Source organism: Pseudomonas sp. MUP55 (assembly GCF_034043515.1).
GTDB lineage: Bacteria > Pseudomonadota > Gammaproteobacteria > Pseudomonadales > Pseudomonadaceae > Aquipseudomonas.
Genome location: NZ_CP138214.1, coordinates 5025172 through 5140514 on the forward strand (window position 1 = coordinate 5025172; position 115343 = coordinate 5140514).

Sequence of the window (115343 nt, forward strand, 5' to 3'; positions counted from 1 at the left end):
AGGCGCGTCGATCTTGTGGCGATGATGGGTCTCGATGATCTCGATATCGGCCTCATCCCCCAGCACCCGCGCCGCCAGATCGAGCAGCTTGAGCGAGAGGTTCACACCAACGCTGAAGTTGGCGGCGAAGACGATAGGAATATCCTTGCCCGCCTCCACCAGCAATTGTTTCTGCTCAGGCGTCAAACCCGTAGTGCCGATCACCATCGCCTTGCCTGCTTTACGGCAGAACGCGAGGTTTTTCAGCATTACCTCTGGCAGCGTGAAGTCGATCAACACGTCGAACTCGTCCGCCACCTGCTCCAGGTTGCCGGACAACGAAACGCCGATGCGGCCCAGCGAGGCCAACTCACCGGCATCCGCACCGATCAGCGTACTGCCCGGACGAACGATGGCCGCGGTCAGCCCGGACGCCGGCGAGCGCAGTTGCACCGCCTCGACCAGCGTCTTGCCCATGCGCCCGGCAGCACCCATTACGGCTATACGTCGCATACTCACTTCCTTACAGGTCGCCGAAGAAGCGCTTCACGCCATCGAAAAAGCCCGTGGTTTTTGGCGAGTGAGAGTCATCACCCGCCAATGAACTGCGGAACTCTTCAAGCAACTCACGCTGACGGCGATTCAGGTTGACCGGGGTTTCCACCGCCACACGACACATCAGGTCGCCAGCGCCACCACCGCGTACAGGCGCAACACCTTTGCCGCGGATACGGAACTGTTTACCAGTCTGCGTGCCCTCAGGGATCTTGAGCTTGACCCGACCATCAAGGGTCGGAATCTCCAGCTCGCCACCCAGCGCCGCATCGACAAAACTGATGGGCACTTCACAGAACAGATGCTTGCCATCGCGCTGGAAGATCGAGTGCTCGCGCACATTGATGACCACGTACAGGTCGCCAGTAGGGCCACCCTGAGTACCCGCCTCGCCCTCACCCGACAGACGGATGCGGTCGCCGGTATCCACGCCCGCCGGCACTTTCACCGACAGCGTCTTGTACTCTTCGACACGACCTTCGCCGTGGCAGGAGTCGCACGGATCGGAAATGATCTTGCCCTGGCCATGGCAACGCGGGCAGGTTTGCTGCACCGAGAAGAAGCCCTGCTGCATGCGCACCTGGCCAATACCGCCGCAGGTCGGGCAGGTGATGGGCGAAGAGCCTTTCTTTGCCCCAGAGCCATCGCACGGCTTGCAGTTGACCAGCGTCGGCACACGGATATTGACACTGGTGCCACGCACGGCTTCTTCCAGATTCAGCTCCAAGGTGTAGCGCAAGTCACTGCCACGCTGGGCGCCGCCACGCTGGCCGCCACGGCCACCACCAAAGAAATCACTGAACACATCGCCGAAGATATCGGAGAAGTTCTGGCCACCAAAACCGGCACCGCCGCCACCCATGCTCGGGTCGACGCCGGCATGCCCATACTGATCATAGGCTGCGCGCTTGTTGGGATCAGACAGACATTCGTAGGCCTCATTGGCCTCTTTGAACATTTCTTCGGACTCTTTGCTGTCCGGATTACGGTCCGGGTGGTGCTTCATCGCCAGGCGACGGTAAGCCTTTTTCAGGTCCGCCTCGCTGGAGCCACGCTCCACACCCAATACTTCGTAATAGTCACGCTTTGCCATAAGTCTTTGCACTCTTAAGGACGTTCAGCCAGACCCTCCTGAGCCTCGCCAAACTCGTTGAGCCCCAATGAAGGCCCGGACCCAACTCACGTCAATTCAACGATCCTGGTCATTACTACTTTTAGCCGGTCACCCGACTAAAAACGCGGTATTTACTGCTCGGAAAGCAGGAGCATTCCCGATCACACCGCCAGCATCCGAACGCTGTCGCATGCTGTAAAAATTCGCATACCCCAGACACGCCAACGCGGGAGCAAGCTCCCGCGCGGCGACATCCTACCAGTCACCGCTTGTGAGCGGTCAACCGGGCGACCAAGTTACTTGTGGTCTTTGACTTCTTCGAACTCGGCATCGACAGCATCGTCGTGCTTGGCTTCAGGTTCTGCTTGCTGTGCAGCACCTTCGGCCGGCTGGCCTTGCTCGGCGTACATTTTCTGAGCCACTGGCGCGGAAACCTTCGACAGCTCCTCAACCTTGGCTTCGATAGCAGCCTTGTCGTCGCCTTTGATAGCGGCTTCCAGGGCAACTACAGCGGCTTCGATTGCGGTTTTCTCTTCTTCGGTCACCTTGTCGCCCGCATCAGCGACCATTTTGCGCGTCGAGTGAACCAGCGCATCACCCTGGTTACGGGCGCCGGCCAGCTCAGCAAACTTGGCATCCGCATCAGCGTTGGCTTCAGCATCACGAATCATCTGTTGAATTTCTTCATCAGACAGACCGGAGTTGGCCTTAATGGTGATCTTCTGCTCTTTACCGGTAGCCTTGTCTTTCGCCCCAACGTGCAGGATACCGTTGGCGTCGATGTCGAAGGTCACTTCAATTTGCGGCACGCCACGAGGTGCTGGTGGAATCTCAGCCAGGTCGAACTTGCCCAGGGACTTGTTCTGCGCAGCTTGCTTACGCTCACCTTGCAGCACGTGAATGGTCACTGCACCCTGGTTGTCATCGGCAGTCGAGAACACTTGAGATTTCTTGGTAGGAATCGTGGTGTTTTTCTCGATCAGCGCGGTCATCACGCCACCCATGGTTTCGATACCCAGGGTCAGCGGGCTGACGTCCAGCAGCAGCACGTCTTTGACGTCACCGGCCAACACCGCGCCCTGGATGGCAGCACCCATGGCAACCGCTTCGTCCGGGTTCACGTCTTTACGTGCTTCTTTACCGAAGAACTCGGTTACTTTCTGCTGCACCAGCGGCATACGGGTCTGGCCACCGACCAGGATCACGTCGTTGATGGAGCCAACGTCGATACCGGCGTCTTTCAGTGCAATGCGGCAAGGCTCGATGGTGCGCTGAACCAGGTCTTCAACCAGTGCTTCCAACTTGGCGCGAGAGATCTTCACGTTCAAGTGCTTAGGACCGGTAGCGTCTGCAGTGATGTACGGCAGATTCACGTCGGTGGACATGCTCGACGACAATTCGATCTTGGCTTTCTCGGCAGCTTCTTTCAGGCGCTGCATTGCCAGCGGGTCACCCTTGAGGTTCATGCCGCTTTCTTTCTTGAATTCGTCAACGAGGTAGTCGATCAGACGAATGTCGAAGTCCTCACCACCCAGGAAGGTGTCGCCGTTGGTAGCCAGCACTTCGAACTGGTGCTCGCCATCCACTTCAGCGATTTCGATGACCGACACGTCGAACGTACCACCACCCAGGTCATAAACGATCACAGTGTGGTCGCCTTTGGCCTTGTCCATACCGTAAGCCAGAGCAGCGGCGGTAGGTTCGTTGATGATACGTTTTACGTCCAGACCCGCGATGCGGCCGGCGTCTTTGGTTGCCTGGCGCTGGCTGTCGTTGAAGTAGGCCGGAACGGTAATCACCGCCTCGGTCACGGTTTCACCGAGGTAGTCTTCGGCAGTCTTCTTCATCTTTTTCAAGACTTCAGCCGAGATCTGCGGTGCAGACATCTTGTTGCCATTGACTTCAACCCAGGCGTCACCATTGTCAGCCTTGGCGATTTTGTAAGGCACCATCTTGATGTCTTTCTGTACGACTTCTTCGTCGAACTTACGGCCGATCAGACGCTTTACCGCATACAGGGTGTTGTGCGGGTTGGTAACCGCCTGGCGCTTGGCCGACTGGCCAACCAGGATTTCGCCGTCGTTGGCGTAAGCGATGATGGACGGCGTGGTACGCGCGCCTTCAGCGTTTTCGATAACTTTGGCCTTGCCGTTTTCCATGACCGAGACACACGAGTTGGTGGTCCCCAGGTCGATACCGATAATTTTGCCCATGATTGACTCTCCCGAAACTTGAATTTTGTTGCCGCAGCAGTTGTGGCTAACTGCGGTAGCACTTAAACGCTTGACTTATAAATGGGGGCCTTGCGGCGGATTTCAAGCCTGCTCATCAATAGAAGGCGAAACGGGTGCAGGAGCCTTGCTCACCACCACCATCGCCGGGCGCAACAGGCGGCCATTGAGCAGATAGCCCTTCTGGAACACCTTCAATACGCTGTTAGGCTCAAGGTCGTGACTTTCCTGCATCGCCATCGCCTGATGGTGCTCAGCGTTGAACGGCTCACCGGCTCGTGGATCGATGGCTTCCAACTGATAACGCTTCAGGGTGTCCTGGAACATTTTCAGGGTCAGTTCGATCCCTTCGCGCATGGGGCGGATGTTTTCATCATCCGGATTGGACAGTTCAAGGCCACGTTCCAGGCTGTCGATAATCGGCAGCAGGTCATTGGCGAATTTCTCCAACGCGAATTTGTGAGCCTTTTCTACGTCCTGCTCGGCACGGCGGCGGACGTTCTGCAGATCGGCGGCAACACGCAACGACTGATCCTGCGCTGCGGCCAATTGCTCTTCCAGCACTTGCACACGAGTCCCCAGTTCATCGCCGGCAGCCGAATTGGCGTCTGGCGTTTGCGTATCCTGCGTCTGTTCGTCAGCCATAGATTTCTCCTTTCAAAATCATGCGCGAACTCAACTCGCGCTTCTGTTCCGGTATATGGGGCCACAATTTTCAGGTTCAAGGGCGCAGGCGTTACCAAAAGTCTCTCGTGTATCCCGGTTGTTTTCCGGCGCTACATTTCGCAATGCGCTAAAAAAAACCGACTTCCAAGCAAATCGAGCTAAGCCGCAGGATTGTCAGCCCGGAACAAAACACTGTATAAATAACCAGACCTAAAGCCTGGGAGCGACCTTCATGCTCGTGCACCTGTCCGTACATAACTACGCCATCGTTGAACATCTGGATCTCGAACTGGATCGCGGCATGAGCGTAATCACAGGCGAGACCGGCGCCGGCAAGTCGATCATGCTCGACGCCCTGGGCCTGACACTGGGTGATCGCGCCGACAGCGGCGTGGTGCGCCCCGGCGCCGACAAAGCCGACATCCTGGCCACCTTCGACCTGGGCGACATCCCGGAAGCCGAAACCTGGCTGGCCGAGCGCGACCTCAATAATGAAGGGCCGTGCATTCTGCGCCGGGTAATCACCGCAGAAGGGCGCTCACGCGGCTACATCAACGGCACGCCCTGCCCCCTCGGCGACCTGAAAGCCCTGGGCGAACTGCTGATCGACATCCACAGCCAACATGAACACCAATCGCTGCTTAAAACCGACACTCATCGCCGCCTGCTCGACGAGTATGCCGGCGCCACCGATCTTGCTCGCCAGGTTCAACTGGCCGCCCAACGCTGGCGCCAGACCCGCCAGGAACTGGAACGCCTTTCCAACTCCGGCGACGAGCAACGCGCTCGCCATCAATTGCTCAGCTATCAACTCGAAGAGCTTGAAAGCCTGGGCCTGGGTGAGAACGAACTGGAGCAGCTTGAGCAGGAACACAAAAACCTGACCAACGCCGAGACGCTGCTGGGTATCTGCCGTCAGGTGGTCGAGCAATGCAGCGAGAGCGATTCGGGTAATGTGCTTAATGCACTGACGGCGAGCCTCAATCGCCTGTCCAGCGTGAATAACGCATCCGGCTCACTGAGTGAAGCCACCACCTTGCTGACCAGTGCACAGATCCAGGTAGAGGAAGCGGTCGGTGAGCTGAACCGTTTTCTGGATCATTTCGACGCCGACCCGGCACGCCTGCAGGAAATAGAAGAGCGCCTGGACACCATCTACACCCTGGCACGCAAACATCGAATCCAGCCAACCGAAGTAGCGGCAATGCAGCAAAAGCTGATGGACGAAATCGAGACCCTGAACGCGAACGACGAGTCCATCGAACGCCTCGGCGAAGAACTCGCCTCCTTTGCTCGCCATTATCAGGAAAAGGCTCGTGAGCTGAGCGACCTTCGCCAGCAGGCTGCTACCCGACTGGCCGGCGCCGTGGAACAGGAAATCCAGCGCCTGGGCATGCCTGGTGGTCGTTTCACCATCCAATTGAATGCCAACACCACCAATGAGCTACAGCCCCATGGACTCGAACAGGTCGAGCTTCTGGTAAGCGCCAACCCGGGCCAGCCGCTCAAAGCTTTGGCAAAAGTCGCCTCCGGCGGCGAGCTGTCACGGATCAGTCTGGCAATCCAGGTGATCACCGCACAAACCTCGCGGGTGCCGACACTGGTCTTTGATGAAGTGGACGTTGGCATTGGCGGCCCGACGGCCGAGATTGTCGGCCAGTTATTGCGACGCCTGGGGGAGCGTGGCCAAGTGCTTACCGTGACCCACTTACCGCAAGTGGCAGCCCAAGGGCATCAGCATTTGTTCGTGCACAAGGTGCGAGGCAGCGACGCGACGCGCACAGCCGTGTCCAAGCTGAACAAGTCGGAGCGCGTGGAAGAAGTGGCGCGGATGCTCGGCGGCATTGATTTGACCAAGGAGTCCCTGGCTCATGCGAAGAAAATGGTCATCGCCGCAAAGGCGTGAGGCGGGCATTTTCCTTCTTATATAAAGCACGAAGGCGACCTTAAGGTCGCCTTCAATCGTTTCGCAGAGCAAATCTGCGTCGATTTTTACTTTTTCTTACGGATGTACAGCACCAGATTATGGTCCACCAAATCGAATCCATGCTCCTCGGCAATCTCGTGCTGGAGCTTTTCGATCGCAGGGCTGGTGAACTCGATAACCTCATTGGTATCCAGATCAACCATATGGTCGTGGTGCCCACCATCGGCCAATTCAAACACTGCATGACCGCCGTCGAAATTATGACGAACCACCAGCCCTGCGGCTTCAAACTGGGTCAGGACACGGTAAACCGTGGCCAGGCCAACGTCTTCATTAGACTCCATCAGTGCCTTGTAAACGTCCTCGGCACTCATGTGGCGTTGCTCGGCAGAATCGAGCATTTGTAGAATCTTGACTCGGGGCAGAGTCACTTTGAGACCGGCTTTGCGTAGTTCGCTATTTTCAACCATGGTTAGCTTTCTCGCGGATGCTGCTTCGCAGCTTCTCTTAATACGGGTATGATCGGCGTTTACGTTGTCCCAGCCAAGATAGTGGAAGTCGCCCACCGATGCAAAACACCAAGCTCTTGCTAACCAGTTTCACCTTTGTGGGACTGCTCGCACTCGCCGGTTGTTCATTCCCCGGGGTTTACAAAATCGACATCCAGCAGGGCAATGTCGTCACGCAGGACATGATAGACCAGTTACGCCCGGGAATGACCCGACGGCAAGTACGGTTTATCATGGGTAACCCCCTGCTGACCGACACTTTCCATGCCGATCGCTGGGATTATCTCTACAGCATCCAGCCTGGCGGCGGTGAGCGCCAGCAGGAGCGCGTCAGCGTCATTTTCAATGGCAATGATCAGCTGGTCAGTCTGTCCGGTGACTTCATGCCTGGCGTAAGCCGCGATGAAGCCCTACTGGGCAAGGACAGCGGCACCAGCGTGACCGCCCCTGCGCAGGAAGCCGAGAAGCCGAAATCCGAGGTGCCGGCCAAGCCAGGCTCCTTGCTGGACCAGATCCAGAAAGACGTCGATGGCGTGGAAACCGTGCCAGTCCCGACGCCACAGCCTCTGGACACCAGCCCGCAGTAACAAAGCGACACTCAACAAAAAGCCCGGCATGCCGGGCTTTTTGTTGTCTGAGTGATTTATAAGCCTTGCTGCCTGGCCTTCGCCGCCTTGGCAGCACGTTGCCTGCGCACTTCCTTGGGATCTGCCAGCAACGGCCGGTAGATTTCGATTCGGTCACCGGGCTGCACAACACGCACGTCGGCATCCGCAACCACCTTACCGAAGATCCCCAAAGGGCATTCCGCCAGCGCCAGCTGCGCAAATTGTTCAGCGATCCCCGACATTCGCACCGCCGCCCTCAGGCTCGTGCCCACCGGAACCGTCACCTGGAGTAAAACCTGGCGATCAATGGCGGCATGTACCACCTCAATCTCAACCATGCAGCTGCTTGGCTCGCTCACAGAACGCATCCACCAGTGTATTCGCCGCCTGATTGAATAAAGGTCCCAACGTCGCCCGAACAATGGGGCCGGCATAATCGAACGACAGGTCCAGGCTGATCTTGCAGGCCTTGTCCGTCAGTGCCTTGAATACCCATACACCATGCAACTGGGTGAACGGCCCCTCCTGCAGATTCATCTCGATGGATTTTCCAGGCACCAGCACATTTCGCGTAACAAAGTGCTGGCTAAGCCCGCCCTTGGCTACGCCGACGCTGGCGACCATGTGCTCGTCACCGCTCTCCAGCACCTCGGCTGTCGAGCACCACGGCAGGAATTCCGGGTAACGCGCCACGTCGTTGACCAGGTCATAGAGCGCCTGTGCGGGATAGGGCAGCAGGGCCGAACGTTGAATATGCGTCGTCATGTGAGCGTTATTTCCACAGCTGAGCGGGCAAACATCGCGAAAGAACAGCCAGATCCGCGAGAGAAAAAAACCAAAGTACTGCCGGCATTGTCCGGGATTCGTCCAACACGCTCAAGCACGCAGGTTGACCGTAGCCGACACGCTCGCAACTCCCTATAATGCCGCCCCTATGGCTAAACAAAAGAAACACCCCACAGGGACCATCGCGCAAAATAAAAAGGCGCGACACGATTACTTCATCGAACATCGGTTCGAGGCTGGTCTGGTCCTGGCCGGCTGGGAAGTAAAGAGTCTGCGTGCCAGCAAGCTGCAGCTGGTCGACAGCTATGTGCTGCTCAAGGATGGCGAGGCATGGCTGCTTGGCAGTCATATCACCCCGCTGACCACCGCGAGCACCCACGTGATTGCCGACCCGGTGCGCACGCGCAAGCTGCTGCTCAACGCCCGCGAGCTGGAAAAACTCGCAGCGGCCGTGCAACAGAAAGGCTACGCCTGCGTGTGCCTGTCCTGGTACTGGAGCAAGCACCTGGTCAAGTGCGAGATTGCGCTGGGCAAGGGCAAGAAGGAATACGACAAACGCGATACCGAACGCGAGCGCGACTCCAATCGCGAATTGCATCGCGCGGTGCGCAACAAGGGCAAGGAAGAATAACCTTGTGACGCTGCAGCTTCGGGCTACCCGCCCGAAGCTACAGGCCCTTGCGTCGCTCCGCCCGGGCTACGCGCTGAACCTCCTGACGCACCTCCTCCAGCACTTCCTGCACATACAGCAGGTGACGTGTTGAAATCTCTCGCGCCTGCTCTGCCCGCCCTTCAATAATTGCCAGGTACAGGTCGCGATGCTGACTGATCAGCATGTCGCGGGTCTCGCTGCGCTGCTGATACATGCCGCCAATGTTGGTCACCACATTACGCTTGAGCAGATCAAACAGCCCGCGAATGGTATGCAGCAACACGGCGTTATGACTGGCCTCAGCAATGGCCAGGTGAAACCTCGCATCGGCAGCACCCTCCTCCACTCGACTCACCTCATCGGCCCGCGCATAGCAATCCTGCAACGCTTCGAAAGCCGCCTTCAGCCGCTCACGATCAACTTCCGTTGCACGTAATGCCGCGTAGTAGGCACAGGAAGCTTCAAGTGTCTGGCGAAACTCCAGCAAGTCCCGCTGCGCCTCAGGATTATTTTCCAGCAAATGCAACAGAGGGTCGCTAAAGGTCGACCCAAGGGACTCCACGACATAATTGCCGCCACCCTGACGGCTGACCAACAACCCCTTGGCCGCCAGCTTCTGGATCGCTTCCCGCAACGAAGGGCGCGACACGCCAAATTGCTCAGCCAAAGCGCGCTCGGCCGGCAAACGCTCACCCGACTTCAACGTGCCCTCAAGGATCATGCCCTCAAGCTGCTCGACAATATCGTCAGACAAACGGCGCTGACGCACCTGATCAAACCCCATAACCCACTCTCCACCATCCCGACCACTCGCCAGGGCCTCTATTCTGGCCTATCGCCGCGCGTGCGGCACCTATCAGAACGCCTTCGATTCACCCGATCAGAACAATCAACGCCCTGGGTACGACCAAAGTTTCGCGGGCGGCAAATTGACACACCCCTGCCTGGCCTCTTAATCTAGCCCACAGCGACCGTAAATTGGTATTACCAATTACCCAAGCATACAAACAACAACAATCAGGGGCCACCCCATATGCAAACCTGGCAACAGCTCTACAGCCCTCTGGGCAGTCTCGGTCTATCCGCGCTGGCCGCCGTTATTCCCATCGTATTTTTCTTCCTGGCCCTGGCCGTGTTCCGCCTCAAGGGGCACGTGGCCGGCAGCATCACCCTCGCGCTGTCGATCCTGGTCGCCATCTTCGCCTTTCAGATGCCGGTAGACATGGCCCTGGCTGCCGCCGGCTACGGCTTTGCCTATGGCTTGTGGCCGATTGCGTGGATCATCGTGGCCGCGGTATTTCTCTACAAACTGACGGTCAAGAGCGGTCAGTTCGAGATCATCCGCAGCTCGGTCCTGTCGATTACCGACGATCAACGCTTGCAAGTCCTGCTGATCGGCTTCTGCTTCGGCGCCTTCCTCGAAGGTGCGGCCGGTTTCGGCGCGCCCGTGGCCATTACCGCCGCGCTGCTGGTAGGCCTGGGTTTCAACCCGCTCTATGCCGCCGGCCTGTGTCTGATTGCCAACACCGCCCCGGTCGCCTTTGGCGCGCTGGGTATCCCGATCATCGTTGCAGGCCAAGTCACCGGCATCGACGCCTTCAAGATCGGCGCCATGACCGGCCGCCAACTGCCGCTGCTGTCGCTTTTCGTGCCCTTCTGGCTGGTGTTCATGATGGACGGCCTGCGCGGCGTTCGCGAAACCTGGCCCGCAGCCCTGGTAGCCGGCTTGAGCTTCGCCATCACCCAATACTTCACCTCCAACTTCATCGGGCCGGAGCTGCCGGACATCACCTCGGCACTGGCCAGCCTGATCGCCCTGACCTTGTTCCTGAAAGTCTGGCAACCCAAGCGCACCGCCGGCGCACAGATTGCCGGCGCCACCTCGAGCACAGCGGTCACCGCCAGCGCTGGCGGCTTCGGCTTGCCACGCAACACCCTTGTTTCGCCGTACAGCCTGGGGCAGATTTTCAAGGCATGGTCGCCGTTCCTGATCCTCACCGTGCTGGTCACCCTCTGGACCCTCAAACCCTTCAAGGCGATGTTCGCCGCCGGCGGCTCGATGTACAGCTGGGTGTTCAACTTTGCGATCCCGCACCTGGACCAACTGGTGATCAAAGTCGCGCCGATCGTCACCAACCCCACCGCCATTCCGGCCGTGTTCAAGCTGGACCCGATTTCAGCAACCGGCACCGCGATTTTCTTCTCGGCGCTGATCTCGATGGCCGTTCTGAAAATAGACTTCAAAACTGGTCTTACCACTTTTAAAGAAACCTTTTACGAATTGCGCTGGCCGATCCTGTCCATCGGCATGGTGCTGGCCTTCGCCTTTGTCACCAACTATTCGGGCATGTCGTCCACCATGGCCCTGGTCCTGGCCGGCACTGGTGCTGCCTTCCCCTTCTTCTCGCCTTTCCTCGGCTGGCTTGGGGTTTTTCTGACAGGCTCCGACACTTCGTCCAATGCCCTGTTCAGCTCGTTGCAAGCCACCACCGCACACCAGATCGGCGTGAACGACACCTTGCTGGTTGCGGCAAATACCAGTGGTGGCGTGACCGGCAAAATGATCTCGCCGCAATCAATCGCCGTCGCCTGTGCGGCAACCGGCCTGGTGGGCAAAGAATCCGACCTGTTCCGCTTCACCCTCAAGCACAGCCTGTTTTTTGCCACCCTCGTCGGGCTGATCACCTTGGCGCAAGCGTATTGGTTCACCGGTATGCTGGTGCACTGAGACGCGCACGTAATAGGGTAAGAATCGACGCCGGACAACCATGCCGGCGTCAGCTATTTCTGGAGGACCGATGAGCCTGCCTGCTGGATTCCTGAAAGACGTCGCACAACTGATTCCGAAAGATCGTCGTTTTGACGACCCGCTTTCCACCCTCGCCTTCGGCACCGATGCCAGCTTTTACCGATTGATCCCCCAGTTGGTGATTCGCGTTGAATCGGAAGACGAAGTCGTCACGCTGCTGCAACTGGCCCAGCGCGACCGCGTCTCCGTAACCTTCCGCGCGGCTGGCACAAGCTTGTCCGGCCAGGCCATCAGCGACTCGGTGCTGATCGTGCTGGGCGAGCAGTGGAATGGCCGCGAGATCCGCGGGCAAGGCATGCAAATCCGCCTGCAACCCGGCGTCATCGGCGCTCAGGCCAACGCCTGGCTTGCGCCATTCGGGCGCAAGATCGGGCCGGACCCGGCGTCGATCAATGCCTGCAAAATCGGCGGCATCGTCGCTAACAACGCCAGTGGCATGTGCTGCGGTACGGCACAAAATACCTACCACACCCTGGCCGGCATGCGTCTGGTGCTGGCCGACGGCAGCCGCCTGGACACCGAAGACTCCGCCAGCGTCCAAGCCTTCCGCCAGTCCCATGGCGCGCTGCTTGAGCGCCTGGCAGCACTGGGCCGCGAGACACGGGCAAACGCCGAGCTGGCTGCAAAGATCCGCCACAAATACCGTCTGAAAAACACCACCGGCCTGTCGCTCAACGCCCTGGTGGATTTTGATGACCCGCTGGATATCCTCAGCCATCTGCTGGTGGGCTCCGAAGGCACGCTGGGGTTTATCAGCGCAGTGACCTACGACACAGTGGCCGACCATCCAAACAAAGCCTCGGCGCTGATCGTGTTTCCGGACGTCGAGACCTGCTGCAACGCGGTAACCGTGCTGAAAACCCAACCGGTCTCGGCGGTCGAGCTGCTGGACCGGCGCAGCCTGCGCTCGGTACAGAACAAGCCGGGCATGCCAGACTTCGTACAGCATCTATCGGAAAATGCCTGCGCGCTGCTGATCGAATCCCGCGCGGCCTCGTCGTCATTACTGCATGAGCAACGGGAACTGATCATGGCCTCCCTGGCCTCTTTCCCCGTGGAGAAACAGGTCGACTTCACCGAAGACCCGCTGGAAAACGCTCGCCTCTGGGCAATCCGCAAGGACACCTTTCCCGCCGTGGGCGCCGTGCGCAAAACCGGTACCACGGTAATCATCGAAGACGTCACTTTCCCGGTCGAGCAGCTGGCGACTGGCGTTAACCGCCTGATCGAACTGTTCGACAAACATCACTACGACGAAGCCATCCTTTTCGGACACGCCCTGGAAGGCAATCTGCACTTCGTGTTCACTCAAGGCTTCAACAGCAGCGCCGAAGTCGCACGCTATCAGGCGTTCATGGACGATGTTGCACAATTGGTAGCGGTTGAGTTCGGAGGATCGCTGAAAGCCGAACACGGCACTGGTCGCAACATGGCGCCGTTTGTCGAGCTGGAGTGGGGCAGCGATGCCTATCAACTGATGTGGCAACTCAAGCGCCTGCTGGACCCCAACGGCATCCTCAACCCGGACGTGGTGCTCAGCCATGACCCGCAGATTCACCTCAAACACCTCAAGCCTCTGCCCGCCGCCGATGAGCTTGTGGATAAGTGCATTGAATGCGGGTTCTGCGAACCGGTGTGCCCGTCCAAGGGACTGACCTTGAGCCCGCGCCAACGCATTGTGATCTGGCGCGACATCCAGGCTAAAAAACGCGCTGGCGTCGATACCACTGAACTGGAAGCGGCCTATCACTACCAAGGCATCGACACCTGCGCCGCAACCGGCCTGTGCGCCCAGCGCTGCCCCGTAGGCATCAATACCGGCGACCTGGTGAAAAAGCTACGCAGCCGCGACGCCGACCGTACGAAAACCGCCGAATGGCTCGCCACCCATTTCGCCACCGCGCTGCAAGGCGCGCGCTTTACCCTGCATGTCGCCAACGGCGCGCGCATGCTGCTGGGAGCGCCACGCCTGGCGAAGTTATCGGCCAGCTTGACCAGGCTGTCCAAGGGGCAGGTTCCGCAATGGACCAACGCCATGCCGCAACCGGAAAAAGCCATTCGCTTCAGCCCGGCCGTCAACGACGAACGACCTCGGGTGGTCTACCTGGCGGCCTGCGTCTCCCGCGCCATGGGCCCGGCAGCGGGCGATAAAGAACAAATGTCGCTGTACGACAAAACCCGTGGCCTGCTGGAAAAAGCCGGTTACCAAGTCGTCTTTCCCGACAATCAAGACAACCTGTGCTGCGGCCAACCCTTCGCCTCCAAAGGCTATGCCCAACAGGCCGAACACAAGCGTCAGGAACTGATCGGCGCGCTGCTCCACGCCAGCCGTGGCGGCCTCGACCCGATCTATTGCGACACCAGCCCGTGCACCCTGCGCCTGGTACAAGACCTGGGCGAGACGCGCCTGGACCTCTACGACCCGGTACGCTTTATCCGCACCCACCTTATGGACCGCCTCGACTTCACGCCGCAGGAAGCGCCCATCGCCGTGCACGTCACCTGCAGCACCCAGCACCTGGGCGAAAGCCAAGCGCTGATCGACCTCGCCCGACGCTGCGCCAAAACCGTCGTCATCCCCGAAGGCATTCACTGCTGCGGCTTTGCCGGCGACAAAGGCTTCACCACGCCAGAACTCAACGCCCACTCACTGCGCACCCTCAAGGACGCGGTGCAGCATTGCAGCGAAGGCATTTCCACCAGCCGCACCTGCGAGATCGGCCTGAGCCAGCACGGCGGCATCGATTATCACGGGCTGGTGTACCTCGTGGACCGCGTCACCCAGGCCCGCGCCCATTAACCCTGCAAAAAAACCGAACCCTTGCGCGCCGGCGTAGTCATCTGCATAGGCCTCGACAACGAGGCCCATCAGTGATGTCGCTGGCAAGCCCGCAACGCCAGCAGCGTCGAGCCCATTTCGCAAGGAGATACCTTATGAAGCGTTCCGCTCTTGCTGGCTTGTTCATGACCGCTGCGATGCTGGCGTCCCCTGCCTTTGCGGCCGGTGATAAAGACCTGTGCCAGATCAACCTCGACAAAATCAACAACGGCAAAGCCCTGCTCGCCACCGACACCAGTGGCAAAAGCGGCGAAATCGACACCGCCGTCGCCCAGGCAAAAGCGGCCAGCGCCGCGGGTAATGATAAAAAGTGTATCGAAATCACCTCCAAGGCCCTGCAAGACCTGCAGAACAGCGAAAAAGGCGGTCAGTGAGTGACACGTGGCCAACCTTCGGGTTGGCCTTCCGTGACGGTTTGGCGTACACTGCACAGGCTTGTCACTCACGAGAAACAACGAGTTACAAGCACGGGGCCGTTTAGGATTCGACGCCGGTCGCGAAACTTTAGGTGCATGCCGAGTTGGTAACAGAACTCGTAAATCCACTGTTGCAACTTCTTATAGTTGCCAATGACGAAAACTACGGCCAGGAATTCGCTATCGCTGCGTAAGCAGCCTTAGATCCTGAGCTTCTGGTACCTTCGGGTCCAGCAATCACCAGGGGATGTCTGTAAACCCAAAGTGATTGTCATATAGAACAGAATCGCCGTGCAGTACGTTGTGGACGAAGCGGCTAAAACTTACACAACTCGCCCAAAGCACCCTGCCCTTCGGGTCGCTGAGGGTTAACTTAATAGAAACGGCTAAGCATGTAGTACCGACAGCGGAGTACTGGCGGACGGGGGTTCAAATCCCCCCGGCTCCACCACTTCATCATCTAAAGACGTCCACGGACGTCTTTTTTTGTGCCTGAAACCCAGTAAATACACGGCTTCCAGCGATTTATCGGTCTTTTGAGAGTTTCTGAGTTCCAGCCGTTCGGGTATTCCAGACGGTATTCCAGCTCATCCGGTGCTAATCTTTGGAATACCGAATCAGTGCTTGAGGACGATCTCATGCCTGCTCAAAACCTCCGCCTCTCCGATCGACAGCTCAAGGGAGTCAAACCCGCATCCAAGGATTACGTCCTCACGGACGGTGACGGTTTGCAGCTCCGCGTACGCAGCAACGGCTCGTTGCTGTGGAATTTCAACTACCGCGAACCGGTGACCAAGAAGCGCATCAACATCGGCTTCGGGACCTACCCCGAGCTGTCACTGGCGAATGCACGAAAGATGGCAGTCGATGCCCGCGAGCTGCTCGCTCAGGGCATTGATCCGAAGGTGCAGCGCAATACGCTGAATGAAGCCAAGCGCGCAGAAACGGAACACACCTTCGAGAACGTGGCCACCGCCTGGTTCGAGCTCAAGAAAGACTCGGTCACCCCGGCCTACGCCGAGGACATTTGGCGGTCGCTCACGCTGCATGTGCTCCCTGACTTGAGGACGACGCCACTCGCGAAAATCACCGCGCCGATGGTGATCGGGTTACTTCGTCCAATCGAAGCTAAAGGCAGCCTGGAGACGGTCAAGCGCCTTAGTCAGCGGCTTAACGAGATCATGACCTACGGCGTGAACTCTGGCCTGATCTTCGCCAACCCGCTCAGCGGTATCAGGGCGGTTTTCAAGAAGCCCAAGAAGGAGAATATGGCTGCGCTTCCACCCGAGGAGCTCCCCGAGCTCATGCTGGAGATCGCGAACGCCAGTATCAAACGCACTACCCGTTGCCTGATCGAATGGCAGTTGCACACTATGACTCGCCCCGCCGAGGCGGCAACTACTCGCTGGGCAGACATCGACTTTGAAAGGCGTGTCTGGACCATCCCGCCGGAGCGGATGAAGAAGGGCCGCCCACACAGCATCCCGTTGAGTGATCACGCTGTCGCACTGTTGGAGTCATTGAAGACTCACAGCGGCCATCGCGAATACGTCTTCCCGGCAGACAGAAATCCACGTACCCACGCCAATAGCCAAACCGCCAACATGGCGTTGAAACGCATGGGCTTCCAGGATCGCTTGGTCAGCCACGGCATGCGCTCGATGGCCAGCACCATCTTGAATGAGCATGGATGGGACCCGGAGCTCATTGAGGTCGCACTGGCGCACGTCGACAAGGATGAGGTGCGTAGCGCCTACAACCGAGCCGACTACATCGAGCGCCGACGCCCGATGATGGCGTGGTGGAGTGAGTACATTCAGAAAGCCGCCACCGGTAGCCTGCTCGCCTCAGCATACGGCCAAGTCAGAGACAAGAACGTGGTGCCGATACGCTAGCGCTATGCAGGCGCAATAACGGCAGCAACAACTGAGCGTTCAAGATTCAGGGCGAGCAGCCTCGCTTATCCGCTTCTCAGCGCGGGTCCATCCAAACAGGGCTGCAAAGCCGCCCTGTTTGGATGGACCTTACTTTGAAGAGCTAAAAGCGACCACGTTTTCCAGGATTTACCACGGAATTCCACCAGTGAATAACCGTTCTTCAAGTCCAAAGTAGCGCTGAATTTTGAACCTTGACCGGTTTTATCCACAAGAGTAAAACTGGCCGTGCAAGCGCTGTCGATGACAGCAACCCAGGTGGCCTGAACCTTGAAGGTCACGCCGCTCTCGTGGTGGTTCTCCCCCAAATGGCGATTCGCATCCGGCAGTTCGCCCGGTCACCTCCCCGGTGATGGATGCCTACTTCAGATCATGGCCCTCGTGCGCCAGACAACACCTCCTACTTCGCTGCCCTGCAGCAACCTATCCGCTTGGCCGAATCTTGCGCCAACCTGTGCCCGTCTCTTTCTTCTGGAAAGAGACGGGCACTTCTAGCACTGCTGCAGCCCTGATCGCACATGGCTTTGCGGCATTCCCCCTCGTGACAATCGGCGTGACAAACGCCGATGTCACCAGCAACAGCCATGCAGATGACGGTGCCGCAGACCAGGGAATGGACTGCACCTGACTGACAGTCAGGCATGCCCCGGTCATCGCACCGCTGCGTTCACCCGGCTCAGGATCTCGCGGCACTGGTCTCGTCAGCCAGTGCAGCCTCCACCCGCCCACCGGTAACGGTGCTCAGGAGGCCAGATCATGAGATGCCCTTGCTCCCGGTCGTAAGGAGCCGTCAGTCCCGCGTAGAGGACATCCCCACAGGTCGCAGGGGCCTTGATCCCTGATAACACTCAGCATTCTTGGCGGGATGACGTGGGGCGAGGATCGGAGAACGGAGGATGAGGTGATCGATATGGCATTGGTGGGTAGACGCGATGGTCGTAATTTCGGCTACGGTAGGCAGTTGAGCTACGCGGGGCCGCAAGCGCTGAAAGACATGTTCGGCGGCGGTCACTACGGCACGGTCAAGGCGCACTGTGATCGGTGGCAGGCATTCGTAAAGTGGTGCCGTTCCGAACAGGGGCCCGGTATCAATGATGCGCGGCAGATTGATCGCAGGGTGTTGGCCGACTATGCAGCTTTTCTGCGCGACGTTGTTGGACGCGGTGACCTAGCCATCAGCACCGCACAAAACCGACTATCCAGCGTTAACAGGACCATGGCGGCGCTTCGCGGTGATCAGTACGTAAAGATGCCAAGCCCGAGCAAGGCGTTGGGTATGCAGCGCACTGGGATTCGCCAGTCGGTGCCTCAGGGCCAGGACCGTAAACAGGTGAGGCAGATCGTCGATACGCTTTGCCGCCATTATCAGCTACGCGCCGCCGCGATCGTACTGTTGGCGCGAGCCACAGGCATGCGCTTGCGTGAGGCCATCTTGGCTGATCTGCCTCGGCTAAGCCGTGAGGCAAACGACCTAGGCAAAATTAACATTCAGGATGGCACCAAAGGCGGCCGCGCCGGTGCCTCGGCGCCGCGTTGGATTGCGGTTGACTGCCATGTTCGAGATGCGCTTAGGTTTGCACGGCAGATTTCGCCTGCGGGTAGCCGCAACCTGATTGCGCCACACGAAAGCTGCCTGAGTCTTCTGCAACAAATCATCCGCCCTGCGCGGGACATCCTGCATTCGCAGAACCTCAAAGGCTTCCATGAGTTACGAGCGGCATACGCATGTGAGCGCTATGAGCAAATCACCCAACACCGCGCTCCTATCAACGGTGGCCAATGCTGCCTGACAGATAGGAACCTTGATCGTGAAGCCCGAAGGCAAATCAGCTATGAGCTGGGGCACTGTCGGATCGACGTGGTCGCTGCCTACATTGGAGGGCGGACATGAGTAAGCAATTCGACATGGAACTGTTCTTGGCTGGAGTGCTGACGGGGTCGCAGGCAACCCAACAACGCCATGTGCGCCAGGCAAAGATCATGCAGGCTGAAATCGCGAAGCGCTGGCAACGAGAGACACCTTGGGCTTGGCAGAGAAAGCACGTGGCTTGGTTTCTCGAGCATCGCTTAGATCAACGCAGTGAAGCGACGCGGTATTACTTTTTGCTGAGCGCGCGTCTGCTCGCTCGCCGCTTGAAAAAGACATGGGCATTCAACCTTTCGCGTGGATAAGGCTTTTGCTAGCCCTAAACGTCAAGCAATCGACCCATTCCACTCAGCCATGGAAGGAAGAACCGGCAATGCAGACGATTGCTTGAGCACAATGCCCACCTGCACACGTCCCCCTTCATCCTAGGCACATTGACGCCGCGTTCAATGACGGATCCAAACATCTATGCTCTGGTTGCAGAGCTCCAAGAACGAGCAGATTGGCCAGTGGCTAAAATGACCACCCTTAGGTCACGAATGCATCTAGGATGCTTTGAGTTCCGCGTAAAGGAAGCAAGAACGTAGTGGGCCACCCTAAGCGGTTAGTTTAAAATGATTTTTTTTGCGCAGCAGGCCTAATCGGCAGCGTTCCTTTCAATAGGTACGAGGAGATTTCCCGGAGTCATGTTTTACTACAGGTCTCGTTTGAACCGACTCAGCCAATAGGCACCCAGTTGAACGAATCGCCACCTCGTCTCACGCAGGTCGCACAAGGTCGCGAAATTTCAGGACTCAGCGCGTATGAGTAAAACGAAAACAACGAACGGCAACGAAAACGCCAAAACTATACGTACGCCCAAATTACGCTTTCCTGAGTTTAGGGATTCGAAAGAGTGGGAAAAGACAGAGCTCAGGATGATTGCCGACCCTGTCTTAGACAAAGCTAGTTCTGGTGAGAAGAATAATGCCCTGAGTCTCTCAACTGAAAACACCATAGTGCTTCAGAGTGACATATTGGAAGGCAATGAGATAAATAAATACTCTGAACGCTATCTTAGGATTATTCGCGATGACTTTATTTACATTGACAAAAGCACAAAAAATCCGGCCTCAGGCACTATAAAGCGATTATCCAATTACTCCACTGGAGTGGTCCCCTCAGTTTACAAGTGCTTCCGCTTTCATGCCCATGAACACCCAGGCTTTTGGGAAGGATATTTCGAATCAGGAGCGCACAACAATCAGCTCAGTAAAGTTATAAATGAGGGTGCAACCCAGGGACGATTTAACACTCCAGTCAATAAATTTATCGCCATAAACGTATGGCGCCCATGCGAATCGGAACAAAAAAAAATCGCCGACTGTCTGGAGTCATTGGAGAGCCTGATTGCGGCCCAATCTCAGAAAATAAAAACGCTCAGCACTCATAAGATCGGTCTGACACTGCAACTATTTCCACGTAAAGGTGAATTCAAGCCTCGGTTACGTTTCCCTGATTTCCAGAACGCTGAGGAATGGAAAAAAGTCCTATTTACAAACGCTATAAAAGTAACTTCAGGGAAGGAATTTAAGCCATCGGAGTACTCGGGCGAGGGGATTCGATTAATACAATCGAAAAATATTGAATATGGCTCATTAATATGGAGCGATGACTCACCTCACCTCCCTACAACCTATGCAGACAAGCACCCTGAACTATTATTACAAACTAATAACATTGTCTTTGCGCTCTATCGACCAATGCGCAATGAAGAAATAAAGATCACCAAAATTAGTAAAAATGATGAAAAATCGATTTTCAGCCATCAGCTAGCCAAGTTGGAAATCATTACCGATTTACTTTGCGCAGATTTCGCATTTCATTTTTGTCGACATTTCTTATCAGACTACGCACAAAGCAACTCTATCGGCCTCGGACAGACAAGGATATCGCTAAAGGAATTGAACAAACAGAGTATTACACTCCCGTCGCTGCCTGAGCAAATATGTATTGCAGGCTGTCTTAGCTCACTTGACAGCTTAATTACTTCGCACATACAAAAGCTTGAATCCATAAAAAAACACAAGACGGCGCTTTTGCAAAAGCTTTTCCCGCGGTCGGATAAGGATATTTAATGAACAAACCGTTAGTACAATCGAATTTCAGATCTTTAAAGTCGCTAGCCAAAAAGTTGCGCAAGGATTTGACAGGAGTTCGAGGAAGAAAAAAACTTGGCGCACGAAAAGCGATCGCACCAGTAAAAGGGAACGACTTTGTTTTGCTTTTTGCTCACAACGGGGTAGGCAAAACTCGTTTATCCATGGAGTTTAAAGATCTTGGAAAAAAACAGGACAAGAGAGACACTCTATACTTCAACGCTTTCACTGAAGACCTTTTTGACTGGGATAACGATTTCGAAGAGGATAGAGAAAGAAGAATAAAATTCAAATCCCACTCTCAGTTTTTTAATGGGCTTGATGGCATTGGCATTGAAAGTCGCATTCGCCCCCACTTACATCGCCACGCTGACTTTAATTTCACAATAAACTACGACGATGCAGAAATTAGCTTTTTTCGTGAGGAAATCGTCGCAGGTAAAATTGAGACCCTAGAGGATATAAAAATATCACGCGGGGAAGAGAATATTTTTATTTGGTGTTTTTTTCTTGCCATACTCGAATTGGCCAGCTTAGCAGAACCAGGTGACCCATATTATTGGGTAAAATTTGTTTACATTGACGACCCGATTTCGTCCCTTGATGAACACAACACAATCGCTGTCGCCTCCGGACTTTCTGCGCTTTTAAAAGACTCCAGAAACAATATAAAAATCATCATATCCACACACCATGGATTGTTCTTTAATGTTCTTTTCAATGAACTCAAAGGAAAAAATGAACAATCTGCGAAAAAAGAGGAAATCAGAAAAAAGTCTTATATCCTGAGCCGTCCAAATAAGTCCCCAAGCTACACACTCCAAGACACAGGAGAGTCTCCATTCTTGAATCATGTAGCATCATTACTAGAATTACAGGCTGCAGCGAGGTCAGGCAACATTTCGCAACACCATTTCAACTCTCTTCGAAGCATTTTAGAGAAAACGGCAATATTTTTTGGCCGACAGCATATATCTACTTGCTTTGATGGCAATCCCAATAAAAATCTATATGTCCGCTTTTTAAATATCCGCAGCCATTCAAAGTATTCTGTCTTTGAACCCGCCCCCCTGAGTCGATCTGAGAAAAAAATGTTTCGTGACATTCTTAGCACATTTATTAATCTTCACCCGTTCAACACAACACTATTTCCGAAGTCACTCGCAGCAGCGCCCGCACCATGATCGTCTCGAATGTCTACCAAATTACTATTTTTGTCCTGGACCTCAGCATTTTCCAGGACTCAGAAACTCTTACGTATTTCGCTCCCCCTTCATCGAGAAACCTTGATACTCTACACTGCCCGGAGGTGAAAAATGACAGAATCAAATAAAATAATGCTTGGCAAGACCCTCTGGAGTGTCGCCGACCAACTGCGCGGACTAATGAATGCAGACGACTTCCGCGATTACATACTTTCATTCTTTCTCCTGCGATATTTATCAGACAATTATGAAAATGCAGCGAAGACAGAACTTGGCGATGACTACCCTAAAGTCAAAGATAAAGACTATTGCGTACCCCTTACCCTTTGGTACGCCAACAACCCGGAAGAGATCACCAAATTCGAAAAACATATGCGCAAGAAGATCCATTATGTACTGCACCCTCAGTATATATGGAGCAGCATCGCGAACATGGCTCGATCTCAAAAAAGCGAACTACTCAGCACACTGCAGGGGGCCTTCAAACACATCGAGCTTGAATCTTTTGAGCACACATTCCAAGGTCTATTTAGCGCAATCAACCTTGACTCTGAAAAACTAGGTCGCACTTACGCCGAACGCAATATTAAGCTATCTGTCCTCATTCAGAAAATCTCCGAAGGCTTAGCTGAATTCCCCACTGACATGGATGCATTTGGTGATGTTTATGAGTACTTGATCGAACAGTTTGCCGCAGGTTCAGGCAAGAAGTCGGGTGAGTTCTACACGCCACAGCAAATTTCCGACATCCTTTCCTCTATTGTTACACTCGATAGCCAGGATCCCCAGAGCGGCTCAATACAGAGCTTGGGAAGTGTGATGGACTTTGCCTGCGGTTCCGGTTCGCTGCTGCTTAACGTACGGAAACGCGTAAAATCGCGGCATACCGGGATTATATACGGACAGGAAAAGAACTTTACTACGTATAATTTAGCGCGCATGAACATGCTGATGCACGGATTAAAAGATACTGATTTTCAAATTCACCATGGCGATACATTGGCGAATGACTGGGCCATACTACGCGAGATGAACCCTGCAAAGAAACTAGCTTTTGATATCGTAGTTGCTAATCCGCCTTTGAGCTGCCGGTGGGAGCCAACCGACTCTCTAACCGAAGATGTACGCTTCAAAAACTATGGAGTGGCTCCTAAATCTTCCGCAGATTTTGCCTTTCTGCTACATGGACTTCATTATCTAAAAAATGAAGGTGTGATGGCCATCGTTCAGCCCCATGGCGTCCTCTTCCGTAGCGGTGCCGAGGAGCGAATTCGGACTAAACTGCTGAAGGATGGCCACATTGATACGGTAATTGGGCTACCCTCAAACCTCCTTTATTCCTCAGGCATCCCAGTTTGCATTTTGGTCCTTAAGAAATGTACTCGACCGGAAGATGTACTTATTATCGATGCAACAGAGAGCTTCGTTAAAGGCAAGCGACAGAACCATTTATCCCACGAGCAAATAACCAAGATCATTGACACTTATCGGTTCCGTAGGGAAGAATCCCGCTACGCCCGCAGGGTTACGATGGAGGAAATCAAGGAGAATGGCTATAACCTTAATATTTCTCGCTATATAAGCACGTCCAGCATCGAAGCTGAGGTTGACTTACAGACCGTAAATCGTGAACTAGCAACCCTGGAAAAAACCATTAAATCGGCCCGAGACAAACATAATGCTTTCCTTAGAGACCTGGGGCTTCCGCCATTAGCTTGAGTTAAAAAACAGCAGGCTACCTGTCGAGCTGCCTCTCTTCAGTCAACTAACCCAAGACCTCTATCTTGCAAAAAAGGGCGTAGCAATTAGCTGCGTAATTGATGCGTGTAGTTTACGGAGAGGTCACCGTAATATTTTACCGAGAACGCCTGCGGCAGCCATTTCCAATGCGTGGTGCACGCATGAAGCTCTCTGGCGGTGACCGAAAAGCTGTCAAGTTCTAGTCCCATCCAGCTAATGATCTACGCAACACCATTCTTTAGCCCTAGGTTCTTGCTCGCGTAAGTAGGTACAGTCGATTAAAGACAAGATGCGTAGCTCAACGCGACCTGATGTCTAACGGATCAGCCACGGCCAAAGCCCTCGGTTCAGCCAGATACGCTGGGTGCTGTGACATGCTTCCTCAGTGATAGGACTGTGCCAGTCGACAACAACCCGGTTGAGGACCTGGGACGGCCATGGGCACTGGGACGTTCCTACTGATCCTTTACCAGATCGCTATGCCGCGGTAAACGGTCGGCAGCAATCATGAGCTTGATCCAGTCGACGAGCAAGAATGAACACCGTCAGCATGCCAATCTCGAGGATGTGCTGACCGGCTGACGACGCTGCGGGCCAACGTGATCGTGTAATTGCTACCGCATGAGTGGATGCCGATGTGACTCGCGCAGGTGAATTGTGCGGACGCTTACAATCAGCCGCTGCACGAGAGCGCAGGGTAGTTGATCGCGAAATCGCTCCTCTAGGCTCTCCAAAACCTTATCACGAACATCGTCTCCACTGTCACCTGCCAGGCTGCCCCCGCTTGCATCTCCGCTGCCAAAAACGCGGCTGCATTGGTTAAGATGCGCTCCTTAGCTTGCACAGGGGTGCGGTACAGCCGCCCTACCAGCGCTGCTATTCAGCGCTTTGATTTGGAGTATCTGCAGTTGAACCACGCGGTCCACAACAAACTGGTTTCATTTATCTGGTCGATTGCCGACGACTGCCTGCGCGACGTGTATGTGCGCGGAAAATACCGTGACGTCATCCTGCCCATGGTGGTGCTGCGCCGACTCGATGCCCTGCTGGAGGCGAGCAAGGTCAAGGTAATGGAAGAGCTGGCCTTTCAGCAATATGAAATGAGCCAGACCGAACTGGACGACAGCGCCCTGCGTGCCGCTTCCGGTTATGTGTTCTACAACACCAGCAAATGGACGCTAAGCCAACTGCAGAAGACTGCCACCAACAACCAGCAGATCCTCCTGAGCAACGTTGAGGAATACCTCGACGGCTTTAGCGACAACGTCAAAGACATCATCCGGCGCTTCAATCTCAAGTCGCAGATGCGCCACATGGCCAGCAAAGACGTGCTGCTTGACGTACTGGAAAAATTCACCTCGCCCACCATCAACCTCACCCCTCACGACAGCGAAGACCCACAAGGCAACCGCCTGCCAGCCCTGAGCAACCTGGGCATGGGCTATGTGTTCGAAGAGCTTATCCGCAAGTTCAACGAAGAGAACAACGAGGAAGCCGGTGAGCACTTCACCCCGCGCGAAGTGATCGAGCTGATGACCCACCTGGTCTTCGACCCGATCAAAAATCGCCTGCCCTCTGTGATGACCATCTACGACCCGGCCTGCGGCAGTGGCGGCATGCTCACCGAGTCGCAGAATTTTATCGAAGAAAAATACCCGGACTCGACCATTCAGCGCGACATCCACCTCTACGGCAAGGAGATCAACGACGAGACCTATGCCATCTGCAAGTCGGACATGATGATCAAAGGTAACAACCCTGCCCACATCCGCCCCGGCTCCACCCTCTCGGTGGACGAATTCGCCGGCAGCCGCTTCGACTTTATGCTGTCCAACCCGCCCTACGGTAAAAGCTGGGCGAGTGAGCAGAAGTTCATCAAAGACGGCGGCGATGTCATCGACCCGCGCTTCAAGGTCAGCCTCGCGGACTATTGGGGCAACGCCGAAATGCAGGACGCCACCCCGCGCTCAAGCGACGGCCAACTGCTGTTTCTGATGGAAATGGTCAACAAGATGAAGACGCCGGGCGAAAGCAGTCTCGGTTCGCGCATCGCCTCAGTGCACAATGGCTCCAGCCTATTCACCGGCGACGCAGGCGGCGGCGAGAGCAATATCCGCCGCCACCTGATCGAAAACGACCTGCTCGATGCCATCATCCAGTTGCCCAACAACCTGTTCTACAACACCGGCATCACTACCTATATCTGGCTGCTCTCCAGCAACAAGCCGGCGCAGCGCCGAGGCAAGGTGCAACTGATCGACGCCAGTCTGCTGTATCGCAAACTGCGTAAAAACCTCGGCAACAAAAACTGTGAATTTGCTTCCGAGCATATCGAGCGGATCACCCAAACCTACCTCGACCTGGCCAGCCTCGACCGCCCGGCCGGTGGCGACGGCATTGCCGCGCAGGTGTTTGATAACCGCGACTTCGGGTACCACAAGGTCAGCATCGAACGGCCAGACCGGCGCAAGGCGCAGTTCAGCGCCGAGCGCATCGAAACCCTGCGTTTCGACAAGGCCCTGCGCGAACCGATGCAGTGGATTTACCAAGAGTGGGGCGAGGCGGTGTACCAGGACGCCACCTTGGCCACCCATGAAAAAGCCATCCTCGCCTGGTGTGAAGACCAAGGTCTGGAGCTCAACGCCAAGCAGCGTAAAAAACTGCTGAGTCTGGAAACCTGGGCTAAGCAGTCGCTGCTGGTCACCGTGGCTAATTACCTGAAGCAGGCTATCGGCAGCGGCGAATACGACGACTTTAACCTGTTTGCCAAGCTGGTGGACAAAGTGCTCAAACAACTGGGCAAGGAGGCCGGCATCAAGCTCGTCGCCAGCGAGCGCAACCAGTTGCTCAATGCAGTGAGCTGGTACGACGAAAACGCCGCCAAGGTCATCCGCAAGGTAGAGAAGTTCGACTGTGCCCAGTTGGTTGCGCTGCTTGATCGCCTGGGTTGTAGCGAGCTCGAGCTGCCCGACTTCGGTTATTACCCCAACGGGAAGGCCGGCGAGTTCATCACCTACGAGTCCAGCAGCGATCTGCGCGACAGCGAAAGCATCCCGCTGGAGGATGCTATCCACCACTTCTTCAAGGCCGAAGTGCAGCCCCATGTAGCGGAGGCCTGGATCAATCTGGAGTCGGTGAAGATCGGCTACGAGATCAGCTTCAATAAATACTTCTACAAGCATCAAACGCTACGCAGCATGGAAGAGGTGGCGCGGGAAATCGTGTCGCTGGAGCAGCAGGCAGAGGGGCTGATTACAGAAATTTTGGGGTTGGAAGTGAAGGATGTCTCGGGGGTTATGGTGTGACCAAAATGGAGATCAATTTGCCGCCATATAAGCGCTATAAAAACTCCAAAGTCGATTGGGCAAATCAAATCCCATTTCACTGGGAAACGAAAGCGCTCAAGTATATTGCCAAACTACAGAGTGGCGACACTATTCGGCCAGAGCAGTTCACTGAGGATGGATACCCTGTTTTTGGAGGGAACGGTTTTCGGGGGTACACGAGGTCGTTTAATAATATCGGCAAATTCCCGCTGATAGGAAGACAGGGCGCTTTGTGCGGTAACGTCAACTATTCGTCAGGATACTTCTTTGCCTCTGAGCACGCTGTGGTGGTGTATCCAAGGTCAGAGTGCAGCGTTACATGGCTCGGCGAAACAATTCGAGCCGCCAACTTCAATAGGCTATCCCAATCTACTGCACAGCCTGGTATCTCTGTAGCAGTGGTAGAAAACCAACAATTCCCGCACCCACCAGCGGCAGAAAAAAAGGCGATTGCAGAGTTTATCGATCAAAAATCTACCCAGATTGAGCAGGCAATCCATATCAAGGAGCGTCAGATCGAGCGACTTAAAGAGCGCAAGCAGATACTGATCCAGCAGGCCGTAACCCGTGGTCTTGATTCGCATGTCCCCATGCGGGATACCGGCCTCGAATGGATTGGCGAAATTCCGGCGCATTGGAGAATGATGGCTAACCGTGCATTGTTCCGCGAGCGGGTGGAGCCCGGGCGAGAGGATTTGCCTTTGTTGTCGGTTTCCATCCATTCCGGTGTATCCGAAGAAGAAATCTCCGAAGAAGAGAACATTCGTGGTCGTGTAAAGATTGAAGATAAATCCAAGTACATCTGTGTGCGCCCAGGCGATATTGCCTTCAATATGATGCGCGCCTGGCAAGGAGCGATTGGTGCGGTACGTGTGAATGGAATGGTCAGCCCCGCGTATACCATTGCAGTGCCCCGTCCTAGCCTTGATGCCCGGTACTTCGAGTACCAGTACCGCACTCCCGGTTTTATCCAGCAGATGGACCGTTACTCCAAGGGCATTACAGATTTTCGCAAACGGCTCTACTGGGACGGTTTCAAGCAACTGATAACCCTTGTTCCTCCGATTGAGGAACAGCGTGCCATCGTCGAGTTTATCGAGCAGGCCATGCTCAAGCAAAACGCTACCGTCACGCTGCTGGAACAACAAATCACCAAACTCATAGAATACAAAGCCACTTTGATCTATAGCGCCGTCACCGGCAAGATCAAGGTGCCGGGCGTGGTGGAGCCGGATACTCAAGATAGGGAGTTGGCTTGATGTGTGCCCAGCAGCACCTGCAGCGTTTGCTTGAGGGCAGCGGTGAAAGCGAGGTGGTGGAGTTTAAGGAGGCCAAGAACGGCTATGACTTCACCAAACTCGGTAAATACTTCTGAGCCCCGAGCAACGAGGCCAAGCCCATAAGATCAAAAATTTGCTGCAAGCCTTGAAAAAACAAGGAGTCATCGAACCTAAGGGCAAGCTTTGGCAAATGTCTAAAGGCTGATTGCTAGACATTTTTCGGCCCCGTGGGCGGGTTTGGCGCAGACAAATAATGCCCAGTAACACGGTGTGAACTCATTTGACTGAACAGATTGCGCTAAACGAATAAGCCGAGCTGTTAGACATTCAGCAGGCTGCCGGCCAGCTCTGTTAATGGTTATGCTGTCAGGTGAATCAATGGGTTTGTAGTAAGTCAGGTGGGTAGCGGCGAATGTCTGGTCCCGTTAGCTGTATAGTTTTAGACATTTGCACCCCGCGCCTGGCTCGCCTGGCAGAGATAAGAAAGAACAGGCACAAGGAAGCCGGCATGGTAAGCAAGACCAACGAACAGGCGCTGGAAGCTAGCATCGAGAAATACCTGACCGGCACTTGCCTAGAAGAGCAGACGGTGGTCCGGGACAGCGCGGTGACCGTGCCGGCGGGCCTCAACCACGGGTATCAACTGGGCCGCTCTCAGGATTTCAATGCCCGCTATGCCGTGGATAGCCGCTGCTTGTGGCAATTTCTTGAGGCCAGCCAGGGCGATGATTTGGAACGCCTCAAGCAGCGCTACGATGATTGGGATTTGCGCATCTTCGAACGCTTCGACCGGCTGGCGAAGAAGTACGGTGCGCTGCACCTGCTCAAGCGCGGCCTGGCCATCGACGATATGCACTTCAACCTGATGTACCCCGCGCCGCTTGCCAGCAGTTCGGAGCGGGTCAAACAGCAGTTTGCGGCGAATATCTTTAGCAGCACCCGCCAGGTGCGTTACTCCCTGAGTAATCAGCTGGAAGAGATCGACCTGGTACTGTTCATCAATGGCTTGCCCTTCGCCACGCTGGAGCTGAAGAACCCCTGGACGGGCCAGAACGCCCGTTATCACGGGCAAAAGCAGTACAAGCAGGACCGCGACACGGGCCAGCCGCTGCTGCAATTCGGCCGCTGCCTAGTGCACATGACGGTAGACACCGACGAGGTCTACATGACCACCAAGTTGGCCGGTGTCGCGACCTTCTTCCTGCCATTCAACAAGGGCCATAACCACGGGGCTGGCAACCCGCCCAACCCCGCCGGGCACAAGAGCTCCTACCTGTGGCAGGAGGTTTTCAGCCGCGAAAGTGTGGCCAACATTATCCAGCACTTTGTGCGCCTGGACGGCAGCAGCAAGATGCCACTGGCCAAGCGTACGCTGTTCTTCCCGCGCTACCACCAACTGGATGTGGTGCGCCGCCTAGTGACGCATGCCAGCCAGCATGGTGTGGGTCAGCGCTACCTGGTCCAGCACTCGGCCGGCTCGGGCAAATCGAACTCCATCACCTGGGCGGCCTATCAGTTGATAGAAACCTATCCGGCTTCGCTGGAGGTTGTCGGCGCGCGCGCTCTAGATGTGCCGCTGTTCGACTCGGTCGATTGTGGTGACTGACCGCCGCCTGCTGGACAAGCAATTGCGCGAGAACCTACGCGAGTTCTCCGAGGTGAAAAACATCATCGCTCCGGCGCTGAAGTCCTCTGACCTCCAGCGGGCGCTGGAGCAGGGAAAAAAAATCATCATTACCACCATCCAGAAATTCCCGGTGATCGTGGATGGCATCGACGACATGGCCGGCAAACGCTTTGCCGTGATCATCGACGAGGCGCACAGCTCGCAGGACGGTAGCAGCCACGGCACGATGAACAAGGTGATGGGCGGCGACGAGCAAGACGACACTCAGGAGAAGATCCTCAGCGCCATCAAGAACAGCAAGATGCGCGGAAATGCCTCGTACTTTGCCTTCACCGCCACGCCGAAGAACAGCACGCTGGAGAAGTTCGGCGAGCAGCAGGCCGATGGCCGCTTCGCGCCCTTCCACCTGTACTCGATGAAGCAGGCCATTGAAGAGGGCTTTATCCTCGATGTGCTGGCCAACTACACCACGTACCGCAGCTACTACGAAATTCAGAAGTCCATCGAGGACAATCCGCTGTTTGACACGCTGAAAGCACAGAAGAAGCTACGCGCCTATGTCGAACGCGACCAGCAGACCATCGACGTTAAGGCTGAGGTGATGCTGGAGCATTTTATTGAGCAGGTGGTCACGCCGAAAAAGCTTAAGGGCCAGGCCAAGGGCATGGTCATAACCCAAAACATCGAAGCCGCCATCCGTTATCACAAGGCCATCAGCCGCTTGCTGGCAGCGCGCGGCAACCCGTTCAAGGCGCTAATTGCCTTCTCCGGCGAAAAATTGGTTGATGGTATCGAGTACACCGAAGCCGGCATCAACGGCTTCGCCGAAGCGGATACGCGAGACAAGTTCGACACCGACGAATACCGATTGCTGGTAGTGGCCAACAAGTACCTGACAGGCTTCGATCAGCCTAAGCTGTGTGCCATGTACGTGGACAAGAAGCTGCAGTACGTACTCGCTGTGCAAGCGCTGTCGCGCCTTAATCGTGCCGCGCCGAAGTGGGCCAAGAAGACCGAAGACCTGTTCGTTCTGGATTTCTTCAACCAGGTGGAGGACATAAAAGCCTCCTTCGACCCGTTTTACACGGCCACCAGCCTGTCCGGAGCAACGGATATCAATGTGCTGCACGAACTCAAGGACCAGTTGGACGAGGTCGGTGTCTACGAGTGGCCGGAAGTAGAGGCATTCGCCACGCAGTATTTCGACAACGTCGATGCCGAAAAGCTCGCTGTGCTTATCGATATCGCCGCCGAGCGTTTCGACGTGGAACTAGAGTTGGAGGATGAGGCAAAGGTCGATTTCAAAATCAAGGCCAAGCAGTTTGTGAAGATCTACGGCCAGATGGCCTCGATCATGCCGTATGAGATTGTGGCCTGGGAAAAGCTTTTCTGGTTCCTCAAGTTCCTGATCCCGAAACTCAAAGTGCAGGACAAAGACGCCGACGAAATCGACGCTCTGCTCAACTCGGTCGACCTCGCGTCCTATGGGCTGGAACGCGTCAAGTTGAACCACAGCATTGCGTTGGATGACGCGGAAACCGAGCTGGACCCAGCCAACCCAAATCCGCGCGGGGTACATACTGGTGAGCAGGAAAAAGACCTGCTGGACCAAATCATCCAGAGCTTCAACGAGCGTTGGTTCCAGGGCTGGGGGGTGACCACGGAAGAAAAGCGCGTGAAGTTCCTGAGCATTCTAAAGGGCATTCAGGAGCATCCGGACTTTGAGCCAAAGTACCAAAAGAGCCAGGACGAAGACCACCGTGCACTGGCGTTCGAGAAGATTTTCGAGGAAGTCATGCTGATACGCCGCCGCCAGGACCTAGAGCTTTACCGGCTGGTAGCCAGTGATGAAGCGCTCAAGTCTTCGTTGCAGCAGAGCATGAGGGGCATGCTGGGCTGAGATATGTGCAAGCTCGGAGTGTCTCAGCATGTCCGGTCCATACGGCTAAAGCCGTCACGCCCATTCGCATGGAGCTTTAACCTCGAAGTCCTGCAGGGAGCCGAACTCAACAATGACCGTCCATCGGAAGCCAGGCCACGCAGCATTCCAGCTGGTATTCCAAGGAGTTTATCTGATCAATTATTAGCCAATAAAAACAGATGGCTACAGAGCCGTTTCAAATCCCCCCGGCCCACCAATTCGAAGCATCAACAAAACCCGCCTTCTGCGGATTTTGTTGTTTCTGGGCTTTAAAAAGCCCGGGGGAAAGGCCTTCGGAATTTTCCTGCAAAAAGTCGCGCCATTGATGAACTCCCCCTCCCGCTCCCACCCCGCTAATCTGCCACCGTCGCTGCAAAATCAGCGACCGGGTTTAGCAGCTCGGTTAATATCAAGGCCTGCAAAGCCACCTTCCTTTCAAGCGATGCTTTCAGCATCCGCTGGATTGCGTTATGGCGGCTGTGCGAGGGGCACTTTCGGGTGCGCCGGGTTCCTTGATTCCTGGTCTGCTAACCCGCGTACAGTCGCCACCCTTTTCGTTTAGCAGCGATGTCTGGCGACTCCACCAATCAAGGAGTTTCAGTTATGAAAGATCACCCCCAATCCCCCAACCACCCTCTTCACCCTAGCCCCAGGCATCCCCGCCGAAACCCTGCTGGTCCAAGCCAGTGAAACCCTCGCCTCGCTGAACGCCATGACTACCGATCTGGCCTTTGAACTGGAAGGCTCGCACCGCCACAAGTTGCTGGCTGCTCAACAGCTGATTGTGCTGGGTGAGTTGCTGCTGGAGCGGATGCTGGATACTCAGGTAGCCACTATGCAGCCACCTGTCGCAACCTGAGCGGGGCCTTTATACAGGTCATCCTTGAGCAGGTTGCGTTCACGCAAGCGGCGTCCAGCCTCCAGTAGCCGGCTGATCAACAATTGCCCGGACGTAACACAGACAGCCAATACGGCAATATTCAGCGGTACAAACACGGCATCCGACGTTACGCTCATGTCTTTGTCCGGCATGCCGCTATCAATCGAATGCCTTTGAGGCTGTTTCTCCTGCGTTGATCTTGCGCCAATGACGACCGTTCACTTACTCCTGGCAGGTGCCTTGATGGACATCAAACAACTCAAATTCCTGATCGCGCTGGAGCAAACCCGCCACTTCGGCCAGGCCGCCGCGCGCTGTCATATCACTCAGCCGACGTTGTCGATGCGCCTGCGCAAGCTGGAGGATGAGTTGGGTCTGGAGTTGGTGACCCGTGGTCAGCGGTTCGAAGGCTTTACCGAGGCCGGTGAGCGGGTGCTGGCCTGGGCCAGGACGTTGCTCGCGGCCCATGACGGGTTGTTCGCTGAAGCGGCGGCGTGTCGGGGGCAGTTGGTGGGTAACTTGCGTCTGGGGCTGGTGCCGCTCAGTGGTTTTAACCCGATCAGCTACATTCAGGGGCTGTCCCAGACGTTTCCCGAGCTGAAGTTCAGCCTGACGTCCATGAGTTCGGACAAGATCATCGAGGCGTTGGGCACCAATCAGTTGGACTTGGGGGTGTGTTACCTGGACCACGTGAACGCCAGTTACCTGGATTTTTTCGAACTGGGCGAAACCCGTGTCGGCCTGTTGTACGACACGCGCCACTTTCACTTTGAAGGCAGCGAAATGAGCTGGGAAGACGCTGCCGCATTGCCCCTGGGGATGATCAGCACGGGCATGCACTATCGAAAATCCATCGACTTGAGCTTTCGCAGTCGTGGCCTCGACCCCCAGCCTATTCTTGAAAGCGATTCAACGTATCAATTGTTCCAGGCGATCCATGAAGGCTTTTGCTGCGCAATCATGCCGTTGGACAGTGCCCTGGAGAGCCCAATTGAAAACCTGGCGTTTATCCAACTGCCGGACGCCAGCGTGCTCGCGCCGCTGGGCATGGTGATGCGCAAGACCGAACCGCGTTCGGCCATCGCCGAGAAGTGTTTTGCGCACGCAAGAGAGCTGTTTGCCGCCAAGGGGCAAGGTTAACCGGGCCTCACAAAAACCCCACACTCGTTCACGAAGCGTTAAGAAACCCCTCCTTATACTAGCCGGTAGCCATGGCCGCTCCCCCGAGCGGTCCCCCTGCTCGGTAGTCACTCCATGACGCGTCCCGTTCCCCTGCTGCTCCTGCTCGCTGGTCTGCTGTTTTTCTTCGCCCTGGGCAACCATGAACTGCAAGGCTCCACCGAGGCCCGGGTGTCCGGGATCGCCATGGCCATGCACCTGGACAATGACTGGGTGGTGCCGCGCCTGTTTCGCGAGCCGTTTCTGGAAAAGCCGCCGCTGAGCCTTTGGCTGGATGCCGGGGCGATTCGTGTGTTTGGCGCGAGCACCGGCGCCGTGCGCTTGGCGTCTGCCTTTGCCGGGTTGTTCAGCGTGATGCTGCTTTACGGCATGCTGCGCCGGTTCGGGCGGCCCAGCACACTGGCGTTCAGCGCGGCGTTGATCCTGGCAACCATGGCCAGCTATTGGGGCAATGTGCGCGGGGTGGGTGAGGATTCATTGCTCAGCCTGGGGGTGACCGCGGCGTTGCTGGGGTTCTATCAGGCGATGCGCCCCGAGTCGGAGCGCCAGGGCTCCACGGTGTGGGCCTGGGCGTTATTTACGGCGGGGATGGTCATCGCCACGTTGAGCAAGGGCGTGCTGGGCTTGGCGATGCCGGGGATTGTGATTTTCGTCTACCTGGCCTGCACCAGCCTGATGGACAAGCGTCTGCGTCTTGGCGACTGGCTCAAGCCAGCGCTGTTCACGCTGCTGGCCTTGGTGCCGCTGCTGATCTGGCTGGGGTTTCTGTTTCAACGCGGCGGCATGCAGGCCGTTGGCGAGGTGCTGTGGACCAACAGTGTCGGACGCTTCAGCGGTTCGTTTGTCGAAGCCGGGCACTACGAGCCGTTCTACTACTACCTGGCCAAACTGCCGGAAGCCTTCCTGCCATGGAACATCCTGGTGTACCTGGGCCTCTGGCACTTTCGCAAAAGCCTGGCGAGCAACCGCTACCGCCTGTTTTTCAGCGTATGGCTGGTGGCGCAGTTCACCCTGCTGACCTTGGCCTCCAGCAAACGCACGGTCTATTTGATGGCACTGACCCCGGCCGCCGCCGTACTGGCTGCCGAATATGCGCGGGTGCTGCTGGAGTGGGTGAGCACACATAAGCCGGCGCTCTACCGCTACCACCGGCGCATCATCGGCGCCGTGTTCAGCCTGGCCATCGCCTGCTACCTGAGCGCAGCGTTCTGGTTTGCGCCGAAAGCCGATGCGCGTCACTCATTCGTGCCCGTCATCAGCCAGGTGCAGCTATTGCAGGATGAGGGCAAACAAGTGGCGCTGTACCAGCCCAATGAACGGATCGCCGGCGCCAGTGTGTTTTATCTGCAAGCCTATTTGCCGATTCTGCAGACCGAGCCCCAATTGCGCGCATTTCTAAGCGCCAGGCCCGGCAACGTCGCGCTGCTGGACCATACCGATCGCCTGGATCAGAACGTGACCGTGATCAAGAAAATGTCGGTCAACCGCCAGCCTTACTACTTCGTCGAGCAGTAAGGCCGACGCGGGCCGTCAATGCTTGGTGAGCTTGTCCAGGTAACCCATGGCAAACGCCGAGACCACGAAGGTCATGTGGATGATCACGTACCACATCAGGTGCTGCGGATCGACGTTCTTGGCGTCCATGAAGATGCGCAACAGGTGGATGGAGGAAATCGCCACGATGGAGGCCGCTACTTTCATCTTCAGCGACGAAGAGTCCATGGTGCCCAGCCAGTTGAGCTTTTCCTTGTTTTCGTCGATATCGAGTTGCGAGACGAAGTTCTCGTAGCCGGAAATCATCACCATCACCAGCAGACCACCGACCAGGGCCATGTCGATCAGCGACAACAGCAGCAGGATGACTTCCGCTTCCAGCATGGTGAAGATATTGGGAATCACATGAATGATTTCCTGGAAGAACTTCAGCGCCAGGATCAGCAGGCCCAGGGAAAGCCCCAGATAGATCGGAGCCAGCAGCCAACGCGAGGCATACATCGTATTTTCGATAAAACGTTCCATTGAATCTCACACAGCTTGGCTAAAAATGGCGCCGAGTATACCAGCCGCCACCCGACACCTGTCACCGCGAGAAAACTGAGCCAAAGTGGCATCTGTAAGAGAATTTTTCTGCTAGTGTCGAGCCCATCAACCAGGCTCGATGATGTCGGACAGGAAAACTCTGATGATGGATGTGCGATCCCCTTTGGCCACGCTCGGCCTGTGTGCGGCGTTGCTGATGGCCAGCGGCTGCTCCCCCAAAGAAGAGCAGAAGCAGGCCAGCCTCGAAGAGAAAACCAGCCAGTTCGAACAGTCTCTCGATACCATCCAGGACCCCAAGCTGCGCGACGCCATCGCCGACCTCGGCGGCTCGCTGCTGTTGCTCGAGCGCGCGCGCCTCAAGCTCGCCGCCAAGCCCATCGAAGCCGAATACGGCGAAGACACCCTCGCCCTGCTCAAGCACTACCCCACGCCCCAGGCCCTGGTGGACACCTACATCAATGGCCTGTTCGTGTTGCGCAGGGGCTCCCACTCCGACTACCTGACGGATTTACAGCCGGTGTTTCCGTTCACGTTCAACGCTCCAGACCAGTTCCCCTTTCCCCATGGCCTGGAATGGCAGTCGGTGACGCTAAGCAACAACAAAGTCGTGCCCTACCAGCCGGAATGGTCGGAAACCGATCCCGGCATCCAGCTCAGCCCGAGCAGCTCCAACCTGACCAACCCCGACGACCTGACGGTGACCTACCCGTTCATCGAGGGTATCGAGACCGAAAACAAGAGCCAGCCGCAACCGGTCAGCCTCAAAGGTGCGATCGAAGTCGCCGCGCCAGGCAAAGTGCTGGCCTTTGACCTGTCGAAAAAGGACGTGGGGCACCCGCGCACCGAGGGCAATATCACCCTCAACCTGCTCTCGCTGGAGAAGAATTACGCCGAACTCGAACTGACCAACAGCGAGCCCCTCGCTGCCGAGCTGGGTGACGACTCGCCGAACCCACTGCTGGTGCAGGCACGGGACGGCACAGGCCAATTTCTCACCCGCTCAGGCTCAATCAACGAAAATGCCGCCCAAGTGGCGTTTTATGAGCACCAGTTGGCCGAGATGCAAAAGCAGAAGGCCTGGTCCGAGGCATTCGAAAAGCAGCTCACCGACGCGCAAAAAGCCTTCGAGCATCAACAGAACAGCCATTACGCCAAGGTGTATTTCAACGGGATGGTCGACACGCTGCAGGTCAATGTCCTGGACTTTTCCAAGGCCACGGTGACCCGCAAGGAGCTGGACCTGCCCGTGATGCGCTTCGACAAAAACAGCCTGCAACAAACCGTGCAGCCCTTGCCGATGCCGGTCACGGTGTATGACGACGCTGCCGCCAGCTGGCTCAAAGATGCATCGATGACCGAAGAACAGTTGAAAAGCAGCGTCACCATCAGTCAATCGACCGAAGACGCCAGTGCCGCGAAAGTCGTGTTCGACCACCCTTTCACCTTCAACGACGACCTGGTTGGCGCCGAACGCAACAACAGCGACGCGCCGATCACCTTTTTCGCGGCCGATGACAAAGGCGAACGCGGCGAACCCATCGAGTTGCCCACCGAAGCGTTCGAGCTGAACGCGGCCAGCGGCACACTGACCTATGACCTCAACCTGTTCCCGGAAACCCCGGCGTTCGTGGTCGGCTCGGTGCCATTGTTCCTCGCCACCATCGAGAAGGCCTCGATTGACCCCGCCCAACTGCCCAAGGGCCTGGCGCTCAAGGACAACGCGCTGATCGTCGACCAGCGCGCGTTTCCCTCCGACAGCTGGCGCTTCTACGCCAAGGACAGCAGCGGCAACTACCTCAAGGAAATTCTCGGCGTGAGCCACCGCGCCGAGGAATACGGCACGGCGATGTTCGACGTGCATTATTTCTACGGCCAGCCGACCGCCCTGGAAAGCTACCAGCGCACCGACCTCGACACCGTGCAATATGGCTTCGAGGTCAAACTGGATAAACCGGAAAGCAAATAGCCCGTGGTTACAGGGCCAACTGCTCCTGGCCGCCGTTGAGTTGGCGCAGATGGGCCTGCAGGTGCAGGCACCAGATTTGCGGCTCGTCCAACTGCTCGTAGCCATGCAGGGTCAGGCTGTCGACGATGGAACCCAGCATGGTTTCTGCCACGAATGGCCCGTGGAACGGGCCTTGAGACTTCACCGTGGAAGGCTGTTCGCCCGACATGCCGGCGGCAAACAATAACGTCCACATCCCCGTCTCCCCGGCGAGGGGGCGGATGGAGCATTCGATACGGGTTTGCAGGCCCAGGCACTGGCGGGTAAGGCAAAGGTTGCGCGGCATGGCGGCGACCCTCGGTAGATCGGCGTTCAGCCCCAGCGCAAAGGCGAGGCTGTTTCTATCCTGCGACTCCTGTGGATATCCTTAAACTGAGGATAGAAGAAAAACACGACAAACCAAGGTTGTAGAGACCAACGGCATTGGCTTGCGTAGGTTCGTCAATTTAATGGCATTCACAAACCAAAATGTGGGAGGGGGCTTGCCCCCTCCCACATGTTTTGATCCAGGTGGCCTTAAGAAATCAGCTCGGCTTAGCCGCAGCCAGCGCCTGCTGCGCCAGTTCCTTTTCCGCCTCCTTCAAGTCTTCCTCGCTGATCATCTCCGCGATCGCGCGCAAACGCTCTACCACGCGCGCATTGATCGTTCCCACCGCTCTGCGTGGGAATGCCTCTTGGGACGCTCCGCGTCCCGCCACCGCTGCAGACTTCAGTTACTGCGCATGGGTGACGCAGAGCGTCACGGGCTACATTCCCACGCGGGAGCGTGATGTGGGAGGGGGCTTGCCCCCGATTGCGGTGGGTCAGCCTCAGTATTCTTGACTGACACACTGCTATCGGGGGCAAGCCCCCTCCCACATTTTTTGACCCAGGTGGCCTCAAGAAATCAGCTCGGCTTGGCCTCGGCCAGCGCCTGCTGCGCCAGTTCCTTTTCCGCCTCCTTCAGGTCTTCCTCGCTGATCATCTCCGCAATCGCACGCAGACGCTCCACCACGCGAGCATTGACCGTGCCTTCCGGGAACTGCCCCTCGGCGTCCGGCTCGCCGGCATCCTCGCCCACCAGCAGGCTCAGCGCCTCATCCGCCTGGCGCACCGCATAGACATGGAACTGCCCGGCGCGCACGGCCTGCAGGACCTTTTCGTCGAGCATCAGTGTGGCCACGTTGGCCTGGGGAATGATTGCGCCCTGCTCACCCGTCAAACCGCGCGCTTCGCACAGGCGGAAGAAGCCTTCGATCTTCTCGTTGACCCCGCCCACCGCCTGCACTTCACCAAACTGGTTGATCGAGCCGGTGATGGCAAAGCACTGCTTGAGCGGTGTTTTCGACAAGGCCGAGATCAAGGTGCAGGCCTCGCCCAGGGAGGCGCTGTCGCCGTCCACGTAACCGTAGGACTGTTCCAACGCGATGCTCGCCGAGATCGCCAGCGGGAATTCCTGAGCGTAACGGCTGCCCAGGTAACCGGTGAGAATCATCACGCCCTTGGAGTGAATCGGCTGGCCAAGGTTGACCTCACGCTCGATGTCGACGATCCCGCTGCCGCCGGGGTACACCGTGGCGGAAATCCGCGCCGGTACGCCGAATGCCGAATCACCCACCTCAAGCACCGTCAGCCCGTTGCACTTGCCTACGGCAGCGCCTGCGGTGTCGATCAGGATCACCCCGGCAAGCATGTCGTCGAGAATCCGCGCCGACACGCGACCGGTGCGGGTGGCCTTGGCCTTGAGCGCACGTTCGATGTGCCCGGCGTCGGTCATTTCGTCGCCCGCCAGGTGGCGAATGAAGTCCGCCTCACTGACCAGCTGGAACAAGTCGCCGATGCGCGCCGACAAGCGGCCCTGATGTTCCGCCAGGCGTGCGCTGTAGGTCGCCAGTCGCGCCACCGCGTCCGACGTCAGCGGCGCCATGCCCTCTTCCGAGGTGCGGGTCTTGAGCAACTGGGCGAACTGCTCCAGGCTTTCGTCGACCATCGGAATGTCTTCGTCGAAGTCCACCAGTACCCGGAACATTTCCTGGAAGTCCGGATCGGCATCCTGCAACGCGTAGTACAGCTGGCGCGAACCGATGATGATCACCTTGACCTGCAACGGGATCATCTGCGGGTTGAGCGTCACGGTGGCCAAACGCCCGAGTTCGCCAAGCGGCGACTCCATCTTCAATTTGCGCGATTGCAAGGAGCGCTTGAGCGCATCCCACACAAACGGCTCACCGAGCATCTTCTCTGCTTCCAGGATCAGGAAGCCGCCGTTGGCACGGTGCAACGCGCCTGGGCGCAGCTGACGGTACGTGGTGTACAGCGCGCCCTGGTCGGTGCTGTATTCGATACGGCCGAACAGGTTGTCGTAGGTCGGGTGCGGCTCGAACACCACCGGCGCGCCGCCGTTGACCGCATGGCCAACCACCAGGCTTGGGCAGTACTGCTCTTCCAGCAGTTTGCGCGCCTGGGCGTCAGTCTTCGAGTCGTCCACCAATTGCTCGACCACGGTTTTCAGCAGGTAGACCTGCATGGCCTGCAGGTAACCGCAGACGGCGGCGTTTTCCGCGTACTTTTCCGACAGCGGAGCGAGCAAAGGCTGCAGGGCCAGGGTGATGGTTTCTTCGTTGAACTGGCGCAGCAGGTTGTTCGATTCACGCTTCCACTGCGGCAGGCTCGCCAACTCTTCGTTAAGGCGTTCTTCCAGCTCGGAAATATCCGTGTGGAAGCGCTCGCGGTCGGCTTCCGGCAGTTGCGAGAACTCAGCCTCGTCCAGGGCCTTGCCATCGAGCATCGGCGTGAAGGCGATGTTGGAACTGTCGCGGTACAGCGCCACGTCTTTTTCCAGGGCCAGACGCTCGATCACGTCCAGGGCCTTGTCGTAACGCTGGTTGAACGCACGGTCAATGGCGCTTTTGCGCTGTTGATAAGTCGGGTGCTCGAACACCGCCGGGAAGGTCGCCACCAGGTTGTCGACCAAGCCGTTGATATCGGCGATGAACGCCGCTGCGGCGCCGCCTGGCAATTCCAGGGCGCGCGGTTCGCGCGGCTCGTCGAAATTATTCACATACACCCAGTCCGACGGGGTTTGCAGGCGTTTGCCTTCGGCCTTCAGGTAACGTTTGACGAACGAGAAGCGACCGGTACCGGGCTCGCCCATGACAAACACGTTGTAACCGGGACGTGGCATCGCCACGCCGAACTGCAATGCTTCAACCGCACGCTCCTGGCCAAGCACACCGCGAAAGGGCTCCAAATCATTGGTGGTCGAGAAGCTGAACTGTTCAGCGGAGAAAGGGCGAGTCAGCGCTTCGGGCGCTAGACGCAAGCTGGCAGCAACAGGATCAGGCATCGGGCTTCCTTACATCAGGCGGGGCAGATGGGGCATTCTGGCTCTCGGTTGCGCGCTCTGGCAAGGCGCGCTTTTGGGAAAGCGTAGACAGCACCCGCGCCGTACAAAAAAAACGTTCAAGACCGAATGTTTTATAAAAAATCACGGAACCCCTGGAACCTGCCTAAACTCCAAACTGCGCGGGTTGGACTAATAACTGGCCCCTAGGGTGCTGCGAAGCGCCTGAACCCTTGTCCATTGGTTTGCACACAAAGAGAACAAAGCTATGAAACGGATCCTTCTTGGTACTCTCTTCACCGTCGTCTCCCTCAATGCAATGGCAGAAGCACCAGGTGGCCCGAACTGCGGTTGGGGCAACATGTTGTTCGAAGGCCAGCGCGGTACTCCGGCCCACTTCCTTGCCTCCACCACCAACGGCACCTCAGGTAACGCCACCTTCGGCATGACCTCGGGCACCAACGGTTGCAGCACCAACAGCGCGCTGAGCTACGGCGGCAAGTCGTGGATTGCCATGAATGGCATGATGAACGAGCTGTCCGAAGACATGGCCAAGGGTAACGGCGAAGCGCTGACCACCTACGCCGTGGTACTGGGCGTGGCACCGGAAGATCGCGAGCACTTCGCGGCCGTGACCCACGAGCACTTCCAGCAGATCTTCAGCAAGGCTGACGTGACCGCTGACGACGTGCACAACAACACCATTGCCGTACTGAAAAGTGATGCCCGTCTGGCGAAATACGCTACCCAGGCTTAAGCTCGACCTGCCCGCGTCTCTTGAGGCGCGGGCTTTATTTTTTTGACCTGTCCCCCTTGGGTCTTTTTTTCAGTCCGACTTAAGTAGCCCCCATGCTCAAACGCCTCGCTTGCCTGGCTCTCTTCGCCTGCGCCCCGCTGCATGCGGCACCGCACCTCGACGATCAACGTTTGCAGCAACTGGCCAATGACCCTTTCTGGTTATCCCTGGGCCATTACGAAGCCGGCAAGATCAAGGGCTGGCGCAGCTATGTCAGCGACAAGAAGTTTTTCCTCGCCGCCGATGGCGCGCACCATCCGGACGCCGAACTCAAGGCCACCGTGCAGGCGTTGTACGCACCGGCCAGCCTGGGTGAAAAGCACGCCCAATGTGTCTACCCCGCCCGCACCCGCTGGCTCAAGGACCAGTTGCAACTGAACGACCTGCCGGCGGTGGACTGCAAGGAATTCAAGCAGTGGTTCAGCGACGTCGCGCCCCACAGCGCGGTGATGATTTTCCCGGCGGCGTACCTCAACAGCCCGTCTTCGATGTTCGGCCACACCTTGTTGCGCATCGACCAGGCCGACGTGCAAAGCAACAACACCGCGCTGCTCAGCTACGCGATCAACTTCGGCGCCTACATCGAAGGCTCGGACAACAGCATCCTCTATGCCTGGAAGGGTCTGATGGGTGGCTACCCCGGCCTGTTCGCCCTGGTGCCCTATCAGGAAAAACTCTCCGAATACCGCAGCCTGGAAAACCGTGACCTGTGGGAATACCGCCTGAACCTCACCGAAGTCGAGACCAAGCGCATGGTCGAGCACGTGTGGGAACTCAAGCAGATCCAGTTCGACTATTTCTTCTTCGATGAAAACTGCTCCTACCGCCTGCTGGAACTGCTGCAAGTGGCGCGCCCCGGCCTGCGCCTGACCGAACAGTTCCCGCTGACCGCAATCCCCACCGACACCGTCAAGGCCGTGAAAGACGCGGGCCTGGTAGAGAAAATCGACTATCGCCCCTCCCGTGAGCGCGAACTGCTCGAGCGTGCCAAACCGCTGGATGGCGATGAGCAACAATGGGTGCTCAGCATCAGCGACGACCAGAAGCAGCTGCAGGCGCCGGCCTTCAAAGCCCTGCCCCGCGAGCGTCAGGCGCTGATCATCGATGCCGCCTATCGCCTCGGCCGTTACCGCGCCAACGGCCTGGAACGCGACACCGAACGCTCCCAGCGCAGCTTTGAACTGCTGCGCGCGATCAACCAGAACCCTGCGCCAGACCTGAAGATCACCCCGCCCGGCCTGCCGGAAAACGGTCACGAGTCGCGCACCTGGCAGGCCGGCATCGGTACCCGTGGCGACAAAGCCTTCGGCGAATACGGCTTGCGCATGGCCTATCACGACCTCAACGACAACGCCGAGGGCTTTCCCCTTGGCGCACAGATCGAGATCCTGCAGATGAAACTGCGCCAGTACGAAGGCAACCACTGGCAACTGCAGCAACTGGACCTGGCCACCATCCGCTCCCTGACCCCGCGCAACGCCCTGCTGCAGCCCTGGTCCTGGCAAGTCACCGGCGGCCTGGAGCGCGTACCGGGCAAACACGACGACGAAACCCTGGTCGCCCACGTCAACGGCGGCGCCGGCGGCACCTGGCAGTTGAGCGACGACATGCTCGGCTTCGCCCTCGGCACCGTGCGTGTGGAACACAACAATGACTTCAGCGAAGCCATCTCGCCAGCGGCCGGGTTCAACACCGGCGTGTTGTGGAAAAACCCGCTGGGCAATATGAGCCTGGAGGCCAAAGGGGATTTCTTCACCAACGGCGAAGTACGGCGCAGCATCAGCCTCAACCAGCAGTGGGAACTGTCGCGCAACCTGGGCCTGCGCTTGAGCGCCCAGCGCGAATACAGCCACTTGTCGACACCGGTGAATGAAGTGATGCTCGAAGTGAAGTGGTATCACTACTGATTCAAGCCGGACAAACATCCAAATGTGGGAGGGGGCTTGCTCCCGATAGCGGTGAACCAGCCCCCCGATGCAGTGGCTGACACTCAGCCATCGGGGGCAAGCCCCCTCCCACATTTGGTTCTCGTATAGCCAAGTACGCTGCGTCGCCTGCCAGGAGCACCATCAACATGGCCGTTAACTGCAAAAGCCTCGAAGAAGTCCGAACCCACATCGACAGCCTCGACCAATGCCGCTGACGCCCCACCAAACGACACAACCCCTGTGGCGAGGGAGCTTGCTCCCGCTGGGGCGCGAAGCGGCCCCAAATGCGTGGGCCTGCTGCGCAGTCCAGCGGGAGCAAGCTCCCTCGCCCCAAGGGCGGTGTCAAGCTTTTCGCAGATCGTTCCCACGCTCGTGGGAACGATGAAACTTACTTCTCACAGCCCTTTCACACCGCCTCGACAAATCCCTGACTAGACTTTCTCCATCAGCCGTAAATCGGCCAGGGAGTTCGCCATGTGGCGGTATGCGGTCATGCTGTGTGCGGTGGTTGGGCTGTTGGGTTGCCAGACAACCCATCAGGATTTGCTGGCCAAGGGTTATCCGCCGGCCTTTGCCGATGGCTTTGACGACGGTTGCAGCAGTGGTCGCCAGGCTGCCGGGGTGATCACGGGGGAGTTTCGCAAGAACGTTGCGCGCTATCTGAAAGACCGGCAATACGCCGAAGGCTGGGAAGACGGTTTCCGCCAGTGCAAGGCCATGCGTGAGAACGAGGAGCTGCGCGACTATCAGGACCGCCGCCGGGACGACCGCGAGCATGAATGGCAGCAGGAAAAAGATCGGGATGCGGCCAAGGCTTATCGCTCGCAATAGCGCGCCGCGTTAGAAGCGGACGCAGAGCGTCCCAAGCGGCGTTACCACGCAGAGCGCGGGAACGATCGTGCGGTGGGCATGGCCCAAACTCCATTGAGGAGAATGTCATGAGCCGAGCTTTTGTGAATGAAGATAACGCCGCCGCCCAGGCCGATCAGCCGGTGGAGCGTCAGGTCAGTGAGCAGCCAAATCGCTTGACCACCCAAGGTCTGGCGCTGTTGCAGGCCAAGGTGGCGCAGTTGCAACAGGAGCACAGCACAGAATCTGCCAGGGGCGAACAGGCTGACAAGCAACGCCAGGCCGACCTTGAGCGCGATTTGCGCTACTTCAACCAGCGGGTGCAGAGCGCCCAGGTCGTGGCGCCGGCGACTTCCACCGATAAGGTGCAGATCGGCAGTTGGGTGACCTTCGCCAACGAGCAGGACGAACAGCAGCGCATTCAGTTGGTCGGCGAAGACCAGGCCGACGCCAACGCGGGCTTGATCAACTGGGGTTCGCCCCTGGGCCGCGCGTTGCTGGGCGCCCAGGTGGGGGACGAAGTGCTCTGGAAGCGCCCCGTCGGCGATCAGTTGATCGAAGTGCTGCGCATCGAGCCCCAGGGTTAAACGATGCCCTGGGCCAGCATCGCATCGGCGACTTTGACGAAGCCTGCGATGTTCGCGCCCTTCACGTAGTTGACCCGGCCGTTTTCTTCGCCGTAATGCACGCAGGCGTGGTGGATCGACTGCATGATGGCGTGCAGCTTGCTGTCCACCTCACCGGCGGTCCACAGCAGGCGCATGGCGTTCTGCGACATCTCCAGGCCGCTCACGGCCACGCCGCCGGCATTGGAGGCCTTGCCCGGCGCGAACAGAATGCCCGCTTCGATAAAGATATCCACTGCCTCCAGGGTGGTCGGCATGTTGGCGCCTTCGGCCACACAGCGGCAGCCATTGCGCAGCAGGGCGCGGGCCGCGTCGGCGTCGAGTTCGTTCTGGGTGGCGCAGGGCAGCGCGATATCGCAAGCCAGCTCCCATGGCGTTTTGCCTGGGCGAAACTCCAGGCCGAAGCGCTCGGCCAGCTCGCTGATGCGGCCGCGCTGTACGTTTTTCAGCGCGAGCAAGGCGGACCATTGCTCCTCGGTCAAACCGCTCTCGGCATACAGGGTGCCTTCGGAGTCCGACAGGGAAACCACCTTGCCGCCCAGGTCCATCACTTTGCGCGCAGCGTACTGCGCCACATTACCCGAACCGGAGATCGCCACGCGCTTGCCTTCGACCCGCTGGCCGTCGCGCTTGAGCATTTCTTCGGCGAAGTACACACAGCCAAAACCGGTGGCTTCCGGGCGGATCAGGCTGCCGCCGTAGGTCATGCCTTTACCGGTCAGCACTGAGGTGAATTGGTTACTCAGGCGTTTGTACTGGCCGAACAGAAAGCCGATTTCCCGCGCGCCCACGCCGATATCGCCGGCCGGTACGTCAACGTCGGCGCCGATATGGCGGTACAGCTCGCTCATGAACGCTTGGCAGAAGCGCATCACCTCGGCGTCGCTCTTGCCCTTGGGATCGAAGTCCGAGCCGCCCTTGCCCCCGCCCATGGGCAGCGAGGTCAGGGAGTTCTTGAAGGTCTGTTCGAAAGCGAGAAATTTCAGCACGCCCAGGTTCACCGAAGGGTGGAAGCGCAAGCCGCCTTTGTAGGGACCGATGGCGCTGTTCATCTGGATACGGAAACCGCGATTGACCTGAACCTTGCCGTGATCATCCACCCAGGACACCCGAAAGGTGATTGCGCGTTCCGGCTCGCAGATGCGCTCCAGAATGCCCGAGGTCAGGTAGTGGGGATTGGCTTCAAGAAACGGCCACAGGCTGCGCAGAACTTCTTCTACGGCCTGGTGGAATTCCGGTTGGTCAGGGTCGCGTTTCTTGAGGCGGGCAAGGAAGGATTCGACGGATTCGTGCATGAAAAGTCTCGGCAAAATGATTGTTGTTAAACAGAGATTGAGCCGGACTCTAACAATTCATTTCGCACCGTGACAGGGCAAAATGTCGCCTTTGTGAAATTAAATGGTGCATTTGGTATAAATAAAGCGGCTTTTTTGCCCCTGAATGGGGATTTCAGGCCGGGTTATGCACCAATAGTTAGATAGTCATCGGGGGCAAGCCCCCTCCCACATTGGAATGCATTTCAAAATGTGGGAGGGGGCTTGCCCCCGATGGCTCCAACTCGGTCTCACTGAAAAACGCGCAAAAAAAACGGAGCCCGAAGGCTCCGCTCTTTCACACCACCAACCCGAATCAGGCCAGCTTTTTGTGACGCACACGGTGCGGCTGGGCAGCGGCCTCACCCAAACGCTTCTTACGGTCGGCTTCGTACTCGGTGTAGTTACCTTCGAAGAACACCGCCTGGGAGTCGTCTTCGTACGCCAGGATGTGGGTCGCGACGCGGTCAAGGAACCACCGATCGTGAGAGATCACAATGGCGGCGCCCGGGAAGTCCAGCAGGGCTTCTTCCAGGGAACGCAGGGTTTCAACGTCGAGGTCGTTGGACGGTTCGTCGAGCAGCAACACGTTGCCGCCTTCTTTCAAGGTCAGGGCCAGGTGCAAGCGGCCACGCTCACCACCGGACAGGTCCTTGACGAACTTCTGCTGGTCTCCGCCCTTGAAGTTGAAGCGGCCGACATAGGTGCGCGACGGGATTTCATAGTTGCCGATACGGATCTGGTCGGAACCGTCGGAAATCTGCTGGAACACGGTCTTGCTGCCGTCGAGGTCGTCGCGGCTCTGGTCCACACAGGCCAGTTGCACGGTTTCGCCGATCTCGATGCTGCCCGAATCCGGGGTTTCCTTGCCCATCAGCATGCGGAACAGGGTGGATTTACCCGCACCGTTACCGCCGATAACGCCGACGATCGCGCCTTTTGGCATGGCGAACGACAGGTTGTCGATCAACACACGGTCGCCGTAGCCTTTGGTCACGTTCTTGAATTCGATGACCTTGTCACCCAGGCGCGGGCCGGCCGGGATGTAGATCTCGTTGGTTTCGCTGCGCTTCTGGAATTCCTGCGACTGCATTTCTTCAAAGCGTTGCAGGCGGGCCTTGGATTTGGACTGGCGGGCCTTGGCGCCTTTGCGCACCCATTCCAGTTCTTCCTTCATGGCTTTTTCGTGAGCCGATTGCTGCTTGGATTCGGCGGCCAGACGGTCGGACTTGGCTTCCAGCCAACCGGAGTAGTTGCCCTCGTAAGGGATACCGGCGCCACGGTCGAGTTCGAGGATCCAGCCGGCAACGTTGTCCAGGAAGTAACGGTCGTGCGTGATCGCAACCACGGTGCCCGGGAAGTCGTGGAGGAAATGTTCCAGCCAGGCGACGGAATCGGCGTCCAGGTGGTTGGTCGGTTCGTCGAGCAGCAACATGTCGGGCGCGGACAGCAGCAGGCGGCACAGGGCCACACGGCGCTTCTCGCCACCGGACAGGAACTCGATTTTGGCGTCCCACGCCGGCAGGCGCAGCGCGTCGGCGGCAACTTCCAGCTGGCGCTCCAGGTTGTGCCCGTCGCCCGCCTGCAGAATCGCCTCGAGCTTGGCCTGTTCGGCGGCCAGCTTGTCGAAGTCGGCATCCGGTTCGGCATAGGCGGCGTAGACCTCGTCCAGGCGCGCCTGGGCGTCCTTGATCACGCTGACAGCCTCTTCGACCACTTCGCGCACGGTCTTGGTCGGATCCAGCTGAGGTTCCTGCGGCAGGTAGCCGATGTTCAGTTCGGGCATCGGGCGGGCTTCGCCTTCGAACTCGGTGTCGACGCCGGCCATGATTTTCAGCAGCGTGGACTTGCCCGAACCGTTGAGGCCGAGCACGCCGATCTTGGCGCCCGGAAAGAAGGACAGCGAAATGTTTTTAAGAATTTCCCGCTTCGGAGGAACAACTTTTCCCAGCCGATGCATGGTGAAGACGTATTGAGCCAAAATGGAGCCCTCTGAGTAACAGCCTGAACAAAGGCCTGCATTCTACGTCAAGATCACCCTGTGAACAGATGCAGACCGCTGACTGGCCCAGCCACCCTCCGTCAGAAGAGTCTCAGGGCCAGCATGTTCAACGTCATCTGGCTGTGCAACAGCATGACCAGCAGGATCGCGCAGGTGCACAGCGCCTGGCCCAGCACGCCAAGGTAGATGCGGCGCACGGCGGGTTGCCACTGCTCGGTCTGCGCCTGCGTGCGCTCAAGAACCTCCCTGGCCGGGTCGCGCAGGCATTTTTCGAGTACCGAATCGAGTACGAACAGGCTGACGCTGAGCATAAACCATACTTCGAAGCTGCGGCGCCAGTCCAGGAGCCAGAACATCAGCACGCCGCTCAGGATCAGCCCCCAACCGGCGACGTTGTAAAAGCGATCCGTGAAGGTCAATCCCCTCAGCAGCAAGGGCTTGGTCAGCTCGTCGCACCGTTTGAGCTGCGCCGACAGCCAAGGGGCCACCAGCAACGGGCCGGTGGCCGCCACGGCCGCCAGTACATGGAAAATTCTTAACGCATCGTATTCGGTCATCGCCCGGGCCTCGTGGCACATCAAGATAGAGGCCTAGGCTAAGGCAGTCCTGGCGCGTCCAGAATGGTCCGGCAGGACATAAAAACGAACGGAACGGACATTTTCAGGCCAGGTGTTCCGCGCTGCCCTGCAAAGTACTGCGCACCTTGCCGGGACTGCTGCCAGTGACCCGGCGAAACCAATGGCCGAAGGAATCGCTTGAAGCAAACCCCAGGTGTTGCGCCACGCGCTCATTGGTGTGTTCGACCATCAGTCCCCGATAAGCCTCCACCAGCAGCAGGCGATTGTGCCACTGGGTGTAGCACAACCCGGTCTGCCGGCGAAACAGACGGGTCAGGGTGCGCTCGGTAGCGCCAACCTCGCCGCCCCACTCCGCCAGGCTTTTGCGCATGCCCGGCCGGGCAATCAGTTGGTCGGTGACGCGCTTGAGCCGCAGGTCGCTGGGCAGCGGCAGGACCATGTCACTGGCTGGAATCGCGCTGATATCTTCAAATAGCAACTCCACGATGCAGTTGCGCTGGGCGTCGGACAGTGGCCGCACGTTGTCTTCGGCGAGGCGCTCGCACAGGGCGATCATCAGCGAAGACGCATCGATGAGCTTGAGCTGGGGGGAAAAGTCCCTGGACCGCTCAGCCCCCAGATAGAGCACCGTGAGGTCTACCTGGGTGTCGGCGGCGCCGGCGTGCAGGGTCTGCGGCGGAATCCACACCGCCATGCCTGCCTTGAGCAGCCAGCGTTGATCTGCGGTACTGCCCTGCAGCATGCCTTTTTTGACCAGGACGAATTGCCCGATGGGGTGTCGATGGGGTTCGCTTTCGTCGGCGTCCAGCTTGGTTATCTGGCGCTCGACGACCAGCGCAGCGTGGTGGGTTATTTCAACTTGCATTACTACCCCAGTGAGTCTTTCCGTAGTCCAATGGCCGAAGGCATTCCACACGCAAAGAGTAAACCGCATCCCATAATCAGGCCAAGCACCAGGAAAGTCGCGGGGTAGGCATGGCCCGGCGGCAGGTAGAGCGCAACCGCGACCATCCCGTTGACGCCAAAAGCGGCGCCGAGACTGCGCAGGAACTGCACCGTGGAGGTGTAAGCCCCCAACTGCTCCACCGGCGCGCTGTTCTGGGCAAAGACCAGCGTGGTGGTTGCCGTCAGCCCCATCCCCAGCCCGACCATCACCTGCCCGGCACCGATCCCCGGCCAGAACGCCCAATACAGCCCGGCCGCCACGCTCGAACAGCCGAGCATCAGCAGCAGCATGCCGCCGACCGCCATCGTCCTGAAGCCGACGCGGGCCAGGCGCTTGCCGCATAGCGTCGCGCCAGCCACCCAGCCCAGCGCGGCCAGCATGATCAGCGCGCCACCGGACAAGGCGCTGGCCCGGACGTGATCGAGCGCCACCGGCAGCAGGCTGACGGACGCGTACAAGCCCACGCTGGAGATCATCACCAGCACCATGACAACCCCGAGCGCCGGCCGCGTGAAGAACCCCAACGGCACCGGGCTGCTGTCCGGTGCGGCACGGACGCGGGCGGCCAATACACCCAGCCCGACCAGCATGACCACGGTCAGGACCGGCATCGGGTGGGCAAGCCATTCCAGCGGATGGTTGCTCAGCAGCAGCAGCGCCGCACAGGCGAATACGGCCAATGCGCCCTGCGCCAACGGGTCCACATGCCGGCTGGCCTGGCCACGGCCGATGGTCGGGGCGAAGAACAGCGCCAACAGCGCCAGCACCCCAAGGGGCAAGTTGAGCCAGAACACGGCGCGCCAGCTCAACGTGCTGCCCAGCACCGCGCCGGCCACCGGCCCCAGCACCGCCGCCAGCCCCCAGACGCTGCTGAGCATGCCTTGCATGCTCGCGCGCTTGGGCCCCTCGAACAGCGACGCCAGCAAGGAGTAGGACAACACGATGATGCCGCCCGCGCCCACGCCCTGCAGCGCCCTGCCCGCGATCAACATGATCATGTCCTGGCTCAGGGCCACCCAGACAGAGGCGACAATGAACACACACAGGCTGACCTTCATCATCGCGCCGACTCCGAACCGATCGGCGAGTGCGCCCGCCAGCGGCGCGACCAGGGCCAGCGGCAGCAGGAAGCCGGAAACCACCCAGGGAAACAGGGTGGTGTCCTGCATCTGGGCGTTGATCTGCGGCAGGATGGTGCTGACCGCCGTGCTGTCCATGGCGGCAAGGAACAGCGCGACGAGCACGGCGACCACACTCAGCGGGTACTTCCCTGCCCCGGCCTCTGGCGAGGCAAGCGTTTGTGACTTCATGGCGCGATCCTCAATGAAAATACTGGGTGTGAATCGCGCTGGCTCGGGAGAACTCACTGACGATGCCCGCGGTGTCCGGGTCCATGTAGTCGTCGACTTTGCGAATCAGGTCCTGGGACTGGACGATCTCTCTGAAACGCAGGGTCATCTCCAGCTGGGTGTGGGCGGCCTGGTTGTTCTGCGTGTAGTCCAGATCGAATTCCGTCTTGATCTGCTCGCCGCTGGTGATGGCCAATTGCGTGTTCATCGCCTCGGTGTCATGAATCAATTGATGCATGCGGCGGCGCTCTTCGCTGCTGAGGGTTGGAATGATCCGGTCGAACACAAAGTGGTCGAACTGGATGTGGCGCGCCTCGTCCAGGCCATGAAAATGCAACAGCCGCGTCAATAGGCTGCGCTGCATCGGGTCCAGCACCTTCAACCGGCGCTCGAACACGGTGATGACTGACTCGCCGACGTACGCCGTGGCGCACAGCGCAGCCAGCTTGATCTTGGGCGACTCATCGCCTTCGTAGAGGGCGAGACGCTCGGCGAAGAGGTTGTCCTTGAGCTTGATGTCACGCCCCGACAGATGCCTGATGTACTGGTAGAAGCTGCTGGCGTGGTTGATTTCTTCGGCAGCAAAGCAAGACAGCGCGCCGTACAGGGAATCGCCTGCAGTCAGCGTGTCGTCGTTGGACTGCGCCTCGCACAGGATGCGCGTCATGGTGTTGGCCACGTGCATTTCGATCTCGGCCAGTTGCCCCAACTCCTTGTACAAATAGGCCACGGCTTTGTCTTCCTGACCGGCCTCCCCGACCAGTGCATTGGACAAAAAGCGCAACTCGTCATCGGTGCGCGCACCCGCCCATTCCATGCGGTTGGGGTGCAGGTAATTGATGTGCGCCAGCTCGTTGATGGTTTTCAGGTTTTTCATGGCGATGCTCTTAATCAAGGTAGGAAAGGGCGTTAAAAATCGTGCGCGCGGGGTCATCGATCGCCCGACGCCCGTGCATGACGCGCGTGTTGTCGATCAGCACCACATCGCCACGCTGCCAGCCCACGTCGACGGTCAATTGCTGGCAAAGCCCGTCCAGTGCGTGCAGTAACTGCGGGTCGATCGGCTCGCCGTCGGCGAAGGTGATCCGCGGTGCTTCGTAATGGTTGGAAGGGCCGAACAGGCTGTTGGCAAACGCCGGCTGGGCCTCTTGCACAAGCCGGCTGTTGCGGATGGCCGGGGTGCGAAAGCGGTAGGTGATCGAGCCGTCCTCGTTCAGCTCGATCAAGGAGCCCGCGTCCTGGGGCGTCAGCGAGATCAGATCCTGCAGGGTCACGGCCTCGATGCTGGCCGGCGCGTCGGTGCCCTGGGCCAGGGCATGAAAGGCGTAGGTTTTCCATTTGTCCGCCTCGACCCGGCGGGCGTACATGATCTCGCGCTCGGTAAATGCCGCGCGCTGCTCGGCCGTCAGGTGTCGGTACACGGCCTTGCCGTCGCACAAGGTGGTCTGTGAACCACGGGCCGGGGCGGTCTGGCAATAGAACCAACACAGGTCCGGCCAGAAGGGGCTGTTGCCGTTTTCGCAATGCAGGCCTACCGCGTCCAGGCCGGCGTCGACTTTCTGCGCGGTGTTGCCGTCAAACGTGCGTGCCGGGTCCAGGCTGATTCGGCCGCTGCACTGGCGTACCAGGCGCGAAAATCCGTCAATGCTGTGTTCAAACCCGCGCAACACCAGATAGCCATGGCTGGCCAGCATGCTTTTGAGCAGGCCCGGCGCCAGCTCGAAGAGTGCCTGGGGCGCGCGGGGCGACACGATCAGGCCACTGTGCTCGGTGTGGGGAACCGTGGAGAGCGTCATGCGCAGATCCTCGCTGTTGAATCCTGCAGGAACAAAGAAAGTTCATCGCGACGCGGACGCCCGGTAACGGTGAACAGTCGGCCCATCACCTCTTCGCTGTGCACCACCAGGACCGGATGCTGAATGTGCTCGATTTCGTTCAAATGGCTGCGGGCAAAGGCCCGGATCCGCTCGCGGACTTCGGCGGGGTCGGCCTGGGCGTCGATAATGAACACGCCGCCCATGAAGGCTTCGCCATCACCGAACACGATGACCTGCTCCACATTCGGCAGCTGTCGGTACGTTGCTTCGAGCCACTCGGGAGACACGTTGCGGCCGTTGGCGGTGATGATCATGGTTTTCTTGCGACCGATGATGCTCACGAAACCCTGCGGGTCGATCGTGGCCAAGTCGCCGGTATGCAGCCAGCCATCGCCGTCGATGGCGCAACTGCTGGGGTCTTCGTTGGTATAGCCGGCAAACAGTGAACTGCTGCGCACCAGCAGTTCGCCGTCGTCGGCCAGGCGCAGCGCCACATGGGGCAGCGCCTGGCCGACGGTGCCCAGGCGGTTGGCGGCGCGATGATTCCAGGTGGCCACCGAGCTGTTCTCACTCAGGCCGTAGCCCTGAAAAACCTCGATGCCCAAGTGCTGCAGGCGTACCAGCACGTCGAGTTCCACCGGCCCGCCCCCCGCCGCCAGCAACGGCAAGCGCGGGGTGCCGAAGAGTTGCTCGATACGTTCGGCTATCGACGGCCCGCAGGTGCCGGCACGCTGGGCAATCGCTTCGACCAGCGCGGGCGTGAGCGTCATGGCCGTGGGGCGTGCCTGGCGAATCAGGGCCAGGCGATCTTCAGCCAGTGCGCCGGGGCTGCCCAGAGGCGCCAGGCTGACCGGGGGCAGCAGCACCACGCCGCCGGACGTCAGCGGCATGTACAGCCCCGTCACCTGTTCAATCAGCAGGCTGAACGGCACCAGCACCAGGTAGCGTTGGTAGTCCTCGGGCTGCGCGCGCTGCCATAAGGCTTCGACCAGCGCGCCCAGGCCATCGCGACGAATTTGCACGCCCTTGGGCTGGGAAGTGGTACCTGAGGTGTGGATGATCTTGATCACGCCGTCCTGCGCCAAGCCAGCCGTGGACGAAGGTGTCGACGGGCTGACCGGTCCAGGCCGCGCTGATACCCGACGCACGTCGGCCGCTAACGCCAGGCCCGCGTGACACCAGGCTTGCAAGGCATGGGCGCCCTGCTCGTCGGTCAGCACCAGTGCGCAGCCTTGCAACAGATGCCGCGCCTGATCAACGGAGAACGCCAGCGGCACGGGCACCTCCACCCGTTCGCCGATCATCAGGGCCACATCGGCCAACACCCATTCGGCGCTGTTGCCCATCACGATGCCGACCCGACTGGAACCGGGTGTCGCCCGGGCGACAACATCGGCCAGTTGCCGCGCCTGGGCGACCAGTTGCTGATAGGTAAAGGCGACCGCCTCCGGCTTGGTGCTGTCCCGGTCCAGCTGCACCACGGCCGCCGCGTGGGGCGTGCGCCGGGCCTGGGCCAATATTTCAGTCAGCACATTCATGCGGCCACCTGCTCGGGATGCCCGATCAGGCGCTCGAAACCGGAGAACTTGAGCCTGCCGCAATACTGGCTGAACAGGTGGGAGCACTCCTCCAGCAGGATCACACCCGTCTGGGGTGATTGCGCGTAGTAACTGCCCCACTGGCGCAGCTCCAGCTCGGACAAGCGATCCGCCCCGGCATCGCCCATGATCCGCAGCGGAATACCATGGTATTTGAGCAGTACCCGCAACCGACGCGTGGAGGTGCACAAGATGGCCTTGGCGCCCATGAACCAGGCAAGAATCGGCAGCGCCTTGATGATCTCTGCCGCCGCGTGGGAGTCGTCCGAAGCCAGCGAGCCGATTTCCACGATGTGCTCACGCAGCAGGCACTGCTGGCTCAGCGACGCCAGGACAGCCTCGATCGGCTCGTCGAAATAACGTTCGGAAAACAGCGGCTGGTTGGGCGAAGCGAATGAAATGCCGGCGCAGGCGGTGAGTTCTCCACTGGTCAGACTGCGTCGCGCTATCAGCAGGTCCGGGTTGGGCGTCATGTGCGCGCCGTAATGCCGGTGGTAGATATCCTGGATGTAGCCTATCGGCTCCGGTGCACCTTGCTCGCTTCTTCTAATTATTTCGAACCGTGCATGATCAATTTCATTTTGGCTTGAGGTATGAAGAAAGCTGTTCATGACGTATCCCTGTTAACGGCATTTGCCTTTAACAAAGCTACGTAACTGCCCTGGCCAGTAACATGCTCAGCCAGGACAACAAGTCGATTGAAACGGACGTTTATGCATCCCAACCCCTCTAGACCGGGCATGCATGCCCTTGGTCAGCGTCTGCAAGGCAGGACTGGCACTTTGCCACAACTCAAGGCATGCTAGCCGCCCTTCGGGCGTCCGGCTTATAGTGCACGTCGCGCGCCAGTCCAGCCAAACCGCAGGATCACAGCTTGTCCAAAGTCACGCCGCCAACTCCCTTGCGCGCCGCTCATATAGCGCCGGGAGCGCCCCTGCACGGCACCCTCAAAGGCGCGTTGGCGACGCTCGTGCTGATGTTGCTCGCGTTATTGTTCTGGCAGTTGCTCGACCAGTTGCAGCAGAACCAGAAAGACCAGCAGCAATACACCATCGACTACAGCGCCGACCTGGCCGAGCAGATCAGCCAGAACATGGCCTTGAGCGCGCAGATCGCCTTGAACCTGCTGCCGATCGTCGAGCCGCCGCGCAACGCCGAGCAAGAACAGGCGCTGATGCGCACATTGCAACGTTCATTACCCGAACTGCGCAGCTTCGCCCTGCTCGCCCCCAGCGGCGCGCTGATCAGCGACACCGCCAACGATAGCCAGGACAGCGCCCTGCTCGAAGACCTGGTCAAGCGCAGTCACGCCCAAACCTATTACCTGAGCAACGACAGCGACGGCACCGTGATCTACCTGTTGCTGCACCAGCCCAGCGGTGGCTCGAAGATGTACTGGGCGCTGCGCCTGGCACCTACCTACCTGGCCAACCTGACGCGCCAGGATGCCCAGGGCCAGCGCCCGATGTGGGCCATCGAGAACCGCCTGAATCAACGTGTGGTCAGCCGTGACAACGGCATGCCGGCCCAGTGGACCAGCGCGTTGACCCCGGACGAATTGAACCAAAGTGTGCTGGTCACGCCCTTGAGCAAGAGCGACTGGCAACTGCGCGGGCTGTTCGACCGCAGCGCGGTGCTGGAACAACTGCTGCCGGCGTTTATCGGCAAATGCCTGCTGGGCCTGGCCTTTTCGCTGGTTCCGGTGATTGCGCTTCTGAACATGCGCCGTCGCCAGCGCCAGGTGCATGAAGGCCGGCGACGTTACCAGGATATTTTCGAAGGTACCGGCGTGGCCTTGTGCGTACTCGACCTCTCGGGGGTGAAGGCGTTCTGCGACAAGACCCCGGCGCAGAACCGCGAACAGTCACAGGCATGGCTGCGGGCCAACCCCACTGAGCGTCGCAAGCTGCTCAAGGAATTGCGCGTCACCGAGGTCAACCAGATGGCGGTGCGCCTGTTGAACGTGGGCTCCTGCGAACAAGCCTGGGAGCGCCTGATCGACGATGGCCCACACAACGCCACGTCGATCGGTCAGCAGGTGCTGGAAGCCGTAATGACCCGGCAAAAACAGCTGGAACTGGAAATCCAGCTCAACGATGTGGCGGGCAATGAACAATACCTGTGGCTCGTCATGCGTCTGCCGGAACAGCAGGATGACGTGCGGGCGGTGATCCTCAGCATCAGCGACATCACCAGTCGCAAGCTGATCGAGCTGTCGCTGGTGGAGCGCGAGAGTTTCTGGTCGGACGTGGTCCGCACCGTGCCCGACCACCTGTATGTGCAGGACGTGATCAGCCAGCGCATGATTTTCAGCAACCATCACCTGGGCCATACCCTCGGCTACAACAAGGCCGAACTGCAACAAATGGGCGAGTACTTCTGGGAAATCCTGCTGCACCCCGAAGACGCCGAGCATTACCACGACTCGCGTCAGCAGCAGCGCCAGACGGGATACGCGACCCAACTGCACTGCCAGCTGCGCTTTCGGCACCGCAACAACCAGTGGCGACGCTTCGATATCCGCGAACAGGCCCTGGCCAGGGACACCTCGACCGTGGTCACCCGCATCATCGGCGTGGCCAAGGACATCACCGATCAGATCGAGGCCAGCGAATCCCTGCGCGACAGCGAACAGCGCTACCGCATGCTGGCCGAAAGCATCAGTGACGTCATCTGCTCCACCGACAGCCGACTGGCCCTCAACTACGTCAGCCCATCGGTCAACGCCGTGCTCGGGTACGACGTGGACTGGGTGTTCAAGAACGGCTGGCAGTCCATCATTGCCAACCCGCAGCAGCTCACCGGTATTTATGCGCTGATGGAACAGGTCAGCCGCGCCGTGGGCAATCCCGAGGCGTTGAACAATCTGCGCGATGAAGTGCAGACCCAACTGTTTCTGTTCGACTGCCTGCGCGCCGATGGGCGCAAAGTGCCCATCGAACTGCGGGTGGTGCTGGTGTGGGACGAACACGGCGCGTTCGAGGGCATCCTTGGCGTGGGCCGGGATATCAGCCAGCAACGCCGCGCCGAAAAAGACCTGCGCATGGCGGCCACGGTGTTTGAACACTCTACCTCGGCCATTCTGATCACCGACCCGGCCGGCTATATTGTGCAGGCCAACGAGGCCTTCAGCCGGGTCAGCGGTTACGCCGTAAGCGATGTACTCGACCAGTTGCCGAACATGCTCACCGTCGACGAGCAGCAAGAAGCTCACCTGCGCTACATACTCAAGCAACTGCACCAGCACACCACCTGGGAAGGCGAAGTGTGGCTCAAGCGGCTTAACGGCGAGCACTACCCGGCCTGGGTCGGCATCACGGCGGTGTTCGACGATGAAGGCGACCTGGCCAGCTACGTGTGTTTCTTCAGCGACATCAGCGAGCGCAAGGCCAGCGAACAGCGCATCCACCGCCTGGCGTATTACGACGCCCTGACCCACCTGCCCAACCGCACCCTGTTCCAGGATCGCCTGCATACCGCGCTGCAGTCGGCCGAGCGGCAGAAGTCGTGGGTGGTGCTGATGTTTCTCGACCTTGACCGTTTCAAGCCGATCAACGACTCCCTCGGCCACGCCGCCGGCGACCGTATGCTCAAGGAGATGGCCACGCGCCTGCTCGGTTGCGTGGCCGAAGACGACACCGTCGCGCGCATGGGCGGCGATGAGTTCACCTTGCTGTTGCAGCCGCGCGTGAGCCGCGACATGGCGCTCAACCGTGCAATCACCGTGGCCGAGCAGATTCTGGCCAGCCTGGTGAAACCCTTTGTGCTGGAGGGCCGCGAGTTTTTTGTGACCGCCAGTATCGGTATCGCCCTGAGCCCCCAGGACGGTAACGAGCTGAGCCAGTTGATGAAGAACGCCGATACGGCGATGTATCACGCCAAGGAACGCGGCAAGAACAACTTCCAGTTCTACCAGGCCGACATGAACGCCAGCGCCCTGGAGCGCCTGGAGCTTGAAAGCGACCTGCGCCACGCCCTGGAACAAGACGAGTTCGTGCTCTATTACCAGCCGCAGTTCAGCGGCGACGGCAAACGCCTGACCGGCGCCGAAGCCCTGCTGCGCTGGCGCCACCCGCGCCGAGGCCTGGTGCCGCCGGGGGATTTCATTCCGGTACTCGAAGAGTTGGGGCTGGTGGTGGACGTGGGCGACTGGGTGATCAGCGAAGCCTGTCGCCAGCTCAAGACCTGGCACCAGAACAAGGTGCGGGTGCCGAAAGTCTCGGTCAACATCTCGGCGCGGCAGTTCTCCGACGGGCAGTTGGGCACGCGCATCGCCACCATCCTCAAGGACACCGGCCTGCCGCCGGCGTGCCTGGAGCTGGAGCTGACCGAAAGCATCCTGATGCGCGAAGTCAACGAAGCCCTGCAGATCCTCGCCAGCCTGAAAAACCTGGGACTGAGCATTGCGGTGGACGACTTCGGCACCGGTTATTCGTCGCTCAACTACCTCAAGCAATTCCCCATCGACGTATTGAAGATCGACCGCACCTTCGTCGATGGCCTGCCATCGGGCGAGCAGGATGCGCAGATCGCCCGCGCCATCATCGCCATGGCCCACAGCCTGAACCTGGCGGTGATCGCCGAGGGCGTGGAAACCCACGAGCAACTGGACTTCCTGCGCGAGCATGGCTGCGATGAAGTGCAGGGTTACCTGTTCGGGCGGCCGATGCCGGCGAATCGGTTCGAGGCGCAGTTCAGCAATGATGCGTTGTTCATGTTTGATTGAGGTCTTGTGGTGGGGCTTATGGCCTTATCGGGGGCAAGCCCCCTCCCACCTTTTTGACCTGTGAACACCTTCAACTGTGGGAGGGGGCTTGCCCCCGATAGGGCCGGCACAGCCACCGCCCACCCCTGGATGAGCCCCGCTTGTCCGCGACATGATGTCCTTTCATATGCCATCTAAAACCCATTGGGTTAGAATGCCCTCCTTTTCTGCCCCCGATCCTTGAGGACCGCCATGTTCAGCCGTGATTTGACTATTGCCAAGTACGACGCCGATCTCTTCGCCGCCATGGAGCAAGAAGCCGTGCGCCAGGAAGAGCACATTGAGCTGATCGCTTCGGAAAACTACACCAGCCCTGCGGTGATGGAGGCTCAAGGTTCGGTTCTGACCAACAAGTACGCCGAAGGCTACCCAGGCAAGCGCTACTACGGTGGTTGCGAATACGTCGACGTGGTTGAGCAGTTGGCCATTGACCGTGCAAAAGAGCTGTTCGGCGCCGATTACGCCAACGTCCAGCCGCACGCCGGTTCCCAAGCCAACAGCGCGGTGTACCTGGCCCTGCTGCAAGGCGGCGACACCATTCTGGGCATGAGCCTGGCCCACGGCGGTCACCTGACCCACGGCGCCAGCGTTTCCTCCTCCGGCAAGCTGTACAACGCCGTTCAATACGGCATCGACGCCAACGGCCTGATCGACTACGACGAAGTCGAGCGCCTGGCGGTCGAGCACAAGCCAAAAATGATCGTGGCCGGTTTCTCTGCCTACTCGCAGATCCTGGACTTCCCACGCTTCCGCGAAATCGCTGACAAGGTTGGCGCCTACCTGTTCGTCGACATGGCCCACGTAGCCGGTCTGGTCGCGGCTGGCGTCTACCCGAACCCGGTGCCTTACGCTGACGTGGTTACCACCACCACCCACAAGACCCTGCGCGGTCCTCGTGGCGGCCTGATCCTGGCGCGCGCCAACGCCGAGATCGAGAAGAAGCTGAACTCCGCGGTATTCCCGGGCGCCCAGGGTGGCCCGCTGGAGCACGTGATCGCTGCCAAGGCGATCTGCTTCAAGGAAGCGCTGCAGCCTGAGTTCAAGACCTACCAGCAGCAAGTGGTGAAGAACGCCAAGGCCATGGCCGACGTGTTCATCGAACGCGGTTTTGACGTGGTGTCCGGCGGCACAGAAAACCACCTGTTCCTGCTGTCGCTGATCAAGCAGGACATTTCCGGTAAAGATGCTGACGCGGCCCTGGGCAAAGCCTTCATCACCGTGAACAAGAACTCCGTGCCGAACGACCCACGTTCGCCGTTCGTCACCTCCGGCCTGCGCTTCGGCACCCCGGCTGTGACCACGCGTGGCTTCAAGGAAGCAGAGTGCAAGGAACTGGCCGGCTGGATCTGCGACATCCTGGCCGACCTGAACAACGAATCCGTGATCGACGCGGTACGTGAGAAGGTCAAGGCTATCTGCAAGAAGCTGCCGGTGTACGGCGCTTGATGGCAGTTGCTTGAATAAAAAGCCCGGCTCTTGAGCCGGGCTTTTTTATGCCTGTTTTTTGAATGTGAAATGCAGTCCATTGTGGGAGGGGGCTTGCTCCCGATAGCGGTGGGTCAGTAGTAGATAAGTGCCTGGCACACTGTCATCGGGGGCAAGCCCCCTCCCACATTTTTACTGTATTTCAGCTCCGGATTGGTGGACCTTGGCGAACCCTTCGCGGATCTTGTCTTCCGGCAAATCATCGGCAATAAACACAATCACGCTCTCGCGCGCCTCACCCTCGGCCCATTCGGTATCCCAGTCGAAACCGTAGAGCTTCAGCACGCCCTGGAACACCAGGCGCCGGTCTTCCCCGGCGATGTTCAGCACGCCTTTGTAGCGCAGCAATTGCTTGCCGTGGTCTTCCAGCAGTTCGTTCATGAACGCACTGAGGCGGTCGATATCCAGCGGCTGGTCGGTGCGCAGCACCAGGCTGGAGATGCGGTCGATGGACGGCGCGGCGCTGACCGGGCGCAGGCTCATGCCGGCGTTGAGGTTGAAGCCACGCACGTCGAGCAGTTCGGCCAGGTCGATGGCGCCATGGTCCACCACCCGAATCGGTGCGCGGCGGTTGATGCGGGTCAGGCGTTCGCTGAGGGCGTCGAAGGTGGCGTCGTCCACCAGGTCTCGCTTGCTCACCAACAGGCGGTCGGCAAAGCCGATCTGGGCCTGGGCGATGGTCTGGGTCAGGTGATGCTCGGCGTGAGCCGCGTCCACCAGGGTAATAATGCCGTCGAGGATGTAGCGCTCGCGCAGTTCCTCGTCGATGAAAAATGTCTGCGCCACCGGGGAGGGGTCCGCCAGGCCGGTGCATTCGATCACCAGGCGGTCGAAAGCGATCTCGCCACTGTCCAGGCGCTCAAGGAGCAGGTAGAGGGCCTTGGTCAAATCGGTGTGGATGGTGCAGCACACGCAGCCGTTGGAGAGGGTCATGACCTGTACCGGCTCAGCCCCCAGCAGTTGGCTGTCGATACCGGCGTCACTGAATTCGTTTTCGATCACGGCGATCTTCAAGCCGTGTTCGGCCTTGAGCAGATGACGCAGCAAGGTGGTCTTGCCGGCTCCAAGAAAGCCGCTCAGTACGGTGACAGGAATGGGAGAGGACAAAAACAGTTCTCCTTATTAGCTGAAGAAACACAAAACAAATGTGGGAGGGGGCTTGCCCCCGATAGCAGTGTGTCAGGCACTTATGTGTCACTGACACACCGCTATCGGGAGCAAGCCCCCTCCCACATGGGGATCACCGCCAGCCCGAATTAACGGGTCAGCAGCACTTGGGCCCACCCTTGCCGCCGTAACGGGCTTCCTGGCGTTCCCGGAAGAACGCCTTGTAGTCCATCATCGGCTTGTCCGGGTGCTTGGTTTGCATATGCTCGACGTACGTGTCGTAGTCGGGCATGCCGACCATCAGGCGCGCGGCCTGACCGAGGTATTTACCGAGGCGACTGATGTCATTGAACATGCTGGCAATCCTCGTTTATGCGTCCGGTACTGCCTGGAACGGGGCTTCTTTATCCGTACGCTCTTTGTTGCCCCAGGCGGCAACGCCGACCTTGAGCGCATAGAACAGGATGCTGAACACCACGAACAGGAACAGCGCCGTCAGCGTTGCGTTGGTGTAGGCGTTGTAGATCACGTGCTGCATCTGATCGATGCTCTTGGCCGGGGCCAGGATCTGGCCATTGGCCAGGGCATCGCTGTATTTCTTGGCCAGCGACAGGAAGCCGATCGCCGGATTGGCGTCGAACAGCTTGATAAAGCCTGCGGTGGTGGTGCAGATCAGCAGCCAGACCGCTGGCAGCATGGTCACCCAGATGTAGCGCTGGCGCTTCATCTTGATCAGCACAACCGTGGCCAGCATCAGCGCGATACCCGCCAGCATCTGGTTGGAGATGCCGAACAGCGGCCACAAGGTGTTGATGCCACCCAGTGGATCGATCACGCCCTGGTACAGCAGGTAACCCCACATGGCCACACAACCGGCGGTGGCGATCAGGTTGGCGGTCCAGGATTCGGTGCGCTTGAGCGACGGCACGAAGGAGCCGAGCAGGTCTTGCAGCATGAAGCGACCGGCACGGGTACCGGCGTCAACTGCCGTCAGGATGAACAGCGCTTCGAACAGAATCGCAAAGTGGTACCAGAACGCCATGGTGTTTTCACCCGGCAGCACACTGTGCAGGATCTGCGCGATACCGACCGCCAGGGTCGGTGCACCGCCGGCACGTGCCAGGATGGTGGTTTCACCGATGTCGTGGGCCACCGCCGACAGCGCTTCGGGGGTAATTGCAAAACCCCAGCTGCTGACGGTCTGCGCCACGGTCACGACGTCGCTACCGACAATCGCCGCCGGGCTGTTCATGGCGAAGTACACGCCCGGCTCGATCACCGACGCGGCAACCATCGCCATGATCGCCACGAATGACTCCATCAGCATGCCGCCGTAACCGATGTAACGGGCGTGGCTTTCGCTGGCCAGCAGCTTGGGCGTGGTGCCCGAGGAGATCAGCGCATGGAAGCCGGAGACCGCGCCGCAGGCGATGGTGATGAACAGGAACGGGAACAGGCCGCCTTTCCATACCGGGCCGGTGCCGTCGATGAACTGGGTCAGCGCCGGCATTTTCAGGTCGGGCATGGTGACCAGGATGCCAATCGCCAGGGCGATGATGGTGCCGATTTTCAGGAAGGTCGACAGGTAGTCACGCGGTGCCAGGATCAGCCACACCGGCAGCACCGCCGCCACGAAACCGTAGCCGATCAGCATCCAGGTGATCTGAATCCCGGTGAAGGTGAAGGCCTTGGCCCAGACCGGGTCAGCGGCAATCTGCCCGCCCAGCCAGATCGAACCCAGCAGCAACAGCACGCCGATGATCGAGATTTCACCGATACGACCCGGACGGATGTAGCGCATGTAGACGCCCATGAACATCGCGATCGGAATGGTCGCCATCACCGTGAAGATACCCCAGGGGCTCTCCGCCAGGGCCTTGACCACGATCAGCGCCAGCACCGCGAGGATGATGATCATGATCAGGAAGCAGCCAAACAGCGCAATGGTTCCGGGAATGCGGCCCATTTCTTCGCGGACCATGTCGCCCAGGGAACGGCCGTTACGCCGGGTGGACAGGAACAGGATCATGAAATCCTGCACTGCACCGGCCAGCACCACGCCGGCAATCAGCCACAGCGTGCCTGGCAGATAACCCATCTGCGCCGCCAACACCGGGCCGACCAACGGGCCTGCGCCGGCAATCGCCGCAAAGTGGTGACCGAAAAGGATGTGTTTGTTGGTCGGCACATAGTCCAGACCGTCGTTGTTGATCACTGCGGGGGTGGCCCGCCGTGGATCCAGTTGCATCACGTTATTGGCGATGAACAGGCTGTAGTAACGGTACGCGACCAGGTAGATGGCCACTGCAGCGACCACGATCCACAAGGCGTTGATCGCCTCGCCGCGGCGCAAGGCCACTACGCCAAGGGCGCACGCTCCTACAATTGCCAGCACCAGCCAGGGTAGATGGCGTAGCAGGCTATTATTATTTTTCATTTTTATATTCCAGCCAGGGTGGACAGAAGGACAGCCAGCCCGAGTTTAGCGCTGTTGGCCTTAAAGGCCACCCCCCTACGTTGGTCTAGAGCCTTGCCGGTGCAAAAAAAGCAGAAATAAATGCCGAATGATGGCGTAGGGCTACAATCCGTGTATTCACAGAGGATTTCACCATGACCGAGCAAGCGTCTGACCGCCGCCGTTTTCGCCGGATTGCCTTTGATGCCAAGACCGAGCTTCGGCAAAACGGACATGAATGGCCGGTGCAGTTGGTGGATTTGTCGCTCAAGGGTTTATTGGCCAAGCGGCCCGAAGACTGGATAGGCAATAAAGCGCTGCCGTTCGACGTCGATATACGTCTGGACCCGAAGGCCCACATAAAGATGCAGGTGCGCCTGACCCATGAAGAGCATGATCAGTTGGGCTTTGTGTGCCAACACATCGATCTGGAATCAATCAGCCATCTGCGGCGGTTGATCGAATTGAACCTGGGTGATGAAGAGGAACTGCACCGCGAGTTAGCGGCATTGCTGGAAATCTAAACACCAACACAGATCAACTGTGGGAGGGGGCTTGCCCCCGATGGCTGTGTATCAGAGGCCTATAAGTGCCTGACACACTGCTATCGGGGGCAAGCCTCCTCCCACATTGGTTTTGTGGTGTTGGCACTACTCGAACAGCGCATCCAGAGCCTGTTCCAGGCGCGTCACGCCGATCACCTGCAACCCCGGCGGCATCTCCTTGGGGGCATTACCCTTGGGCACAATCGCGCGTTTGAAGCCATGCTTGGCCGCCTCTTTCAAGCGCTCCTGGCCACTGGGCACCGGGCGCACCTCGCCGGACAGCCCCACCTCGCCAAACACCAGCAGGTCATGGGGCAGCGGCCGGTTGCGCAGGCTGGACATCACCGCCGCCATCAACGCCAGATCGGACGCGGTCTCCAGCACCTTGACCCCGCCGACCACGTTGAGGAACACGTCCTGATCGTGCGTCGGAATCCCGCCATGGCGGTGCAACACCGCCAGCAGCATGGCCAGGCGGTTCTGATCCAGGCCGAGGGTGACCCGTCGCGGGTTGGCCAGGTGGCTGTCATCCACCAGCGCCTGGACTTCCACCAGCATCGGCCGGGTGCCTTCCCAGGTCGCCATCACCACACTGCCGGGGACTTCTTCCTGGGCGCGGGTGAGAAAAATCGCCGACGGGTTGGAGACTTCTTTGAGCCCCCGGTCAGTCATGGCAAACACACCCAACTCGTTCACCGCGCCAAAGCGGTTTTTCACCGCCCGCAACAACCGCAGGCGGCCGTCGGATTCGCCTTCGAAATACAGCACGGTGTCCACCATGTGCTCCAGCACGCGCGGCCCGGCCAGCGCGCCTTCCTTGGTCACGTGGCCGACCAGGAAGATCGCCGTACCGCTCTGCTTGGCATAGCGCACCAGCAGCGCGGCACTTTCACGCACCTGAGAGACGCCGCCAGGGGCCGACTGCAGTTGCTCGGTGAAAATCGTCTGGATCGAGTCGATCACCATGACCTTCGGCTTTTCGATGCGTGCCGTGGCGATGATGCTTTCAATACAGGTTTCGGTCATGACCCGCAGTTGGTCCTGGGGCAAGCCCAGGCGGCGGGCGCGCATCGCCACTTGCTGCTGCGACTCCTCACCAGTGACGTACAGCGCCGGCATGCGGCTGGCAATGCTGCACAGGGTTTGCAGCAGGATCGTGGATTTACCGATGCCCGGGTCACCGCCGATCAGTACGACCGAGCCGTCCACCAGGCCACCGCCCAATACCCGGTCCAGCTCACCGGAGGCGGTGGAGAAGCGCGGGATCTCTTCGACGCTGACTTCGGCCAGGGTCTTGATCTGCGCCTGTTGCCCGGTCCAGCCGGCGCGGCCGGTGGGGGCAGCGGCGCCACCGCTCTCAATCATGGTTTCAGTCAGGGTGTTCCACGCACCGCACTCGCCGCACTGGCCTGCCCATTTGGGAAAGGTCGCGCCGCACTCCGTGCAGCCGTACATGCGCTTGGCCTTTGCCATTTGAGAACCTCCAACCGAAAAACCGCGATGATAGCTCAGCGCGGCGCCGGGGTCCGGATTTCGCCATTGGCCAAACGTGAAGCACTGTTACCGATGGGGTCTTCGGCGTTGAGATCGGCGCCTTTGGCCTTGAGCTCGCCGAGCAGTTCGACACGCTTGAACAGCCCGGCGTACATGGCGGCGGTCTGCCCCGCGCCGTTGCGCTGGTCGGGGTTGCAGTCGGTGGCCAGCAGGCGCTGGGCAATTTTCAGTTCGCCTTTGAAGATGGCGCCCATCAGCGCAGTGTTGCCGCGCTTGTCTTGCACGCACGCGTCGGCACCGGCGGCGAGCAAGCGCTCCACGTAGGCGCTTTCACCGTGGTACGCGGCCAGGATCAACGCGGTGTAGCCCTTGTCGTCCTGAGTATTCAGGGCGTAGCCCGATTCAATGAAAGTGTTGAGCATGTCGAGATCGCCACGACGGGCGGCGTCGAAATAATAGTCCTGAAGCTGCGCCTTGAGCGCACCAGGGTCATTGGATGGGGGTTGTTCGGCCAGCGCACTGAACGAACAGCAGGCCAGCAGTACCCATATGAACGTACGCATGATCAAAATCCTTGAGAAAGATCCCCTTGTAGGCGCGAGCTTGCTCGCGAAAAACGTCAACGATAACGCGTGCATCCTGGATAAATGCGTTGCCTTTGAGTTCTTCGCGAGCAAGCTCGCTCCTACAGGTGGGCGCGGTTAGTCGCTCAGTTTTTCAGCCAATGCCTTCACACGTGCCAAGTCGCCCTTGGCTACCTTGGCCACGCCGGTGCCGTATTCCGGGTCGGCCTTGTAGAGGAACGAGAGGATGATGTGCTTGCTTTCGTCATCGGTGGTCGCCAGCGAGCCGCCGAAGTTGTCGATCAGGTTCTGACGCTCTTTCTTGCTGTAGGAGCGATACAGGTCACCGGCCTGCTTGAAGTTCTGCTCACGCTGGATCTTCACCTGCTGGGTACTGCCAGACAGCGGCGACTGGCTGTAGCGCGCAGCTTGCGGCTCTTCACGTGGCAACAGGCGGCTTGGCTGGTAGTTCACGCCGGTGGTGGTCTTGCCGAAGTTCATCGCACCGTCCTGGTTGCCGTTGTTGACGGCCACCCGTGGCGCATTGATCGGCAGTTGCAGCGCGTTGGCGCCCAGGCGGTACATTTGCGTGTCCGCATAGGAGAACACTCGACCTTGCAGCAGGCGGTCTTCCGACGGTTCGATACCCGGCACCAGGTTGGCCGGCGCCATCGCTACTTGCTCGGTCTCTTGGAACACATTGGCCGGGTTGCGGTTGAGCACCATTTGCCCAACTTTGCGCTCGGGTACATTTGGCCAGATCTTGGTCGCGTCCAACGGGTCGAAATCAAACTTGGCCAAGTCTTCAGGCTTCAGCACTTGCACATACAAGTCCCACTTGGGGAAGTCGCCCTTGTTGATATGGGTGACCAAGTCATTGGTCATGTGGCTGTAGTCACGCCCCTGCACTTCGGTCACTTGCTTGGGATCAAGATTCTTGATGCCTTGCAGGCTCTTCCAGTGGAACTTGACGTAGTGCACTTCGCCCTTGGCGTTGATCAACTTGTAGGCATGTACGCCATTGCCGTCCATTTCCCGATAACTGGCCGGCGTACCGGAGTCCGAATACAACTCGGTCAGGGTGCGAGTGGACTCTGGAACATGGGAGAAGAAGTCGAAACGACGCGAGTCGTCGTCCAGGTTAGTGCGCGGGTCCGGTTTGAAGGCGTGCACCATGTCGGGGAACTTGATGGCATCGCGGATGAAGAAGGTTGGGAAGTTGTTACCGACCAGGTCCCAGTTGCCTTCGGCGGTGTAGAACTTGGTGGCGAAGCCACGCGGGTCGCGCAGGGTTTCCGGGGAGTGGTTACCGTGGACCACGGCCGAGAAGCGCACGAACACCGGCGTGGCTTCACCTGCTGCAAACACCTTGGCCTTGGTCAGGTCGCTGAGGTTGTCGGTCACGGTGAAGGTGCCATGGGCGCCCGTGCCGCGTGCGTGAACCACACGCTCCGGGATGCGTTCGCGGTCAAAGCGCTGCAGCTTCTGGATCAGTTGAACATCCTGCAGCAGCACCGGGCCATTGGCACCGGCCGTCTGCGAATTCTGGTTATCCCCAACGTTGGCACCGTTATCACGGGTCAGGTTGGCGGCTTGCACGGAGAGGGTCAGCAGGCTGGCGGTCACCAACGCCAACGCCTGACGCGCCGACACCGGCCTGCGGTTGATTGAACTGTTCATCGAGGTTTCCTCTGGTTTTTTAGTGCACATTCAGTTGTGCTTGCCAGAGGCTAGTGACCTGCGGGTCAGAAGATAAATAGAAAAACGCCACAGGCCCGATTGAGAAAAACATGTGGTAACCCACTGAAATTCTGCGTATTTCGCGCGCGATTGGTGGCACTTTGCAAACTAATTGCGATTTAATGTGTCGATAACAACCAACAGTGTTAACGGTTGTGTCGCGCAAGCCTGCTACGACTGACTTACACTGACCTCCACCCTTCTCATCTGTAACAAGGAATAACTTATGGGCGTGATCAGTGAATTCAAGGCCTTCGCGGTCAAAGGTAATGTGGTCGACATGGCCGTCGGTATTATCATCGGCGCCGCTTTCGGCAAAATTGTTTCCTCGTTTGTAGGGGATGTGGTGATGCCGCCGATAGGCCTGTTGATCGGTGGCGTGGATTTCGGTGACCTGGCCATCACGCTCAAAGCCGCCCAAGGCGATGTCCCGGCGGTCGTGCTGGCCTACGGCAAATTCATCCAGAGCGTGATCGACTTCGTGATCGTTGCGTTCGCCATCTTCATGGGCGTGAAGGCGATCAACCGCCTCAAACGCGAAGAGGCCGTAGCGCCGAGCCTGCCGCCGACGCCGACGAAGGAAGAGGTGTTGTTGGGCGAGATCCGCGATCTGCTCAAGGCACAGCATGACAAACCGCTCTGACCAGCGGATTAGAAGCAGCAACGCGAAGTGACCTGTGGCGAGGGAGCTTGCTCCCTCACCACAAGTACGGCGTTTGCCTGACAGGCCTTAGCTCGTAAGGCTTTCTCACCAGTAGTTTTCCACCGCCACCTGGCCCGGGCGCCGGCTCAGGCTCAGCTGCAGGTCGCGCTGCTTGAGCAACTGCCGGGTGTCATCGACCATTTGAGGGTTGCCGCAAATCAGCACGCGGGAGTGCTCCGGGGTCAGCGCGACGCCGGCAGCACGCTCCAGCTCGCCGTTCTCGATCAACGTGGTGATGCGCCCGTTCAGCGCGCCCGGATTCCGCTCACGCGTGACAATAGGGATGTAGGTCAGCTTGTGGGCATATTCAGCCAGGTGTTCACGCGTGCCCAGTTCAGTGATCAGCGACTGGTACGCCAGTTCCTTGGCCTCGCGAGCGCTGTACACCAGGACGATACGCTCGAACTTCTCCCATACCTCGAAATCCTGCAGGATCGACAGGAAAGGCGCCACGCCGGTACCGGTGCCCAGCATCCACAAGTCCCGCCCGTCCACAAAGCGGTTCAGGGTCAGGAAACCGGTGGCCTGACGCTCTACCAGCAACGTATCGCCCACCTTCAGGCGGCTCAACTCACTGGTGAACTCCCCCCCCGGCACGACAATGGAAAAGAAATCGAGGTGCTCGTCAAACGGCGACGACACGATGGAATAAGCGCGCCACACCGTACTGCCATCCGCCTTGGTGACGCCCAGGCGCACGAACTGGCCGGCGGTGAAACGAAAACCGGAATCGCGGGTGGTGCGCAGGGTGAAGAGGCTGGGCGTCAACGATTGCACGTCGAGCAGGGTCTGGCGGGTAAATTTTTCAGCACTGGCCGTCATGGGTGGCTCCGTTTTGCACAGGGGCTTAGTGTCGCTCAAAGCAGGCCGCGCAAACACCGCTGATTTGTACTGGCATTGCATAAACCCAAGACGGCGACTGTGTCAGTGTTGTGACAAAAGTGGCGAATAGCGCCGCCTCAACTTCGAACTAAACATTTTGCTATTAACGAATTCGAAATACGCTAAAAGTTGAAGCTGAACGCTCGAAATATATCACTTTGATACCACCGATAACCTGTTGAAAACGCAAGCACTACTTCGTTGGCTCCTGAAAACGCTTAGCCCTGATACACCGGAGAAGGCTAAGAACCTACTAACGATTGAATTTTTTTCCCGCTCGCTCGTACGACTTATCCTACACTTGGTTTTCGAGCAACCTTGGGATCCGGAAGTAACCAAGTCAGGAAACACCTATGGAGACTGTGCGATGGTCAAATGGCGCAACACACGGCTGCCCAAGCTGGAAGGCGAGAGCGAAATCACCAGCGTGTTTGAAATGGTCGTCAATCACACCTACGAGTTGGGATTCCAATATTGCTCATTTACGATGAGCTCCCAAGCGCACAGCAACCAAACAGAACCCATTCATCTTAGTAACCATCCAAATGAATGGAGAACTATTTACAAGCAAGCGCATTTCTTCGATGTAGATCCTGTGGTGTCCCAGTGTAAAAATAGTGTACTGCCCATTCTCTGGAACAAAAAAACTTTCAGTGATACCCCTCAATTGTGGGAATTGGCCCAGTCGTTTGGCGCGCACTTAGGCTGGACCCAAGCGGTCCATGACTTCCAGGGTGTGTTCAGCATGCTGACGCTGACGCGTGGTAAAGGCGAGGTCAGCCCTGAAGAGCTTTACGAAAAAGCCGGGCAAGTGTTGTGGCTCTGCCACGCGATGCATGCGGTTGTTGCGAAAAAATACGCCGATGAAACCCAAGTCAGCGCGCCCAGCAAGTTGACCGCCCGGGAAACGGAAGTGCTCAAATGGTCCGCCATGGGCAAGACCGCCTCCGAAATCGCCGCCATTCTCTGTTTGTCCGAGCGCACCGTAGGCTTTCATATCAGCAGTACCTTCAAGAAATTGGGGGTGCACAATAAAATCCAGGCCGTGCTCAGCGCCTCCAAGGCAGGGCTGTTTTAACCACCGCAAGAAACACCGCATGTAATCGCGGTCAAAAAAAAGTAACATTTACGGCCAATTCTGAGTGTTGATGCTGCCCTTTCAGAGGTTGCCTCGCCGTTCACTCAGACGGTTCCGTCGATTACCCAGAGCCTCCCCCGCCATGCCCCTGCTTGACAGCCCCTTCGCCCAGCTCGATTTGATTCGTCAGCCCGAGCAACACAATGACCCGCTGCAAGCCTTCGATGCCGCCGACGAGTATCTGCTCAGCCACCTCGCCAGCCAGCAACCCAACCCGGCAACCCGTGTGCTGGTACTCAATGACAGCTTCGGCGCCCTCGCGGCGAGCCTTGAAGGCCAGGTGCAGGTGATCTCCAGCGGCGACTCATTCCTCGCCGCCCAAGGCCTGGAGAAAAACCTGGTGCGCAACGGCAAGGCGTTTGATGCGGTGCCGTTCGTACCCGCCAGTCAGGTACTGGTCGGGCCTTTCGATCGGGTGCTGCTGCGCGTGCCGAAAACCCTGGCACTGCTGGAAGAGCAACTGATCCGGCTGCACGGGCAGTTGGCGCCAGGCGCCGAAGTGATCGCCGGGGCGATGGTCAAACACTTGCCACGCGCCGCCGGTGAGCTGCTCGAGCGCTATATCGGGCCGATGCACGCCAGCCTCGCGGTCAAGAAGGCACGGCTGCTGATCGCCACCGTTGCGGATCGCCCTGCGCCCGTATCGCCCTACCCTACCCGCTACACGCTGGATACGCCGGCCATTGAATTGCTTAACCATGCCAACGTGTTCTGCCGCGAAGGCCTGGACATCGGCACGCGTGCTTTCCTGCCGCACCTGCCGAGCAACCTGGGCAGCGCCCGCGTGGCGGACCTGGGCTGCGGCAACGGTGTATTGGCGATTGCCAGCGCACTGCAAAACCCCGACGCGCAGTACACACTGGTGGATGAGTCGTTCATGGCGGTGCAGTCGGCCAGCGAGAACTGGCAGGCCGCCCTGGGGCAACGCGAGATGATCGTGCGTGCCGGCGACGGCCTGGCCGGCCAGGAAGCGCAGTCGCTGGACGTGGTGCTGTGCAACCCGCCTTTCCACCAGCAGCAGGTGGTGGGCGACTTTCTCGCCTGGCGCATGTTCCAGCAGGCGCGGGAAGCCCTGGTGGTGGGCGGCGCGCTGTATATCGTCGGTAACCGTCACCTGGGTTACCACAGCAAATTGGCGCGCCTGTTCCGCGGCGTCGAGCAAGTGGCGGCCACGCCCAAGTTCGTCATTCTCAAGGCCCGCAAATAAAAAACCCGTTGTAGGAGCGAGCTTGCTCGCGAAAAACACCCAGGCAACGCGTCCATTCCGAATGAACGCGGTGCCCTGAGTTCTTCGCGAGCAAGCTCGCTCCTACAAAAGCCCGGCTCGGGATATCAATGGGTGGTCAGGCCTGCCGCATTCATGAACATGCGCATCAGGCTGGCGACGATGAACAGGGCCAGCACACTGCCGGTCCAGATCATCGCCAGCCATCCAAGGCGCCGCCACAGCGGCTGTTTCTCGGCCTGTTCGATGTCGTGCAACGAAGGTTTGCCCGGCATGTCGCGACCCTCCTAGTGATAACCGTCTTCATGGGTGACCTTGCCCCGGAACACGTAGTAGCTCCAGAAGGTGTACACCAGGATCAACGGGATGATGAACAAGGTGCCCACCAGCATAAAGCCCTGGCTTTGCGGCGGTGCGGCGGCGTCCCAGATCGATACCGACGGTGGGATGATGTTCGGCCACAGGCTGATCCCCAGGCCGCTGTAACCCAGGAAGATCAATACCAGCGTCAGCAGGAACGGCGTGTAGTGCGCATTGCGTGCCACGGCGCGGATCAGCCCGTACATGGTCACCAGCACCAGCACCGGCACTGGCAGGAACCACAGCAGGTTTGGCAGGGTGAACCAGCGCGAGGCGATTTCCGGGTGGGTCAGCGGTGTCCAGATACTGACGATACCGATCACGGCCAGCACCACGAAGGCCAGCGGTCGCGCGATGTTATGCATCTGCTCCTGCAACTTGCCTTCGGTCTTCATGATCAGCCAGGTGCAGCCGAGCAAGGCATACGCCACGATCAAGGCCACGCCGCAGAACATCGTGAACGGTGTGAGCCAGTCCAGCGAGCCACCCGCAAACTGGCGGTTCACCACCGGAATCCCGTCGATAAACGCCCCCAGCGCCACGCCCTGGAAGAACGTGGCTGTCAGTGAACCGCCGATAAACGCCTTGTCCCACAGGTGACGCTTGTGGTCCTTGGCCTTGAAGCGGAACTCGAAGGCCACGCCCCGAAAGATCAGCCCGATCAGCATCAGGATCAGCGGCAGGTACAACGCCGACAGCACCACCGAATAGGCCAGCGGGAACGCGCCGAACAATCCGGCACCGCCCAATACCAGCCAGGTTTCGTTGCCGTCCCACACCGGCGCCACGGTGTTCATCATCACGTCGCGGTCGGTCTTGCCCTGCACGAACGGAAACAGGATGCCGATGCCCAGGTCGAAGCCGTCCATGACCACGTACATCATGATCCCGAAAATAATGATCACAGCCCAGATCAGCGGAAGATCAATGCCCATCTCAATTCCCCTTTTGCTGGATGTCGTCGTGCTCGTTGCCGGTGCCATCATCGGCAGCGGAGAGCGGACGGGCCGGTGTGCGTTTCTGCCCCGGGCCACCATGGGCCGGTTCAGTGGCCATGTGAATCACAGGTCCTTTGCGCACCAGACGCATCATGTAACCCAGGCCCGCGCCAAACAGCGCGAAGTACACCACCACGAACAGCACCAGGGTGATGGTCATCTGCGCCAGGCTATGCCCGGAGGACGCATCCGCCGTACGCATCAGCCCGTAGACCACCCACGGCTGGCGCCCGATTTCGGTGGTGAACCAGCCGGCGAGGATTGCGATCAGACCCGACGGCCCCATCCACAGTGCCAGGTAGAGGAACGGCCTGGACGTGTACATCTTGCCGCCCCGGCGCAACCACAGGCTGAACAAGCCGGTGAAGATCATCAAAAAGCCCAGGCCGACCATGACCCGGAACGACCAGAACACCACGGTCGAATTAGGCCGGTCTTCAGGCGGGAACTCCTTGAGCGCCGGCACCTGTTTATCCAGCGAGTGGGTCAGGATCAGGCTGCCCAAATAGGGGATTTCCACCGCGTACTTGGTCTTTTCGGCTTTCATGTCCGGCCAGCCGAACAGGATCAGCGGCGTGGGCTCGTTGCCGATGTTTTCCCAGTGCCCCTCAATCGCAGCGATTTTTGCCGGTTGATGCTTCAGGGTATTAAGCCCGTGGAAGTCGCCGATCACCGCCTGGATAGGCGCAACGATCAACGCCATCCACATTGCCATCGAGAGCATTTTGCGGATCGCCGGGTTGTCCTTGCCGCGCAGCAGGTGCCAGGCCGCCGACGAGCCGACAAAGAACGCTGTGGCGACGAAGGCCGCGGTGGCCATGTGCGCCAGGCGATAGGGGAACGATGGGTTGAAGACCACGGCGAACCAATCGGTGGGAATCACTCGGCCATCGACAATTTCAAAGCCTTGTGGCGTCTGCATCCAGCTATTGGACGAGAGGATCCAGAAGGTCGAGATCAGCGTACCGATGGCCACCATCACGGTGGAGAAGAAGTGCAGGTTGCGCCCCACCTTGTTCCAGCCGAACAGCATCACGCCGAGGAAACCTGCCTCCAGGAAGAACGCCGTGAGCACTTCGTACGTCAGCAACGGCCCGGTGACGGCGCCGGCGAAGTCCGAGAACCGGCTCCAGTTGGTGCCGAACTGATAGGCCATGACCAGGCCGGAGACCACCCCCATGCCGAAGTTGACGGCAAAGATCTTCGACCAGAAATGGTAGAGGTCACGGTAGGTGTCGTTGCGGGTCTTGAGCCACAAGCCCTCCAGCACCGCAAGGTAACTGGCCAGGCCGATGGTGATCGCCGGGAACAGGATGTGAAACGAGATGGTGAACGCAAATTGAATTCGGGCGAGATCTAGCGCCTCCAAACCGAACATAAGTCTTCCTCTGTCAGGTAATACCGGCTGCGGGCTAGGAGCCTGCACCCACTGCCCCCACGGGATATGGAGTGTGGCGAATTTCAATTCGTTTCTTTTTTTACCCGTCACGCAGGGAATCTGGCCTTTCGGCCGCCAGAACAATCCCGGTACAGGGTTTGATCTGGATCAAGCATTGTTGAAAGAGTAGTCCCATTTCCGATGTCCGGTTATGTGGTCTTTTGCCGCGTGACAGCCTGCCTCACCTCGGTTATTGCAACTCTTTGTTACAACACAATGCTAATCTCGCCGTTCCTTTCGGCCCCGACCAGTACTCCCAATGCCTAGCGAACCCGCGTTGCTGTTACGTCATCACCGCCCTTTCATCGCGTTCTGGCTCGCGCGGATCTTTACCGCCAGCGGCTTCCAGATGCTGACCGTGGCCATCGGCTGGAACCTTTACCAACTGACCGGAAATGTACTGGACCTGGGGTTGGTCGGCCTGGTGGAGTTCGTGCCGCGCGTGCTGTTCATGCTGCACACCGGGCATGTGGCCGATCGCTATGAGCGGCGTAAAGTCGCCGCCATCTGCCAGACCGTACAGGCGCTGATCGCCCTGTCTTTGGCCATCGGCGGCCTGACCGGCAGCGTGACCCGCGAGATGATCTTCATCCTCGCCTTCCTGCTGGGCGCCGCGCGCTCATTCGAAATGCCCACCACCCAGGCCCTGCTGCCGAGCATCGTGCCCAGCGCGCTGTTCCCGCGAGCCGTGGCCTCGTCGCAATCGGCGCAGCAATTGGCGACCATCGTCGCCCCGGGCCTCGGCGGTTTGCTCTATGCATTCGGCAGCGTCTGGGTGTACGGCCCCACCGTGGCGCTGTACCTGATCGCCTGCGTGCTGACCTTGAACCTGCCAGCCCGCCAGACGCCGCTGAACAAAGGCAAGGCCACCCTGGACTCGCTGCTGGCAGGGATTCGCTTTATCCGCAGCCGACCGGACATCCTCGGCGCGATTTCCCTGGACCTGTTCGCCGTGCTGCTGGGCGGCGCCACGGCGTTACTGCCGGTGTTCGCCAAGGACATCCTGTTGACCGGCGCCTGGGGCCTGGGCCTGTTGCGTTCGGCACCGGCGGTGGGGGCGCTGCTGATGTCGCTGTGGCTGGCGCGCTATGCGGTGGACCGCAAAGTCGGCCGCGTGATGTTCACGGCAGTGGGTGTGTTCGGCGTGGCGACCATCGCGTTCGGGCTGTCGACATCGTTCTGGTTCTCCCTGGCGGTGCTGGTGGTGCTGGGCGCGGCGGACATGATCAGCATGGTGATACGTGCGTCGTTCGTGCAGCTGGAAACGCCGGACGAGATGCGCGGCCGGGTGAGTGCGGTCAACGGCTTGTTTATCGGGGCGTCCAATCAACTGGGTGAGTTCGAATCGGGAATCACCGCCCATTGGTTCGGCACCGTGCCCGCCGTGGTCATGGGCGGGATTGGTACGCTGGTGGTGACCGGGGTGTGGATCAAGCTGTTCCCGACCCTGGCCAATCGAGACCGCATGCATGTGCCGGTGGAAGAACCTGGGCTGAAGCCCACCGCATAACCTGAGCTTGGCACAGAGCAAATGTGGGAGGGGGCTTGCCCCCGATAGCGGTGGATCAGTTTGCTTATGCTTGGACTGAAACTCAGCCATCGGGGGCAAGCCCCCTCCCACATTTAGATCTCCATGGGTTTGGAAGAACTGGGTCAGAGCACCTTGTCGAGGGTGATCGGAAATTCCCTTACCCGCTTGCCGGTGGCGTGATAAATCGCGTTCGCCACCGCTGCCGCAACCCCGACAATGCCGATTTCGCCGACGCCCTTGGACCCCAGCGCATTGACCACTTCGTCGTGCTCTTCGACAAACACCACATCAATCTCACCGATATCGGCGTTCACCGGGACGTGATACTCGGCCAGGCTGTGGTTCATATAGCGGCCCAGCTGATGGTCAATCTGGGTCTCTTCGTGCAGCGCCATGCCAATGCCCCACACCACCCCGCCGAGGATCTGGCTGCGCGCCATTTTCGGGTTAACCACGCGCCCGGCCGCAATCGCGCTGACCACGCGGCTGACCTTGATGGTGCCAAGGTCCTCATCCACCCGTACTTCGACGAATACCGCCGAGTGGGTGGCGGTGGCATAGCCTTCGCGCTTCTTGTCGGGCTCGCTGTCGACCTGCACCTCCAGCGCGTCTTCACCGCTGTCCTTGACCAACTGGGCCAACGACACACTCACGTCGCCGGTATGCAACTGGCCGCCTTCGAACCGAACGGTTTGAGCATCCTTGAACACCGGATACACCTGCCGAGCGGTCGCCAGCAGCTTGGCATTGAGCGCCTCACAGGCCTGTTGCACGGCGGTGCCGACGGAAGACACGGTAAACGAGCCGCCCTGCAGCGGCGCCGTGGGCAAGGATGAATCGCCCAGCAGAAAGCTGACGTCAGCCATCGCCACGCCACTGGCCTGAGCGGCGATCTGGGTCATCACGGTGTAAGTGCCCGTGCCGATATCAGTGGTGGCGCTGCTGACGGTGAGTTTGCCCTGTGTATCGATGCGCGCCCTGGCGCTGGCTTTCATCTGCATGGCTTCCCACACGCCACCGGCCATGCCCCAGCCGATCAACTGGCGACCATCGCGCATGCTGCGCGGTTCGGGGTTGCGCTGGCTCCAGCCAAAACGCTCGGCGCCTTCGCTGTAACACTCGCGCAGGGCTTTGCTTGACCAGGGTTTGTCTTCGTTCTGGTTACGCTCGGCGTAGTTGATCAGGCGCAGTTGCACCGGGTCGATGGCCAGCGCACAGGCCAGTTCGTCCATCGCACACTCAAGGCCCAGCACGCCCAGGGCGGCGCCGGGGGCGCGCATGTCCAGCGGGGTGTAGACGTCCAGCGGCACCAGTTTGTAGGTCAACTGCACGTTATCGCAGTGGTAGAGCATGCCGCTCCATTCCACCACGTGTTCGCTGAAATCCTCGAAGCGTGAGGTCTGGCCAACCGCGGTGTGCCCCAGGGCCAGCAGGCGCCCATTGGCGGCGGCGCCCATTTGCAAGCGCTGCAGGGTGCGCGGGCGGTAGCCGAAAGTGAACATCTGCTGGCGGGTCAGGGTCACGCGCACCGAGCGTTTAAGCGCCAGCGAGGCCATCACCGCCAGCGGCAGTTGGTACTGCGGGCGCAGGCCTGAACCAAAGGCGCCACCGACGAACGCGGCGAAGACGCGCACCTGGCTTTTGTCCAGGCCGAACACTTTTTGCACATAGGCCTGGCAGTTCTGCGGGCCCTGGGTCTTGTCGTGGATATGCAGGGTGCCGTCGGGCTGGTACAGCACGGTACTGGCGTGAGGCTCCATCGGGTTGTGGTGTTCGATGGGCGTGCTGTAGTGCAAGTCGAGGCTGATGGCGGCACCGGCCCACTCGGCCTGGAAGTTGCCACGCGGTCCGGGCGGTGTCTGGGGCGAAGGGTGGGCCAGTTCCTGCTGGGTGATCAGGTCCGTTTCGAAGGCTTCGGCCGCGTATTCGATGTCGACCAGCGAGCCGGCATGCCGCGCCAATTCCAGGTTATCGGCCAGCACCAGGGCCAGGGGTTGGCCGCTGTAGAGCACGCGGTCGTTGTACAGCGGACGAAACGGCGAACCGTCGGCGGCGTCCGCATCGGCGAAGGCATCGTCATAGCTGGCGATTTTCGGGCGGTTGAGATGATCGATCACCGCCACCACGCCCGGCAGCGCCAGGGCCCGGGAGGCATCGATGCGAATGACCCGACCTTTGGCGATCGTGCTCGACACCACGCTGCCATGCAGCAGGCCGTCCTCGGGAAATTCACCGGCATAGCGCGCTTGGCCGGTGACCTTGAGCAGACCGTCGACACGGTCCAGGGGTTTGCCGACGGCGCTCATGGCTGTTCTCCTGCGACCGCAGCGTCGCTCAGTGCACGAATGACTGCGCGGCGCGCCAGCTTGATCTTGAAACCGTTGTATTGCAGCGGCTCGGCATCTTGCAGCAGGGCTTCGGCGGCGTCACTGAAGGTTTCGCGGCTGACCGTGCGGCCTATCAGCGAAGCCTCCACCGCGCGGTCGCGCCAGGGTTTGTGGGCCACACCGCCGAGGGCCAGGCGGGCGTCGATGATCTCGTCGCCGTCCAGCTCAAGGGCAGCGGCAACCGACACCAGCGCGAAGGCATAGGAAGCACGGTCGCGGATTTTCAGGTAATGGCTGTGGCGGGCCAGGTTGTCGGCGGGCAATTCAATGGCGGTGATCAGCTCGTCGTCGGCCAACTGGTTGTCGCGTTGCGGCGCATCCCCGGGCAGGCGGTGGAAGTCGGCAAACTCGATCACCCGCGCCCCGCCGCGCCCTTCGACATGCACCCGCGCCTCCAGCGCCGCCAGGGCCACGCACATGTCCGAGGGATGGGTGGCGACGCACTGCTCGCTGGCGCCGAGGATCGCATGGATGCGGTTCAAGCCGGTGCGCGCCGGGCAGCCGCTGCCGGGCTCGCGCTTGTTGCACGGCACCGTGGCGTCATAAAAGTAGTAGCAACGGGTGCGTTGCAGCAGGTTGCCACCGGTACTGGCCATGTTGCGCAACTGCGGCGAGGCCCCGGCAAGAATGGCCTGGGACAGCAACGGGTAGCGTTGCTCGATGAGCGGGTGCCACGCCAGGTCGGCATTGCTCACCAGCGCGCCGATGCGCAGGCCGCCTTCGGCGGTTTCTTCGATGGCATTGAGCGGCAACCCAGTGATATCGATCAGGTGCTCGGGGCGGCTGATGTTCTCTTTCATCAGGTCCAACAGGTTGGTGCCCCCGGCAATGAAACGCGATGCCGCGCTGCTCAAATGCACGGCTTCGTGCACATCGGCCGGTTTGCTGTAATGGAAGGGGTTCATCGTTTGCCTCCCAGGTTGCTGCAGGCCGGCAATGCTTCTTCAACCGCCGCGCGGATATTGTTGTAGGCACCGCAGCGGCACAGGTTGCCGCTCATCAATTCCTGGATTTGTGCGCTATCGTGGGCGCGGCCTTCGTTGGCCAGGCCGACAGCCGAACAGATCTGGCCGGGGGTGCAGTAGCCGCACTGGAAGGCGTCGTGCTTGATAAAGGCTTGCTGCATCGGGTGCAGCTGGTCGCCGTCGGCCAGGCCTTCGATGGTGGTCAGCTCGCTGCCGTCGCACATCACGGCCAGGGTCAGGCAGGCGTTTACGCGTTTGCCGTCGCGCAAGACGGTGCAAGCGCCGCATTGGCCGTGGTCGCAGCCTTTTTTGCTGCCGACCAGGTCCAACTGTTCACGCAGCAAGTCGAGCAAGGTGGTCCAGGGCAACACACTCAATTGGCGATCCTGGCCATTCAGGGTCAAGCGTATCGGGTGGGCAACGAACGGCTGGGCCGCTGCGCCATTGGGGGTCGCGCTCATAAACACCTCACGGGTTGGTACATCCGCGGCGTTCAGGAAAATCGCCGTCTCAGGGGTACGACTTCCCGGGGTTTTGAGCGTTCAAGCCAATTGATCAGCGGATATTGAACTGGGCTTTCAAGGTGTTCTGCGGGGGGTTGATCGAGGTATTGGTGAATTCGAACCAGCCCTGGGCTTGCACGTTCAGGTCAAACACATAGATGTAGCCGATCAGCGTGCCCACGCCGTTGCAGGCCTCACTGATGTTTCCCACCTGGCACACCGCCGTGCGTTGCCCGTTCAACTCGGCGCCATTGAAACGGCCCATGGGGCTATTGCCCAGGCCGACCTCCATTACGGAGACCTTGGTAGGCCCACGGTGCTCGCACATCTGGGTGGTCTGCACACGTTCCGGGATGGTCTCGCTGCACTTGGCCGATTCGACCTTGAACACCCGCACCTCGCTCAAGGCCGGTGCAGCCGCGCCCCACACCGGTGCCGCGCCGAGCCACAGGCCCAGACAGGGGATCAGAGCTAGACTCCACACATTGGCTTTTTTCATGCTGTCGATGACCTGCTGTTAAACGTCGGCGCAGTATGCCTCAAGGCCATGCGCCACACAGCCTCGGCTGCTGGTATGATGCGCCGCTTTTTCCGATCCTCTCTGAAACCACAAGCGCTTGGCGCAGTTTGTGCTTTGACTTAGAGGTCAACAAATCACGACGCAAGATAGCGTCACAGGGAGCCGGCATGCTGGAAAAGCTGTTTCAACTCAAAGCCCACAACACCAACGTGCGCACCGAGATTCTCGCGGGTATCACGACGTTCCTGGCCATGGCCTACATCCTGTTCGTGAACCCGAGCATCCTCGGCGAAACCGGCATGGACAAAGGCGCGGTGTTCGTCGCGACCTGCCTGGCGGCGGCCATCGGTTCGACCGTGATGGGCCTGATCGCCAACTACCCGATCGCCCTGGCGCCGGGCATGGGCCTCAATGCCTTCTTCACCTACACCGTGGTCCTGCACATGGGCCATACCTGGCAGGTGGCATTGGGCGCGGTGTTCATTTCGGCGGTGCTGTTCTTCCTGCTGTCGATCTTTCGTATCCGTGAGTGGATCATCAACAGCATCCCCCTGCCCCTGCGTTCGGCCATTGCCGCCGGTATCGGCCTGTTCCTGGCACTGATCGCCCTGCACAACGCCGGTATCGTGGTGAGCAACCCGGCCACCATGGTCGGCCTGGGTGACCTGAAACAACCCGCGCCAATCCTGGCTACCCTCGGTTTCGCGCTGATCGTGGCGCTGGAAGCCCTGGCCGTGCGCGGTGCCGTGCTGATCGGCATCCTGGCGGTTACCATCGTGTCCATCGTCATGGGCTTCACCCCGTTTGGCGGCGTGACCTCGATGCCGCCGTCCCTGGCCCCGACCTTCCTGCAACTGGACATCAAGGGCGCGCTGGACATCGGCCTGGTCAGCGTGATCTTCGCGTTCCTGTTCGTCGACCTGTTCGACAACTCCGGCACCCTGATCGGCGTGGCCAAGCGCGCCGGGCTGATGGGCAAGGACGGCCATATGCCGAAAATGGGCCGTGCGCTGATCGCCGACAGTACGGCGGCCATGGCCGGTTCCCTGCTGGGCACCTCGACCACCACCAGCTACATCGAATCCGCAGCCGGCGTGAGCGCCGGGGGCCGTACCGGCTTGACCGCCATCGTGGTCGCGATCCTGTTTCTGCTGGCGCTGTTCTTCTCGCCACTGGCGGCCAGCGTGCCGGCCTTCGCCACCGCGCCGGCGCTGCTGTTCGTGGCCGTGCTGATGACATCGGGCCTGGCTGAAATCGACTGGGACGACATTACTGTGGCAGCGCCGGTGGTGATCACCGCCCTGGCGATGCCCTTCACTTACTCCATCGCCAACGGCATCGCCTTCGGTTTCATCGCCTGGACCGCCATCAAGCTGCTTTCGGGCCGCTACCGTGAGCTGAACCCGGCACTGGTGATTCTGTCGATTCTGTTCGTGATCAAGCTGGGCTGGTTCAACGCATGACTTTCGACGCCGCACGCTACACCGCTCAACTGCAAGACAAGGTCACGCGCCTGCGTGACCTGCTGGCACCCTTCGATGCGCCCGAGCCGCAGGTCTTTGACTCGCCGCTGCAGCACTTTCGCCTGCGCGCCGAGTTCCGCCTGTGGCGCGAAGGCGGGGATCGCCACTACGCGATGTTCGCCCAGGACGACAAGCGCACGCCGATCCTGATCGAAGAGTTCCCCATCGCCAGCCAGCGCATCAACCAGTTGATGCCCCAGCTCAAGGCCGCCTGGCAAGCCAGCGCAGCCCTGAGCCACAAACTGTTTCAGGTGGAGTTCCTCACCACGCTGGCCGGTGATGCGATGATCACCCTGTGCTATCACCGCCCGCTGGATGAGCACTGGCACACCGCCGCCAACCAGCTGGCGACCGAGCTGAACGTGAGCATCATCGGCCGCTCCAAGGGCAAGCGCGATGTGATCGGTCACGACTACGTGGTGGAAAAACTCGACGTGGGCGGCCGCACCTTCAGCTACCGCCAACCCGAAGGCGCTTTCACCCAGCCCAACGGCACGGTGAACCAGAAGATGCTCAACTGGGCGTACGACGCCCTGGGTGATCGCCCGGATGACCTGCTGGAGCTGTACTGCGGCAACGGCAACTTCACCCTGCCGCTGGCAACCCGCGTGCGTAACGTGCTGGCCACCGAAATCAGCAAGACGTCGGTCAATGCTGCCTTGAGCAACCTCGATGAAAATGCCGTGGGCAACGTCACCCTGGTGCGTCTGTCTGCCGAAGAACTCACCGAGGCGCTCAATGAAGTGCGCCCGTTCCGCCGCCTGCAGGGCATCGACCTGAAAAGCTACGAATTCGGCAGCGTATTCGTCGACCCGCCCCGTGCCGGCATGGACCCGGACACCTGCGAACTCACCCGGCGTTTCGACAACATCCTGTACATCTCCTGCAACCCGGAAACACTGGCGGCGAACATTGCGCAGTTGCACGACACGCACCGCATTACCCAGTGCGCAATGTTTGACCAGTTTCCGTGGACCCACCATATGGAATCGGGTGTGTTGCTGACCCGCCGATAAAATCTGTCAGGCATCAAAAGATTAGTGACGACGAACAACCCGGCGAACGCCGGGTTGTAACCACTCGTGCCAACGGCTAGGTAAACTCAGGCCGCGCCCGACAATCGTGTTCACACTGCAACCCGAGCAACACTTCATCAGAAGCAGTCCCGCTGATTAACGGTTCGATAATCGAACAAGTCCAGCGACTTCATTTGACCAAACTAACCATTCAGTACATTTTATCTCCACAACTTATAAGAACTGTGGAGATACACCTGATGCCACCCATTGTGCTGGTGCTCAACGGCCCCAATCTCAACCTGCTCGGTACCCGCGAGCCCGCCACTTATGGCCATGAAACCCTGGCCGACATCGCGGCCCTGTGTGGTCGCAGCGCGGAAACATTCGGGCTGACCATCGAATTTCGCCAGACCAACCATGAAGGCGAACTGCTCGACTGGATCCACGCCGCCCGTGGCCGTTGCGCCGGGATCGTGATCAACCCGGCGGCCTGGACCCACACATCGGTGGCGATACGCGATGCGCTGGTGGCCAGCGAAGTGCCGGTGATCGAAGTGCACTTATCCAACGTGCATGCCCGTGAGGCGTTTCGTCATCACTCGTTTGTGTCGCCCGTCGCCAAGGCGGTGTTGGCCGGGTTTGGCAGCCATGGCTATCACTTGGCCCTGGAACACTTCAGCCACTCGTTGAGAGGGTGCGCCTGATGAAACCCCGCGTTCTCGCCGGCCTGATCGGCGCCGGCATCCAGGCTTCTCGCACGCCCGCCCTGCATGAGCAGGAAGGCGACGCCCAGGGCCTGCGTTATCTCTACCGCCTGATCGACCTGGAAGCGCTGCGCCTGGACATCCACGCCCTGCCCGACCTGCTGCGTTGCGCCGAACAGATGCACTTCACGGGTTTGAACATCACTTACCCGTGTAAACAGGCGATTCTGCCGTTGCTGGATGAATTGTCCGACGAGGCGAAGGGCATTGGCGCGGTCAACACCGTGGTGTTCAAGGACGGCAAGCGCATCGGCCATAACACCGACTGCCTGGGGTTTGCCGAAGGATTCCGGCGCAACTTGAATGATGTGCCACGCCAGCGCGTGGTGCAGATGGGCGCCGGCGGTGCGGGCGCGGCGGTGGCGCATGCGCTGCTGGCCGAAGGTGTGGAGCACTTGAGTATTTTCGACGTGGACACCCACCGTGCCCGCGAGCTTGTGGATAACCTCGCCCAGCGTTTTGGTGCCGGTCGTGCCCAGGTCGGCAGCGACTTGGCCAACGCCATGGCCGAGACCGATGGCCTGGTCAATACCACCCCGATGGGCATGGCCAAGCTACCCGGCACACCGGTGCCCGCCGCGCTACTACATGCAGGGCTGTGGGTGGCGGAAATCGTGTACTTCCCGCTGGAAACCGAACTGCTGCGCGACGCCCGCGCCCTGGGTTGCCGTACCTTGGATGGCGGCAATATGGCGGTGTTTCAGGCGGTGAAGGCGTTTGAGCTGTTCAGCGGGGAAGCGGCAGATGCCGGCAGGATGCTTGCGCATTTCCAGCGTATGGAGATCTGACTGAAAAAAACACAGTTCAAATGTGGGAGCAACTGTCTTATTGGATTCAATTCAGAAGTCATTTTCATAGGCAGCAAAGCTCCCACAGCTTAGGCCGTGCAATGCTGAAGGAAATTGCTGCTACCGAGCTAATCGGTGCGCTCTTTCCATTCAGTGCGGTCACGCAGCATCGCGTTCAGACGTACCAACAAAACGCGCATACAGGCGATCAACGCGACTTTGGCGCATTTCCCTTTATCACGTAGCGCCTTATATCGAGTCCCGAATTCTGGCTGGTCACGGATAACCACCCAACAGGCCATGTAAAGTGAGCGACGGGCTGAAAACCTTCCGCCACTAATATGGCGTGCACCTTTATGCCTTCCGCTGTCGTTGTTGTACGGAGCGAGGCCCGCTAGTGCCGCGATAGGGCGCCCTCCAATCTCTCCCAGCTCAGGCAGGTAAGCCATAAGACTGGTGGCAGTAACCAGCCCGATTCCTTTGACTGAACACAGTCGAGCCACCTTTTCGCTATCTAACTCGTTCGCACTTTGACGAATCAGTTGATCTATCGCCTCCAATGCCACGGTCAAATAGTCGATATGGTTCTGTAATGCAGGCTTTACCGCATCGCAGGAAGCTGTTTTCAGGCGTCGTCTGTCGTCATCTCTTTGCTGAACAAAATGCTCCCGCTGCTGGACCAACGCGCGCAGCTTATCGTGCTCCGGGCTTGTAACTCGGGCGCTTGGCGAGTCTAGAACAGCTGCATAGTGCGCAAGAGACTTTGCGTCTATCGGGTCGGTTTTGGCTTGTTTGCCCATCGCCCTGGAAAAACTCTTGGCTCGGTGCGGATTGATGCAGATGACATCAAGGCCCGCAGCCTGAAGCGCCTTCATGACTTTGCGCTCATAACCGCCAGTAGCCTCCAATACCACGCGACCAACCTGGTGAAGCAATAGCCACCCAATCAACCCAGGGAAATCTTCTTCGGCGTTAGCGCAATTTACCCCAACGTCAACCTGATTAACTCGAGCCTCAAGGCTGTCCTTGGAAACATCAATACCTGCTGGATAGGAAAACATAGCCAAATCCTCTTACACTTAATGTGAGAGCGCTCTGGCTTGGCCCACGCTTGTAACTGTTCGAGGTGGGCTCGTTCAACTGTTCGGGCTCATGTCCAGAGCGGAGAGGTGAGTAGCAGCGTGGGCTCCCACACGTGCTTTAAGCACTCGGGGCATTCAGCTTGCTACTCACCGCTCTCACCCTCAGTCTAATCCTGGCTCAAGACACAAGGGGGCTTGCCCCCGATAGCGGTGGGTCAGTAGCAGATGCATTGCCTGACACTCAGCTATCGGGGGCAAGCCCCCTCCCACAGGATTCGCATTTCTACTCTGGAACTGTGAATGATCAGGCTTGCAGGTAACGCAGCACCGACTCGCAAATCATCTCGCGGTGCCGCTGCTTGATCGCCTCATCCGACAATTCGATCTGAAAAATCTCGCTGAAGGTATGCCGGTTGGATACACGGTAAAAGCTGAACGAGTTGATCAGCAGGTGCACATCCAGCGGCTCCAACCCTTCGCGAAACAGCCCCATTTCGGCGCCGCGACGCAGCGTCTCACCGAGCCCCTCAAGAATTTTGCTGTTCATGTCCTTGATCGTGCTGGTGCGTTTGACGTACTCGGCATTGTGGATATTTTCGATGCTGACAATGCGCACGAAATCCACATTCTGGTCATGATGATCGAAGGTGAACTCCACCAGCCGGCGGATCGCTTCGCGCGGTTCCAAGGCCGTGAGGTTCATGCGGGTTTCGGTGTTGCGAATGTCGCCGTAGAGCTTCTCCAGCACCTCGACGTAGAGCTGCTCTTTGCTGCCGAAGTAGTAATAGATCATGCGCTTGGAGGTGTGGATGCGCTCGGCGATGGCGTCCACGCGGGCCCCGGACAGGCCTTGCTGAACAAACTCGACAATGGCTTCCTGGAGGATATTCTCGCGGGTCTTTTCCGGATTGTTCTTGCGACTCTTGCGCGGTGCGTCTGACACGGCAGAGAGATCGGGGGTCGGGGTCATGGTGCGCTCACGGCGTTTTTATGCAGGCCCGATTATGGGCCGAGGTGCTTCCCGAAGGAAGCACCTGGCCGCCGTTTTACCCGCTCCTCGGTGGTGCCTCGGAGGCCGCCATCGGGGGCAAGCCCCCTCCCACACTTTTGACGGTGTTCGCCGCTTAAATGAGGGAAGGATTTATAGACGTGCCTGGCGCACTGCGCCGCTACGCGACTTGGCCATCGCCGCCAAACGCACCGCCACGTTGGCCGCGCCATAACCGGCATAGCCGTTCTTGCGCTGGATGATTTCAAAGAAAAACCGACCCTCGAAGGCTTCGGTGTAGACATGAAACAGCTCACCGCCCTGGGCGTCGCGGTCGTACAGCACGTTGTAGTACGCCAGTTCGCTGAGGAATTCGTCGTCGAAATCAAAACGCGCGGCCAGGTCGTCGTAGTAATTGAGCGGGATGTCCAACAGCGGCACCCCGGCGTCCTTGGCGCGGCGCACCTCGGCGAAAATGTCCGCGCAGTCGAAGGCAATGTGGTGCACGCCCGAGCCGCGATAGCTTGAAAGCGCGTGGGAAATCGCCGTGTTGCGGTTCTCGGAAATATTCAGCGGCAGGCGGATCGAGCTGCAGCGGCTGCGCAGTGCGCGGCTTTTCACCAAACCGTAAGGGTCGGGCAGCACCACTTCGTCATCGGCTTCGAAATCCAGCAGGCTTTTGTAGAACAGCACCCAGCTGTCGAGGCTGTCGGCCGGCAGGGCCATGGCCATATGGTCGATGCGCAGCAAACCGCCGCTGGCGGCGGCCGCGGGTTGCAGGTTGAAATCGGTGTCGTAGAGCCCGCCTTCGCTGGGGTCCACCAGGTAAATCAGGCTGCCATCGGGTGCACGCACTGCAGCCAACTCCAGCTCGTTGGGCCCCACCAGGCCACGATAGGGCTGGCCCTTGTAGGCCACCGCTCGTTCCAATGCCTTGCTGCTGTCCTTGACCCGCATCGCCATGGCGCACAACGACGGCCCATGGGCCTCGAAAAAGTTGTGTGCGAAGGAATAGGGTTCGCAATTGAGGATCAGGTTGATATCGCCCTGGCGCAACAAGCTCACGTTCTTGGAACGATGCTGGCCGGCCTTGGCAAAACCCAGGCGCTCCAGCCAATGGGTCAGCTTGGCGCCGAGGCTTTCATCCACCGCGAATTCGAGGAATTCAATGCCATCGTATTCGCTGGCCGCCGGGGTCTCGAACAGGATGTCCACGGGCGTGGCCGGTTGCTGCGCGGCCAGGCGCTGGCGGGTTTTCTCCTCCAGGTACAACAGCGAGCGCAAACCATCGGCCGCATTGGCCCGCGTCGGCGCGGCGCGAAAGCCGTCGTTGAAAATTTCCAGGGACAAGGGCCCGGTGTAGCCACTCTTGATGATCGGCGCGAGAAACCCCGCCAGGTCGAATTCGCCCTGGCCTGGGAAGCAGCGGAAATGCCGGCTCCACTCCAGCACGTCCATGGCCAGGATCGGCGCGTCGGCCATTTGCACAAAGAAGATCTTGTCGCCGGGGATCTCGGCGATGCCGCTCGGGTCGCCCTTGAGCGACAAGGTGTGGAAACTGTCGAGCAGCACGCCCAGGCTTGGATGATCCACCTGACGCACCAGGTTCCACACCTGCTGCCAGGTGTTCACGTGCTTGCCCCAGGCCAGCGCTTCATAGCCGATTCTCAAGCCACGGCGGCCCGCGTGCTCGGCCAGCAGGCTGAGGTCGTCCAGCAGGATGCGCTCATCACCCACGCAATCGGCCGAGGCATTGCTGCACACCAGCACCAGGTCGGTGCCCAGCTCCTGCATCAGGTCGAACTTGCGCTCGGCGCGTTCGAGGTTGCGCGCCAGGCGATCACGGCGGCAGCCTTCAAAGTCTCGAAACGGTTGAAACAGGGTGATGGCGATGCCCAGGTCAGCGCACATCTGCCGGACTTCACGCGGGCTGCCGTCGTAATACAGCAGGTCGTTTTCAAAGATCTCAACCCCATCAAACCCGGCGGCGGCAATGGCTTCGAGCTTTTCCGGCAGGGTGCCGCTCAACGACACGGTAGCGATGGAACGTTGCATGGGTCACTCCCGGCACTTGTTGTTTATGGCAAATTATTCGCCCCCAGCCTACACGCGGCAATTAAAATGTACGAACCGGTTAGTTTTTGGTGCGATTATCGAACACTATGCCCCTTTGCCGAATTGACGACTTTTTAACCACTGCGCACCATCGACCTTGCACCAAGACCCAGAACACACCATAAAAATTTCAAAAACGGGTACGACCTCATGCCTTCGCAAAATTCCGTCCTGGCCGCGCGCCCGGGCACACCGCACGCCGGCATCGGCGACAAGATCCGCGGCGCCCTGGCCGTGGGTAAAACCCGCTGGGGCATGCTGGCCCTGGTGTTCTTCGCCACCACCCTCAACTACATCGACCGCGCCGCCCTGGGCGTGATGCAACCGATTCTGGCCAAGGAAATGAGCTGGACGGCGATGGACTACGCCAACATCAACTTCTGGTTCCAGGTCGGCTACGCCATCGGCTTCGTGCTGCAGGGCCGCCTGATCGACCGCGTGGGCGTCAAGCGTGTGTTTTTCTGCGCGGTGCTGCTGTGGAGCCTGGCCACCGGCGCCCACGGCCTGGCCACCTCGGCGGTCGGGTTCATGGTTTGCCGGTTTATCCTCGGGCTGACCGAAGCCGCCAACTACCCGGCCTGCGTGAAGACCACACGCCTGTGGTTCCCGGCCGGCGAGCGCGCCGTGGCGACGGGCATCTTCAACGCCGGCACCAACGTCGGCGCGATGATGACGCCCATGCTGCTGCCCTTGATCCTGCACGTGTGGGGCTGGCAGGCGGCGTTCCTGTGCATGTCGGCGCTCGGTGCTATCTGGCTGGTGTTCTGGGGTTTGAAGTACTACAACCCGGAAGACCACCCCACCGTTAAACAATCCGAATTGGACTACGTGCAACGGGAAGTCGAGCCGGAACAGCCTCGCGTGCCGTTCAGCCGCATCCTGCGCATGCGCGGCACCTGGGCCTTTGCGCTGGCCTACTCGCTGACCGCTCCGGTGTTCTGGTTCTACCTGTACTGGCTGCCGCCGTTCCTGAACCAGCAATACAACCTGGGCATCAACGTGACGCAGATGGGCATTCCGCTGATCATCATCTACCTCACCGCCGACTTCGGCAGTGTGGGCGGCGGTATTCTGTCCTCGTTCCTGATCGGGCGCGGGATGAACTCGATCAAGGCGCGGCTGCTGTCGATGCTGCTGTTCGCCTGCTGCATCGTCGGCGTGATCATGGCGGCCGGTTCCAGCCAGTTGTGGGTCGCGGTATTCGCCATCTCCCTGGCCATCGGCGCGCACCAGGCCTGGACCGCCAACATCTGGAGCCTGGTCATGGACTACACGCCCAAGCACATGATGAGCACGGTGTTCGGTTTCGGCGGCATGTGCGCGGCCATCGGCGGCATGTTCATGACCCAGATCGTCGGCCACATCCTGACCGTGACCAACAACAACTACACGCTGTTGTTCACCCTGATTCCGGCGATGTATTTCATCGCGCTGGTGTGGATGTACTTCATGGCGCCCCGCAAGATTCCTACGGTAGACGCGTAATCAACGCCGCCGCTGCTGCCAGGCAGCGGCCAACCCGCTCATGCAGATTACCCCGATACCCACCACCGTGGTCATGTCGGGGGTATGGCTGAACACCAGCCAACCCAACAACCCCGCAAACACGATCTGGCAATAGCCGAACGGCGCCAGCAAGGCCGGCGCCGCAAAGCGGAATGCCTGGGTAAGCATCAAGTGCGCGGTCATCCCGCAGGTGCCCAGCGCCAGCATCATCACGCCATGCCACAGGGTTGGCACCTGCCAGAAGAACGGCACCATCGCACTCATCACCAGGGTGTTGCACAGGCCGGCAAAGAAGTTGCTGGTGGTGGGGCTGTCGTATTGGCTGAGGATGCGTGTGAGCAGTTGGTAGAAGCAGAAGAACAGCGCCGAGCACAGCGGCAGCAGCACTGCTGGCGTGAACAGCTCACCGCCCGGATGGATGATGATCACCACGCCGACAAACCCGCAGATCACCGCCAGCCACTGGCCACGCGTGACGTGCTCGCCGAGCAAGGGCACCGACAGTGCCGTCACCAGGATCGGCGCGAGGAAGTTCACCGCCGTGGCCTCCGCCAGGGGGATGTAATGCAACGCCGTGGTGAAGAACAGGCTGGTGCCCAACAGGCACAACGCCCGCACCACCTGCATGCCCGGTCGCTTGCTGCGCAGCACGCGCAGCCCCGACTGCGGCAGGAAGATCCCGGCCATCAGCAAGGTGTGCACCATGTACCGCGCCCACACCACCATCACGATCGGGTAGAACCCGGCCAGGTATTTGGACAACGCGTCGTGACTGGAGAACAGGAACGTCGCCAGCACAATCAGCAGGATGCCTTTGAACGGATGGTTGACGCCGGAAAGCGGGGTACTGACAGTCATTGAATTCTCTTGTGTGGCGAGCTGAACGCGGTGCGCTTAACCGAAGTAATCTAGCAGCCGGGCAGGCGTCTGCCCCAAGAGCATAACCAAACACCGGGCGAACAGCGCACTAAATCAGCCGATTCGAGTCCAACCCTGCACGCGCGCCCCGGCGTTGCACACTTTTTAATCAAGGCCCTGCCGCTATGAAAAAAATCCTGTTTGCCCTGTCTGCCCTTGCCCTGCTCGCGGCCTGCGACAAAACCCCGAAAGAAGCGCCCAAGCCGGCCCCCGCGTCCGTGCAGGCGACCCTGGTGCCGCAAACCCCGCCGACCGATAACTGGGTAGGCAAGTGGATTGGCGTCGAAGGCCTGAACCTGAGCATCGCCAAGGACGACAGCATCGGCCGCGGCCACTACCTGCTTACCATGCAGTACGGCCTTGATGCCGACGCTTCCGGCACGTTCAAGGGCCAGGCCACCGATGACGGCATCGCCTTCACCCGCCCGGACGGCCCGCAAGTGCTGCGCGCCGGGGATGGTGCAGCCACTGGCTTGAAATGGCTGGCAGATAAGAAAGACTGCCTGATTGTTGCCGCCGGCGAAGGCTATTGCCGCTAATTGCGACCATACTTCACCCACATTTTTGCCGGACCGTTTATCAAGAGGAATGCCCCATGCTATGGAAAAAAGGCCGACGCAGCGACAACGTGGTGGATGCCCGCGATGACAGCGGCGGCGGTGGTGGCGGTATGCGCTTCGGCGGTGGCAAGGGCCTGAGCCTGACCGCCATTGTGCTGATCGTCGGCATCGGCTGGCTTACCGGCCAGGACCCGATGCAGATCCTCGGCCAATTGACCGGCCAGATGGAGCAGGCACCGTCCGTCAGTACGCAATCGCGTCAGGCGCCTGCGGCCAACGACGAGCAGGCCGACTTCGTGCGCGCGGTGCTGGGCGATACCGAAGACACCTGGGGCCAGGTGTTCCAGGAGAACGGCCTGGCCTACAAAAACCCGAAACTGATCCTGTTCCGTGGCCGGGTGAACTCCGCCTGCGGTGGCGCCACCTCGGCCAGCGGCCCGTTCTATTGCCCGGCGGACCAGCAGGTGTATCTGGACCTGGATTTCTTCCGGGAAATGTCACAACGCTTCCAGGCCGCTGGCGACTTCGCCCAGGCGTATGTGATCGCCCACGAAGTCGGGCACCACGTACAAACCTTGCTCGGCATCTCGTCCAAGATCCAGGACGCCCGCCAGCAGGGTCGCCAGATGCAAGGCGACGGCGGCCTGCTGGTGCGCCAGGAACTGCAAGCCGACTGCTTTGCCGGCGTCTGGGCCAACCGCGCGCAGAAACGCCTGAACTGGCTGGAGCCCGGCGATATCGAAGAAGCATTGAACGCCGCCAACGCCATTGGCGATGACCGCCTGCAGCAACAGGGCCAAGGGCGCGTCGTGCCGGACTCGTTTACCCACGGCACCTCGGCCCAGCGCGTGCGCTGGTTCAAGACCGGCTTCGCCCAGGGTCAGATCTCCCAGTGCGATACCTTTGCAGCCAAGAGCCTCTAAATGAATAAACGAATGGGGTGGCTGCTGGCTTTGTTGGTGTCCTGCTCAGCGTTGGCTGGCGAACACGGTGTCAAAGTGGTCAGCCCTGATCGTTTTCACTTGGATGCGGGCGATCTCAGCCTGGGCTTGAGCCAGGATTGGCGCCAGCCGCTGCCACAGGTCACTCGCGCGCTGATCATCGTGCATGGCCGCTTGCGCAATGCGCAGACCTACCTGCAAAGCGGTATCGACGCCGCCGCCCGTGCCGAGGTGGGCGCTGATGTGCTGGTGATTGCACCGCAGTTTCTCAACCAGTCGGATATGAAGCCTAACCACCTGGATAACCAGGTGCTGCGCTGGAAAGGCAACGACTGGATGGCCGGCGAGCCGTCAATCGGTCCCGGCCAGGTCAGCTCTTTTGGCGCCCTCGACCAGATCATCAAGCACCTGGGCAACCGCACCCTGTTCCCGGCGCTCAAGGAAATCGCAGTCGCCGGGCACTCCGGTGGCGGGCAGGTGGTGCAGCGTTTCGCGGTCACCGGCCACGCGCACCCGATGCTGCAGACCGAGGGCATCCGCCTGCGCTATGTGGTGGCCAACCCATCGTCCTACGCCTACTTCAGCCCACAACGCCCGGTGAAGTTCGAGACGGCCGGTTGCCCGGGCTTCAACGACTGGAAGTACGGCATGCAAGGCCTGCCGGACTACGTCGAGGGCCAGGGCGCCGAGCAACTGGAGCAGGCCTATGTGTCGCGCGATGTCACTTACCTGCTGGGCCAGCAAGACACCAACCCCAACCATCCGGCGCTGGATAAAAGCTGCGAAGCCGAAACCCAGGGCGCCTACCGGCTGATCCGCGGGCACAACTATTTCAACTACCTCAAGCAGCGGCACCCGCAGTTGAGCCACAGGCTGGTGGAAGTACCGGGGGTGGGCCATGACGGCGACAAAATGTTCACCTCGCCCGAAGGCCAGAAAGTTCTGTTCGCGCAATAACTGCCGAAACCGGATAAAAATGTGGGAGGGGGCTTGCCCCCGATGGCGGTGTGTCATCCAGCACATATTTAGCTGACAGGCCGCTATCGGGGGCAAGCCCCCTCCCACAGTTGATCTTCATTGCTTGGGCTAGATCATCTGGCGCAATACCGTGCAATCCTCGGCATGCCAATTGATCGTTCCCACGCTCTGCGTGGGAATGCCCCTTGGGACGCTCCGCGTTCCGCCACCGCTGCCAGTTTCGGCAATTGCGCAAGCGTGACGCAGAGCGTCACGGGCTACATTCCCACGCGGGAGCGTCACTAGTGTCCGGTAAAAACTGAAGGGGGAGCTTGCTCCCCCTTGCTGTGCTTGCTTCGTAAGCAATAATCAGGTTTTTCAGACTCGATTTTCGCCTATGTTCAGCAATACTCGATTTGCACAAATGCTCCAGGCCCTTCCTCATCAGCTCTTCAAATCAGCGGTCAAACGTTGCGGAGCTGATCGTTACGCCAAACAATTCACGTCTTGGGATCTGCTCGTCACGTTGATTTTTGGTCAACTGACTCAAGCCAAAAGTTTGCGCACATTGGCGACCGCGTCGCAGTCGCTTGAGCCCCATAGTTACCACCTCAACGCCAAAAACATGGTGCGTTCAACCCTCTGTGATGCGTTGAACAAGCGCAGCTCGGATCCGTTTCGATTAGCTTGCGAGCATTTGCTTCAAGGCGTTGGTCGCAAACAGCGCAAGTCCCTCGAGGCGATGATCACCTTGATCGATTCAACTTCGATCAGCCTTCGCGGACCTGGTTTTGACGAATGGACAACCGCGACCAAAACCCGCATCACTCAAGGAATGAAAGTGCATGTAGCCATCGACCCTCGGCAAACAGCCCCCACTTACGTAAACCTCACCGCCGCTAACGTTAACGATCTGAGCGATGCCTTAACCATGCCGCTAGAAGCCGGTATGACGTACGTTTTCGACAAGGGTTACTGCGACTACAACTGGTGGCACCAGATTGATCGAATGGGCTCTTTTTTTCGTCACCCGGCTTAAAAAAAACGCCAATGTGAAGTGCGTAGAAAGTTTGAGGAAAGAGGATGCGCCGGAGTTCATTGAGGCGGATGAGTCGGTGTTGTTCGGTAAAAAATACCTGAGTAATCGACGTCCCAATCACTATCAGAATCAGGCTGTACGGCGGATCCAGGTTCGGCGAGACGACCACGAAACGCCGCTGGTGCTGGTCACGAACGACTTCTCTCGCTCAGCTGAGGAGATCGCCGATCTGTACAAACAACGTTGGCAGGTCGAGTTATTTTTCAAGTGGATCAAGCAAAACCTCAAGCTCAAGCGATATTTTGGCTTCTCCGAAAATGCCGTTCGCCTGCAGATCTACAGTGCCTTGATTACCTACCTTTTGCTGCACCTTTATCAGCGCCGTTCAGGTACCTCCGGATCTCTTTCAGACTTTGCCATTCGGCTGACTCACAGCTTGTTTGAACGCCCATGGAGCATCGAACAGCTGGAATGCCGAAGGCAAAAGCGAACAGAGCTGAAGACTGCCCAAGGCAGCCTTCAGCTTTTTGAAGGTTTTACCGGACACTAGTGACGCGGGAGCGTGGGAATGATCGTCTATCCTTTAACTGACAGGCCGCCATCGGGGGCAAGCCCCCTCCCACAGTTGATCTCTATTGGCTGGACTGGATCATCTGGCGCAATACCGTGCAATCCTCGGCATGCCAATTGATCGTTCCCACGCTCTGCGTGGGAATGCCTCTTGGGACGCTCCGCGTTCCGCCACCGCTGCCAGTTTCGGCAATTGCGCAAGGGTGACGCAGAGCGTCACGGGCTACATTCCCACGCGGGAGCGTGGGAATGATCGTTCCAGCACATATTTAGCTGACAGGCCGCTATCGGGGGCAAGCCCCCTCCCACAGTTGATCTTCATTGCTTGGGCTAGATCATCCGGCGCAGTGCCGTGCAATCCTCGGCATGCCAATCCGCCAATTCCGGCCACGGGTTCTCCGGCAGGTTAACCAACACCGTCCGCGCACCGGCTGCCCGGCCGCAGTCCAGGTCGAAGCGATAGTCCCCGACCATCACCATCTCCCTCGGATCCACTTCCCAGGCCGCCGCCAGTTTCAACAGGCCACCCGGATCCGGCTTGGGCGGCGCGTCCTCACGGCCCAGCACATCCTCGGGCGCAAAACAGTCCGCCAGGCCAATCGCCTGCAGCGTGACATGCGCCAGCTCCTGCGCATTGCGCGTCAGAATCCCCAGGCGGTAACCGCGCCCGGCCAGCTCACGCACTAGCTCCACCGCGCCCTCGGCGGCGACCGAGCCCAGTGCCAGTTCGCGCTCGTGCTCCAGCAGCCAGGCATGCTTGGCCGCCGCGATGTCCGTCGGCAACCCGGCCAGGTGAGTGAGAATGTCGTCCTCCGGCGCGATCTCCAACGCCACGCGGATGGCTGCAAAATCATGCACCGCCACCGTGAGGGTGCCGTCCATGTCGAACACCCAATGCCGGACCTCGGCCAGGCTCATGCCCAGTCCTTGCGATGGCGAATCAAGCCTTCCTGAGTCACCGACGCCACCAGTTGCCCGGCGCGGTTGTACACACTGCCCCGGGAGAAACCTCTAGAATTGCCGGCCCATGGGCTGTCCATGGCGTAGAGCAACCAGTCGTCGGCGCGCAGGTCGGCGTGGAACCACAGCGCGTGGTCGAGGCTGGCGACCTGCATATCTTTTTGCCACACCGTCTTGCCATGGGGCAGCAGCGAGGTGGTCAACAGGCCGAAGTCCGAGGCGTACGCCAGCAGGTATTTATGCAACGCCGGTGTGTCGGCCAGGGCGCCGTCGGCACGAAACCACACGTACTTGACCGGGTCGGAAGGCTGCGGGTTGAACGGGTCCTTTTCGGTCACCGGGCGTACTTCGATGGGCTTGGGGCACAGCAGCTTGTCGCGCATGTGCTCGGGGATCAGGTGCGCGCGCTGCTGAGTCAGCTCCAGCTCCGACGGCAGGTTCTCCGGGCCGACCACCACGGGCATGGTGGTCTGGTGCTCGAAGCCTTCTTCGTCGTACTGAAACGAGGTGGTGCACGTGAAAATCGGGTGGCCCTTCTGGATCGCCGTGACGCGGCGCGTGCTGAAACTGCCGCCGTCGCGCACACGGTCCACCGAATACACCACCGGCAAGGCTGCGTCGCCCGGGCGCAGGAAATAACCGTGCAGGGAATGTACGTGGCGCGCTTCTTCGACAGTCTGGCTGGCCGCCGACAGCGACTGGCCCAGCACCTGACCACCGAACAGTTGGCGAAAACCCAGGTCCTGGCTGCGGCCGCGAAAGAGGTTTTCCTCGATCGGCTCCAAGGTCAGCAAGTCCACCAGATCTTCCAATACTTGGCTCATAGAGCAACTCCTAAAATCGATAGGGCATTCCGGGCTGCTTATCCATGCAGCGTGTCCAACCATTGGGCGCGGGTGATGCGGTACAAAACATGCTGGCGCAGCGGGTCGTCGGCTGCGACTTGGGGGTGTTCAAAATCTGCCTGCGGATCGTAATGCATACCGATGGCCTGCATGACTTTTTGTGAAGGCAGATTGGCTTGGGTGGTGAAGGCGACGATTTCATCCAGGCTCAGGCGATCAAAACCACAGCGCAATGCGGTCCAGGCCGCCTCGCTGGCATAACCCAGTCCCCAATGCTCGCGGGCCAGGCGCCAGCCGATTTCCACCGCCGGGGTGAAACGCGCTTCAAAACCCACGTTCTGAAGCCCGGTGAGGCCGATGAATTCGCCAGTGTCCTTGCGTTGCAAAGCCCAAAAGCCAAAACCATACTCGGCGAAATGGCCGCGGATCCGGCCAATCAGTGCGGCGCTTTCCAGGTGGCTCAACCTGGCCGGGAAATAACGCATCACCTGCGGGTCGGCGCACATCTGCGCAAATGCCTGCAGATCGCTGTCGCGCCATTGGCGCATGATCAGCCGTGCACTTTCCAACTCCAGTATCGGCTCCATGGTCCCCCTCCCTTGCGATGTGCGTGAGTGTACAGCGCTGGTAAGATCCGACGCAGATTCCTGTCAGAAAATCCCATGCCCTTGCCATTGATCTACCACGATGACTACAGCCCCGAGTTCCCGGCGGACCACCGATTCCCCATGGACAAGTTTCGCCTGCTGCGCGACCACCTGGTGGACAGCGGCCTGACCGAGGACCGCCACTTGCTGCGCCCGCAGCTGTGCCCGGCAGAGATTCTGGGCCTGGCCCATGAACCTGGGTATATCGAACGCTACATGAGCGGCGAGTTGTCTCGCGAAGACCAACGGCGCCTCGGCCTGCCGTGGAGCGAAGCCCTGGCGCGACGCACCGTGCGTGCGGTGGGTGGCTCGATCCTGGCGGCGGAGCAGGCGCTGGAGCATGGCCTGGCCTGCCACCTCGCCGGTGGCACCCATCACGCCCACTATGATTACCCGGCGGGCTTTTGCATCTTCAATGACCTGGCGGTGATCAGCCATTACCTGCTGGCCAGCGGCCGGGTCAACCGTGTGTTGATCTTCGACTGTGACGTGCACCAGGGCGACGGCACCGCGCGCATCCTGCATGACACGCCGGATGCCATCACTGTCTCGCTGCACTGCGAAAAAAACTTCCCGGCGCGCAAGGCCCAGAGCGACTGGGACATCGGGTTGCCGATGGGCATGGGCGATGCCGACTACCTCAAGGTGGTCGATGATGCGCTCAATTACCTGCTGCCGCTGTACCAGCCGGACCTGGTGCTATACGACGCGGGCGTAGACGTACACAAGGACGACGCACTCGGCTACCTCAAGCTCACCGATGCCGGCGTCGCCGCCCGCGATGAAAGCGTGATGCGTCACTGCCTGGGCCGCGACATTGCGGTGATGGGCGTGATCGGCGGCGGCTACAGCAAGGACCGCCCTGCCCTGGCTCGCCGCCACGGCATCCTGCACCACAGCGCGCAGCGTGTGTGGACGTCATCCGGCTGTCACTGAAGTGTGAGCGTTACCCACAATGCCTGTGGAACCACCTGTGGATAACTTGAGCGTAACGGTCTGAAAGCGGTTAGCCCTGTGGCTTGCAGGAAACTGTACATTTATTGATCAGGCAGCGCCGCCATCGTCGGGTAGAATACTCGCCCCTATTCATAGCGCCGCAGCCCTGCCCATGCCTCAGACTTCTCCTCACCGTGTCGCCATCGTCGGCGGCGGCCCTGCCGGACTGATGGCCGCTGAAATCCTGAGCCAGGCGGGCGTGCCGGTGGACCTGTACGACGGCATGCCCTCAGTGGGGCGCAAGTTCCTGCTGGCTGGCGTCGGCGGCATGAACATCACCCACTCCGAAGCCTACCCGGCGTTCCTCTCGCGCTATGCCGAACGAGCACCGCAGCTGGCGCCGTTGCTGCGCAGCTTCGGCGCCGACGCGTTGCGCGAGTGGATTCACGGCCTGGGCATTCAAACCTTTGTCGGCACCTCCGGGCGCGTATTTCCTACCGACATGAAAGCCGCGCCGCTGCTGCGCGCCTGGCTCAAGCGCCTGCGTGAGCAAGGCGTGGTTATCCACACCCGGCATCGTTGGGTGGGGTGGAATGCCGAAGGCGATTTACTTATCCACAGCCCGGAGGGCGAGCAAACCGTGCACAGCGATGCGGTGCTGCTGGCCTTGGGCGGTGGCAGCTGGTCGCGTCTGGGCTCCGACGGTGCCTGGCTCAACCTGTTCGAAAGTCGCGGCCTGCCCTATGTGCGCCTGCAACCGAGCAATTGCGGTTTTGAGGTGTCCGCCTGGAGCGATTTGATGGTCAGCAAATTCGCCGGGGCGCCGTTGAAAAACGTCGCCATCGGACTGGGGGACGACAAACCTCGCCTGGGGGAATGCGTGGTGACGGCCACCGGCATCGAAGGCAGCCTGGTCTATGCGCTGTCGGCGCCGATTCGCGAAACGATCAACCGTGACGGCGCCGCCACCGTGCACATCGATCTGCTGCCCAGCAAGCCGCTGGACAAGGTGCAGGCTGCCCTGGCCAAGCCACGTGGGTCGCGGTCGATGAGCAAGCATTTGCACAGTCAATTGAGCCTGGATGGGGTTAAGGCAGCGCTGTTGCGTGAGCTGGCCCCTGCTGAGCATTTCAATGACCCGGCGCAGCTGGCGGCGGATATCAAAGCGCTGCCGCTGAGATTGGTCAGGACTCGGCCATTGGATGAAGCCATCAGCACCGCCGGCGGTGTGCCGTTCGAAGCGCTGGATGAGCGGTTGATGATCAAGCAAATGCCGGGCGTGTTTTGCGCTGGGGAGATGCTGGATTGGGAAGCGCCGACCGGCGGGTACCTGCTGACCGGGTGCTTTGCCAGTGGCAGGGCGGCTGGGCTTGGGATGCTGGAGTGGCTTAAAAGCAGTCGCAAGCTGCAAGCCTAGAGCTGCAAGCAATAGCTACGTCGTGCCCACTTGCAGCTTTTGGCTTGCAGCTCGTAGCTGCTCTACTTCTTCTTACGCGGCCCGGTATTGAATACCGGCACCTTGCGCACCGGTTTGATCGACGGTTCCGTCGGCGCTGCATCGCCGCTGTCCACCCATTTGCCCAGGTTGCGCTTGCCGCCACCGCCCGAGGTTTTAGGCTTCTTCGGCTTTTTCGGCTTCTTCACCACCTGCCCGCTGGCATCGGTATCCGGCACGCGGTGTTCCGGTTCGAAGTCCGGTTCCATCTTGCGGGTCAGGGTCTGGCGGGTCAGCATTTCGATCGCCGAGAGCATGTTCACTTCATCGGCGCACACCAGCGAAATCGCCTCGCCGGTGTTGCCCGCGCGGCCGGTGCGGCCGATGCGGTGGATATAGTCTTCAGCGACGATCGGCAGGTCGAAGTTGACCACCAGCGGCAGGTCTTCGATATCCAGGCCACGGGCCGCCACGTCGGTGGCCACCAGAATCTGCACTTCGCTGGCCTTGAAGCGGTCCAGCGCACGCTGGCGTGTGGCCTGCGGTTTGTCACCATGGATGCCGTCGGCGTTGATGCCCAGCCCCTGCAACTTGTCCACCAGCGCATCCACGCCGTTGCGGGTTTTGGCGAACACCAGCACCTGCTTCCAGCGGCCCTTGCGCATCAGGTGCACGAACAGCTCCGGCTTGCGCTTTTTATCCACCGGCACCACCCACTGCTTCACCGTGTTGGCGGCGACGTTGCGCGGGCTGACTTCAATGCTCAGCGGGTCGTTGAGCATCTGCCCGGCCAGCAGGCGGATGTCGTCGGAGAAGGTGGCGGAGAACAGCAGGGTCTGGCGCTTTTTCGGCAACATGCGATAGATGTTGGCCAGCTCTTCGGAAAAGCCCAGGTCGAGCATGCGGTCGGCTTCGTCCAGCACCAGGGTTTGCAGCTGATTGAGTTTCAGCGCGTTCTGGCGGAACAGGTCGATCAGGCGGCCGGGGGTGGCGACCAGGATGTCCACGCCCTTGCGCAGCTTCATCATCTGCGGGTTGATGCTCACGCCGCCGTACACCGCGTAAGTGGTCAGCGGCAGGTGCTGGGCGTATTCGGCGACGCTTGTGTGAACCTGCTCGGCCAGTTCACGGGTGGGGCACAGGATCAGCGCACGCGCCGAGTTGGCGGCGACTTTCGGCCCTTCCATCGTCAGCAGCTGCAGCAGCGGCAAGGCAAAGCCTGCGGTCTTGCCGGTGCCGGTCTGGGCCGCGGCCATCAGGTCACGACCGGCCAGCACCGCCGGAATGGCTTGCGCCTGCACCGGCGTCGGGGTCTGGTAGCCAAGCGTCTCAAGGGCGCGCAGCAAGGGTTCGATCAGGCCAAGGGAGGCGAAAGTCATGTGTTTACCGTAGGAAAAATTCAGCGCAAGGTCGCAATTGCGCCGCAGTTTACCTTATTTCCGCCTTCGGCTTGCGCCACTGGGGCAGGCTGATCAGCAACACCGCGCTGATGATCACCAGCATCGCCAGGGCTTCCTCCAGGCCGATGGACTCGCCGACGAACACAATCCCCAGCAACACCGCCACCGCAGGGTTCACATAGGCATAGCTGGTGGCGGCCGCCGGGCGCACGTGCTTGAGCAGGTACATGTAGGCATTGAAGGCGATGATCGAGCCGAACACCGTCAAATAGGCCAGGGCCAGCCAGCCTTCCAACGGCGGCATCGCCTGCAAGTGCTCACCCGATACGGTGCTGACGATCAACAAGACCACGCCCGCCACCAGCATTTCCGCGGCACTCGCCATTGCGCCCTGGGGCAGCGGCAAGTGTCGGCTCCACACCGAACCGAATGCCCAGGACGCCGCCGCCATCAACAGCAACACTGCGCCCAGCGGGCTCGATTGCAGGGTGCTGCCCATATTGAGCATGGCGATGCCGATAATGCCCAGAATCACCCCGGCCCATTCCAGCGGCGTATTACGCGCGCCCCAGAAAAAACCACACAGCAAGGTAAACAACGGCACCGTGGCCACGGCCAACGCGGCGACGCCGGACGACACGCCCATATGTTCTGCCACGCTGACGCCGCCATTGCCCACGGTGAGCAGCAAAATACCGATCATCCCGGCGGCCTTCCATTGCGTCCACGTCGGCGCCGGCACGCCACGCCACCTGAGGTAGCCGTACATCAACGCGCCTGCCGTGCAAAACCGAATCCCTGCCAGCAACAACGGCGGCCAGTACTCCACGCCGATGCGAATCACCAGGTAGGTGGAACCCCAGATGACATACAAGGCGAAAAAGGCGGCGATCAAGGGTAAGGGGAAACGACGTGGGCCAGGCATTGGGTGGCTCTATGGCAGGAGGGGGGAGGCTTATTCTAGAAACGAAGGTGCATAAACTTAAGTTACAAAACAGGTTTAAAAGGCCAATACACTTGGCTGCTGACCTGATCGTCCCCACGCTCTGCGTGGGAATGACGCCCGAGACGCTTTGCGTCTGCTCCTGAGCGCGCGACGCGGAGCGTCGCAGGAGGCATTCCCACGCGGAGCGTGGGAACGATCTGAAAGGTGGTGAATCAGGCACTGGATAGCCAACGCATCACCTAGGTGGAGCGCTTGCGTCGAAGGCATCAGTGACCGCATTGCACATTCGAGCGCTCGACAATCAGGTCGACTATCTGCTTGATGGTAGTGATGTGATCCCAATCCTTCTGCGTCGCGCGCAAGTTAAATTGCCATTTGATCTGCATGACAAAGCAGGTCAAATCGTCATCAATAATGTTGAAGTCATGGATGAAGTCCGTTTGCTCCGTGACCTGACTTCGATCGATGAAGCCGATAATGTCGACAAAAAGCTCAATCACTTTTTCGCTGATCTGGGCTCTGCCAGTAGCGCTACCTTCCATTCCTGGCCTCATAGGCACACTTACCAATACTGATTAAATCAAATACAGCCAACCCACAGCCACGAAAGGAATGCCCCGCCCAATAATGCCAAATACCCGGACGGTGCCAAACGTTGCTTTTGCCATTCTGGCCACGGTTGGTTGCCTGATCAATGTGCGAGGGAAGAAGCGCATCCCGATGAGACTCGCCAGGTTCGTCGTTTTGCTAGAGCCCACATGAACCCAAGTGCCCACAGCAGTTTTACTTAAAGGTATGCCCGCCACGCCAGTGAGAACCGTTGCGGCTGTCAAGCCATAGTGTTGCTGTGTACATGCCCAGAGTTCATCAAAAGTAGTGCTCGGCACCGAGAAATCAGCATGCATTGGCTTGAGTAACTGGTAACTGGGGGCATGATCCCAGCTTGGCGAACCAGGTAGAGCCAGGACTGCCGGGCAGCTTGTCATCGTGTTTCCCAAATGAAACGCCATGCTTGAAGTTGAGCCGAAATCAATGCCATTGCGTTGGAGCTCAAACTGGCTCCGCATGATTGCCGTGTGAAGATCGCTTTCCTGCATAACGTAATCCTTTTACGTAACTGACAGGCCAGATGTTAAGTCGCCGCAAAGGGCGAGAGGCAGAGGAAGGGACAATCCAGAAAGGTCCGACGAGACAGCAGGACTAAGCCTACTGACTATTCAGAAAGCAATTAAAAGGGCCATAAAAAGATCAATGTTCTATGGCCAGCAAGACCCATCCCTTTCATTTGCGGGACGTTTCCGAGAGAATCCCACGGCCTTGTTTCCGTCGGATTCGGTAGCTAGTCTCGCCCTGTCATCGAATGTTCGGTGACCGGACGTGCAAGTCCGATGGCAAGCAGAATCCACAAATCACCTACAGCTCATATGCCCAGCTTGACGCTTGGCGTTCGCCCGTTATGGCGGCTGTACGTAGGAGGCTTTCGGGCCTGCTGGGTTTAGCTTCTTGCCCCGGTCTTGCACACCTACGTACAGTTGCCACCCTATTCGCGTGCAAGCGAACGGTGTCGACTTCTTCCTGCAAGGAGTTTCACCATGGTCAAAGTCACCCCCGATCCACCCAGGTCCAAAGCCGACTTCCTCAGCGAAGACGCCCTGCTCCACCGTCGCGCCATCGACTACTACCTCAAGGCGTCCGCCCCGGATGCGCCGATTTTTATCCTCAATGACAACCTGAGCCTCGAAGATGCCCTGGCCCATGCGGCGGATTTGCTGCAGTGCGCGGTAGAGACGGCGCACGCCTCAGGAGAAGTGATGAAGGCGCCGCAGCGGGCGGTGATGCATTTGATGGAGATGGCGAAGGGGGTGGTGGATCAGGCGTTGGAGTGCACGCAGGCTCGATAGGCGACGCATCACCCAATGTGGGAGGGGGCTTGCCCGCGATAGCGGTGGGTCAGATACAGATAAGCTGACTGACACACTGCAATCGGGGGCAAGCCCCCTCCCACATTTGGAGTTTCAGTGTTCTTGAAACCGCGCCCAGGCTCAGAACCCGCGATGTTTCTTCAGGTGCTCGTTGATCTTCGCCGCCGGCACTTTCTGCAAGGTGCACAGCAAATCGTGCGACAGCTCACGCAAGCCGTGGGTCTGGCGCAGTTCCTGGGCCAGGTGCGCGGTGAGGTTGGCGGCCATTTCGGCGTCCGCCAGTGCCCGGTGTGCCTGGCCGGTGTGGGGCAGTTGGGCGAACGTGTTCAACGTGCCGAGCTTATGGTTTGGCGCCGAAGGCATCAACCGACGAGCCAGCAATAAAGAACAGGCGAACTTCTGCAGGCGCGTGCGGCGGATCAGGCCCAACTCGTAATCCCAGAACTTCTGGTCGAACGCGGCGTTGTGCGCCATCAACGGCGTGGTGCCGACAAATTCATTGACCTCATTCATCACCCGCTCGGCCGGTGGTGCGCTGCGCAACATGGCGTTGCTGATGCCGGTGAGTTGTTCAATAAACGCCGGCACGCGTACGCCGGCATTCATCAGGCTCTGGTAGCGGTCGACGATTTGCCCGCGCTCAAGGATGACCACGCCAATTTCCGTGGCCCGGCAGAAGTTGCTCGGGGTGATGCCGGTGGTTTCAAAGTCGATGACCGCTATACGTTCCAAACCTGTTCCAACTCCGTCTAACAATGTAGTGGGCCGCTGCGCTTATTTGAGCAGCAGCGCGCCTTCGATCGGCACGTAGCGGCTGGCGGCGCGTATCAACGAATTGGCCGTCAGCCCCGGTACGCCATACGCCACGGCTTGCACGCCATGCTTGTGGATGATGCGCTCGAGCAGCATGTCGAAATCGCCATCGCCGGAGGCCAGTACCACTTCGTCGACGTTAGCGGCGGCGTCCATGATGTCGATGGTGATGCCCACGTCCCAGTCACCCTTGGCCGAGCCGTCGCTGCGCTGGATGTAGGGCTTGAGCTTCACGGTAAACCCGAGGTTGCGCAGGATCTGCTGGAACTGCTGCTGCTTGCTGTCGCCACGGTCGATGGCGTAGGCGTACGCCTCGACAATTTGCCCGTGGGCACTGATATCCGCCCACAGCGCGGCGTAGTTGAAGTGGCAACCATAAGCCTGGCGAACGGTGTAATAGAGGTTTTGCACATCGGCGAACACTGCAATTTTCTTCACCGCACTTCCTCAATTGACCGCCAGGCGCCAGCGCCCGGAAAGGGTGCCAGTATGCCAGCCAAGGGAAGGTTTCCGGGAAAAAATCAGACCGGAGCGCCGCAGCGCCCCGGCGGGGTGTGTCAGACGAAGGAATCGTCATCGCCAAAGGAGGAGGAATCGTCGGAATAATCGCTGTCGGCGAAGCTGTCCGAATTGTTGCTGCCCCAGTTGTCATTGCCTGCGAACTTCTGGTCATCGTTGCCCCAGCCACCCTGGTCACTGGCGGGCGCCGGTTGTTCGATGATCTCTTCGATTACCTGCGGCTGCTGGTTGTGGTGGAACAGGCTGCTGATGCCTTCGGCCAGCAACACACCACCGGCCACGCCGGCCGCGGTTTTCATCGCGCCTCCCAGGAACCCGCTGCCCGCAGGTGCGGCGGCGGCCGTTGGTTGCGGCTGTTGATAATTCTGCTGCGGCGCGGGCTGGTTGAACGCGGGTCGCGCCGGCTCACGCCAACCGCCGCCCGAGTTGCTCGGTGCAGGCTGTGCATCACGCGAACCGCCGCCGCCAAAGATGCTCGACAAAAACCCGCCACCGCTCGCCGGGGCGGCTTGGGCGGATTTGGCGCGTTCCAACTCTTCCTGCAATTGCTGGATCTGCTGCGCCTGTTGCTTGTTCTGCGCGTCGAGGCTCTTGAGTGCATGTTCCTGCACCAGGATCGACTGGGTCATGTAGTAGCCGGCGGCCGGTTGGCGAGTCATGTGTTCCTTGATCCGCGCTTCGGCCTGGGCGTCGCGGGGGGCTGAGTCCGTTTCGGCTTGCTGCAACCGTGAAAACAGTCCATCGATCAGGGTTTGTTCTTCGCTGTTCATGGCGACCTCGTTAGATTGCCGGTAAAAATCAGGGCCCCGCCTGAGGTCAGGCAAGGTACGACCTAGTTATGGGGCTGTTACCAATTGTTTCAATGGTCTTTACTCAAGGTTTACGTTTGCTTGCCCACGCCAGCTATCGGTTAAAGTGTGCCCCTGCTTTTTCGGCCTGTGATGAATCTGATGAATCCGTTAGACGTGCTGCGCGACTCCCTCCGCTTTACCCAACGCAACCTGGGCGCGATCGTCCAGCTGTGCCTGCCGCTGGTGATTCTCGAAGCCCTGCTGCAGCAGGTGCTCGACCATACGCTCGGTCCGGATGCCTTCAGCGGTTACAGCGTGGTGGTGGGACTGCTGGTGTATCCGTTGTACACCGGCGCCCTGATCCTGTTTCTCGACGCGCGCACCCGAGGCGAATCGCCAAGCACGCGGGATGTGTGGGCCATGGCCCTGGCGATGTGGCCGCGCTTCGCCCTGCTGACCGCCATGAGCACGCTGCTGATTCTGCTCGGGCTGTCGCTGTACTTCCTGCCGGGCCTGTGGCTGATGGTGGTGCTGGCGTTTGCCGAGTATTTGCTGGTACTGCGTGGCCTGTCGGCGCTTGAAGCGATGAAGGAAAGCCTGCGCCTGACCCGCGGGCACTTCTGGCGAATCCTGGTGTGCATGCTGTGCGTGATGACCCCGCTGTGGCTGCTCAAGGGCGCCAGCGTGGCGGCCTATCCCGAGCCCGCGCCGCTGCTGGGGCTGCTGATAGACAGCGCCCACAGTTTCCTGCAGCTGTTTACCAGCGTGGTGCTGTTCCGTTTATTTATGTTGATCGGTGGCGACGCCGACGCGCGGTGATATGCTCCGTGCCCATTCTGAAACGCACTTAAGCCGAGCCGATGACCCGTTTATTGCACATCACCTTGTTGAGTCTGTTGCTGATCGCGGGCCTGTTGACGGCACTGATCTACAGCCTGACCTGGCGCCCGGACGACAAGCAGACCCTGCCCGTCAGTTGCGTGGCGCCGCGTGCGCCCACCCTGCTGCCGGGGCAGGCGCTCAAGGTGATGACCTGGAACGTGCAGTACCTGGCCGGCAAGAACTACGTGTTCTGGTACGACACCCCCGACGGCAGCGGCCCGGACGAACGGCCCACGCTTGAAGACATGGCCTTCAGCCTCGACGAGGTGGCGCGGGTGATCCGCGACGAACAGCCCGACATCCTGCTGCTGCAGGAAGTCGACGAAGGCGCCAAGCCCTCCCATTATCAGGATCAGCTCGCTTTGTTGCAGGAGCGCCTGGTCGACCTCTACCCCTGCAGCACCCAGGCTTTCGACTGGAAAGCCGACTTCGTCCCCAACCTGCGTATCTTCGGCAGTGTCGGGCGCAAGCTGGCCACCCTCAGCCGCTACCAGATCGAACACGCCGAGCGCCTGCAATTGCCGACGGCAGAGGCCAATATCATCAGCCGCCAGTTTCAGCCCAAGCCTGCGCTGTTGTTGACCTACCTGCCACTGAGCGACGGTGGCCAACTGGCCGTGCTCAACACGCGACTGGAAGGCGGCGTGCCTGGGCGCAGTGCCGTGCAGGAACAGGTGAAGGCCACTGTGAAGCTGCTGGATAAACTGGAAGGCCGTGGCACGCCCTGGCTGATTGGCGGGGATTTCAATTTGCTGCCGCTGGGCCAATACCTGCGCCTGGATGCGCAAAAACGCAGCCAGTATTCACCCGACAGCGAGCTGCATCTGTTGTGGGACAAATACCCGATGATCCCGAGCAACAACCAATCCAGTGGGATCGACCGGGAAAAATGGCTGACGCACTTCCCCAACGATCCAAGCCTCGAAGGGCCGGATCGGACGCTGGATTATCTGTTTTACAGTTCGCGGATCAAGCGGGTGGAGGCCAAGGTGCGACAGCAGGATACGTTGCGCATTTCGAACCATTTGCCGGTGATCGCCCGGTTCCTGCTGCCTGCCGCGCAATAACCAACACTATAAAACCCTGTGGGAGGGGGCTTGCCCCCGATGACAGTGTGTCAGTCAGCACATCTGTCACTGATACACCGCTATCGGGGGCAAGCCCCCTCCCACAGGGGATTTCCATTGTGGCTACTTTCGGGGTTTGATCCTGGCCGTCGCTTCGGCCACCAGCGGATCATCCGGCCAGTAATGCTTGGGGTAACGCCCCTTCAAATCCTTCTTCACCTCGGCGTAGGTGCTGCGCCAGAAGTTCGCCAGGTCCTGCGTGACCTGCACCGGCCGCCGCGCCGGTGATAACAGGTGCAACTTCACCACCTGACGCCCACCCGCAATCCGCGGGGTATCCGCCAACCCGAACAGCTCCTGCAAGCGCACCGCGAGGATTGGCGGCTGTTCACTGTAGTCCAGGCGCACAGACGAGCCCGAGGGTACCTTCACATGCTGCGGCGCGAGTTCATCCAGGCGCTGGGGCAAGGGCCAGGGCAGCAGGTTGTGCAGGTAGCTGGAAATATCCAGGTTGGCGAAATGGCTCAGGCGCGTGACCTTGCCCAGATAGGGCATCAGCCAATCTTCCAGACTGGCCAGCAATGCCTTATCGCTGAGGTCGGGCCACTCACTGGTTTTGCCGGCGTCCAGCTGGCGCAGCAGCATCACGCGCGCTTGCCACTGGCGCAGTTCCGGGGTCCAGGGCAGCAGCTCGAGGCCTTTGCGGCGCACCAGGTTGACCAGCGCCTGGCTGCGGGCGGATTCGTCCAGGCCGGTCAGGGGCTCGCGGCTTAGCACCAATTCACCGACTTTGCGCTGACGTTCGGCGCGCAACACGCCTTCGCGTTCATCCCAGTCGAGTTGATCGACAATGCGCACTTGCTCGGCCAGCACCGTGTCGAACAGCGCCGGGGCGAAATCCGCCGCCAGGTAGATGCGCTCTTCGCGCTGGCCCTGGCGGCTGCCCAGGTCGGCGATCACCAGCCAGGCTTGTTTCATCAGGCTGTCGGCTTCGGCAAACAACGCAGCGCGGCCATTGGCCAGGCGATATTCGGCGCCACCGGCGCGACGCTGCTGGGCGACGCGGTCCGGGTAGGCCAGGGCCAGCAAGGCGCCGAGCCAGCGCGGGTGGTCCGGGTCGGCCACCGCCTGGGTTGCCTGGCCTCTTAAATAGCCGCGATATTGGCGCGCCAACTGCCTGGCCCGTTGCACCCCGCCCTGGGTTCCACGGGCTCGCTCTTCGCCGGACAACAGCGCCAGGCGGCTGTGCAAGTCTGCGCCGCCACCGCGCAGAATATCGCGCTCGCCCAACAAGGCAGCGACGTCACAGGCCATGGCAGCCAGCCCCAGGTCCTGTCCGCGCAGCAGCAAGTGGGCGATACGCGGGTGAGCCGGCAACTCAGCCATTTTCTGGCCATGGGCGGTGAGTTTGTCGCCATTCAAGGCGCCCAGGCGCACCAGCAAATCCTGGGCCTGGGCATAGGCGGCAGTCGGCGGCACATCCAGCCAAACCAACTGGCTGGGGGCCACCCCCCAACGGGCCAACTGCAGCGCCAGGCCGGCCAGGTCGGCGGCGAGTATTTCCGCACTGCCATAGGCGGCCAGACCGTCATGCTGGTCTTCGGACCACAACCGGTAACACACCCCCGGCTCCAGCCGCCCTGCCCGGCCGGCACGCTGGGTGGCGCTGGCGCGGGAGATGCGTTGAGTATCGAGGCGCGTCATGCCGCTGCCGGGGTCGAAACGCGGCACCCGCGCCAGCCCGACGTCGATCACCACGCGCACGCCGTTGATGGTCAGGCTGGTCTCGGCGATGTTGGTAGCCAGCACCACTTTGCGCTTGCCGGCCGGTGCCGGGTCGATGGCTGCGCGTTGGGCGTTGAGGTCCAATTCGCCGTGCAGCGGGCATAGCAGCACATCCGTGCCCTCCCCCAGGGCATCGGCCAGTTGCTGGTTGACCCGACGAATCTCCGCCTGCCCCGGCAGAAACACCAGCACACTGCCGGTCTCGTCATGCAAGGCTTCAAGGATTGTCTGCACCACCCGCGGCTCGATAAATTCCCCGGGCTGGTACGGCCGCCCCCAGCGCATCTGCACCGGGAACATACGCCCTTCACTGCGCAGGATCGGGGCGTCGTCCAGCAAACCGGCCAAGCGCTCGCCTTCGAGGGTGGCGGACATCAGCAGGATTTTCAGCGGCTGGTCGTCGCGAAACAGCTCCCGGCCATTGAGGCTCAGGGCCAGCGCCAGGTCGGCGTCGAGGCTGCGCTCATGGAATTCATCGAAGATCAGCAAGCCCACGCCGTCCAGCGCCGGGTCGTCCTGCAGGCGACGGGTGAGAATGCCTTCGGTGACCACTTCTATGCGGGTGTTGGGGCCCACTTTGCTGTCGAGGCGGATGCGATAGCCGACGGTTTCACCGACCTTCTCACCCAACTCGCTGGCCAGGCGCTCGGCGGCGGCCCGCGCGGCGAGCCGCCGGGGTTCGAGCATCAGGATGGTTTGCCCGGCCAACCATGGCTCGTGCAACAAGGCCAGGGGCACGCGGGTGGTTTTACCAGCGCCGGGTGGCGCTTCCAGCACGGCTTCGTGGCGGATCGCCAAGGCGTCACGCAGGGCGGGTAAAACATCATCAATCGGCAACGAATTCATACTGGCTCCAAAGCAGAGCGACGAGTATAACGGCGAACTGCCGGATGCTTGCGCGGGTCTCAAGAACATCAGCCCACATTGGAGCATCGTCGCCTTGTAGACTCGCTTGTAGCCACCTTTCACAACATGTTCAGGAGAGTTTTATGCGTATCGCTTCCCGTGTCATTGGCGGTATCCTCGCCGTCACCCTGCTGAGCCAACTCACCGCCTGCGGTTCGATTTTCTACCCGGACCGCCGTGGCCAGATCGACGGCAAGATCGACCCGGCGATTGCCGTGCTCGATGCGGTCGGCCTGCTGTTCTATGTGATCCCCGGCCTGATCGCGTTCGGCGTCGACTTCGCCACGGGTGCGATCTACTACGAACCGGGCAAGACCGCCCAAGTCGCGCCGGAAAAACTGCACGAAGCCATCGGCGCCGACGGCAAGGTCGACAACGCCAAGCTGCAAAGCATCATCGAGAAGGAAACCGGCCGCACCTTGCCGCTGGACGACCCACGCCTGATCCAGTTCAAGGGCAGCGTGCACCAACTGGCGTCCCTGGGCCTGCAACCCGCCGCATAAGGACAGCCCATGACCAGCAGTCCCGAACACGCCAGGCTCCTGCGCCTGGCCACCCGCGCCTCGGTGGGCGTGGCCTGTGTGCTGATCATCACCAAGGCCATCGCCTGGTGGTTCAGTGGCTCGGTGGCCATGCTCGCCGGCTTGACCGACTCGCTGCTGGACGGCGTGACCTCGCTGCTCAACCTGCTGGCGGTGCATTACGCCCTGCGCCCCGCCGATGACGATCACCGTTATGGCCACGGCAAGGCGGAGTCACTGTCGGGCATGGCCCAGGCGCTGTTTATCGGCGCCAGTGCAGTGTTGATTGCGTTCCAGGCGTACCACCGTTTGCAACATCCCGAGCCCGTGGGCGCGCCCTGGCTGAGCATTGGCGTGATCGTGTTTTCGCTGGCGCTGACCGTGGCGTTGCTGATGCTGCAACATCGGGTGATCCGCGAAACCGGCTCCAACGCGGTACGCGCCGATTCGCTGCATTACCGCTCCGACCTGATGCTCAACGGCAGCATCCTGGTGGCGCTGGTGCTCGCAGGTTTCGGCTGGCATCAGGTGGACGCCTGGTTCGGCCTGGCGATTGCCGCTTACATCCTCTGGAGCGCCATCCAGATCGCGCGGGAAAGCTTCGCCGTATTGATGGACGAAGAACTGCCGGCGGACATCAGCCAGCACATGCTGGACCTGGCCCGTGGCGTACCGGGCGTACTGGGTGCCCATGACTTGCGCACGCGAGTTTCCGGCAACCACTGGTTTGTGCAGTTGCATCTGGAGTTGCCGGGGGAGCTGACGCTGTCAGTGGCCCATGGCATCAGCGATCAGGCCGCCGATGCCATTCATCAGGCCTACCCGAAGGCCGAGGTGCTGGTGCATGCGGATCCTGCGGATCAGCTAAAAGCGGCAAGCAACAAGCCCCAAGCTTGAAGCTTGAAGCTTGAAGCTAAAAACTTGAAGCTTGCAGCTGCTACTGTTGCACCTGATAACCGCGACTGCTCAGGCAGTTGCCCTGGGCCTGGCGATAGGTTTGCACCACCGCCGGGTCGGGGGCGTAGGTGACCGTGCGAGGGTCGAAACCACTCTGCTGCACGGCCCAGCGATAACAGTCGTAGCCGTCTTGCTGCACCTGGGCCGGCGACTGGCCGTTGGCGGGATACGCCACCACGTCATAACCGTTGCCCTGAGGCGCCGGTTGCGGTGCCGGCACGGCCGTCGGCGGTTGCACCACTACGTACTGCGCCGTGCTGCTCTCGTAGGCGTAATAGGCACCGGCGGCGAGAAAGAACAGCGAACTGCCCACCCACACTTCCCGCGCGTAATCCGGCAGGTATTGCACACGGATACCGTACGGCGGCGTCACCACCACATAGCGCGGGCCTTGCGGGCGATACCAGTAGCCGCCGGAGTAAAAGTAATCCTGGCCACGGTAGGGCACGCGGTAATTGCGGTCGGGAAAACGGTCGACGACGTAGCCTGGGCGATATTGCGGGCCCGACCCCCAACCGTTGCCGTGCCCATCGGGACGACCTGGCCAGCGGTGGTCGCCAGGACGGCCATTGTCGCCAGGCCGTGAACCTGGACCGCCCGCCTCCCAATGTCGGTTGTCGTCGTTACGCCGTGGGATATCGCGGTAATAGCCCTGGCGCGGCTCCTGGGTCTGGCGCACGGTATCGGGCCGCCCCTGGATCGGCAGGTTATTCGACGGCTGCGGTTGCGGCCGCCCCGGTTCATTCGCCTGCGGGCGCCCTTGCCATTGACCGCCGCCATTCTGGCCGCCGTGATCGCCATGGGGGTTCTGCGGGCGCGGCTGATTGTTCTCCGGGCGCCCACCGCCTTCCGGCCCCCGCTCGTGCTGCCCGCCGCCACCCTGTGGGCGCTGCCCCTGGCCCGGTGAGTTATCGCGTTCGTCGGCCACCGCCTGGGCGCCCACGCTGACCACCAGCAAACCAACACCTGCCATACGCCAGATGCGCTTCATGCTTTTCCTCACTGCGGATTAGGGCCTGTTCATGAGACTGGAAAAGCCTCGCCCGGTTCTGAGAGAGGTTATCAGTCACGAGAAGTATT

The 115343-nt window shown here is 59.7% G+C and carries 99 protein-coding genes, 1 other RNA gene and 2 pseudogenes (1 of these 102 running past the window's edge); 50 read left to right on the forward strand and 52 right to left on the reverse strand.

What is annotated here, in order from left to right; all coding sequences use genetic code 11:
* From dapB to grpE, 4 genes are all read right to left on the reverse strand, one after another.
* Nucleotides 1–492 carry the 5' portion of a 4-hydroxy-tetrahydrodipicolinate reductase gene (dapB, locus tag SC318_RS22635; protein WP_320428524.1) on the reverse strand. It extends 315 nt beyond the left edge of the window, so the window shows 492 of its 807 coding nt (coding positions 1–492); its start codon is at nt 490–492; the stop codon falls past the left edge of the window.
* Nucleotides 493–502: 10 nt separating this feature from the next.
* Nucleotides 503–1627 (reverse strand): molecular chaperone DnaJ, encoded by a 1125-nt coding sequence (gene dnaJ, locus SC318_RS22640; RefSeq protein WP_124388246.1) that lies wholly within the window; start codon nt 1625–1627, stop codon nt 503–505.
* Between the two features lie 317 nt (nt 1628–1944).
* Nucleotides 1945–3861 (reverse strand): molecular chaperone DnaK, encoded by a 1917-nt coding sequence (gene dnaK, locus SC318_RS22645; RefSeq protein ID WP_320428525.1) that lies wholly within the window; start codon nt 3859–3861, stop codon nt 1945–1947.
* Between the two features lie 102 nt (nt 3862–3963).
* Nucleotides 3964–4524 carry a nucleotide exchange factor GrpE gene (gene grpE / locus SC318_RS22650; protein WP_320428526.1) on the reverse strand — a complete coding sequence of 187 codons (561 nt, stop codon included), beginning with the start codon at nt 4522–4524 and terminating at the stop codon, nt 3964–3966.
* A 253-nt stretch (nt 4525–4777) separates the two neighbouring features.
* Between grpE and recN the strand changes: the two genes are divergently transcribed.
* The gene (gene recN, locus SC318_RS22655) at nt 4778–6451 is read left to right on the forward strand and encodes a DNA repair protein RecN (protein ID WP_320428527.1); all 1674 of its coding nucleotides are present in this window, start codon (nt 4778–4780) and stop codon (nt 6449–6451) included.
* Nucleotides 6452–6537: 86 nt separating this feature from the next.
* Here the strand turns inward: recN and fur are convergent, their stop codons facing one another.
* Nucleotides 6538–6942 carry a ferric iron uptake transcriptional regulator gene (fur, locus tag SC318_RS22660; RefSeq protein ID WP_010562662.1) on the reverse strand — a complete coding sequence of 135 codons (405 nt, stop codon included), beginning with the start codon at nt 6940–6942 and terminating at the stop codon, nt 6538–6540.
* Nucleotides 6943–7040: 98 nt separating this feature from the next.
* Here fur and SC318_RS22665 point away from each other — a divergent pair, with 98 nt between their 5' ends.
* Complete coding sequence (locus SC318_RS22665; protein WP_320428528.1) at nt 7041–7568, forward strand: outer membrane protein assembly factor BamE; 528 nt, start codon at nt 7041–7043, stop codon at nt 7566–7568.
* A gap of 56 nt (nt 7569–7624) precedes the next feature.
* Here the strand turns inward: SC318_RS22665 and SC318_RS22670 are convergent, their stop codons facing one another.
* Both SC318_RS22670 and SC318_RS22675 read right to left on the reverse strand, forming a co-directional pair.
* On the reverse strand, nt 7625–7927 hold the full coding sequence (locus SC318_RS22670; protein ID WP_320428529.1) for an RnfH family protein: 303 nt from the start codon (nt 7925–7927) through the stop codon (nt 7625–7627).
* Nucleotides 7920–8354: a type II toxin-antitoxin system RatA family toxin gene (locus tag SC318_RS22675; RefSeq protein WP_320428530.1), complete on the reverse strand. Its 435-nt coding sequence runs from the start codon at nt 8352–8354 to the stop codon at nt 7920–7922. The genes SC318_RS22670 and SC318_RS22675 overlap by 8 nt, the downstream gene beginning before the upstream one ends.
* Before the next feature lie 169 nt (nt 8355–8523).
* On the opposite strand from SC318_RS22675, the gene smpB reads away from it, so the two are divergent.
* Nucleotides 8524–9006, forward strand: coding sequence for an SsrA-binding protein SmpB (smpB, locus tag SC318_RS22680; protein WP_014719962.1), 483 nt, complete (start codon nt 8524–8526; stop codon nt 9004–9006).
* A gap of 37 nt (nt 9007–9043) precedes the next feature.
* Here the strand turns inward: smpB and SC318_RS22685 are convergent, their stop codons facing one another.
* Nucleotides 9044–9811, reverse strand: a complete 768-nt coding sequence (locus tag SC318_RS22685; protein ID WP_306494663.1) for an FCD domain-containing protein — start codon at nt 9809–9811, stop codon at nt 9044–9046.
* 249 nt (nt 9812–10060) lie between these two features.
* Between SC318_RS22685 and SC318_RS22690 the strand changes: the two genes are divergently transcribed.
* From SC318_RS22690 to SC318_RS22710, 5 genes are all read left to right on the forward strand, one after another.
* Nucleotides 10061–11755: a lactate permease LctP family transporter gene (locus tag SC318_RS22690; RefSeq protein ID WP_320428531.1), complete on the forward strand. Its 1695-nt coding sequence runs from the start codon at nt 10061–10063 to the stop codon at nt 11753–11755.
* Between the two features lie 70 nt (nt 11756–11825).
* Nucleotides 11826–14636, forward strand: a complete 2811-nt coding sequence (locus SC318_RS22695; protein WP_320428532.1) for an FAD-binding and (Fe-S)-binding domain-containing protein — start codon at nt 11826–11828, stop codon at nt 14634–14636.
* Nucleotides 14637–14770: 134 nt separating this feature from the next.
* Nucleotides 14771–15049: a PA2433 domain-containing protein gene (locus SC318_RS22700; protein ID WP_320428533.1), complete on the forward strand. Its 279-nt coding sequence runs from the start codon at nt 14771–14773 to the stop codon at nt 15047–15049.
* A 95-nt stretch (nt 15050–15144) separates the two neighbouring features.
* Nucleotides 15145–15542, forward strand: a transfer-messenger RNA (tmRNA) gene (gene ssrA, locus SC318_RS22705).
* Nucleotides 15543–15729: 187 nt separating this feature from the next.
* A complete protein-coding gene (locus SC318_RS22710) occupies nt 15730–16986 on the forward strand; it encodes an integrase domain-containing protein (protein ID WP_320428534.1) in 1257 nt (418 codons plus the stop codon).
* 65 nt (nt 16987–17051) lie between these two features.
* On the opposite strand, the gene SC318_RS22715 is transcribed toward SC318_RS22710, so the two are convergent.
* On the reverse strand, nt 17052–17306 hold the full coding sequence (locus SC318_RS22715) for a hypothetical protein (protein ID WP_320428535.1): 255 nt from the start codon (nt 17304–17306) through the stop codon (nt 17052–17054).
* A 629-nt stretch (nt 17307–17935) separates the two neighbouring features.
* Here SC318_RS22715 and SC318_RS22720 point away from each other — a divergent pair.
* The 11 genes and pseudogenes from SC318_RS22720 (at nt 17936) to SC318_RS22765 (ending at nt 32988) form a co-directional block, all read left to right on the forward strand.
* Nucleotides 17936–18916, forward strand: a complete 981-nt coding sequence (locus SC318_RS22720) for an integrase domain-containing protein (RefSeq protein WP_320431281.1) — start codon at nt 17936–17938, stop codon at nt 18914–18916.
* A complete protein-coding gene (locus SC318_RS22725; protein WP_192002484.1) occupies nt 18913–19197 on the forward strand; it encodes a hypothetical protein in 285 nt (94 codons plus the stop codon). Before SC318_RS22720 ends, SC318_RS22725 begins: the two co-directional genes overlap by 4 nt.
* A 498-nt stretch (nt 19198–19695) precedes the next feature.
* Complete coding sequence (locus tag SC318_RS22730; RefSeq protein ID WP_320428536.1) at nt 19696–21009, forward strand: restriction endonuclease subunit S; 1314 nt, start codon at nt 19696–19698, stop codon at nt 21007–21009.
* The gene (locus SC318_RS22735) at nt 21009–22214 is read left to right on the forward strand and encodes an AAA family ATPase (RefSeq protein ID WP_320428537.1); all 1206 of its coding nucleotides are present in this window, start codon (nt 21009–21011) and stop codon (nt 22212–22214) included. Before SC318_RS22730 ends, SC318_RS22735 begins: the two co-directional genes overlap by 1 nt.
* Before the next feature lie 132 nt (nt 22215–22346).
* Entirely contained in the window at nt 22347–23954 is a 1608-nt protein-coding gene (locus tag SC318_RS22740) for a type I restriction-modification system subunit M (RefSeq protein ID WP_320428538.1), read from the forward strand.
* Between the two features lie 314 nt (nt 23955–24268).
* Nucleotides 24269–24586 (forward strand): annotated as a pseudogene (locus SC318_RS27155) (IS66 family transposase); the annotation flags it as partial.
* 297 nt (nt 24587–24883) lie between these two features.
* Nucleotides 24884–27280 (forward strand): type I restriction-modification system subunit M, encoded by a 2397-nt coding sequence (locus SC318_RS22745; RefSeq protein ID WP_320428539.1) that lies wholly within the window; start codon nt 24884–24886, stop codon nt 27278–27280.
* A 5-nt stretch (nt 27281–27285) separates the two neighbouring features.
* Nucleotides 27286–28560, forward strand: coding sequence for a restriction endonuclease subunit S (locus SC318_RS22750; RefSeq protein WP_320428540.1), 1275 nt, complete (start codon nt 27286–27288; stop codon nt 28558–28560).
* 529 nt (nt 28561–29089) lie between these two features.
* Nucleotides 29090–30187 carry a type I restriction endonuclease gene (locus SC318_RS22755; protein WP_320428541.1) on the forward strand — a complete coding sequence of 366 codons (1098 nt, stop codon included), beginning with the start codon at nt 29090–29092 and terminating at the stop codon, nt 30185–30187.
* Nucleotides 30180–32108 carry a type I restriction enzyme subunit R domain-containing protein gene (locus SC318_RS22760; protein WP_320428542.1) on the forward strand — a complete coding sequence of 643 codons (1929 nt, stop codon included), beginning with the start codon at nt 30180–30182 and terminating at the stop codon, nt 32106–32108. The genes SC318_RS22755 and SC318_RS22760 overlap by 8 nt, the downstream gene beginning before the upstream one ends.
* 631 nt (nt 32109–32739) lie before the next feature.
* The gene (locus SC318_RS22765) at nt 32740–32988 is read left to right on the forward strand and encodes a DUF6124 family protein (RefSeq protein WP_320431282.1); all 249 of its coding nucleotides are present in this window, start codon (nt 32740–32742) and stop codon (nt 32986–32988) included.
* Here the strand turns inward: SC318_RS22765 and SC318_RS22770 are convergent.
* Nucleotides 32979–33146: pseudogene (locus SC318_RS22770) on the reverse strand (molybdenum cofactor biosynthesis protein); the annotation flags it as partial. The gene SC318_RS22765 and the pseudogene SC318_RS22770 sit on opposite strands and share 10 nt — an antisense overlap.
* A gap of 106 nt (nt 33147–33252) precedes the next feature.
* Between SC318_RS22770 and SC318_RS22775 the strand changes: the two are divergent.
* Both SC318_RS22775 and SC318_RS22780 read left to right on the forward strand, forming a co-directional pair.
* Nucleotides 33253–34149: a LysR family transcriptional regulator gene (locus SC318_RS22775; RefSeq protein ID WP_320428543.1), complete on the forward strand. Its 897-nt coding sequence runs from the start codon at nt 33253–33255 to the stop codon at nt 34147–34149.
* Between the two features lie 114 nt (nt 34150–34263).
* A complete protein-coding gene (locus SC318_RS22780) occupies nt 34264–35703 on the forward strand; it encodes an ArnT family glycosyltransferase (RefSeq protein WP_320428544.1) in 1440 nt (479 codons plus the stop codon).
* A gap of 15 nt (nt 35704–35718) precedes the next feature.
* Here the strand turns inward: SC318_RS22780 and SC318_RS22785 are convergent, their stop codons facing one another.
* Nucleotides 35719–36207: a TIGR00645 family protein gene (locus SC318_RS22785; RefSeq protein WP_005791582.1), complete on the reverse strand. Its 489-nt coding sequence runs from the start codon at nt 36205–36207 to the stop codon at nt 35719–35721.
* A gap of 163 nt (nt 36208–36370) precedes the next feature.
* Between SC318_RS22785 and SC318_RS22790 the strand changes: the two genes are divergently transcribed.
* Nucleotides 36371–38194: a hypothetical protein gene (locus SC318_RS22790; protein WP_320428545.1), complete on the forward strand. Its 1824-nt coding sequence runs from the start codon at nt 36371–36373 to the stop codon at nt 38192–38194.
* 7 nt (nt 38195–38201) lie between these two features.
* Here the strand turns inward: SC318_RS22790 and SC318_RS22795 are convergent, their stop codons facing one another.
* Together SC318_RS22795 and SC318_RS22800 are read right to left on the reverse strand one after the other, a co-directional pair.
* Nucleotides 38202–38519, reverse strand: coding sequence for a PA4575 family protein (locus SC318_RS22795; protein ID WP_306494681.1), 318 nt, complete (start codon nt 38517–38519; stop codon nt 38202–38204).
* A 600-nt stretch (nt 38520–39119) separates the two neighbouring features.
* Entirely contained in the window at nt 39120–41558 is a 2439-nt protein-coding gene (locus SC318_RS22800; RefSeq protein WP_306494682.1) for a Lon protease family protein, read from the reverse strand.
* 265 nt (nt 41559–41823) lie between these two features.
* Between SC318_RS22800 and SC318_RS22805 the strand changes: the two genes are divergently transcribed.
* From SC318_RS22805 to SC318_RS22820, 4 genes are all read left to right on the forward strand, one after another.
* Nucleotides 41824–42312 (forward strand): DUF3015 domain-containing protein, encoded by a 489-nt coding sequence (locus SC318_RS22805; protein ID WP_010206666.1) that lies wholly within the window; start codon nt 41824–41826, stop codon nt 42310–42312.
* Between the two features lie 92 nt (nt 42313–42404).
* A complete protein-coding gene (locus SC318_RS22810) occupies nt 42405–44258 on the forward strand; it encodes an Lnb N-terminal periplasmic domain-containing protein (protein ID WP_320428546.1) in 1854 nt (617 codons plus the stop codon).
* Between the two features lie 495 nt (nt 44259–44753).
* A complete protein-coding gene (locus tag SC318_RS22815; RefSeq protein ID WP_306494687.1) occupies nt 44754–45110 on the forward strand; it encodes a hypothetical protein in 357 nt (118 codons plus the stop codon).
* A gap of 107 nt (nt 45111–45217) precedes the next feature.
* Nucleotides 45218–45715 carry a GreA/GreB family elongation factor gene (locus SC318_RS22820; RefSeq protein ID WP_320428547.1) on the forward strand — a complete coding sequence of 166 codons (498 nt, stop codon included), beginning with the start codon at nt 45218–45220 and terminating at the stop codon, nt 45713–45715.
* On the opposite strand, the gene gdhA is transcribed toward SC318_RS22820, so the two are convergent.
* The 9 genes from gdhA to SC318_RS22865 form a co-directional block, all read right to left on the reverse strand.
* The gene (gene gdhA, locus SC318_RS22825) at nt 45712–47049 is read right to left on the reverse strand and encodes an NADP-specific glutamate dehydrogenase (RefSeq protein ID WP_320428548.1); all 1338 of its coding nucleotides are present in this window, start codon (nt 47047–47049) and stop codon (nt 45712–45714) included. The genes SC318_RS22820 and gdhA overlap by 4 nt on opposite strands.
* 334 nt (nt 47050–47383) lie before the next feature.
* On the reverse strand, nt 47384–49048 hold the full coding sequence (gene ettA, locus SC318_RS22830; RefSeq protein WP_320428549.1) for an energy-dependent translational throttle protein EttA: 1665 nt from the start codon (nt 49046–49048) through the stop codon (nt 47384–47386).
* 101 nt (nt 49049–49149) lie between these two features.
* On the reverse strand, nt 49150–49626 hold the full coding sequence (locus tag SC318_RS22835) for a DUF2269 family protein (protein ID WP_320428550.1): 477 nt from the start codon (nt 49624–49626) through the stop codon (nt 49150–49152).
* A 103-nt stretch (nt 49627–49729) separates the two neighbouring features.
* The gene (locus tag SC318_RS22840) at nt 49730–50512 is read right to left on the reverse strand and encodes an AraC family transcriptional regulator (RefSeq protein ID WP_320428551.1); all 783 of its coding nucleotides are present in this window, start codon (nt 50510–50512) and stop codon (nt 49730–49732) included.
* 2 nt (nt 50513–50514) lie between these two features.
* Nucleotides 50515–51903, reverse strand: coding sequence for an MFS transporter (locus SC318_RS22845; RefSeq protein WP_320428552.1), 1389 nt, complete (start codon nt 51901–51903; stop codon nt 50515–50517).
* A 10-nt stretch (nt 51904–51913) separates the two neighbouring features.
* Nucleotides 51914–52819, reverse strand: coding sequence for a diiron oxygenase (locus tag SC318_RS22850; protein WP_320428553.1), 906 nt, complete (start codon nt 52817–52819; stop codon nt 51914–51916).
* Between the two features lie 10 nt (nt 52820–52829).
* Nucleotides 52830–53738, reverse strand: a complete 909-nt coding sequence (locus SC318_RS22855; RefSeq protein ID WP_320428554.1) for a TauD/TfdA family dioxygenase — start codon at nt 53736–53738, stop codon at nt 52830–52832.
* Nucleotides 53735–55297 carry an AMP-binding protein gene (locus tag SC318_RS22860; protein WP_320428555.1) on the reverse strand — a complete coding sequence of 521 codons (1563 nt, stop codon included), beginning with the start codon at nt 55295–55297 and terminating at the stop codon, nt 53735–53737. Before SC318_RS22860 ends, SC318_RS22855 begins: the two co-directional genes overlap by 4 nt.
* Entirely contained in the window at nt 55294–55968 is a 675-nt protein-coding gene (locus tag SC318_RS22865) for a thermostable hemolysin (protein ID WP_306494697.1), read from the reverse strand. Before SC318_RS22865 ends, SC318_RS22860 begins: the two co-directional genes overlap by 4 nt.
* A gap of 263 nt (nt 55969–56231) precedes the next feature.
* Between SC318_RS22865 and SC318_RS22870 the strand changes: the two genes are divergently transcribed.
* Nucleotides 56232–60083, forward strand: coding sequence for a sensor domain-containing protein (locus SC318_RS22870; protein ID WP_320428556.1), 3852 nt, complete (start codon nt 56232–56234; stop codon nt 60081–60083).
* Between the two features lie 231 nt (nt 60084–60314).
* Nucleotides 60315–61568: a serine hydroxymethyltransferase gene (gene glyA, locus SC318_RS22875; protein WP_320428557.1), complete on the forward strand. Its 1254-nt coding sequence runs from the start codon at nt 60315–60317 to the stop codon at nt 61566–61568.
* Between the two features lie 171 nt (nt 61569–61739).
* Here glyA and yjiA read toward each other — a convergent pair whose 3' ends face one another.
* From yjiA to SC318_RS22890, 3 genes are all read right to left on the reverse strand, one after another.
* The gene (gene yjiA, locus SC318_RS22880) at nt 61740–62714 is read right to left on the reverse strand and encodes a GTPase (RefSeq protein WP_320428558.1); all 975 of its coding nucleotides are present in this window, start codon (nt 62712–62714) and stop codon (nt 61740–61742) included.
* A gap of 157 nt (nt 62715–62871) precedes the next feature.
* The gene (locus SC318_RS22885) at nt 62872–63069 is read right to left on the reverse strand and encodes a YbdD/YjiX family protein (RefSeq protein ID WP_003176208.1); all 198 of its coding nucleotides are present in this window, start codon (nt 63067–63069) and stop codon (nt 62872–62874) included.
* Between the two features lie 15 nt (nt 63070–63084).
* Nucleotides 63085–65151 (reverse strand): carbon starvation CstA family protein, encoded by a 2067-nt coding sequence (locus SC318_RS22890; protein WP_124388283.1) that lies wholly within the window; start codon nt 65149–65151, stop codon nt 63085–63087.
* A gap of 173 nt (nt 65152–65324) precedes the next feature.
* Between SC318_RS22890 and SC318_RS22895 the strand changes: the two genes are divergently transcribed.
* Nucleotides 65325–65693, forward strand: a complete 369-nt coding sequence (locus SC318_RS22895; protein ID WP_320428559.1) for a PilZ domain-containing protein — start codon at nt 65325–65327, stop codon at nt 65691–65693.
* 126 nt (nt 65694–65819) lie between these two features.
* On the opposite strand, the gene radA is transcribed toward SC318_RS22895, so the two are convergent.
* From radA to katB, 3 genes are all read right to left on the reverse strand, one after another.
* On the reverse strand, nt 65820–67187 hold the full coding sequence (gene radA / locus SC318_RS22900) for a DNA repair protein RadA (RefSeq protein WP_032884669.1): 1368 nt from the start codon (nt 67185–67187) through the stop codon (nt 65820–65822).
* Nucleotides 67188–67222: 35 nt separating this feature from the next.
* Nucleotides 67223–67771, reverse strand: a complete 549-nt coding sequence (locus tag SC318_RS22905) for an ankyrin repeat domain-containing protein (protein ID WP_320428560.1) — start codon at nt 67769–67771, stop codon at nt 67223–67225.
* A 138-nt stretch (nt 67772–67909) separates the two neighbouring features.
* On the reverse strand, nt 67910–69451 hold the full coding sequence (katB, locus tag SC318_RS22910; protein ID WP_320428561.1) for a catalase KatB: 1542 nt from the start codon (nt 69449–69451) through the stop codon (nt 67910–67912).
* A gap of 286 nt (nt 69452–69737) precedes the next feature.
* Here katB and mscL point away from each other — a divergent pair, with 286 nt between their 5' ends.
* The gene (gene mscL, locus SC318_RS22915) at nt 69738–70154 is read left to right on the forward strand and encodes a large-conductance mechanosensitive channel protein MscL (RefSeq protein ID WP_124388287.1); all 417 of its coding nucleotides are present in this window, start codon (nt 69738–69740) and stop codon (nt 70152–70154) included.
* 105 nt (nt 70155–70259) lie between these two features.
* On the opposite strand, the gene SC318_RS22920 is transcribed toward mscL, so the two are convergent.
* Nucleotides 70260–71036: a ferredoxin--NADP reductase gene (locus SC318_RS22920; protein ID WP_320428562.1), complete on the reverse strand. Its 777-nt coding sequence runs from the start codon at nt 71034–71036 to the stop codon at nt 70260–70262.
* A 427-nt stretch (nt 71037–71463) separates the two neighbouring features.
* Here SC318_RS22920 and SC318_RS22925 point away from each other — a divergent pair, with 427 nt between their 5' ends.
* Nucleotides 71464–72174: a helix-turn-helix transcriptional regulator gene (locus SC318_RS22925; protein WP_306494704.1), complete on the forward strand. Its 711-nt coding sequence runs from the start codon at nt 71464–71466 to the stop codon at nt 72172–72174.
* Nucleotides 72175–72316: 142 nt separating this feature from the next.
* A complete protein-coding gene (locus SC318_RS22930; RefSeq protein ID WP_320428563.1) occupies nt 72317–73441 on the forward strand; it encodes a methyltransferase in 1125 nt (374 codons plus the stop codon).
* 125 nt (nt 73442–73566) lie between these two features.
* Here the strand turns inward: SC318_RS22930 and SC318_RS22935 are convergent, their stop codons facing one another.
* Genes SC318_RS22935 through SC318_RS22945 form a run of 3 tightly spaced genes read right to left on the reverse strand, consistent with a single transcriptional unit; the run spans nt 73567 to nt 76195 of the window.
* Nucleotides 73567–73734, reverse strand: a complete 168-nt coding sequence (locus SC318_RS22935) for a DUF2474 domain-containing protein (RefSeq protein ID WP_124388291.1) — start codon at nt 73732–73734, stop codon at nt 73567–73569.
* Nucleotides 73735–73746: 12 nt separating this feature from the next.
* Nucleotides 73747–74754 (reverse strand): cytochrome d ubiquinol oxidase subunit II, encoded by a 1008-nt coding sequence (gene cydB / locus SC318_RS22940; protein WP_320428564.1) that lies wholly within the window; start codon nt 74752–74754, stop codon nt 73747–73749.
* Between the two features lies 1 nt (nt 74755).
* On the reverse strand, nt 74756–76195 hold the full coding sequence (locus tag SC318_RS22945; RefSeq protein ID WP_320428565.1) for a cytochrome ubiquinol oxidase subunit I: 1440 nt from the start codon (nt 76193–76195) through the stop codon (nt 74756–74758).
* A gap of 319 nt (nt 76196–76514) precedes the next feature.
* On the opposite strand from SC318_RS22945, the gene SC318_RS22950 reads away from it, so the two are divergent.
* Nucleotides 76515–77765, forward strand: a complete 1251-nt coding sequence (locus SC318_RS22950; RefSeq protein WP_320428566.1) for an MFS transporter — start codon at nt 76515–76517, stop codon at nt 77763–77765.
* A gap of 143 nt (nt 77766–77908) precedes the next feature.
* On the opposite strand, the gene SC318_RS22955 is transcribed toward SC318_RS22950, so the two are convergent.
* The 4 genes from SC318_RS22955 to SC318_RS22970 form a co-directional block, all read right to left on the reverse strand.
* Entirely contained in the window at nt 77909–80092 is a 2184-nt protein-coding gene (locus SC318_RS22955) for a xanthine dehydrogenase family protein molybdopterin-binding subunit (RefSeq protein WP_320428567.1), read from the reverse strand.
* Nucleotides 80089–81078, reverse strand: a complete 990-nt coding sequence (locus SC318_RS22960; protein ID WP_320428568.1) for an FAD binding domain-containing protein — start codon at nt 81076–81078, stop codon at nt 80089–80091. Before SC318_RS22960 ends, SC318_RS22955 begins: the two co-directional genes overlap by 4 nt.
* Nucleotides 81075–81599 (reverse strand): (2Fe-2S)-binding protein, encoded by a 525-nt coding sequence (locus SC318_RS22965; RefSeq protein ID WP_320428569.1) that lies wholly within the window; start codon nt 81597–81599, stop codon nt 81075–81077. Before SC318_RS22965 ends, SC318_RS22960 begins: the two co-directional genes overlap by 4 nt.
* Before the next feature lie 94 nt (nt 81600–81693).
* A complete protein-coding gene (locus SC318_RS22970; RefSeq protein WP_320428570.1) occupies nt 81694–82140 on the reverse strand; it encodes a DUF4879 domain-containing protein in 447 nt (148 codons plus the stop codon).
* Nucleotides 82141–82328: 188 nt separating this feature from the next.
* Here SC318_RS22970 and SC318_RS22975 point away from each other — a divergent pair, with 188 nt between their 5' ends.
* The 4 genes from SC318_RS22975 to SC318_RS22990 all read left to right on the forward strand — a co-directional run bounded on the left by SC318_RS22975 (nt 82329) and on the right by SC318_RS22990 (nt 86255).
* Complete coding sequence (locus SC318_RS22975; protein WP_034100857.1) at nt 82329–83624, forward strand: NCS2 family permease; 1296 nt, start codon at nt 82329–82331, stop codon at nt 83622–83624.
* Nucleotides 83621–84700, forward strand: a complete 1080-nt coding sequence (trmA, locus tag SC318_RS22980; RefSeq protein ID WP_320428571.1) for a tRNA (uridine(54)-C5)-methyltransferase TrmA — start codon at nt 83621–83623, stop codon at nt 84698–84700. The genes SC318_RS22975 and trmA overlap by 4 nt, the downstream gene beginning before the upstream one ends.
* Before the next feature lie 260 nt (nt 84701–84960).
* Nucleotides 84961–85407, forward strand: coding sequence for a type II 3-dehydroquinate dehydratase (gene aroQ / locus SC318_RS22985; RefSeq protein ID WP_320428572.1), 447 nt, complete (start codon nt 84961–84963; stop codon nt 85405–85407).
* Nucleotides 85404–86255 carry a shikimate dehydrogenase gene (locus SC318_RS22990; protein ID WP_320431283.1) on the forward strand — a complete coding sequence of 284 codons (852 nt, stop codon included), beginning with the start codon at nt 85404–85406 and terminating at the stop codon, nt 86253–86255. Before aroQ ends, SC318_RS22990 begins: the two co-directional genes overlap by 4 nt.
* A 128-nt stretch (nt 86256–86383) precedes the next feature.
* Here SC318_RS22990 and SC318_RS22995 read toward each other — a convergent pair whose 3' ends face one another.
* From SC318_RS22995 to quiC, 3 genes are all read right to left on the reverse strand, one after another.
* On the reverse strand, nt 86384–87316 hold the full coding sequence (locus tag SC318_RS22995) for an IS110 family transposase (RefSeq protein ID WP_320428573.1): 933 nt from the start codon (nt 87314–87316) through the stop codon (nt 86384–86386).
* A gap of 325 nt (nt 87317–87641) precedes the next feature.
* Nucleotides 87642–88307, reverse strand: a complete 666-nt coding sequence (locus tag SC318_RS23000; RefSeq protein ID WP_306494717.1) for a TetR/AcrR family transcriptional regulator — start codon at nt 88305–88307, stop codon at nt 87642–87644.
* Nucleotides 88308–88478: 171 nt separating this feature from the next.
* Nucleotides 88479–90380: a 3-dehydroshikimate dehydratase QuiC gene (gene quiC / locus SC318_RS23005; RefSeq protein WP_320428574.1), complete on the reverse strand. Its 1902-nt coding sequence runs from the start codon at nt 90378–90380 to the stop codon at nt 88479–88481.
* A gap of 210 nt (nt 90381–90590) precedes the next feature.
* Here quiC and SC318_RS23010 point away from each other — a divergent pair, with 210 nt between their 5' ends.
* Nucleotides 90591–91925 carry an MFS transporter gene (locus tag SC318_RS23010; RefSeq protein ID WP_306494719.1) on the forward strand — a complete coding sequence of 445 codons (1335 nt, stop codon included), beginning with the start codon at nt 90591–90593 and terminating at the stop codon, nt 91923–91925.
* Here SC318_RS23010 and SC318_RS23015 read toward each other — a convergent pair whose 3' ends face one another.
* Nucleotides 91926–92804, reverse strand: coding sequence for a DMT family transporter (locus SC318_RS23015; RefSeq protein ID WP_065935812.1), 879 nt, complete (start codon nt 92802–92804; stop codon nt 91926–91928). It abuts the gene before it with no gap.
* A gap of 185 nt (nt 92805–92989) precedes the next feature.
* Here SC318_RS23015 and SC318_RS23020 point away from each other — a divergent pair, with 185 nt between their 5' ends.
* The 5 genes from SC318_RS23020 to SC318_RS23040 all read left to right on the forward strand — a co-directional run bounded on the left by SC318_RS23020 (nt 92990) and on the right by SC318_RS23040 (nt 96911).
* Nucleotides 92990–93403, forward strand: coding sequence for a lipoprotein (locus SC318_RS23020; RefSeq protein ID WP_320428575.1), 414 nt, complete (start codon nt 92990–92992; stop codon nt 93401–93403).
* 56 nt (nt 93404–93459) lie between these two features.
* Nucleotides 93460–94347 carry a KPN_02809 family neutral zinc metallopeptidase gene (locus tag SC318_RS23025; RefSeq protein WP_320428576.1) on the forward strand — a complete coding sequence of 296 codons (888 nt, stop codon included), beginning with the start codon at nt 93460–93462 and terminating at the stop codon, nt 94345–94347.
* Nucleotides 94348–95322 (forward strand): alpha/beta hydrolase, encoded by a 975-nt coding sequence (locus SC318_RS23030; RefSeq protein ID WP_320428577.1) that lies wholly within the window; start codon nt 94348–94350, stop codon nt 95320–95322.
* 397 nt (nt 95323–95719) lie between these two features.
* Entirely contained in the window at nt 95720–96361 is a 642-nt protein-coding gene (locus SC318_RS23035) for a DUF4372 domain-containing protein (protein ID WP_320428578.1), read from the forward strand.
* Nucleotides 96324–96911 carry an IS4 family transposase gene (locus SC318_RS23040; RefSeq protein WP_320428579.1) on the forward strand — a complete coding sequence of 196 codons (588 nt, stop codon included), beginning with the start codon at nt 96324–96326 and terminating at the stop codon, nt 96909–96911. The genes SC318_RS23035 and SC318_RS23040 overlap by 38 nt, the downstream gene beginning before the upstream one ends.
* 350 nt (nt 96912–97261) lie before the next feature.
* On the opposite strand, the gene SC318_RS23045 is transcribed toward SC318_RS23040, so the two are convergent.
* From SC318_RS23045 to SC318_RS23055, 3 genes are read right to left on the reverse strand one after another with little or no spacing between them, the layout of a single operon-like run.
* Nucleotides 97262–97849 carry an HAD family hydrolase gene (locus SC318_RS23045; RefSeq protein ID WP_320428580.1) on the reverse strand — a complete coding sequence of 196 codons (588 nt, stop codon included), beginning with the start codon at nt 97847–97849 and terminating at the stop codon, nt 97262–97264.
* Complete coding sequence (tesB, locus tag SC318_RS23050) at nt 97846–98715, reverse strand: acyl-CoA thioesterase II (RefSeq protein WP_032884635.1); 870 nt, start codon at nt 98713–98715, stop codon at nt 97846–97848. The genes SC318_RS23045 and tesB overlap by 4 nt, the downstream gene beginning before the upstream one ends.
* Before the next feature lie 38 nt (nt 98716–98753).
* Nucleotides 98754–99323: a GNAT family N-acetyltransferase gene (locus SC318_RS23055; protein ID WP_320428581.1), complete on the reverse strand. Its 570-nt coding sequence runs from the start codon at nt 99321–99323 to the stop codon at nt 98754–98756.
* A 75-nt stretch (nt 99324–99398) separates the two neighbouring features.
* Between SC318_RS23055 and SC318_RS23060 the strand changes: the two genes are divergently transcribed.
* The gene (locus SC318_RS23060; protein WP_320428582.1) at nt 99399–100319 is read left to right on the forward strand and encodes a histone deacetylase family protein; all 921 of its coding nucleotides are present in this window, start codon (nt 99399–99401) and stop codon (nt 100317–100319) included.
* A 172-nt stretch (nt 100320–100491) separates the two neighbouring features.
* Nucleotides 100492–101736, forward strand: coding sequence for a TIGR03862 family flavoprotein (locus SC318_RS23065; protein WP_320428583.1), 1245 nt, complete (start codon nt 100492–100494; stop codon nt 101734–101736).
* Nucleotides 101737–101798: 62 nt separating this feature from the next.
* Here SC318_RS23065 and SC318_RS23070 read toward each other — a convergent pair whose 3' ends face one another.
* The 4 genes from SC318_RS23070 to SC318_RS23085 all read right to left on the reverse strand — a co-directional run bounded on the left by SC318_RS23070 (nt 101799) and on the right by SC318_RS23085 (nt 105197).
* On the reverse strand, nt 101799–103133 hold the full coding sequence (locus SC318_RS23070; protein WP_320428584.1) for an RNA helicase RhlE1: 1335 nt from the start codon (nt 103131–103133) through the stop codon (nt 101799–101801).
* A 49-nt stretch (nt 103134–103182) separates the two neighbouring features.
* Nucleotides 103183–104079, reverse strand: coding sequence for a drug/metabolite exporter YedA (gene yedA / locus SC318_RS23075; protein ID WP_320428585.1), 897 nt, complete (start codon nt 104077–104079; stop codon nt 103183–103185).
* Nucleotides 104080–104366: 287 nt separating this feature from the next.
* On the reverse strand, nt 104367–104642 hold the full coding sequence (locus SC318_RS23080) for an acyl carrier protein (protein WP_320428586.1): 276 nt from the start codon (nt 104640–104642) through the stop codon (nt 104367–104369).
* 33 nt (nt 104643–104675) lie between these two features.
* On the reverse strand, nt 104676–105197 hold the full coding sequence (locus tag SC318_RS23085; RefSeq protein ID WP_320428587.1) for a hypothetical protein: 522 nt from the start codon (nt 105195–105197) through the stop codon (nt 104676–104678).
* A gap of 495 nt (nt 105198–105692) precedes the next feature.
* Between SC318_RS23085 and SC318_RS23090 the strand changes: the two genes are divergently transcribed.
* Nucleotides 105693–106001 carry a DUF6124 family protein gene (locus tag SC318_RS23090; RefSeq protein ID WP_320428588.1) on the forward strand — a complete coding sequence of 103 codons (309 nt, stop codon included), beginning with the start codon at nt 105693–105695 and terminating at the stop codon, nt 105999–106001.
* A 141-nt stretch (nt 106002–106142) separates the two neighbouring features.
* Here SC318_RS23090 and SC318_RS23095 read toward each other — a convergent pair whose 3' ends face one another.
* The 3 genes from SC318_RS23095 to SC318_RS23105 all read right to left on the reverse strand — a co-directional run bounded on the left by SC318_RS23095 (nt 106143) and on the right by SC318_RS23105 (nt 108124).
* Nucleotides 106143–106754: a 3'-5' exonuclease gene (locus SC318_RS23095; RefSeq protein WP_320428589.1), complete on the reverse strand. Its 612-nt coding sequence runs from the start codon at nt 106752–106754 to the stop codon at nt 106143–106145.
* A 42-nt stretch (nt 106755–106796) separates the two neighbouring features.
* Nucleotides 106797–107273, reverse strand: a complete 477-nt coding sequence (locus SC318_RS23100) for a LabA-like NYN domain-containing protein (protein WP_320428590.1) — start codon at nt 107271–107273, stop codon at nt 106797–106799.
* 119 nt (nt 107274–107392) lie between these two features.
* The gene (locus tag SC318_RS23105) at nt 107393–108124 is read right to left on the reverse strand and encodes a DUF2076 domain-containing protein (protein WP_320428591.1); all 732 of its coding nucleotides are present in this window, start codon (nt 108122–108124) and stop codon (nt 107393–107395) included.
* Between the two features lie 180 nt (nt 108125–108304).
* On the opposite strand from SC318_RS23105, the gene SC318_RS23110 reads away from it, so the two are divergent.
* Entirely contained in the window at nt 108305–108964 is a 660-nt protein-coding gene (locus tag SC318_RS23110) for a YciC family protein (protein ID WP_320428592.1), read from the forward strand.
* Between the two features lie 41 nt (nt 108965–109005).
* Nucleotides 109006–110094, forward strand: a complete 1089-nt coding sequence (locus tag SC318_RS23115; protein ID WP_320428593.1) for an endonuclease/exonuclease/phosphatase family protein — start codon at nt 109006–109008, stop codon at nt 110092–110094.
* 123 nt (nt 110095–110217) lie between these two features.
* Here the strand turns inward: SC318_RS23115 and hrpB are convergent, their stop codons facing one another.
* Complete coding sequence (gene hrpB / locus SC318_RS23120) at nt 110218–112725, reverse strand: ATP-dependent helicase HrpB (RefSeq protein WP_320428594.1); 2508 nt, start codon at nt 112723–112725, stop codon at nt 110218–110220.
* 143 nt (nt 112726–112868) lie between these two features.
* On the opposite strand from hrpB, the gene SC318_RS23125 reads away from it, so the two are divergent.
* Nucleotides 112869–113288: a periplasmic Zn2+ metallochaperone PmcY gene (locus SC318_RS23125; RefSeq protein ID WP_320428595.1), complete on the forward strand. Its 420-nt coding sequence runs from the start codon at nt 112869–112871 to the stop codon at nt 113286–113288.
* Nucleotides 113289–113297: 9 nt separating this feature from the next.
* Complete coding sequence (locus SC318_RS23130) at nt 113298–114203, forward strand: cation diffusion facilitator family transporter (protein ID WP_320428596.1); 906 nt, start codon at nt 113298–113300, stop codon at nt 114201–114203.
* Nucleotides 114204–114243: 40 nt separating this feature from the next.
* Here SC318_RS23130 and SC318_RS23135 read toward each other — a convergent pair whose 3' ends face one another.
* Nucleotides 114244–115254 carry a DUF6515 family protein gene (locus SC318_RS23135; RefSeq protein WP_320428597.1) on the reverse strand — a complete coding sequence of 337 codons (1011 nt, stop codon included), beginning with the start codon at nt 115252–115254 and terminating at the stop codon, nt 114244–114246.
* Nucleotides 115255–115343 lie beyond the last annotated feature (89 nt).

Bases quoted from the DNA above. Each gene is read 5' to 3' on its own strand.
- dnaJ (WP_124388246.1), bottom strand. From the start codon at position 1,627: ATGGCAAAGCGTGACTATTACGAAGTATTGGGTGTGGAGCGTGGCTCC.
- dnaK (WP_320428525.1), bottom strand. From the start codon at position 3,861: ATGGGCAAAATTATCGGTATCGACCTGGGGACCACCAACTCGTGTGTC.
- grpE (WP_320428526.1), bottom strand. From the start codon at position 4,524: ATGGCTGACGAACAGACGCAGGATACGCAAACGCCAGACGCCAATTCG.
- recN (WP_320428527.1), top strand. From the start codon at position 4,778: ATGCTCGTGCACCTGTCCGTACATAACTACGCCATCGTTGAACATCTG.
- fur (WP_010562662.1), bottom strand. From the start codon at position 6,942: ATGGTTGAAAATAGCGAACTACGCAAAGCCGGTCTCAAAGTGACTCTG.
- SC318_RS22665 (WP_320428528.1), top strand. From the start codon at position 7,041: ATGCAAAACACCAAGCTCTTGCTAACCAGTTTCACCTTTGTGGGACTG.
- SC318_RS22670 (WP_320428529.1), bottom strand. From the start codon at position 7,927: ATGGTTGAGATTGAGGTGGTACATGCCGCCATTGATCGCCAGGTTTTA.
- SC318_RS22675 (WP_320428530.1), bottom strand. From the start codon at position 8,354: ATGACGACGCATATTCAACGTTCGGCCCTGCTGCCCTATCCCGCACAG.
- smpB (WP_014719962.1), top strand. From the start codon at position 8,524: ATGGCTAAACAAAAGAAACACCCCACAGGGACCATCGCGCAAAATAAA.
- SC318_RS22685 (WP_306494663.1), bottom strand. From the start codon at position 9,811: ATGGGGTTTGATCAGGTGCGTCAGCGCCGTTTGTCTGACGATATTGTC.
- SC318_RS22690 (WP_320428531.1), top strand. From the start codon at position 10,061: ATGCAAACCTGGCAACAGCTCTACAGCCCTCTGGGCAGTCTCGGTCTA.
- SC318_RS22695 (WP_320428532.1), top strand. From the start codon at position 11,826: ATGAGCCTGCCTGCTGGATTCCTGAAAGACGTCGCACAACTGATTCCG.
- SC318_RS22700 (WP_320428533.1), top strand. From the start codon at position 14,771: ATGAAGCGTTCCGCTCTTGCTGGCTTGTTCATGACCGCTGCGATGCTG.
- SC318_RS22710 (WP_320428534.1), top strand. From the start codon at position 15,730: ATGCCTGCTCAAAACCTCCGCCTCTCCGATCGACAGCTCAAGGGAGTC.
- SC318_RS22720 (WP_320431281.1), top strand. From the start codon at position 17,936: ATGGCATTGGTGGGTAGACGCGATGGTCGTAATTTCGGCTACGGTAGG.
- SC318_RS22725 (WP_192002484.1), top strand. From the start codon at position 18,913: ATGAGTAAGCAATTCGACATGGAACTGTTCTTGGCTGGAGTGCTGACG.
- SC318_RS22730 (WP_320428536.1), top strand. From the start codon at position 19,696: ATGAGTAAAACGAAAACAACGAACGGCAACGAAAACGCCAAAACTATA.
- SC318_RS22735 (WP_320428537.1), top strand. From the start codon at position 21,009: ATGAACAAACCGTTAGTACAATCGAATTTCAGATCTTTAAAGTCGCTA.
- SC318_RS22740 (WP_320428538.1), top strand. From the start codon at position 22,347: ATGACAGAATCAAATAAAATAATGCTTGGCAAGACCCTCTGGAGTGTC.
- SC318_RS22750 (WP_320428540.1), top strand. From the start codon at position 27,286: ATGGAGATCAATTTGCCGCCATATAAGCGCTATAAAAACTCCAAAGTC.
- SC318_RS22755 (WP_320428541.1), top strand. From the start codon at position 29,090: ATGGTAAGCAAGACCAACGAACAGGCGCTGGAAGCTAGCATCGAGAAA.
- SC318_RS22775 (WP_320428543.1), top strand. From the start codon at position 33,253: ATGGACATCAAACAACTCAAATTCCTGATCGCGCTGGAGCAAACCCGC.
- SC318_RS22780 (WP_320428544.1), top strand. From the start codon at position 34,264: ATGACGCGTCCCGTTCCCCTGCTGCTCCTGCTCGCTGGTCTGCTGTTT.
- SC318_RS22785 (WP_005791582.1), bottom strand. From the start codon at position 36,207: ATGGAACGTTTTATCGAAAATACGATGTATGCCTCGCGTTGGCTGCTG.
- SC318_RS22790 (WP_320428545.1), top strand. From the start codon at position 36,371: ATGATGGATGTGCGATCCCCTTTGGCCACGCTCGGCCTGTGTGCGGCG.
- SC318_RS22795 (WP_306494681.1), bottom strand. From the start codon at position 38,519: ATGCCGCGCAACCTTTGCCTTACCCGCCAGTGCCTGGGCCTGCAAACC.
- SC318_RS22800 (WP_306494682.1), bottom strand. From the start codon at position 41,558: ATGCCTGATCCTGTTGCTGCCAGCTTGCGTCTAGCGCCCGAAGCGCTG.
- SC318_RS22805 (WP_010206666.1), top strand. From the start codon at position 41,824: ATGAAACGGATCCTTCTTGGTACTCTCTTCACCGTCGTCTCCCTCAAT.
- SC318_RS22810 (WP_320428546.1), top strand. From the start codon at position 42,405: ATGCTCAAACGCCTCGCTTGCCTGGCTCTCTTCGCCTGCGCCCCGCTG.
- SC318_RS22815 (WP_306494687.1), top strand. From the start codon at position 44,754: ATGTGGCGGTATGCGGTCATGCTGTGTGCGGTGGTTGGGCTGTTGGGT.
- SC318_RS22820 (WP_320428547.1), top strand. From the start codon at position 45,218: ATGAGCCGAGCTTTTGTGAATGAAGATAACGCCGCCGCCCAGGCCGAT.
- gdhA (WP_320428548.1), bottom strand. From the start codon at position 47,049: ATGCACGAATCCGTCGAATCCTTCCTTGCCCGCCTCAAGAAACGCGAC.
- SC318_RS22835 (WP_320428550.1), bottom strand. From the start codon at position 49,626: ATGACCGAATACGATGCGTTAAGAATTTTCCATGTACTGGCGGCCGTG.
- SC318_RS22840 (WP_320428551.1), bottom strand. From the start codon at position 50,512: ATGCAAGTTGAAATAACCCACCACGCTGCGCTGGTCGTCGAGCGCCAG.
- SC318_RS22845 (WP_320428552.1), bottom strand. From the start codon at position 51,903: ATGAAGTCACAAACGCTTGCCTCGCCAGAGGCCGGGGCAGGGAAGTAC.
- SC318_RS22850 (WP_320428553.1), bottom strand. From the start codon at position 52,819: ATGAAAAACCTGAAAACCATCAACGAGCTGGCGCACATCAATTACCTG.
- SC318_RS22855 (WP_320428554.1), bottom strand. From the start codon at position 53,738: ATGACGCTCTCCACGGTTCCCCACACCGAGCACAGTGGCCTGATCGTG.
- SC318_RS22860 (WP_320428555.1), bottom strand. From the start codon at position 55,297: ATGAATGTGCTGACTGAAATATTGGCCCAGGCCCGGCGCACGCCCCAC.
- SC318_RS22865 (WP_306494697.1), bottom strand. From the start codon at position 55,968: ATGAACAGCTTTCTTCATACCTCAAGCCAAAATGAAATTGATCATGCA.
- glyA (WP_320428557.1), top strand. From the start codon at position 60,315: ATGTTCAGCCGTGATTTGACTATTGCCAAGTACGACGCCGATCTCTTC.
- SC318_RS22885 (WP_003176208.1), bottom strand. From the start codon at position 63,069: ATGTTCAATGACATCAGTCGCCTCGGTAAATACCTCGGTCAGGCCGCG.
- SC318_RS22890 (WP_124388283.1), bottom strand. From the start codon at position 65,151: ATGAAAAATAATAATAGCCTGCTACGCCATCTACCCTGGCTGGTGCTG.
- SC318_RS22895 (WP_320428559.1), top strand. From the start codon at position 65,325: ATGACCGAGCAAGCGTCTGACCGCCGCCGTTTTCGCCGGATTGCCTTT.
- radA (WP_032884669.1), bottom strand. From the start codon at position 67,187: ATGGCAAAGGCCAAGCGCATGTACGGCTGCACGGAGTGCGGCGCGACC.
- SC318_RS22905 (WP_320428560.1), bottom strand. From the start codon at position 67,771: ATGCGTACGTTCATATGGGTACTGCTGGCCTGCTGTTCGTTCAGTGCG.
- katB (WP_320428561.1), bottom strand. From the start codon at position 69,451: ATGAACAGTTCAATCAACCGCAGGCCGGTGTCGGCGCGTCAGGCGTTG.
- mscL (WP_124388287.1), top strand. From the start codon at position 69,738: ATGGGCGTGATCAGTGAATTCAAGGCCTTCGCGGTCAAAGGTAATGTG.
- SC318_RS22920 (WP_320428562.1), bottom strand. From the start codon at position 71,036: ATGACGGCCAGTGCTGAAAAATTTACCCGCCAGACCCTGCTCGACGTG.
- SC318_RS22925 (WP_306494704.1), top strand. From the start codon at position 71,464: ATGGTCAAATGGCGCAACACACGGCTGCCCAAGCTGGAAGGCGAGAGC.
- SC318_RS22930 (WP_320428563.1), top strand. From the start codon at position 72,317: ATGCCCCTGCTTGACAGCCCCTTCGCCCAGCTCGATTTGATTCGTCAG.
- SC318_RS22935 (WP_124388291.1), bottom strand. From the start codon at position 73,734: ATGCCGGGCAAACCTTCGTTGCACGACATCGAACAGGCCGAGAAACAG.
- cydB (WP_320428564.1), bottom strand. From the start codon at position 74,754: ATGGGCATTGATCTTCCGCTGATCTGGGCTGTGATCATTATTTTCGGG.
- SC318_RS22945 (WP_320428565.1), bottom strand. From the start codon at position 76,195: ATGTTCGGTTTGGAGGCGCTAGATCTCGCCCGAATTCAATTTGCGTTC.
- SC318_RS22950 (WP_320428566.1), top strand. From the start codon at position 76,515: ATGCCTAGCGAACCCGCGTTGCTGTTACGTCATCACCGCCCTTTCATC.
- SC318_RS22955 (WP_320428567.1), bottom strand. From the start codon at position 80,092: ATGAGCGCCGTCGGCAAACCCCTGGACCGTGTCGACGGTCTGCTCAAG.
- SC318_RS22960 (WP_320428568.1), bottom strand. From the start codon at position 81,078: ATGAACCCCTTCCATTACAGCAAACCGGCCGATGTGCACGAAGCCGTG.
- SC318_RS22965 (WP_320428569.1), bottom strand. From the start codon at position 81,599: ATGAGCGCGACCCCCAATGGCGCAGCGGCCCAGCCGTTCGTTGCCCAC.
- SC318_RS22970 (WP_320428570.1), bottom strand. From the start codon at position 82,140: ATGAAAAAAGCCAATGTGTGGAGTCTAGCTCTGATCCCCTGTCTGGGC.
- SC318_RS22975 (WP_034100857.1), top strand. From the start codon at position 82,329: ATGCTGGAAAAGCTGTTTCAACTCAAAGCCCACAACACCAACGTGCGC.
- trmA (WP_320428571.1), top strand. From the start codon at position 83,621: ATGACTTTCGACGCCGCACGCTACACCGCTCAACTGCAAGACAAGGTC.
- aroQ (WP_320428572.1), top strand. From the start codon at position 84,961: ATGCCACCCATTGTGCTGGTGCTCAACGGCCCCAATCTCAACCTGCTC.
- SC318_RS22995 (WP_320428573.1), bottom strand. From the start codon at position 87,316: ATGTTTTCCTATCCAGCAGGTATTGATGTTTCCAAGGACAGCCTTGAG.
- SC318_RS23000 (WP_306494717.1), bottom strand. From the start codon at position 88,307: ATGACCCCGACCCCCGATCTCTCTGCCGTGTCAGACGCACCGCGCAAG.
- quiC (WP_320428574.1), bottom strand. From the start codon at position 90,380: ATGCAACGTTCCATCGCTACCGTGTCGTTGAGCGGCACCCTGCCGGAA.
- SC318_RS23010 (WP_306494719.1), top strand. From the start codon at position 90,591: ATGCCTTCGCAAAATTCCGTCCTGGCCGCGCGCCCGGGCACACCGCAC.
- SC318_RS23015 (WP_065935812.1), bottom strand. From the start codon at position 92,804: ATGACTGTCAGTACCCCGCTTTCCGGCGTCAACCATCCGTTCAAAGGC.
- SC318_RS23020 (WP_320428575.1), top strand. From the start codon at position 92,990: ATGAAAAAAATCCTGTTTGCCCTGTCTGCCCTTGCCCTGCTCGCGGCC.
- SC318_RS23025 (WP_320428576.1), top strand. From the start codon at position 93,460: ATGCTATGGAAAAAAGGCCGACGCAGCGACAACGTGGTGGATGCCCGC.
- SC318_RS23030 (WP_320428577.1), top strand. From the start codon at position 94,348: ATGAATAAACGAATGGGGTGGCTGCTGGCTTTGTTGGTGTCCTGCTCA.
- SC318_RS23035 (WP_320428578.1), top strand. From the start codon at position 95,720: ATGTTCAGCAATACTCGATTTGCACAAATGCTCCAGGCCCTTCCTCAT.
- SC318_RS23045 (WP_320428580.1), bottom strand. From the start codon at position 97,849: ATGAGCCTGGCCGAGGTCCGGCATTGGGTGTTCGACATGGACGGCACC.
- tesB (WP_032884635.1), bottom strand. From the start codon at position 98,715: ATGAGCCAAGTATTGGAAGATCTGGTGGACTTGCTGACCTTGGAGCCG.
- SC318_RS23055 (WP_320428581.1), bottom strand. From the start codon at position 99,323: ATGGAGCCGATACTGGAGTTGGAAAGTGCACGGCTGATCATGCGCCAA.
- SC318_RS23060 (WP_320428582.1), top strand. From the start codon at position 99,399: ATGCCCTTGCCATTGATCTACCACGATGACTACAGCCCCGAGTTCCCG.
- SC318_RS23065 (WP_320428583.1), top strand. From the start codon at position 100,492: ATGCCTCAGACTTCTCCTCACCGTGTCGCCATCGTCGGCGGCGGCCCT.
- SC318_RS23070 (WP_320428584.1), bottom strand. From the start codon at position 103,133: ATGACTTTCGCCTCCCTTGGCCTGATCGAACCCTTGCTGCGCGCCCTT.
- yedA (WP_320428585.1), bottom strand. From the start codon at position 104,079: ATGCCTGGCCCACGTCGTTTCCCCTTACCCTTGATCGCCGCCTTTTTC.
- SC318_RS23080 (WP_320428586.1), bottom strand. From the start codon at position 104,642: ATGGAAGGTAGCGCTACTGGCAGAGCCCAGATCAGCGAAAAAGTGATT.
- SC318_RS23085 (WP_320428587.1), bottom strand. From the start codon at position 105,197: ATGCAGGAAAGCGATCTTCACACGGCAATCATGCGGAGCCAGTTTGAG.
- SC318_RS23090 (WP_320428588.1), top strand. From the start codon at position 105,693: ATGGTCAAAGTCACCCCCGATCCACCCAGGTCCAAAGCCGACTTCCTC.
- SC318_RS23105 (WP_320428591.1), bottom strand. From the start codon at position 108,124: ATGAACAGCGAAGAACAAACCCTGATCGATGGACTGTTTTCACGGTTG.
- SC318_RS23110 (WP_320428592.1), top strand. From the start codon at position 108,305: ATGAATCCGTTAGACGTGCTGCGCGACTCCCTCCGCTTTACCCAACGC.
- SC318_RS23115 (WP_320428593.1), top strand. From the start codon at position 109,006: ATGACCCGTTTATTGCACATCACCTTGTTGAGTCTGTTGCTGATCGCG.
- hrpB (WP_320428594.1), bottom strand. From the start codon at position 112,725: ATGAATTCGTTGCCGATTGATGATGTTTTACCCGCCCTGCGTGACGCC.
- SC318_RS23125 (WP_320428595.1), top strand. From the start codon at position 112,869: ATGCGTATCGCTTCCCGTGTCATTGGCGGTATCCTCGCCGTCACCCTG.
- SC318_RS23130 (WP_320428596.1), top strand. From the start codon at position 113,298: ATGACCAGCAGTCCCGAACACGCCAGGCTCCTGCGCCTGGCCACCCGC.
- SC318_RS23135 (WP_320428597.1), bottom strand. From the start codon at position 115,254: ATGAAGCGCATCTGGCGTATGGCAGGTGTTGGTTTGCTGGTGGTCAGC.